This window comes from Pseudoalteromonas sp. RB2-MNA-CIBAN-0110 (genome assembly GCF_040309305.1).
GTDB lineage: Bacteria > Pseudomonadota > Gammaproteobacteria > Enterobacterales > Alteromonadaceae > Pseudoalteromonas > Pseudoalteromonas arctica.
The window spans coordinates 1-115,343 of record NZ_JBEOOQ010000002.1; the positions used below are offsets into that span (position 1 = coordinate 1).

Here is a 115,343-nt window from a genome sequence, read left to right on the forward strand (position 1 = left end):
ATTCGAACCCTCGATAGAGCTACAAACTCTATACTCCCTTAGCAGGGGAGCTCCTTCGGCCACTCGGACACCTCTCCGTCTTGTGGGGCGTATAATAAAGATTTCAGAAAATATGTCAAACACTTTTCTACCAAAAACGACTATATGGTTATAGATTGCACATATGCTTGGTTTAAAAGTGTAATTAGTTTGAAATTTAAGCGGGTTACGTATTTTTATTTGAAGGATTAACACCTAGCACAGGAACTAAGTCATCAGTTAACTGAGCCAAATACTGTTCTTGGTAACCTAATTGTTGAAATTCAGCAATACAAGCACGGTAGTAAGCATTTCTTTCTTGCTCTGATGTGCATTCTTCTGATAAATCATCTACTCGTTTGTCTTTCATACTATTATTCTAAGTCCTTTAAGAATCTATATTTAGCTGCTAAATACCAAGCAGTGTAAATTTCGTGCGTATTCTAGCTAAAACCTTTACATAAATACAACATATGTTTAAAAAACAATCATACTAAAAAGTTATAGCACTGTTAGTTTTAATATTAAAAACTGCCAATAACAATAAATTAGCGAAGCTGAATTGCACATTAACCAGCACTAATAACTACATTTAATTTTTAGTGTAGTACTTATTAATTAAAATACTAATGCAAAGCAAAAAAAACGCCGCTATTAAGCGACGTTTATTAACTTACTTTGTTCTACCCAAAGCTTAGTCAGCTTGTGGACGCATATGCGGGAACAAAATAACGTCTTTAATTGTAGATGAATCAGTAAACAACATTACTAAACGGTCAATACCAATACCTTCACCTGCAGTTGGCGGTAAGCCGTACTCAAGTGCGCGTATGTAGTCTTCATCGTAATGCATTGCTTCATCATCGCCTGCGTCTTTCTCTTCAACTTGGCGAGTAAAGCGCTCAGCTTGGTCTTGTGCATCGTTAAGCTCAGAGAAACCATTTGCAAGTTCACGACCGCCAACAAAAAATTCAAAACGGTCTGTAACAAATGCATTTTCGTCGTTACGACGTGCAAGTGGAGAAACTTCCCACGGGTAGCCAGTAATAAACGTAGGCTGAATAAGCATGTGCTCTGCTGTTTCTTCAAATATTTCACACAAGAACTTACCTGGGCCCCAAACACAATTTTCAGGAATTTTAACGTGCACTTGTTTAGCGTACGCTTTTAATTCGTCAAAGTGGTTTTCTGGGTCATTAAATACCGCAGCATCAAACTCAGGGTTATATTTTAATATTGCATCGCTCATGCTTAAACGTGTAAACGGTTGCCCAAAGTCGTACTCAACTGAGTCAATTACTTCGCCGTTTTCGTCTTTAGTTGTATTAACTACAACTGCACTACCTAGTACGTTTTCTGCAACCGTACGAAGCATGTCTTCAGTGATGTTCATCAGGTCGATGTAATCAGCGTATGCTTGGTAAAATTCAATCATTGTGAATTCTGGATTGTGACGCGTAGATAACCCTTCGTTACGGAAGTTACGGTTAATTTCGAATACACGGTCAAAACCACCTACCACTAAGCGCTTTAAGTAAAGCTCAGGCGCTATACGTAAGTACATGTCGATATCAAGCGCGTTATGGTGAGTTACAAACGGACGTGCAGATGCACCGCCAGGTATAACCTGTAGCATTGGTGTTTCTACTTCCATAAAGTCACGGTCTGCTAAAAAGCGACGAATGCCTTCAACTACTTGTGAACGAATACGGAATGTTTCGCGCGTTGCTTCGTTAGTAATTAAATCAACGTAACGTTGGCGGTACTTTGTTTCTTGATCTGATAAGCCATGGAATTTTTCTGGTAACGGACGAAGTGACTTAGTTAATAGTTGGTACTCAGTCATTTCTACGTATAAATCGCCTTTACCTGATTTATTTAATGCGCCTTTAACACCAATAATATCGCCAGTGTCTAGTTGACCATATTTTTCTTTAAGATCTTTTTGAACATCTTTAGATGCATACGCTTGTACGCGACCTTTCATGTCTTGAATTACAAAAAACGGTCCACGCTTTGCTAAAATACGGCCAGCGATAGACACAACTTCTTGCATCTCTACTAATTCTTCTTTGCTCTTATCACCAAACTGGGCTTGCAAATCAGCCGTGTAATGCTCACGACGGAATTGGTTTGGATGACCGTTGGCTGGGCAATTTTCGCGTATAGCGTCTAACTTGCCGCGACGCTCAGCGATTAACTTGTTTTCGTCTTGGATTTTATCAGTCATTTTTTAGCTCTTTATTAGCTTGGTGGTTATAGGCCAGATTTAAGGCTGGCTTCAATAAATTTATCTAAGTTACCGTCAAGTACCGATTGGGTATTGCGGTTTTCAACCCCTGTACGTAAATCTTTAATGCGTGCGTCATCAAGTACGTATGAACGAATTTGACTACCCCAACCAATATCAGATTTAGCATCTTCTTGCGTTTGTTTTTCAGCATTTTGCTGTTGTAGCTCAAGCTCAAATAATTTAGCTTTTAACTGCTTCATCGCTTGGGCTTTATTTTTATGCTGTGAACGCTCGTTTTGACACTGCACTACGGTATTTGTTGGTACGTGAGTGATACGAACCGCCGATTCGGTGGTGTTAACGTGCTGACCACCCGCGCCCGATGCACGGTAAACGTCTATACGCAGGTCTGACGGATTCATATCAATTTCAATATTATCGTCAACTTCTGGGTATACAAACGCAGAAGCAAATGAAGTATGACGACGACCACTTGAGTCAAATGGGCTTTTACGTACTAAGCGATGCACACCAGTTTCTGTGCGTAACCAACCGTAAGCGTATTCGCCAACAAAGCGGACAGTTGCGCCTTTAATACCAGCAACATCACCGTCGGTCGCTTCAACTAGCTCAACTTTAAAGCCTTTAGCCTCGCCCCAACGTAAATACATACGAAGTAGAATATTACACCAGTCTTGTGCTTCAGTACCGCCAGAACCTGATTGTAAATCAAGGTACGCATCGTTTGAGTCATGAGGACCTGAAAACATACGACGAAACTCTAAACCTTCTAACTGCTCGTTTAGATCAGTTAATTCGCTTTGCGCTTCGTCAAAGGTATCTTGATCTTCAGCTTCTACAGCAAGCTCAAGTAAGCCTTCAACGTCATCAGTACCGGCTACAAGGTTGTCGATTGTTTCAACAACAGCTTCTAATGCTGACTTTTCACGGCCAAGCGCTTGTGCGCGTTCAGGCTCATTCCACACGGCTGAATCTTCAAGCTCGGCGTTAACTTCTTCTAAGCGTTCTTGTTTAAGAGCGTAGTCAAAGGTACCCCCGAAGCAATTCAGTACGTTCGCGAATTTCCTTGATTTGATTAATCACAGGATTCACTTCAAACATGTACATCACTCCAAAATGGCTAGGTAATTGCGCCCCTTTAAATGGGATTTTCGCAATAAATTATCGTCAAATGATAAAAACGCCCGATTTTAACAAAAAACCGCGCGCTTTATTAGCATTTTATGCATGATATTACATATTTTTTAGTGTACTTTTTCAAGCTCTCTAACTATTAATTGCAGCGTAAATTTACCTCTAAACTCATTTATATCGAGCTGGTACGCTACTTTTACAAACTTCGCCTCAGTATCTGGCCATTCTTTTACATCAATACCAAAAGCAATGGCGTCAACTAAACGACCAGATTGGTGCTTTAACACGAGCTTTAAATGCTTTTCGCCTACTATGCGCTGCTGTATTACTTCAAAGGTATGCTCAAACACCGGCTCAGGAAATTGCTGACCCCACGGGCCCGATTGCTTTAATAGCTGGGCAAATTCCATCGTAAAGCAGTCGTTTGGCAGCTCACCGTCGGTAAATACAATGCAGCGCTTACTTTCTTCACTCAGTTGCGCGCTAACTGCGGCATCAAACGCTTTTTTAAAGTCGTTAAAGTGTTGCTCGTTAATACTTAAGCCGGCTGCCATGGCATGGCCACCAAATTTATTAATCAAGTGTGGGTCGGCTGTATTAAGCCCTTCGAGTAAATCGCGCATGTGTAGCCCTTCAATAGAGCGGCACGAGCCTTTAATTTCACCGTTTTCGCCACCAGCAAATATAACTGTTGGGCGGTGGTATTTTTCTTTTAAGCGACCAGCCAAAATCCCAATAACACCTTGATGCCAATCGTCTTGAAACAAACAAATAGCATCAGGGATGTTATCGTCGCTAAATGCGAGTCTATCAAGCACGGCTTGCGCTTCGGCTTGCATGCCTTGTTCTATTTCGCGCCTTGCAAAGTTTAAGCTATCGAGCTCGCCGGCTATACTACGCGCTTGGTTTATATCGGTGCTAAGCAAGCACGCTATACCCAAACTCATGTCGTCTAATCGCCCTGCTGCATTTAAACGCGGCGCAAGTGAAAAGCCAAAGTCGCTTGCGCTTAAGCGGGCAGCATTGCGGTTAGCCACTTCAATAAGCGCGGTAATGCCTGGGCGTGTTTTACCACTGCGAATACGTGCTAAACCTTGGTGTACTAAGGTACGGTTATTTGCATCAAGTGCCACTACATCGGCAACCGTGCCAAGCGCTACAATGTCGAGCAAGTTAGCTAAATTAGGCGGCGGTTGCTGCTCAAAATAACCTAAATCTCGCATTACGCTTCTCAGCGCTATTAATAAGTAAAAAGCAACGCCAACGCCTGCAATAGATTTAGACGGAAAATCACATTCATGTCTATTTGGATTTACGATTGCATCGGCATTTGGCAGCTGCTCACCTTGTAAGTGGTGATCTGTTACCAGCACTTTTATGCCAACCGCTTTTAAAATATCAATACCGGCAATACACGATATGCCGTTATCTACGGTGATCACTAAATCAGGTTTTATTTGTACTATTTGCTCAGCAAGCGCGGGGCTTAAGCCATATCCTAAGCTAAACCTGTCAGGAATTAAGTAATCTAAATGCTTAAAGCCAAACATCTCAAGGCCTTGCATTAATGTTGCAGTGCTTGTTGCGCCATCGGCATCAAAGTCGCCAACTATTAATATTTGGCTTTGCGCTTTTAATGCTTCAATTAATAAGTCGCTGGCTTTGTCGATATCTTTAAACAGTTTAAAGTCGTGAAGCGTAGCTACGCTGTTATTTAGCTCTTCGGCATTGAATACATTGCGGTTAGCATAAATTTGTTTAATTACAGGGTGTAAATTACTCGGCAGATGCGAGTCGTCAACGTTTTCACGCGCAATGATTAGTTTTTTCATGCAGGGTTTTAACTTATTGAGTCGTATTAAAAAGACAAAAAAAGGCCATTAAGGCCTTTTTAATAATAACTAAGCGTTTAATTACGACGCTTTGTTAGCTTCTAATGATGCTTTTAGTGCTGCTGCTGGCTGGTAACCAGGGATCATTGTACCATCTTCTAAAATAATAGCGGGTGTGCCGCTAATACCAAAGCTTTGACCTAATTGGTAATGCTCTGCAACCGGTGCGCTACAGCCTGCAACTACTTTAGTGCTTGTGCCCGATTTAGCTTCTGTTAGTGCTTCTTGCTGATCGCGTGCACACCATACATTCATTAAATCTGCGTAACCTGAACCTTGTAAGCCACCACGTGGAAACGCTAAGTACTTAACGGTAATACCCGCATCAAGTAAATCGTCTAACTCGCGGTGTAATTTACGACAGTAACCACAGCTAATGTCGGTAAATACAGTAATGCTGTGTTTTTCGTTTGGCGCTTTGTACACAATCATCGATTCTTCGTATTCTTTAAGACCTTCAACACGCACGCCATTTAATGCTTGCTCTGTTAGGTTATTACGATTATTTAAATCAATTAACGTACCTTGCATTAAATATTGACCGTCTGGACTTGCGTAAAGCACGCCCTTGTTAGTAATCAATTCTTTTAAACCCGTTACTGGACTTGGGTTAATTTGCTTTACAGTTACACCAAGCTCGGCAAATTTAGTAATAATAGGATCATTAGCATCTGGTGTTACAGCAACGCCATTTGCAAATGCACTAATACTTGTGCACAACATGGCACCTGCTAACATTAATTTTTTCATAACTTCTCTCTATCCTAAAAATACTTAATATATTGACCGGCTTAATGATATTTACTTTCAAACTTACGCACGCGGATGATGCTCTGCATGTACCGACTTTAACCGTTCATTGGCAACATGGGTATAAATTTGCGTCGTTGATAAATCGCTATGGCCCAACATCATTTGTACCACACGTAAATCTGCCCCATGATTTAATAAGTGCGTAGCAAAAGCATGGCGCATAGTATGGGGCGATAATGGAGACTCAACTGCTGCCAAAATAGCATAGTGTTTAATTCTATGCCAAAAGGTTTGTCGCGTCATGCCTACTCCGCGTTTAGATGGGAACACAAAATCGGTGGCATGTTTTATCATTTGCGCACGCCCACCCTTTAAAAATTGCTCAAGCCAATACATGGCTTCTTCACCCAGTGGAACTAAGCGCTCTTTATTACCTTTACCTTTTACAAACACCACTGCTTGGCGCAAATTAATTTGCTCCATGCGCAGTCCAACAAGCTCACTTACACGCAAACCCGTTGCATAAAGTAGCTCTAGCATGGCTTTATCGCGCAGTCCCATCGCTTCTTCGGTATTAGGCGCATTTAATAATGCCTCAACTTCGGCCTCTGAGAGTGTTTTAGGTAACGACTGCCCTGCTTTTGGCTGAGAAATATTTAGCATGGGGGTGTCGCTAATTAGTTTTTCGCGCACAAAGTACTGATAAAAACGCTTTAACGCACTAATACTACGTGCCGTACTGCGTGGTTTTAATCCTAAATCGACTCGGTGCGCTAAGTAACTTTCAACATCAAGCCCTGTTACCGTCATTAAATTTTCGCCCTTTAAAAATAGGCAAAACTTATCTAAATCACTGCGATAAGCACTTAATGTGTTTTCGCTTACGCCTTGTTCTAAGTACAGGCTATCTAAAAAGGTTTCTAGGTAGTCGCTATTACTGCTCATACTGCTATTATTTTCAAAAGAATCGTCAGATAGCGTTGTCACATTATGCTCTCATGCTTTGCTAAGGTATCAATTAAAAATACCTTACGGTAAACTTGAGCCTATCATATCAGGCAATTACACAGTGATAAATACGATGCAAATTGGTTTATTTTTTGGTTCTACTACGTGCTACACCGAAATGGCAGCAGAAAAGATTCGCGACATTATTGGTGCCGATATAGTTACCCTGCACAATATTAAAGACGAGCCACTAAAAAATGCAGAGCAGTATGACTTTATCATCTTTGGTATTTCAACATGGGATTTTGGTGAAATACAAGAAGACTGGGAGTCAAAGTGGGACGACATAGCCGACGTAAACCTAAATGGTAAAACCATTGCTTTATTTGGCATGGGCGATCAACAAGGTTACGGGCAGTGGTTTCAAGATGCGCTAGGCATGCTACACGACGAAATAAATACGCAAACATTTACTCAACTTGGTTTTTGGCCAAACGACAGTAGTTACGAGTTTGAAGCTTCAAAAGCATTAACGCCTGATGGTAAACAGTTTGTAGGACTCGCGCTCGACGAAGACAGTCAATACGAGCTAAGCGATGAGCGCATTGCAACATGGGTTGAACAGGTAATGACTGAATACGGCGAAACGCTTTAATTAATAAGCTAATAAATAAAAAGAAAAAAGCCCGCAACTAGTTTAGTTGCGGGCTTTTTAATTAGGGCGTGTTGATCTTTGGTGGGTGAATTTGCAGCAGTATGTTTGGTTTTTAGGCAAGGCAGAGCCTATGTAGTGTGGTTATTCCCCATAAATAGGCGATAACGCAGCATAAATGCCAAACATGCACTGCCCTCTGGGTTCTTTTTAGGGGCGATCAACTCTTTGTTGCTCGGTTTTTACTTAGCCCACTAGGTTACAAACCTCGCGCCGCGATTTAATCGCCCCTAGATTGAACAAATTTCAATCCACAAAGATCAACACGCCCTAGCAATATGAGTAATTTATTGAAACGTCATCACATTGGTTGTTTGTGGGTAGTACCCATCTGCCATAACAATGTACGGTAATAAATTACTTAACCATTTTTGCTGCACGCTTTCGCTATAGTTTAAGTAAAGCTTACCTTCGTGAATATAAAATGCTTCTGGGTCTATACCTACAGCGTTACCTTCATCAGCCATTGCATAAGCACACCAACCACCGTATTGCGGTGCATAACGCTTTGGGTTTTCTGCAAATGTCGTTTTGTTTTCTTCACTCGAAAAGTGCCAGTTGGCACCTAAATAACTAAACGTGTATTTGTCGCTGCCTTTAACGGCTTTATTTTGCGTAAAATAAGCAACGCTGTCGTACCCTTTAATAGCCGTGTTATTAAACCAACCCGTATTTACAGCATCATCCTTTGCATTTGCCCCACCGCTTATTAACAGTGCGCTAAGCATTATTAAAGCAACTATGTACTTAATCATCTTTTTTCCTTTATTATTTACTCAAAATTGAATGCCAATTAAATATAGCTGGCTTAGTGAGTAAGAAAGGCAAAGCGCAAAAATGATTTCAGTTAATACTTAATTATTTAACGTTTAGTAATTAAATAAGTAGTAAAACTTACTCTACTTTTAGCCAATATTGGTTTCGGTAAAAAAAGCTAATGTAGCCGCGTACTTCGAGCTTTTTACCTTCATCTTGCGGGGTTAGTTGTAAAGTGTAGGTTTTACCATTTGTTGGATCGAGTATTTCACCGTCTCCCCAAACACCATCATCTTGTGCTTTTACACCCGTGATTATAGTCATTCCTAAAATAGGCTGATCTTTTAACTCATCATCGCATTTACTACATATATCATTTTGTTTTGCCGGGTTAAGAATGGTTTCAACTTTGCCGCTTAATACACCGTTGGTTTGGGTAATACGTACATACGACTTAGCTTGGTTTGTATCCTCGTCAATCGTTTTCCAAAGCCCTACAGGCGTAATAGCAGCAAACACACCTTGGCTTGCAAAAATGGTGGCAGCTAACGTGCTAAGTAATGCTAATTTATTTAACTTTTTCATTGTGTTGCCTTTTAAATTAAGTGGCCAATGGCTAAATCATATCAGGTGATTTATAAACACACTATTAAAGCGCTGTACATAAAATAAAAAACTAAAAGAAAAAACCTAAACTAATAATCATTAGTTTAGGTTTAAGGGGCAGTAGCATAAAAAAAAAGTTACGTATTACCTCACTTTAAAAACAACATCCCCTATTTTTAGATTTGAATATTCAGGCTCAACTAAAGATAATTCGTTATTATCAATCATGCTTTTAAGGTATCTAATCTCTTCAGGATTTTCGACATTCATATACCTTGAGCGCCACTTACCCATGTCGAATAACCAGAAATATGCGGATATATTTTCATTACTTTCGTCAATCACTATAAAATCGAGTTCATCATCTTTGTTTAAATCCATGCCAATGAAATAGTAAGTATGTTCTTTTAAAGAGTTACGATCGTAAAAATGTTGTTCAGAAAATACTGCCTCTATTAAACCTTGAGGTATTAGCGCTTGTGATGGCCAAAATACACTGCGCTCAATAAAATCATCGACTGTGTGTTCAAGCGTTAAAGCAAACTCATTATTTACATACATCCTATCGATGATAGCGTATTGCTCTGGGTGACTCGTTTCAATTTTCTGTTTTAATAACTGCATAGCTAAATAACCTTGGCGACCTAAGCTGTGCTCAAAATAGTAATAGTCAAACTTTTCTATTGTTACTTTATCTGCATCTAAACGCGCTATTTGGCTGTTTGTAGATAAGCTTTGAAAATTTAATAAAGGGGAGTTAACAGCAAGCATACTAACGAGCACCACCCACCCCATCACAATATTTATTTTGCTAAGCGGCTCTAGCCAATTGTCTCGCTTTGTTATAATTCCAACAAGATAACTAAACGAAAAACACGCCAATAAAAACCAAATTAAAATGCCCCAACAACGATCTACTGTTAGCCCATGCTGCTCTACCCGTAAGTAAATTCCATAGGCAGAAATAACACTATAAACGGGAAGTAACGCAACACTTATAAAAACGAGTCGGTGCAAGAGCATGTGATAAGGCCGTACTGATGAGTCATCTTTATAAACAGTGTTAACAAAAAACAACGTGAGCACCTGCAGCCACATTACTAATAAACTGCCACTTCCGGTCTCCCATAATTTATTGAGCCCGGTAAAAGGAAGTGTTGCTAAAAAACCGAGAGAAATAACTGATAAAACAGGCAATAAAAACTTAATTAAAGTTTGTAGTAAAAAAGCGATATTATCTTCAATGTTCAAAAGCTTTCTAAATATGACACTCGCAAAGGCAAATGCGAGCGTTAAGGTTGGGATCCAAAACCATTCATTTCTTAGTAGCTCAGAGAAAAATTCTATATCTAAAATATCAAATAAAGCCGCACCTAAATTTAGAATTCCCCAAAAAATAAGTACAAACAGCCAGCATTCTGCAAAAATTATAAAATTACGCCAAGACAGCTTAAATAAGCTGCTGTAACTAATACTTACCGAGCTGCCAAATTGCTGTATGTACATTAAGCCTTTAAAGCCAGCTATAAGCACTGTAAAAATAAAAACAGAAGTTAAATCGCCATTGCTCACATACTCCTGAGGTTCTTGCTGAAAACCAACATACGCCCCCAATAAAGATAACAACAAGGAAAAAGGAAGGATTAAAAGCAACGACGTTTTTATATTATTTTTATTAACGGTCATTAGCATTAATAAAGGAAAGCTCATAGAAAATGTAATAAGTGAGACTAACCATGTAGGGCTTGTTGCTGGCCACACATTATTTTCTATACTGCTATACAAAAGGGTAAGAGCAATAGCCTGTAATACGGCAAGTATAATTATAAAAGATTTTGGTAACTGACTATCCATATCTGTTCTCAACAATAGGTTTTAGTCAGTTTGCGTTATTCGTTCCTATTTTACAATTGCTTCACATTTTCAAATAAAATGCTTTGCACAGGGCTATATAATCAGCAGTGTAGGTATTATCTAAGTTTCTAATACACAGGGTTGATGATTCTATATCGCTTTTTACGTAGCTAAATGTCATTAAACTGCGGCTAATATCTTTGTTGGGCGTGGCTTTTACTTGGCAATGAGTATTTAAATAAAGCCCATTTTGAGTAGCAAGCTCAATAAATAATGCGCCTTCAACGCTTGGGAGTATTAAGCTAAAGCGAGAACCACTATGGCTTAAATGTTTAAACGCATTAATTAACTCTTCAAAACTTAGGCCGTCGGTATGGCGTGCGGTATTACGCGCAACATTATCGCCTTTTAAACTGTGATTAAAATACGGTGGATTAGAGATAACCACGTCAAATTTAACTTCACTACTAAAGCTTTGAATAGTTTGGTGCGTAATACTTATAGTTGGCCACGGACTATTAGCTACATTTTGTAATGCTTGGGTATAGGCGCTTTCGTCAATTTCTACCGCAGTTATATCAAGCTCATTACTGCGCTGCTTACACATTAGTGCTAACAAGCCAGTGCCGGTGCCTATATCAAGTAATGACTTTGCACCGCTTAAATTAGCCCATGCGCCAAGCAAAATGCCATCGGTAGAAACTTTCATTGCACAGTGGTCGTGTTCAACTTTAAATTGTTTAAATACAAAACCAGACATTTTTTCACCTTTTCATTCACCAAGCGCAGCATAGCGCGTATAATCAGGGTAATTGTCCCTTATTTTAGACACTCTATGCAATTTTCTGAATTTGATCTTGATAACAAGCTACTCGATGCCATTAATAAAATGGGCTACGAGACGCCAACCAGCATTCAACAACAAGCTATTCCTGAAGCACTACAGGGGCGCGATATTTTAGCATCTGCGCCTACTGGTACAGGTAAAACAGCGGCATTTTTAATTCCGGCTATTCAGTACTTACTGGATTTCCCACGTCGTGACCCTGGTTTTGCGCGCGTACTCATTATGACCCCGACTCGTGAGCTGGCTTATCAAATTCATGAACAATGTGAACTGCTAGCTAAACGCACACACCTAAAAATTGGTGTAGTAACAGGCGGTATTAACTACGGCACGCATAAAGAAATTTTTGAAAAAAATAATGATATTTTAATCGCCACACCAGGTCGATTAATGGAATACCTAGAAACCGAAAACTTTCATGCTGAACACGTAGAAATGCTTATTATTGATGAAGCAGATCGCATGTTAGATATGGGTTTCAAAAAAGAAATGAGCCGTATTTGTGACGAAGCTAAAAATCGTCGCCAATGTTTTTTATTCTCAGCAACACTTGAAGGTGACAGCGTAGAAAGGTTTGCTGAAAAAACATTAAACGACCCAGCTCTATTAGAAGCCGAATCGTCACGTAAAGAAAAAGCTAAAATTCACCAATGGGTACATTTAGCCGACGATTATCATCACAAACTTGAATTATTAGTTAATACGCTAAAAAACCCTGACGTAACTAAAGCGATTGTGTTTGTTAAAACTCGCGAACGCTTAGAAACATTGATTGGCGAACTTACAACTAATGATGTAAAAGCGGCGTGGTTACGCGGCGAAATGCCACAAGACAAACGTATGAAAGCCATGGAAAACTTCCACAGTGGCAAAACAAGCATATTAGTTGCTACCGACGTAGCTGCACGTGGTATTGACGTGTCTGACATCAGCCACGTTATTAACTTTGATATGCCGCGTACTGCCGACGTATATGTACACCGTATTGGTCGTACTGGCCGTGCTGGTAAAAAAGGGATAGCAATATCGCTAGTTGAAGCACACGATATTGGTATTTTATATAAAGTAGAGCGCTACGTTGAACAAAAATTAAAACGCCGTGTAATTAGAGGTGTTGAGCCACAGCATAAAGAAGCTAAGCCACCAGCTAAAAAGCGTAAAGATCCAGTAAAAATGAAAGCCAAGAAAAAGGCTAAGGTTAAAAAGAAAAAGTAACCTAAAACATTTTTATACTAAGCCGACTTTTGTCGGCTTTTTAATGCAAGCCTTGCAGGCTCTGCTGTTTGTACCTGTTACATATGTAACCCAAGCATGTAACTCATACTCATTTAAATGTAATTTTTGCCCACCTGAATTCCCACTTAATAAAATTCCCTTATATTTCATAGCGTTAATATTGGCACCGAAATTGTAACTACAAAGATAACCTAGCCGATGGAATTTCCATATTGTGGCTGCACTATTCACCGTAATGTAAGGATTAAGTTATGAACCGCTTCAAGTTAACTATCGCTTTAGTATCATTTTGTTGTTTATTTTTATTAGCTTGCGCTACAAAAGTAAGTGCAGCAACCAACATGGCCGTAGTAAGCAGTGTAGCCACTCAACCTAACTTACAACAAGCTATCACCAACACCCTACGAACTAATCCTAACCTAGCGTTAAGTGATATTCGTGTGCAGGTAAAAAATGGGGAAGTAGATTTATACGGTGAAGCACAAACTGGTTTTCAGCGCGCACTGGCTCAAAAGTTTTTAGAAAATATGGATGGGGTTAAAATCATTCGTAATAAAATTAGTGTTATTTAATACGCACCACATAAACTTATTTGTATAACTAATTCATAAGCGCGGCTTGTTACTCCAACACAAGCTGCGCTTTTTTATGTTTATTTTTTGTAGTTATTTCAATTTATCTAGTTGTTGAATAACATCACTTAATTTAAAACTACTTTTTTGTGAATTAAAACTTTCAACAAAAACTTCTTTAAAACTGCTTACCGTAGAATCTTCATTTAGCTCAAAAGGAAAACCCTTAAGTTCCTTTGTTTTTGGATTAAACTTATAAACAAAATTGTCACCACTTAAACCCGCTGAAAAAACGTAATGATGATTATCAACCCATCCTGCCGCGCCATGAAATAGAGCAATATTTATTTTATCGTTTTGAGTATGTACGCCGACTTTAACTACATTATTTTTATTGAATGCGGCTTTTGTTATCTCTTTACTGGGGATAAACCAAAACCCTTTTGTATTACCCACAAACACAGCTAAATATTCATTATCAGGTGACCAAGTGATAACGTTACTTTCATAACTTTTTCTAGGGCATAAAACATCATCTGAGCTACAAAACTCTCGTAACTTCTCTTTTTCAATATATGCCGCTTTATTTGGTAAGATTAATGTAGAGGTAAGGTTTTTGTTTTTATCGAGAAAAAGTATTTCAGCGGTATTGTTATCTATATTTAATTTATAACTCACATCATATTTAGCATTATATTCGTTACCTACTGAAATAAAGCTAATAACTAGGCTTGAAAATAAAATTATTTTTGTAAACCATTTAATCTTTAACTTCATTTGTTTGTAATCCTAATATCTAAAAAAATACACCTTGTATAACCAATAATTGCATAATAAATAGATAAAAGGGAAACTTACCTTATAAAAAATACGTTACAAAATCTGCTGGAGAAAATAATTAATGAATAAAGAAAAGTGACTTGAACTAATTAAAAAGCGCATTTTTACTCTGTAAAAATGCGCTGTTGGTAAGTAACTATTTCCCAATGCTTTTGCCTAATGAGCTTTAACTAAATTACTCACTTTGGCTAGAGTCAGCACCGTCGCTACTGTCTTTATTTGATGACTGCTGGCTTATTTTATCGCTAATCATGGCATCGAGTTTTTCGCCCCCTTTAATGCCAAAGTCGAGCGTACGAATTGGGAATGGAATACTAATGTCCGCCTCGTCTAGTGCTTGCTTAACGGCAACTATACCTTTATGGCGTACCGTCATAAAGTCAGGCTCGCCTGGGTATTTAATCCAAAACCACACCAGTAAGTTGATGCTGCTGTCACCAAAGCCTTCAGCGTATACGGCGGTTTCGTCTTTGCGTATTACAAAGTCAAATTCGTTAATTTTTTCGACTATAACGTCTTTTGCTTTTTCTATGTCATCGCCGTACGAAATACCTACAGGTACTTCTATACGTCTTATACCTAGCGTGGTGTAATTTTTTAGTACATTTCTAAATAAGACTTTGTTTGGTACAAGTATTAGTTGCCCGTAAAAGCTCTCTATTAGCGTGTTACGTAGGTTTATAGAATGTATCGAACCAAACACATCATCGGTTTCTATTACATCACCTGTTTTAAATGGCTTACGTACACCCATTGCTATACCAGCAATTAGATTTTCGGTCATGTCTTGAAACGCAAAACCAATGGCTAAACCCACAATACCCGCACCAGCAAGTAGCGAAGTAACGGTGCCTTTTAAGCCAACAAAATCGAGCGCTATAAATAAACCTATGCACAACACAATAACTTTAAAAATTGACGCCATTAAGTCGGCAATTTGTTTTGAGTCGAGTGAGCGGCGTAATACGTTTTTCATCAGCTTGCCAGCAAAGCGTGCCAATATTGAAAACACTATTGCGATCAGTATCGCAACTATAAAATTAGGGATATGACTTATTACAACATCAAACCACCCTCCGAGCTTTTCTTCTATTAGTTTTTCGGCTTCGTCAATTGACGGAATGCTGATCATTTTATTTGCACCTATTTAATTAGTGTTCTCATTAATATTAGATGAGATTGCAAATATAACGCCAACATCAAAAAAGCCATGCAATGCATGGCTTTTAAATTTTTTATTTAAGCTTATAAACCTAATTTTGTTCGTCGCGCATAAATACCGGCTCAAGCTCTTTAGCTGTTGCCTCTGGGCTAAAGTAATAACCTGCTACCGTAAATTCTTTAAGTTGGCTTAATTGCGTTACTTTATTTTCGATAATGTAGCGCGCCATCATGCCGCGTGCTTTTTTAGCATAAAAGCTAATTACTTTGTATTGACCGTTTTTACAGTCTTTAAAGTGCGGGGTAATAATTTGTGCATTTAATGCTTTTTTATCTACCGCTTTAAAGTATTCGTTTGAAGCAAGGTTAACTAAATATTGTGCGTCTTGTGCTTTTAATACGTCGTTTAGTTTATTCGCTATTACGCTGCCCCAAAACTCGTATAAGTTTTTGCCACGTGAATTTTCAAGCTTGGTGCCCATTTCAAGGCGGTAAGCTTGCATTAAATCAAGTGGTTTTAATAAGCCGTATAAACCTGAAAGTATACGTAAATGGTTTTGTGCGTAATCAAGCTCGCTAGCTTTAAGCGTGCTTGCATCTAAACCACCGTATACATCGCCATTAAAGGCAAGTGCGGCTTGTTTAGCATTACTTTGTGTAAACGGCTGCGCCCACTCACTAAAGCGTGCTGCGTTAAGCCCAGATAGCTTGTCGCTAATTTTCATTAAACTGCCAATTTGCGCTGGTGTTAGTTCACGGCATACTTTCATGAGCTCTTCGCTGTGCTCTAGTAATTCAGGCTGAGTGAACTTGTCTGTTGCGGGTGGCGTTTCGTAATCAAGATTTTTTGCAGGTGAAATAACAGTGATCATAGTTAGCTATTGACTTGTAATTTATTTAGTGTCAATTTCAACATTAAATGAAACGAAAAGCACGTTTTGTTTAAATAAATCCTCTCTTAATAACCCATGCATTGCCGTTTTTTTATTGATCAGGACATAAGACCTATCAAGCATTGTCACACTGTTGCAGTATGGATTAGATATATTAAGAGTGATTAGATTTTTCTTTTAACTTGCTTGGAATGAGGAAAGCAAATGACTTCAGCTCTACAAAGGCTAAAACAACATTCATCTATTGTGGCCGACACTGGTGATATTGAAGCTATTAAAAAGCATCAACCAGAAGATGCAACTACAAACCCGTCGCTTTTATTAAAAGCGAGCGAGATTGAAGCATATAAGCCTTACTTAGATAAAGCTTGGAGCTACGCAAAAGAAACCGAGCAAGAGCCTGCTAAACAACTTGAACTAGCATGTGATTACTTTGCCGTATTACTAGGTAAAGAAATTAGCGCTATTGTACCTGGTTATATTTCTACTGAAGTAGATGCACGCCTTTCGTTTAATACGCAAGCTACGATTGATAAAGCACATACCCTACTTAGCCTTTACGAAAAAGAAGGTGTAAGCAAAGACAAAATTTTAATTAAAGTAGCGTCTACATGGGAAGGTATTAAAGCCGCTGAGCAGCTAGAAAAAGAAGGGACTAAATGTAACCTTACTTTATTATTTAGCGATGCCCAAGCCCGTGCTTGTGCCGATGCAAACGTATTTCTAATTTCGCCATTTGTTGGCCGTATTTTAGATTGGCACGTTGCTAACGGTATGGAAAAACCAACCGATCCGCTACAAGATCCAGGTGTTCAGTCTGTACGCAGCATTTTTGAATTTTACAAACGTCATGACTACAAAACAGTTGTGATGGGTGCAAGTTTCCGTAACACAGGCGAAATTATTGCACTTACAGGTTGCGACAAGCTAACTATTAGCCCTAATCTTTTAGAAGATTTAGGTAACCTTGAAGGCGCACAAGAATATTTGCTTGAAAGCGATGTTCCACAAGAGCCAAAACCAGAGCCATTAACAGAAGCACAGTTCCGTTGGTTACATAACCAAGATGCTATGGCTACTGAAAAACTAGCTGAAGGTATTCGCTCTTTTGCTGATGCACAAGAACAACTAGAGGCGCGCTTTAAAGCAATGTAATTTGCTATAATCGTGTTTTAGAAAACGTCGCAATAGCGGCGTTTTTTTATGCCTAAAATACGCTACCCCTCTATATAATCTTCATATCGACTTCATATAATCATCGTATAAACCTTCATCAATTAATCACACTTATGTAACATAACTGTCACTTTTTTATTCTATTTTAACTAGGCCTGTGGTATAGGTATTCTTGAGGTCAATAAAATCAATAGGAGAAGTTTATGGATAGCCTAAACGATATATTAGAGATATTAGAAGGACCAGATACAACAAGGAAAACCTCTCAGAAAAATAAAAAAAGAAAATGGCGTGAAATAGAAGCAATAAAAGACAAACAGCGCCTACGTAAAGAACTACAAGAACTAGACTACTTTACAGACAGTATTGCGATTGAAGAGCTCGACTTTTAATTCAATACGCCCCAACTAAACAAAAAGGCTTCCGATATATGGAAGCCTTTTTTAATGCGCTGAAAATAGCTGCATGAGATAAATTTATTATTCAGAGCTCAGGTTATTTACACCTGCCAGTTAATCGGTTTTTCACCTTGGGCTTGTAATAGCTCATTCGTTTTTGAAAAATGCTGACAGCCAAAAAAGCCTCTATGCGCCGAAAGCGGTGATGGATGCGGCCCTTTTAAAACATGATGGCGAGCGCTATCTATGCCTTTACCTTTTTTTTGTGCATGTGCACCCCATAAAATAAATACCACACCTTCGCAGTGTTTATTAATATGCGCTATTACATTATCGGTAAATTGCTCCCACCCTAAATGCTTATGAGAATGCGCTTGCCCTTGCTCAACGGTCAATACTGTATTGAGTAAAAACACGCCCTGATCTGCCCAGCTTTGCAGGTACCCATGTTCAGGAACAGCAAAACCGCTGATATCGGTAGCTAACTCTTTGTACATATTTTTAAGCGACGGCGGCAGCTTTTTTACATCAGGCAATACCGAAAAACACAAGCCATGCGCTTGCCCTTCTCCGTGGTATGGGTCTTGTCCTAAAATTACAACGCGGATGTCATTTAGTGCTGTGGCATCAAAAGCATTAAATACTTGAGGTTCAGGCGGATAAACAGCAACACCTTCATTGCGGCGATTAGCCACATACTCTAACGTTTCCTGCATGTAAGGTTGCTGTAATTCACTTTCTAAAAATGTAGCCCAATCGCTCATTGTGTACTCTTAATCTGTTTACGTGATGCGTCTATTTTATCACACATATCCGCGAGTCCATCTAGCATGCGCGGAGTAAAACGATGTAATAAATCGGCATTTACGCTAATAAATTGATCATTTTTAACAGCGGGCACTTCTGGCCACTTTTGCCAATTAACAACCGGCTGTGGTGTTTTTGATTTTTCATCAGGGATAATAATAACTTGTGGCTTAGTAACAATGACATTTTCGATACTAATTTGTGGGTAATCTGTAACGCTCTGTGCAAATACATTACTTACATGGCATGTTTCAATCAGTTGGCTTATCCATGTATTTTTACTTACTGTCATCATGGGCTCAGCCCATAACTGATAAAACCCGGTAATATTTTTTTTATCTTGCTGGCTTTTAACAATACCATTTAGCTTATGTTTAAATGCGCTTGCCGCTTGCTGGCTTTGCTTAATGTTCCCTGTAAATTCACCAAAAGTAAGTAACTCGTCGGCTACACCAGCGATTGTGGTGGGATTACTCAAATATACTTTTATGCCAAGGCGCTCTATTTGGGCTAAATCTTCGCTTTGATTTCCGCTTTTCCACGCAATTACTAAGTCGGGTTTAAGCGCCAATACTTTTTCAAGCGAGATGCCGTAATAACCCCCTATGCGCTCAATACTTTGGGCTTCACTTGGGTAGTCGGCGTAATCAACCGTGCCCACAATATTATCGCCCGCCCCTATGGCAAATAGGTTTTCGACTATATGTGGTGCAAGCGCGATTATTCGCAGTTTTTTAGAATCCTTGGTCTGCTCTGTAAGTGCACTGCCCGATACACTAAAAAGCAGCAGCCCAATAAAAAGCGCTTTAAACATTAGTAATCAAACCCTTCAAGCGCTTTTATGCCCGAATCGAATGCGTGTTTTACATTACGCACTTCACTTACAGTGTCGGCAAGGTCTGTTAAAGTACGGTGTGCTGCACGTCCTGTAATAATAACTGACTGCATGGGCGGACGGTTATTAAGTGCTGTTACTACTTCATCCAAATCAACGTAGCCGTAGGTCACCATATACGTAAGCTCATCGAGTAATACTAAATCAATACTGCTATCAGCAAGCATGCGTTTTGACTCTTGCCATGTTGCTTGGGCGGCCGCTGTATCGGCTTCTTTATTTTGCGTATCCCAGGTAAAACCGGTGTTCATTACAACAAACTCAACGCCTGCACCTTGTAATAAATTACGCTCGCCACATTCCCACGTGCCTTTAATATATTGGCAAGCGGCTGCTTTTTTACCATGCCCTACGCAGCGTGCTACAACGCCAAAACCCGAGGTTGATTTACCTTTACCGTTACCGGTAATTACCTGAAAAATACCTTTTACATCTTGTGCTGCAGCAACGCGCGCATCCACTTGTTCTTTTACTTTTTGTTGGCGCTGCTTGTGCTTATCATTGTTTTGTTCAGTCATTATTGTGCCCTTCATAAATCGAGATAATTTGCTGTATATTTAAATGCGTTTCGCACATGGTTGCTAATCGTTCTAACTGCTGCTCGCGGTGAGCGGCAATACTAATTGGGTTAATTGAGGCGCTTGGTTTTACCCATTTTAAAATTTGCGATGTAGCATCGGCTTCATCAAACAAACCATGTAAATAGGTGCCCGCAATGGCGTTATCATCGCTAATAAAGCCATCAAACGTAAAACCATGTGGGTGGTTTTCATCAAAGGTTAAAAATGGCTTATCAAGCGCTGCACCTTGGCTAATCCCTGCATGTATTTCGTAACCACTACAGGGTGTTGATTGGTTATTTAAAAGCAGTGTAGCGGTTATTTTAGTTAATACTTTTTGTGCTGTCAGCGTGGTTTCAAAGTCGCATAGAGCAAGCCCATTCACTTGTTTTAATGACGATTCAATACCATCGGGATCGTTGATTGTATTGCCCAGCATTTGCATGCCGCCACAAATGCCAAGTACTTTGCCACCATAGCGTAAGTGGCGCTTAATTTGAGTGTCCCAGCCTTCATTTTTCAAAAAATTTAAATCGCCCAGCACATTTTTACTGCCTGGGAGAATTATCAGATCAACTTCTGGAATCGTTTGCGTATGGCGCACGTAATTTATATTAATGTTTGGGTGCAAACGCAGTGCATCAAAATCGGTGTGGTTACTAATGTGGGGAACAAGTAGCACTGCAATATTAATTGTGGCGTTGGTTACATTATTATCAATTGCGACGGCGTCTTCGGCATCAAGCGCAAGATCGTGCAAATAAGGTAATACGCCAAGCACGGGTTTGTTTGTGTATTCTTCAAGCCAATCTAGCCCGCCTTGCAGCAAACCTATATCGCCTCTAAAGCGGTTTATAACAAAGCCTTTTACGCGCGCCTGTTCTGACTCGCTTAACAACGCAAGCGTACCTACCAAATGTGCAAACACACCACCTTTATCAATATCGGCAATAATAATGACAGGGCAATCTACCTCTTCGGCGTAACCCATATTGGCAATATCGTTTTCACGCAGGTTTATTTCAGCAGGGCTCCCTGCCCCTTCAACAAGGAGTAAATCAAAACGCTTAGCTAAGCGGTTATGTGAGGTAATTACTGCATCCATCGCCACTTTTTTATAGTCGTGATATTTGCCCGCTTCCATATTGCTAATGGCTTTTCCGTGAATAATCACTTGTGCGCCCGTATCGCTATTAGGTTTAAGTAAAATAGGATTAAAGTCTATTTCGGGCTCTACTTTAGCCGCTATTGCTTGCAAAGCTTGCGCACGACCAATTTCGCCGCCATCTTTTGTTACTGCGCTATTAAGTGCCATATTTTGTGGTTTAAAAGGCGCAACCTTTACCCCTCGCTTAGCAAATACCCTGCAAAGGGCTGCAACTAGGGTACTTTTACCTGCGTCGGAAGTAGTGCCTTGCACCATTAAGGTTTTCATGGAATTACACCCTTCGCTTTCTAAAAAACAATAAACTTAAAAAGAACACGCTACCAATAGCAGCGGTTATAACACCTACAGGTAACTCTTGGTTTTTTAGCAAGGAGCGCGAAAGTACATCAACCCACACCATAAATGTACCGCCCACTAAGCTGGTTACTAGCAATCCCGCGATGGTGCCTTGGGAGATAAAAAAGCGCACAATGTGCGGTACCATTAATCCTACAAACCCAATACCACCACACATAGCCACCAGCACAGCGGTAATTAATGAGCTCAAAACTAGCATAAGTATTCTAAAGCGCTGGACCCTAACACCTAATGTAATTGCGCTTTCATCGCCAAGTAACATGGCATTGAGCTGCCTTCTATAGCTCAGCATTACAAACGTACACAATGTAATTACCAATAAAGGTAACCAAAGCGTAGCCCACTGCGCACGAGCAAAGCTGCCCAGTGTCCAAAATAAAATAGCGGCTACCGCCTGAGGGTCGCTCCAATAAAGCAACAAGCTGGTAAACGCACTAAATAAAAACGACAGAGCAACACCAGCTAATAACATTGATTCTACCTGTGCACTTTGCTGCCTACCTGCAATAAGTATTAATAAACTCATAGCGAGTAAGCTGCCCAGCAGTGCTGCTGCCGATAGCATAAAGCCTGCGCTAATGCCTGCTAATGCCATAAGTAACACCACACCAAATGAGGCACCCGACGATATACCAAATAAGTAAGGATCGGCTAAAGGGTTACGCGTTACCGTTTGTAAAATAAGCCCCGCAATTGCTAAGCCGGAGCCTGCTAAAAAGGCGAGTAATGTGCGTGGCATTCTTAGTTCAAAAATAATACGCGTATTAAAAGACGCATCATTTGAGAGTAAAAAGCTATTAAGTACGTCTTGAAGTGAGGTCTCTGCTGCACCAAAACTAAGTGCTGCAAATAAGCTAAATAAAGCAGCTGCAGCACTTATAAAAAGCGCAAATGAGTGGCGATTATTAACTGCGCTCATATTATTTGTAACCATAAAAGTAAGTGATATGAGGGATGCTATTTCCCGACTTCGATATTTGCGGGTGGTCATTTACTTGGGCGCAGACACCAAAAACGTCGCCTAACATGTTTTCGGTTAATACCTCACTTGGCGTACCTGTATGTGTAATTTCACCGTTTTTAATAACCACTAGTTCATCGCACATTGCCGAGGCTAAGTTTAAATCATGAAACGATGCAAACACCGTTACACCCAACGATTTAGCAAGCTCCATTACCTGTATTTGGTATTTAACATCTAAATGGCTAGTTGGCTCGTCCATTATTAACAGTTGAGGTTGCTGGACTATGGCGCGGGCTATCAAGGCACGTTGCTTTTCACCGCCTGAGAGCGACTCAAAGCTTTGCTCACTATGATCTACCAACCCTACGGTGTTGATTGCTTGAATGATTTTTTGTTTATCAATGTTAGTTATTGAGCTAAATAACGATTTATGAGGCGTTAGGCCAAGCGCAATAACGTCAAATACGCTTAAGTTAAATTGCGACGGAGTTTCTTGCAAAACAACCGCTACTTTTTTTGCGTACTCATCGCTTTTTAGCTGCCAAATGTCGGTGTTGTTAAACTCTACAATGCCATCACTAGGTTTATTAAAACGATATAGACAACGCAATAAACTCGATTTACCTGCGCCATTAGGTCCAATTAAACCAACAAATTTACCTGTGGTTATTTTAAGGTTTATTTTTTTGAGAATCGTTTTATTGCCAATATCCCACGATACGTTTTTAACGTTTAGTAATGGTGTATTTAATGGCGTTTGAGTGTGCAATAGTCAGTCCTAGGCTAGGGTCTGTTGATCTTTCAAGGTTAAATTTGCAACAGTCTGTTTGGTATTTAGGCAAGGCAGAGCCTATGTAGTGTGGTTATTCCCCATAAATGGGCGATAACGTAGCATTAATGCCAAACAGGCGCTGCCCAAAGGGTTCTTCCTAGGGGCTATTTACTCTTTGTTGCTCGGTTTTTACTTAGCCCACTAGGTTACAAACCTCGCGCCGCGATTAAATAGCCCCTAGTTTGAACAAATTTTAATCCGCAAAGTTCAGCAGACCCTAGGTTAAACTCACTAAAAATGCGATAAAAATACTAATGCACTACAAGAAAAAATGAGTAAACCCGCTCGTTAAAAGAATTCATGCCAATTGCATTAAATTAGTGATTTATTATAGCGACAGATAAATAGCTTAATAACAAGGCGGAAATTATGACATATAGTTGTTATCACTAATTGCTCCCTGCATTGCTCTAGCTCCTGCATCCATGCAGTCGTATATCAATAATTTTTAACTAAGTTAGTAAGTTATTTAATTCGCTAGAAAGATCATGTTTTTAATAAAATTGGTATTATACCATTTGTATCTGACTTAAAGCTTTGCGCTAATTACAGTTGCGGGAACAGTCGAGGACTCGCACCTCATTCCAAATGAAGCTCTATTATGGGCGGCTAAGTAAATAATTTAAAGCAAAAAAAACCGCACTCAAAAGAGCGCGGTTAAAAAGGGAGTGTTTTAACTAATTTAGCGAATAGTTAAAACTTGTATTCCATACCTAAGCCTACGTAGTCTTGGTCAACGTTGTTGTCCATATCGAAGCTTGAGTAAAAACCAAATACTTTAATGTTTTTATTTAATTTGTGATCAAGACCAACTGAAATTGCTGACTTATCGTCGCTGTCGTCAAAGTCCATATCTTGGTATTGCACTTTAAATGTGTTGTTACCCATGCTGTAAGCAGCATTTAGCAAGTAACCATCCGCTTCTGCGCTGCCATCTACTGCTTCTTGTGTTTGGTACATTGCGCCCAATTTAAAGTTTTCGATTTTACCTTGGATTGATGCACGCACTACGTCGTAGCCATTTACTTCACTATCGGCTGCAATCGAGGCGTATACCGCGCTCTTTTTAAGTGCCACGTCACCGTATGTCACCGCCATTGAATAACCGTTATCAGCGTCTACATCATCTTCAGCTACAAAAGTAGCAAGTACTTTAAAGCCTTCGTATGAGTTTGATGAATAACTAACTGTATTTCCTAAGCGGTTTTCACCTTTAAATACATTTTTAATGTCGCCTTCAAGGTCGTTAAATAAATCTAACTTACCTTGAGATTGCTTAAGCGCAGTATCGTTACGACCAATTACAACCTGACCAAACGCACCTTTTAAACCAACATATTGGTTACGCGCAGAAATATTGTCGTCGTTATCGCCTTTTGAATCAGCATCAGACACATCAACTTGAAACTCAAACTTATATACCGCTTCTAAACTATCATTTATTTTTTCAGAACCTTTAACACCAAGACGAGATGCATTACTTTTTATCTCGGTAAAAGACCCTTCGCCATCATCAGATGATTGCACTGTTACATTCGCTTTACCGTAAATGTCTACGTCGGCAAGTGCATTAAAAGATAAACCACTTAATAGTGCTAAGCATAAGCTCGATTTTACAAATTTCATGTTATTTCCTTGGATAATCACAAAAGACTAATTTTCAAAACTGCTGCATTTTGTCATTCCTAAATGACAGTAATATTACAACGGAAATATTAATGTCTTTTTTTGTTAATAAAAATGCATTAAATGTGAAATAAAAATAACATGAAAGCCTAGTAAATGGTCGTACTTACTTATCTTGCTTTAATGACAAGCTTGGCGTCATTTGCGAAAGTAAATTAACTAAGGTTTCTATTAGCTCTTTTTGCTCGTTGTCTCTGTGATACGCTATAAATACGTCTCTTGAGGTGTTTTCTACCCCTTTAACATGAAACAACTCACCTTTTTCTAAATGCCCTTCTACCAATACTTGAGGTATAAATGCACTACCACCACATTGCAGTATTAAATCAAGTGCAATACGTCCCGTGCTGGTTCTAAAGTAAGGGGGTGTTTTTCCTGTAAACTGACGCGCATGCCAAAGAGAAAAAGTAGTTCCCCAATCCACATACACATATTGATTATCAAAAAAGTTTTCGTTCGTTGCAGTGTCGTATCCGCTTACTGGAATGATTGGCAACTCACAAATTCGCTCTACCACTAATTCATCTACTTTTGGTGGATCAAATAATATTGCCAAATCGAGAGTACGCTCTAATAAAAGTCGAGTGCTCTCTTGTTGTGCTTTAACTTCTGCAACCAACGACACGCCCGGCATCGCCGATACAATATTTGTTATACCAAACTGTAAAAAAGCATCCCAAATATTAGGCGTTCCTGCTAAGCTAATTTGCTTATGCATATTGTCGGCAAGTGCAACATCGACTTTGGCCCGCTGCATGCCCGTAATAATCATTTGTGCGTGCGGTAATAAGCGCTCGCCAGGTGCTGTAAGTTGAATATTATTACGCTGGCGAATAAACAAATTAACACCAAGCCCTTGCTCTAATTGGCGAATTCTAAAGCTCACTGCAGACTGCGTAATATAAAGGTTTTCGGCCGCTTTACCAAAGTGACGCGTACGCACTACCTCAACGAATGTTTTTAATAAATCGATATCCAATTTTTTATCCTCACGATAAAAATAATTTGTTTAATAAATTGCCAAACTTGCATCATACTCCAGCTAATTAATAGGGTATGAGGATAAAGCTATGAGCAATAACATTTCATTACTACGCCAAGCATTTGTTAGCCAACGTCAATTTTATGATGATCAGAATTTTCCACGTGGTTTTAGCCGCAGCGGAAACTTCACCTTATTAGAAGCCAGTATATTAGAACAACACGGTGTTGTTTTAAGAGGCTTATACAGTAAAACAATTGAGCCGCAAAACGAACATCAAGAACAGTTTGTAGCAGTAGTAACTGGCTCACAAGAACCTACTAACCCAATCGAACGTGCTTGGGTAAAATACTTAAAGCTAACGACCTGTAAAACTAAGTTTCATACTTTATTTGGCCGCTCAAAAATGTCAGGGCCGGCACCGATTAGCCAAGAGTATTATTCAGAAGCGGATAATCTGTAAGTACTTAAGTTATTTGCTTTTTTGCGTTTTAACAGTTACAACTTGTATAAGCAAATATTTTTGCAAAATATAAACAGGGTTGTTCCGTGACGCGAAAAATACTAATAGTTGAAGATACACCTGCAATGGCGCGAGTGCAAAAGCACATCGCGCTTAAAGCCGGTTATGAAGTCGATATAGCAGAGTCATTAGCACAAACAAAAGAGCTTATAAGTAAAAATAGCTACTTTTGCGCTGTAGTTGACTTTATATTACCTGATGCCCCATCAGGTGAAGCAGTACCCTGCACTGTTAATGCTGATATTCCAACGATTGTAATGACGGGCAATATTGATAAAAAAACTCGCGACACCGTAGAAAAATACCCAATCATCGATTACATCATTAAAGAAAACAAACAAGCTTACCAATACCTAGAAAAACAATTACACCGCTTACCTCGCAATGAAAATGTAAAAGTACTCGTTGTTGATGATTCTAAATCGACTCGACGATACATTTGCAGCTTGTTAGTTCGTCACAAATATCAAATTATTGAAGCACAAGACGGACAAGAAGCATTAAAGATGCTCGAAAGTTCACCCGACATTTCAGTCATCATTACTGATAACGAAATGCCAAACATGAATGGTGATGAGTTATGTAGCGAAATTCGCCGCTTATATAGCAATGACGAAAAAGCCATTATTGGTATTTCGGGCTCTGACTCTGTAGGGCTTTCTAGTTTATTTTTAAAAAATGGCGCAAACGATTATTTACATAAACCTTTTAATAGTGAAGAGTTTTACTGCAGGCTTAGCCAAAACGTCGATATGCTAGAACAAATAGCCACAATTAAACGCCAAGCCAACACCGATTACCTAACTAATCTACCTAATCGTCGTTACTTTTTTGAAGAAACAAACAAATCACTCAAAAAGATTAAAAATAAGCAAGGTTCAGGAGCGCTAGCCATGCTTGATATTGACCATTTTAAAATAATTAATGACACTCACGGGCATGATGTAGGCGACGAAGTATTAAAAGGGCTCTCCATTTGCTTTAGCAAATATTTTAAAAAGTATTTAGTGGCCCGCTTAGGTGGCGAAGAGTTTGCCGTTTACTTTGCAAATGCGGATAAACAAGAAGCGCTAAAAAGACTTGAAGGTTTTAGGTACTTTATAGAGGCGAACAGCCAAGAGTTTAGTAAAGAAAAAATCAAATTTACTATATCTATTGGTTTTGCAGATGGACCTGTTTATCAAATTGATGAATTATTAAAACAGGCCGATTTAAAGCTTTACGACGCTAAAGAATCTGGTCGTAATAAAGTAGTTAGCTAACAGCTCTATTAGGTTAATTATACTTCAGCGGCTGTAATAGCCGCTTTTTTACGTTTGCGTGATTGATTGTAAGAATCCCAACTAAAAATAGCTAGCGCACTCCAAATACATGCAAACGTTACTAATCTCTCAGCGTCAAACACTTCACCGTAAAACACCACTGCCAATATAAACATTAGGCTTGGCCCAATATACTGAAAAAAGCCTAATGTAGTGTATTGCAAACGCTTAGCGGCGCCGGTAAAACACAGCAATGGTAATGTAGTTACAATACCTGCACTAATCAGTAATGCATTAGTATGCCAATCGTTAGCTGGCAGGCTTGATGTTGCTGTAGGCACCATTAACCACCAATAAATGAGTGCAACAGGCAGTAATATAAGTGCTTCGAGTAAAATGCCAGGCAAGGCTTCAACGGGTAGTTTTTTACGTAACAAACCATAAAGCGCAAACGATATAGCAAGTGAAAAGGCAACTACCGGAAACGAGCCAAAACTAATTAGCTGCAGCACAACACCGGTAAAGGCCAGTGCCACTGCTACACCTTGAAACTTACGCAAGCGTTCACCTAAAAAGAGCATACCCAGTAATACATTTAAAAGAGGGTTTATGTAATAGCCCAAACTCGCATCAAGCATATGGTTATTATTTATAGCCCATATAAATAAACCCCAGTTAAACCCTAGTAATGTTGAGGTAATAACAAGCATAAGCAAAAGCTTAGGCTGAACAATAATGCGTTTAACTTTATCCCAATACTTTAAAACACTTACTACTAGTACTAAAAATACAACCGACCAAACAACCCGATGCATTAAAATTTCAAAGGCAGAAACATGCTGAATTAACTTAAAATATATTGGCGCAAGGCCCCACATAAAAAAAGCAAGACAAGCAAAAATAGCACCTTTACGCTGCTCAGTATCAATCGACATAATAAACACTTAGTGATTTAAAAGGCCGCTAGTTTACTTCCCATACACGTTTTATCCAACTAAATACGTGCCTGTCCCAAAAGCAATTTGAACTGATTGCTCATTATGTAATTCCATTCGACAAACACACACTTTATTACCTGAGCGAATAAGTGTGGCACTCGCTGTAAAGCTCTCTCCTTTACCAGGGCGCAAATAATCAGTGCGCAAGTCGATAGTCCCAAGCGTGGCTAATTTTGTTTGCACACTTCCTATATCTAAATCGGTGAGCTTATCAATCACGCTTGCTGCCGCGAGCATACCGCCTACATTATCAAGTACGGCTGAAATAACACCACCGTGCAGTATTTTTTGCGCAGGGTTACCAATGAGTACATCCTGCCACGGAAACGTAATTTTGGCCTGTTCAGGGCTCAACGACTCAACCGATATTTGTAAAAACTGGTTAAACGGCATGCCATTTACAAATAATGCACCCACTTGTTCAATTAACATTTCTTTATTCATTATTATTCTCTATGTTTAAACTGGTACGATGAGTAAAGCATAACTTAAGCAAAACTACGAGGTTCTAGTTAAATCATTTACTTAGCAACCTAACTTTAAGAAAGCAGATCTATCTTAATAAGCGGTTTCAACACTACCAGAGTTTAATTTACTTACAATAGAGTTGAGGTTAATACCAATTAGCTTAATTAAGCGATCTATCTGGAGGTAAGAAAATAGTGTCTATAACAAGGCAAAAAACTCGTTATTTAGTTGTTCTATATCAGAAATTTTTAACGCAGCTAGCGTCAGATTTGATCCCTCAAATTGATTAAGTAGTATTGCGGATTGGTATAAGTAACTCAGCTAAAGACATCTCACTAAAAAACCACTAAAATACCCGCCAATGAATACATCAACACCACCTTCTAGCACCCTTGTGCGTAAACCCGAAACTGTCCTCAAACAAGTGTTTGGCTACAGTGAATTTCGCGACGGCCAAAAAACAGTTATTGATGCTGCTATTAACGGCCAAGACTCGCTTGTATTGCTCCCTACTGGCGGCGGAAAATCGGTTTGCTATCAAATACCCGCTTTAGTGCTTGAAGGCGTCACTATTGTTATATCTCCACTTATTTCGCTAATGCAAGATCAGGTAACGCAACTGCAAGCTCTTGGGGTAAAAGCCGCTTACGTAAATAACAGCTTAGCGCGAGAAGAGCAGCAATTGGTGTATCAACAGCTTCATCAGGGGCAAATTAAGCTTTTATATGTGGCACCTGAAAAAGTATTACAACGCGAATTTTTAGAGCGTTTATCGCATTTAAATGTAAGCTTATTTGCCATTGACGAAGCGCATTGTGTGTCGCATTGGGGTCACGATTTTAGGCCTCATTACTTTCGCTTAAACGAATTAAAGCAACGTTTTGCACATGTCCCAATGATGGCGCTCACTGCAACTGCCGATAAAGCCACACGGTTTGATATAGTTGAGCAACTAAAATTACAACAGCCTTATATTCATACTGGCAGCTTTGATCGCCCCAATATTCGCTACACCATAGAAGAAAAATTTAAACCTATGGTGCAACTACTTCGCTACTTAAAAGAGCAAAAAAGCCAGAGCGGTATTATTTATTGCACCAGCCGAAAACGCGTAGACGACATTGCTGAAAAAATTGCAGATGCAGGGCTAAACGCTGCCGCTTACCATGCAGGTATGAGTAACGAGCAACGACAATTTGTACAAACTGGTTTTGCCCGTGACGATATACAAATAGTGGTCGCAACCGTTGCCTTTGGTATGGGGATTAATAAACCCAATGTGCGCTTTGTATTGCATTACGATATTCCAAAAAGTATCGAGTCGTACTATCAAGAAACAGGGCGTGCTGGGCGAGATGGACTTGCCGCAGAAGCCATAATGTATTTTGATCCAGCTGATATTGGTCGCGTTAGGCGCTTTTTTGAAGACATAGACGACGAACAACGCCGCCGCGTAGAAGAACAACGCTTTAATGCGATGGCAAGCTTTGCAGAAGCACAAACGTGTCGCCGCCAAATACTACTTAATTACTTTAGTGAATATCAGCGCGAGCCTTGCGGCAACTGCGATATTTGCTTAAATCCGCCAAAAAGCTTTGATGGTACCTTAGTCGCCCAACAAGCACTTTCGTGTGTATATAGAGCTGACCAACGCTTTGGCCTTGGTTACATTGTTGAATTACTACGTGGTGCAAACACTAGTCGCATACGCGATAACAATCATCATGAACTAAGCACTTACGGCATAGGTAAAGATAAAAGCAGTGAGTTTTGGCTCAGTATTTTACGCCAGCTTATTCATCAAGGCTTACTTAGCCAAGATATAACGCAAGGCGCGTCACTTAGATTAACAGAAGCCGCGCGTGCAATTTTAAAAAGTGAGTACGCACTACAATTAGCCGAGCCACGCCTGCAAGCCAAACACGTTTATCAAGATAAGTTAGCGCAATTTAATTACGACAAAAAATTGTTTGCTCGCCTGCGCGCACTTCGTAAAGAGCTTGCCGATGCCGACGATGTACCACCTTATGTGGTATTTAATGATAAAACGCTAGCCGAAATGGCGCAGCTTATGCCAACAAACGACAGCGAATTTTTAAAAGTGTCGGGTGTGGGTTTTACTAAGTTAAATAAATACGGCGGCGAGTTTTTAACTGCAATTCGCAATTACCTAGCTACAAATTAAGAATGTTATGACCCAAATAGAATATGACCACGCCCATAAATACATTTTAATTACGCCAGTCGAGCCTCCACACGATGAAGACTTTGAACTGTGGAGCACACTCTTTTTACACTCAGACGATGTAACACTCAATGAGTATTCTGCAGGCGCCGATCGCCATCAAGTTCGCTTTACCTATAATCAGCAGACCTTTAATTTAAACTATGAGCATTACAGCCAAAGTATTTGGATTAATGCCGAAGGCCATGAAGCTGAGCACTTATTAGCCGCTTTAGCATTTTATTTAAGTTAGCTTTTAATATCCCGCCCACAGGCGGTTCTAAACCAGGTTGGTTATTAACATAAGTGAATATGAGTAACAATTAATTAGTTTCAAAATCCATACCTTTTACTTACATTATAATAACAATGATGTAAGCTGATATTACGATAGTCATTTGCTACGTAGCAGTAAAGAGGTTTAATGGTGAACAAGAAATGGATAGCACAATGTTGTATTAGCTTAACGGTTTTAAGCTTTTATGTGCCTAATGCATTCGCACAACAATCTTCAACGAAAACTGATAACTGCCTTGTAGAACAGACAGATTTAAGCACAAATAAAAACTTACGCCGAGAAGTTCAAGACAAAACAACCCTCACGCACAGTAATAGTAACGCTAAAATAGCCTCAATAAAGCTCAAGCAACTTAATGTATTTAATACTGAGCTTGAAGAGGAAAATAATGCCCTATTCCGATTTGCTAACCGCGCTCATATTCAAACAGAGCCCGATGTCATTAATAACCTTTTATTATTCTCCCCTGGTGACAAGTACGATGCTAAAAAGCTTGCAGAGTCCGAGCGCCTACTTCGTAAAGAAAGCTACTTATATGATGCACAAATTAGTGCAATCGAAAACTGCGACGGTGACGTTAATGTAGAAGTGGTTACCCGTGATTTGTGGACACTTTTACCTGAAGTAAACTTTAGCCGTAGCGGCGGAGAAAATAAATCGAGTATAGGTTTTAGAGAATCAAACCTGCTTGGTTGGGGGAAGCGCCTTTCTTTGTCACGCACGACCGACAGCGATCGTAGCGGTTATTTATTTGTTTACGACGATCCTAATATTTTATCTACTCGCTACCGCGGCCGTTTAGAGTACGCTGATAACAGCGATGGCAAGCGCCATTTACTTGAGCTAATCTATCCATTTTACGCGATAGACACCCCTTTTAGTTACGGTATTTTAAGCTATTCTGAGCAGCGCGAAGAGTCACTATATAAACGCGGCGAAGAGTTTAGCGAATTTGATCAAACTACTGATTTAAACCGTGCATTTATAGGACACTCTAAAGCGCTTAATAATAATTGGACCCAACGCTTAACCTTAGGTTATACCGACGAGCAGCATACCTTTGAAGCTATAGACACTACATTTGCACCACTTGCCGATGACAGAAGTTTAAGTTATCCCTTTATAAGCGGCCATTGGTTTGAAGATAACTACATAAAAGTACGCAATTTTGACAGTATATCTCGCACTGAGGATTTAAACTTAGGTTGGAATATTAAAAGCTTAATTGGCTATTCAGACGAATCATTAAGTAATGACGACAGCCGCGCGGTGTATTCTTTTAACTTTAAAAAAGCCCACTTTACTAACGATAATACCTTATGGCGTTTTAGTGCTGATATTGATGGCTATTGGAATAAAGAACAGAAAAAACTCGAAAACTTTATGGCCACCAGCCAAGTACAATATTATTTAAATACCAGTGAAGACCAATCTTGGTATGTTAAAGCCCGGGTGCAATACGCCAAAAACCTTACTGCTGATCAACAACTTACTTTAGGCGGCGAAACAGGCCTGCGTGGTTACCCTATGGATTATCAACATGGCGACCGCAGCTTTTTAGTTAATCTAGAAAAGCGCTATTACTGGGAGTACGATTTACTACAACTATTTAAAGTGGGTGGCGCCGCTTTTGTAGATGTGGGCAGAGCATGGTTTAACGATAAAGATAATGGCGAAAACGCACATGTATTAAAAAATATAGGCGTGGGTCTTCGTTTAGCACCAAGTCGTGCAAACTCAGGAACCATGATCCACATTGATATTGCAGCCCCAGTTGATAGCTACGATGACGTAGACTCAGTACAGTGGTTAGTGAGCGTTAAAAACACTTTTTAAATAATACAAACGCGTTAAACTAATACCAATTGAATTAAATTAAATTGGTATTAAAGTTCAGGGCCTAATGTGGAAATAATAGAAGTTTTAGAATTGTTTGCATCACAATATAAGTTAATTGTCACTATAATCGCTATTTTGGTTTTCCCTCTGCTATTAAAAATAACCAAAAAATTACTCGAAAAAGCAATTAAGGGGAAAGTTGATTTACACCGAAAATACCGTGCAGAGCTCTTACTAAAAATTATACTCGCCTTTGTCGTGCTGTGTTTGGTTTTAGTATTTTGGGGTATAGAGCTGCGTGGTTTATTGGTTTTAGGCTCTTCTTTATTTGCCATGTTAGGGGTAGCACTTTTTGCCGCTTGGTCATTATTGAGTAACCTCACCGCATTTTTACTAATGTTTATTCAAAACGATTGCCGTGTTGGCTATTGGGTACGAATTATTGATGGTGCGAATCATATTGAAGGGCGCATTGTTGAAATGGGCTTAATGAATGTAGTACTTGAGCATATTGATGGGCACCGTGTAATTTACCCTAATAATTTATTTGTGACACGCCCTGTCATGGTTTTAAATAAAGAACCAAAGCCAACAAAAGCTCCCGTTATAAAGCGTATTATTGGCCCTAAAAAACATAGTTAAAAAAGTAATAGTCACAAAAAAGCCGCAGTAAGTAATTAACTTCTGCGGCTTTTTAATGCTTTAACTAACCAAAATTAAGACTAGGGCGTGTTGATCTTTGATGGTTGAATTTGCAGCAGTATGTTTGGTTTTTAGGCAAGGCAGAGCCTATGAAGTGTGGTTACTCCCCATAAATAGGCGATAACGCAGCATAAATGCCAAACATGCGCTGCCCTTCGGGTTCTGCCTAGGGGCGATAAACTCTTTGTTACTCGGTTTTTACTTAGCCCACTAGGTTACAAACCTCGCGCCGCGATTTAATCGCCCCTAGATTGAACAAATTTCAATCCGCAAAGTTAAACACGCCCTAGCTATTAGTTATTTAGTTCTGCTGTTTTAAGCTCGTCATCTAAATCGTTTATCTCGTCAATAAAGTTCTCTAGTTGCTGCTCTACTAAACTATTGTCATTTGCAAAGTAAGCAAGGTGGAATACCGCATCACCTTCATTTACCAATGGCATAGTTTGCTGACCAATAACAATACCGCCTTTAGGCGCTAAAAGCTCAAGCTCAGAGTCACCTAGTGGGCTACTAATATAAGCAAGTACTTGCCCTTTAGTTACATGCTCACCTAGTGATACTTGTGCACGCACAATGCCATCAACTTCAGCACGTATCCAACTAGTTGAACCTGCAATGATAGGATCTGGTAACTTTTTAGGGCGCTTGCCACGGATCATTTTTAAATGACGCATAACATAATCAACACCCTGTACACCGGCCGCAATTGCGATTGGATCAAAACGCAGTGCTTCACCAGCTTCATAGGTTATAACCGGTATACCTAGGTTTGCAGCTTCACTTCGTAATGAGCCATTACGCAATGATGCATCTATAACCGCTGGCGTGCCAAATGCTTTAGCCATTTCAGCGGTTGCTTCATCAGCTAAGTTAGCGCGAATTTGCGGTAAGTTAGTTCGATGAATAGCGCCAGTATGTAAATCAATAATGTGGGTACAATGTATTGCCACTTGATTAAAAAACATATAAGCCATACGCCCAGCAAGTGAGCCACGCTCAGAACCTGGAAAGCTACGATTCATATCGCGCCTGTCTGGTAAGTAACGCGATTTATGAATAAAGCCAAATACATTCACAATAGGCACAGCGATTATTGTACCGCGCAGTTGGCTTGGGTCTATTTTAGCAATTAACTGACGCACAACTTCTACGCCATTTAGCTCATCACCATGAATAGCCGCACACACCATAAGCACAGGACCTTCCATTACACCGTTAACCACTTCAATAGGAATATTAAGTGGTGAATGGGTATAAAGTTTAGCTGCCTCTAAGGCAAGTGTTTTACGCTCGCCTACGCCTACACTCTCTCCTAATAAGGAAAAAGGACGGTTAATTTTAACCTTTGCCACGTGTTGCTGTTCCTTTACTTGAAGCATTTTTTTCGATGAAATCAATCACCATGCCTGCAATGTCTTTACCTGTTGCTATTTCAATGCCCTCTAAACCTGGTGATGAGTTTACTTCCATCACAAGTGGTCCACGAGATGAGCGAAGTAAATCAACTCCCGCTACGTTCAAGCCCATTGATTTAGCCGCCGCTACTGCCGTTTTACGTTCTTCTGGAGTAATACGAACTAATGTAGCACTACCGCCACGGTGAAGATTAGAGCGGAACTCACCTTCTTGCGCTTGGCGCTTCATAGCTGCTATTACTTTATCGCCTAATACGAAACAACGTATATCGGCACCACCCGCTTCTTTAATGTATTCCTGAACCATAATATTAGCTTTTAAGCCCATAAATGCTTCAATAACGCTTTCTGCCGCTTTGCGTGTTTCAGCAAGTACAACACCAATGCCTTGTGTGCCTTCAAGTAATTTAATTACAACAGGTGCACCGCCTACCATTTCTAGTAAGTCTTTTACATCATCTGGTTTGCTAGCAAAACCTGTTACTGGCATACCAACGCCTTTGCGCGAAAGTAACTGAAGTGAGCGTAATTTATCGCGCGAACGAGAAATAGCGACTGATTCATTTACAGGGTAAACACCCATCATTTCAAACTGACGAAGTACCGAACAGCCATAAAATGTAACCGATGCACCAATACGCGGGACGATTGCGTCAAATTCTTTTAAGTTTTCACCGCGATAGTGAATTTCTGGTTGCTCAGAGTTTATATTCATATAACAGCGCAATGCATCAATCACTTTAACTTCGTGACCGCGTGCCTCTGCCGCCTCAATTAAGCGACGTGTTGAATATAATTTTCTGTTGCGAGATAAAATACCGATTTTCATAGTTAAACCTTACGACCTAATAGTTGAGATAAAGCCGGGTCAACGACTATACGATTTTCCATGGCTGTACGCCCTAATAACATTCTAAACTTCATTGTTGCACGGCTTGTTAAAGTAAGCTCGATAGGCCAGCTGTGCTCGCCTGCATGCAATGTAGTTTCTATAAAGTAACGTAGTTCTTTTTGCCCACTTGAGCTGGTTACGTACTTCATTTTTTTAACTTTTGCATTGCAAGTGACTTGCGTTTGCTCATCATCTTGCAGTGGCTGGGCCGTAAATTTAACCCATTTTTCTGAGTCAACTTCGTATTCTTCAATGTTAATTGCATGAATACATGAAGTGCGAGCGCCAGTATCAATTTTTGCTTTTATCTCGTTAATACCAAGCCCAGGTAAACTTAACCACTCACGCCAACCAACTGTGATCTTTGCTGTCATAAATGTGCCCTTAATAAAAAAGTGACTTATACGCTACAGGTAAAAAAACACCAACGAAATAAATTTATCTAGTCGATTAGTAAATTAAATTGATCTTTTTAAACAACTGGTCACACAATGCACGCCTTGCTGAATAGTACTTTATGCCACTTTACTCAGCCCAAAGGCTCTGCATATATTTTGCTATTTAAGCTTAACTTATTAAAAATAAAGGTAAGTTTAAAATACTTAAGTAGATACACTATAGTTAACGGTATTAAAAATACACTATTATGAGAAATAATTATGATTAATGGTTTACTACATGCACTTGTACTTGATGGACAAGGCGGCGCTCGCCCTATTGAAAGCACTAATGAGCTAAATAGCTGGCAACCAAGCCACGGAAAACTTTGGGTGCACATGGACTATAGCCAAAGCGAGGCTGTTGAATGGCTCAAGGCACAACCTCATTTAAACGACTACGAATTAGAGTCCTTAATTGCTGATGAAACACGCCCGCGTATTACATCAACGACTAACGGACATATGTTATTTTTACGTGGTGTAAATTTAAATCCAGCACAAAGCCCTGAAGACATGGTTTCAATTCGTTTATTTATTAGCGAAGACATTCTTATTACTACCCGCAAACGTCGTTTATTATCGGTGCAAGATACGCTCACCTGTTTAAATGAAAATAAAGGCCCATGCAATATTTCTGAGCTAGTATGCTCTATTACACAAAAACTAACTTCTCGCATGCAAAGCGTTATTGACTCACTAGATGAAACACTCGACGAGTTTGAAGAAGAAATAGATGAACCAAGTAAAAAGTTTGATAACCAAGGTTTATCACAGTTGCGCCGTCAAACAATTGCCTTAAAGCGTTATTTAAAACCGCAAAAAGAAGCCCTTAGCTCAATGGTAAATAATCACTACCCGTGGCTGTTAGATGACGATAAAGCAAAATTAAACGAAACAACAAACTTACTTATTCGTTATTTAGAGGAGCTTGATAGCTCTATTGAACGTGCGCAAATCATTCAGCAAACAATCACTAACCAAGTGTCTGAGCAATTAAATCAGCGTATGTATGTAATGTCGGTTGTAGCTGCATTGTTTTTACCTTTAGGCTTTTTAACCGGCCTGTTAGGCGTAAACGTAGGAGGTATTCCGGGTACCGAGAGCCCCTATGCGTTTAGTGCGTTTGTTATATTTTTGATTGTACTTACTGGCGGTATTGGTGTGTATTTTAAAAATAAAAAATGGTTATAAATTAAGTTTATACATTTAAAAAGCATTAAAAAAGCCACTCAGTTTTAAACTGAGTGGCTTTCTAAACTACTAAATAATTAGTTAGTTTTACGCGTATAACTAACGTCAGTCATTGTTACTTTAGCTTTTGTAATTCCTAAATCTTTAAAGCACTCTTTAAATGAATCTGAGTTTCCTGACTCGCCACACTCATCTAGTGTATATGGGTCTTGTGATTGTAAATAATTACCAAACTTAAAGTAAGATTCTGAATCATCTTCTACCGGAATACCAAAGGTAGTACCTAATGCAGTCACATCTACATCACCGTAATTATTAACTACTTTTAGATTGAATGAACCACCACTTCTGATAGTACCTAGTGCATGTTTTTCTTCTTTACCACTGGTGTTACGCAGGCGAACATAAACGTCAAAAATCCCGTTACCTGCTACGCTATCATCAAAACCTGATTCATCAGTATCTGAAACATATACTTTTGAAATCGTACCCGTATCGCTAGCGTGGTGCTGAGAAATAATCGTTTTACCACCATCTGACATTTCAACTTTTACAGTTGCCTCAAAAACCTCATAGGTTTCAGTCATTGCAACACGTGCACTTTCTTTTACTTTATATTCATGACGCCAGCCATTCCCGTTTGGAGTGATATGACGCGCTTCTAGAGGAACAAACTCTAAAGTGTCGCTATTTACTAATGGATGAGGATCGTTACCTTCAAGGTCAAAAATACTACTGTTGGTGATGTTGCTTGCTATACCTGAGCCACTACCAGTGTCGCCACCGCCAGTATCACCACCACCTGTGTCTCCGCCGCCAGAAGAACTCCCCTTAGTTAACGAAAAGTCATCAAAACGAACATCGCTTGAGCTCTTATCATGCTTAGCAAATACTTGTAGCGTACCTGTATTAGCTGTGGTGAAAGTTTTAGATACTTTTGTCCACGAAGAAACGTTAAATTTCTCACTTTTAAACAAACCATTAAGATCGTTAATGCCGATTTGTCCCTTGCCAAGTACGTACGCACTTAACGTGTACTGAGTATTGCGATCTACATCTACATTCTGGTAAACACGCCCTGGGCTACCTTGAATTTTTAATGATTTAGAGCCCTTGTAAGCACTACCTGAAATAGCCGCTGGTTCTGTTTCATTCCAGTTATTCCAACCATCTTCAAATCCAGCATTATTAACAGTTGCCGCTTGTACAAAACTTGAGCTAGCAGTCATTGCTGCAAGCATAAATAGGGATTTTTGGTTAATCATTATCTTTATTTCTCCAAACCTGTACATGAAAAAATCTTACTACATGGCTATAAATGAGTATTTCACTTGAGCCTAGATCACCGCCTGCAAACAGGTTTTAACTTGTGTTTTTATGTGTAATTGGTAATAAGTTAAATGTAAAAAAAACCGCTCCTGGTTTACAAGTAAAGATTACCAATGATTATTGCCAGCTGGGCTGAGACACAAGTTATATTGCTTGTAATAAATTTGCAACAATTTATTTAATAGGTAATAAGTATTGATTTCATTTAGATTCATCAAATCAACATAGAATAAAAACAAATCAAAACAGAGACTTAAAATAAATCACCGTCAAAAAACAACAAAACCCAGATAAGGAACAAAATATAAAATAATGAAAAAGCATTAAACAAAACTTTAATTGGTAATTTATTAAAAATTCAAAAATCGCATTTCCTGTAATAACAAAATTGGTTTTCATTTTATTTTATGCAGTAAAGCTTACGTTCAGTTTAATTAACTAGAACACCACTGGTTAACCAATTAATTTAGACTGTTTATATAAAATAAAATTTAATAATGGCAGAACGAAATGCATTTGAAATAAGAATTTAAAGATGAAAGTATTATTATATTAGTGAAGGGTAGCTTAGAAAAATTAAGAGGTGTTTGAGCTCAATGAAGGTGGATATTTTATTTTCTATAGATAATTTATTAATAATATTTATACAAAACATACCAATAAGTTTTAAATAAATTATTGAAAACACCTAGAAGGTTGATTCAATTTAGTTCGAATTAAAAGTTTTAGCAGAACTCGGCATGTTGTCCTTTGCGGATTGAAATTAGTTTAATCTAGGGGCGGTTAAATCGCGGCGCGGGGTTTGTAATCAAGCTGGATCGGTAACTACTCCTGCGTTACGCTACTGGCTTACTTCCATGTGAAAATAAGTAAAAACCGAGCAAAGCTTCCGCGTCCTGTTCACGCCCCTTACCACATCCATTTAGGCAACAAAAAGTTAATCGTCCCTAGAAAAAACCGAGGGGAAGCGCATGTTTGGTAGCACGCTTTTACAGGCATTAAAAAAGACGAACACTTTGCAATGATCGCCTTTTTTATAACAGTCAGCTAATTACTCTTGAAAGTAAGTACCCCAACCATCGTACTCAACTTCGCACTCAACGGCTAGTTGCGCTAGCTTATCAACGTCTTCCATAATAACGTCTACGTCTAGCTCAGCTTCAACTACAATGTCAAAGCTCCAAATTTTGTTACCGTCTTCAAGCTCAAGCTCTGCTGGTTCTTCAACATCGTAACCCAATTTAAAAGCAGCAAGTGCAGCTTGCTCTAACTTAGGAAAGTCTTCACACACAAAGTGGTGCTCTACTTCATAAAGTATTTCAGGGTCTGACCCATCTTCAAGTAGTGAACTTACGATGTCTTCACTTATTTCACGCCAGTTTTCCATTATTTTTCTCTCACTTGAGCATCTAATTCAGTTATTTTAGCAGCCATAATGCTATGCACGCTTTTAGCATGCTCACGCGCGCTAATTTCTTTATCAAGCGGTATAGGCGCTAACATTTCGATGTGAATTGTACCATTATCCCAACGATTTAGCTTAATGGTTTTATGTGTTGTATTCATACATACCGGAATTATGGGTACATCTGCGCTCATTGCGGTGTGAAATGCGCCTGTTTTAAATGGTAGCAACCCTCTTCCATAGCTTCGTGTGCCTTCTGGAAACATCCATACAGATAAGCCATTATTTTTAATTTTTTCGGCTGCTTTTGAGATAGTTCCTGCCGCTTTAGAGCGATTCGATCTGTCTATTAATATATTACCCGACAACCAATAAAGCTGACCAAAAAATGGGATCCACTTTAAGCTCTTTTTACCCAAACTTACGCAGTTTTTTGGCACCATTGCTGGCACTGTAAATAAGTCGTAGCTATTTTGATGATTAGCAACATAAACTGCAGGACCTGGATCAACGGCATCTTTATGACGTGTTAGAACTAGCTTAACGCCAACCATTTTAGCCATTGAGCCAAACCAACCCGCTATAATATGTACATTATTAGGGTGAAATGGTCTTACAATCGAAAGTAATAAACCAAAAATACAACTGAATAATATAAACAGCAGCATAATAAAAACGCGTATAACAGCTAGCAAATGGGCTTCTCCAAAAATGAATTATAATTATTATAGCGTTATTTTGTGACACAAACGAGTCAATAGCGCACAAGTGTACGCTGAAATATTTAAGCTCTTTATTTTAAAACAAAAACGGCCTGCAAATGCAGACCGTTTTTATTTATACAAAAAAGTAATTGGCTACTCTTCGCTAATAACGTCTATTGGTTCATCATCTTGAGGTGTTAGCTCAACAACGGCTTCGTCAACACGCTGTAAGCCACGCGGTAGTTTATTACCCCTACGTCCTCGCTCACCATGATAATGCTCTAAATCACTTGGTTTAAGTGTTAGTTTACGCTTACCAGCATGAAGCGTAACACTGCTACCTAGTGGTACAACAGCAAGCACTTTTACAAACTCTTCACGGGCTTGTACTTTAGCACCTGGTATAGAGATGATTTTATTACCTTTACCCTTACCTAATTTTGGTAAGTCTCGCAGCGGGAATAAAAGCATTCGACCTTCGTTAGAAATAGCCATACAGTAATCGCTAGCAACATCGTTCACTCTAATAGGAGAAAGTAATATTCCACCTTTAGGGACACTTACGAGCGCTTTACCGTTTTTATTTTTACTAACTAAGTCTTTAAAGTCGGTAATAAAGCCGTAACCGGCATCTGACGCCATAAGCAATACTTGCTCGTCTTCACTCATTACCACGTGCTCAAAATTAGCGCCTGGTGTTAAGTTAAAACGACCTGTCATTGGCTCGCCTTGGCTACGCGCCGAAGGTAGACTGTGCGCATCAGTTGCAAACGCCCGCCCTGCTGAATCTAAAAATACCGCAGGTTGATTACTCTTACCACGAGCAGAGGCTCTAAAGCCGTCACCTGAGCGATAATTTAAGCCTTGTACATCTAAGTCATGACCTTTACCAACGCGTGCCCAACCTTTGTCTGATAGCACAACAGTAACTGACTCTGACGGAATTAAATCTTTTTCGTTAAGTGCTTTCGCTTCTGAGCGCTCAATCACTGGTGAGCGACGATCGTCACCGTACATTTCAGCGGCTTCTTGAATTTCTTTTTTAAGCAGTGTCGACATACGACGTTCTGAGCCCAAAATTTGCGCTAATTTATCACGCTCTTTAGCCAGTTCGTCTTGCTCACCACGAATTTTAAACTCTTCAAGTTTTGCTAAATGACGAAGTTTTAATTCTAGAATTGCTTCTGCCTGCGTATCAGTTAAATCAAAGCGCTCCATTAATACAGGCTTTGGTTTATCTTCGCTGCGAATGATTTCAATCACTTCATCAATATTTAAAAAGGCGGCTAACAAACCCTCTAAAATATGTAGACGTGCTAATACTTTATCTAAACGATACTGCAAACGACGACGCACTGTTTCGCGTCTAAATATTAGCCACTCACTTAAAATACAGCGTAAGTCTTTAACTTGCGGGCGGCCATCTAGGCCTAGCATGTTTAAGTTTACTCGGTAATTTTTTTCAAGATCGGTGGTTGCAAATAAGTGCGCCATTAATGGCTCAGCTTTAATGCGGTTTGAGCGCGGAATAATTACAATGCGTGTTGGATTTTCGTGATCTGACTCGTCACGTAAATCGGCAATCATTGGTAATTTTTTAGCGTTCATTTGCGCTGCAATTTGCTCAAGTACTTTACCACCAGAACATTGATGCGGCAGCGCTGTAATAACAATATCGCCATGCTCTTCGGTATAAACCGCACGCATTTTGATAGACCCACGACCGGTTTTATATATTTTATGAATATCGGCTTTTGGGGTAATTATTTCAGCATCTGTTGGGTAATCTGGTGCATGTACAAGCTCAAGTAATTCTTCAAGCTCTGTTTTTGGTTTATCAAGTAATAAACAACATGCACTAGCCACTTCACGTACGTTATGTGGCGGAATATCGGTTGCCATACCTACGGCAATACCCGTTATACCGTTTAGTAAAATATGCGGTAAACGAGAAGGCAGTACAACAGGTTCGTCCATCGTGCCATCAAAGTTTGGTGTCCAATCTACGGTGCCTTGGCCAAGCTCTTTTAATAGTACTTCTGAAAACTTAGATAAACGCGCTTCGGTATAACGCATTGCTGCAAACGATTTAGGGTCATCTGCCGCGCCCCAGTTTCCTTGTCCATCCACCAAAGGGTAGCGGTAAGAAAACGGCTGCGCCATTAATACCATCGCTTCGTAACATGCACTGTCGCCGTGTGGATGGTACTTACCAAGCACGTCACCCACTGTACGGGCTGATTTTTTGTACTTAGCGTTAGCCGACAAACCCAGCTCGCTCATCGCATAAATAATACGACGCTGTACTGGTTTTAAACCATCACCTACATGCGGTAAGGCGCGGTCCATGATCACGTACATGGAATAATTTAAATAGGCGTCTTCGGTAAAACGCCCCATTGTTTGTTGCTCAATTCCTTGCATTAGCAAGGTATCTGTATCACTCATTAAAGCTTACCTAGTTTTTCTTATAGCTTACACGGTAGATTACATTGGCGTAATCATCGCTTACTAACAGACTGCCGTCACCTAATTCTGCAAATGCAACAGGGCGTCCAAATGTTGTTTCGTCTTTCATAAAGCCAGTAATAAATGGCGTATATTTAGTTACGCGACCTACTTCAATTGTTGCTAGCCCTACTTTATAACCTGACTTTTTAGAACGGTTCCATGAGCCATGTTCAGCAACAAATAATTGTTGCTTATAGCTTGCTGGAAATTGCTTACCGTTATAAAAATGAATACCCAGTGGCGCTACATGCGCAGCAAGTGCAAGAGCTGGCGACGTGTAATCGGCAATATTTTTACCTTCCCCAAACTCAGGGTCAATAATTGCGCCGGCATGAACATACGGAAAACCAAAATGCTCACCTTCTTGCGTTGCACGGTTTAACTCATCAGGCGGAATATCATCGCCCATCATGTCGCGACCGTTATCACTAAACCATAAAGCTTGAGTAGCTGGATGAAAATCAAAACCGACGGTGTTTCTAACGCCCTTGGCTATTGTTTTTATTTGTTTTGTTTCTACATTAAGCGCAAAAATACGGCCAAAACGTTCATCCTCAGCACAAATATTACACGGTACACCCACCGGAATGATTAGCTCGCCCGTTGGTGCAAAACGTAAAAATTTCCAACCATGATGACGCTCGCTCGGTAATGCGTTATAAACCACATCAAATTTTGGATCTTTTAATTGGGTATCAATATTTTTAAAGCGAATAATACGATGTACTTCGCCTACGTATAAATCGCCATCTTTAATTGCTATGCCAGAGGGCATATTTAGGCCTTTAGCCACAACAATTTTTTTATCTGCTACGCCATCACTATTATGATCAATAAGCGCATATACGTTGCCCGCTTTACGAGAGCCAACATACACAATACCTTTTTTTGAAACAGCTATTTGACGTGCATTTTCTACATCATTTGCAAATAAGCTTATTTCAAATCCCGGTGCTACGGTGAGCTTATCGAGTATATTTTTCGCCATTACAGGAGCGGTAGTCAGCCCAAGTAACAGCAAACTTCCTAGTAGTTTTTTCATTCGCCTCTCCTAGTGTTAAGCACAGGTAATTAAACGAGTGCCTTGTTACCATGATCTTCTAACCATTGACGACGATCAGGCGATCGTTTCTTAGCAAGCAGCATATCCATCATTTCCATGGTTTCTACTTCTTCATCAAGCGTAAGCTGCACTAAACGTCGTGTATTTGGATCCATCGTGGTTTCACGCAGTTGTAATGGGTTCATTTCACCCAGACCTTTGAATCGTTGTACGTTTACTTTTCCGCGTTTTTTCTCGGCTTCTATGCGCGCCAAAATAGCGGTTTTTTCTTGCTCATCAAGTGCGTAATAAACTTCTTTACCAATATCGATTCTAAATAATGGCGGCATTGCTACATACACATGCCCTGTTTTTACTAACTCTGGGAAATGGCGAACAAACAATGCACATAATAGTGTTGCGATGTGTAGTCCATCCGAGTCAGCATCGGCCAATATACAAATTTTATTGTAGCGTAATGCCGACATATCGGTTGATTCTGGATCAATACCCAGCGCCACTGAAATATCGTGTACTTCTTGTGATGCTAGTATTTGGCCTGACTCAACTTCCCAGGTATTCAAAATTTTACCACGTAGCGGCATGATAGCCTGAAATTCACGGTCTCTTGCTTGTTTAGCAGAGCCACCAGCAGAATCACCTTCCACTAAAAACAATTCGGTACGGTCGTTATCGGCCGCGCTACAATCGGTAAGTTTACCCGGTAAGGCAGGACCTGCAGTAACACGCTTACGCACTACTTTTTTAGCTGCACGCAAGCGAGTTTGCGCATTTGAAATACATAACTCAGCTAATAACTCTGCGGTATCTGTATGTTCATTTAACCATAAACTAAACGAGTCTTTTACAACCCCCGATACAAACGCAGAACACGAGCGTGATGATAGTTTTTCTTTTGTTTGACCGGCAAATTGAGGGTCTTGCATTTTAACCGACAACACGTAACTACAACGATCCCAAATATCATCAGGAGTCAGTTTCACACCACGTGGGAGTAAGTTTCTAAACTCACAAAATTCACGCATTGCTTCAAGCAAACCTTGGCGTAAACCATTTACATGCGTACCACCTTGCGCGGTAGGAATAAGGTTTACGTAGCTTTCAGCTATTGATTCACCACCTTCTGGTAGCCATACAACAGCCCAGTCAGCGCCTTCAATTGAACTTTTAAATTCGCCAACAAACGGGTCTTGCGGTAATGTTTCAAAACCTTTAATTGCTTCAACTAAATAGTCTTTTAAGCCTGTTTCATAAAACCATTCTTGGGTTTCTTTTGTTTGCTTATTAACAAACTTAATTCGCAGTCCTGGGCACAAAACTGCTTTGGCTTTTAATAAATGATTAAGCTTGGTAATTGAGTAGTTTGGTGAATCAAAGTAGCTAACATCAGCCCAAAAACGAACCGTAGTGCCGGTGTTACGCTTACCCACTGTACCAATTACGTTTAAGTCTTCTACTTTATCGCCGCTTTCAAATGCCATTCTGTATTGTTGAGCGTCGCGTCTTACTGTTACTTCTACACGCGTAGATAACGCATTTACTACCGAAATACCTACACCGTGTAAACCACCCGAAAATTGGTAGTTTTTATTAGAAAACTTACCACCGGCGTGTAATTTAGTGAAGATCAATTCAACCCCAGGGATACCTTCTTCTGGGTGAATATCAATAGGCATACCACGCCCGTCATCACTTACTTCAAGCGAGTTATCTTCGTGGAGTATTACGTCGATACGAGTAGCATGACCAGCCATAGCTTCATCGACACTGTTATCGATAACCTCTTGGCCTAAATGATTGGGACGTGTTGTATCTGTGTACATCCCTGGGCGTCGTTTTACCGGATCTAATCCATTAAGTACTTCAATGGCTTCGGCGTTATAATTTTGATCACTCATAGTTTTTGTCTTTATATCCGCTAAGGCTCTAATACGTTTTACTAGTTTTATTGTTATATGCGCTAAAGCGTTAATATAGTAACTAACCTCAGTTCAGGCTAACTAGTTTTACGTGATTTTAAGAAAATCTACAATACTTGCAAAAGTGCGTTCAAATTCAACGTAGCTATGATCGCCACCAAATTCTATCAATTGCTTGCATTGCGAATAATATTTTACTGCGTGTTGAAAGTTCAACACTTCATCGCCTGTTTGCTGTAATAAGTACAGTAACTCAGGGTATGCTAATTTATCTACAGCGAGTAATTTAAGTGCCTCAATATGACTGTTATTTAAATCGTAATGATAATCTTGATACGGATTATAATTAGGTCCAAGTAACGACTGTAATAAATTATAGGGTGCGACCGCGGGATTAATAACCACTGCAGGAATTTGATAACGCTGCGATAAATACGTGGCAAAAAAACCACCTAACGAGCTACCTAATAAAACGGTATTTGGCGTTAGTAATTGTTCAAGCTCAATTATAGCTTGTAGGGGCTCGTGGTTTAAGTTCGGTACACAATAATCAACGTCATAGTTTGCCATAAGCTCACCAAAGCGCACAGCTTTATATGATTTTTGTGAACTATTAAAGCCATGAATATAAATTACGCGTTTAGCCATACTACTTCCGTTTTTACTTCTACTTTATCTTTTTTACTCTTTATATTTAGCGTTCTGTAAGCTGGCCCCGCATTTTTCTGCTCCCACTGTGAAGTGTGCTTTACAAACTGTATTGAGCTGGCCGGGGTCGCATATATGGGCAGCCCTCTAAAACTTTGTTCGTAATCATTGTGCACATGCCCATGAAAAAGCGCAGATACATTATTACTATTAACTAAGATATTTAAAAGCTGTGGGCCATTTTCTAATAAGTGTTTATCAAGGTAGCCGTTTATTGGCAGCGGATTATGATGACAAAATATAACTTTACTATTATTCGAGTTGACTAAAGCGTCCGTTACTTCATCTAAATGCGTGCCAGTAACCCATCCTGCGGGCGTGGGCCCTTTAGAATTAATAAGAAGTAGCTCAATCCCATTAGCAATAATATGTTTAGCCGAATTTATTTGCCCACCACTTATGCGATTAAGCATTGCTAGTTCATCATGATTACCTGGCACCCAAAATACAGGACAAGTAATGTCACTGGCATTTATAAGTTCACTAAATAATAAGTACGATTCAAAACTATGATCTTGTGTTAAATCGCCACCAAAAATAATGCAGTCTATTGATTGTTTTGCTATGTGTGCCAAGGCTTGTTCAAAATGATCTGCGGTATTTACAGTAAAGTACTCACCGCTTTTGTCTGCAAATAAATGGCTGTCAGTAATATGCGCAATGCACAAAGATGATTTATCAAATGTATATGTATCATCAAACCAAGCCATTATTTACATCCCAATTTAACGTCGCTTGTCCGTGCTCTACACAGGCCACTAACCAATCGTATAAAAAAGCATTAAGTTGATACTTTTCATCTTTTTGATGCATTTTAGGGTTAGGGTATCCATAAGATGGTTTTATGCGTTGATGGTAATCGTGATGAACAATCTCAGCCACTTTGGCATCGTGATACATGCGTACCGTTAAATACAGTGGCGTAATCCCTTTAACCATTCCTGTTAGCTGCTTAATTGAAATATCCATGGTGTATTTTGCGCTGCCATCAATTTTTGTAGCAAACTCACTGTTGCCAAGTTTAACTTCACGAATGCTTCCTATATTGCGCTCGCTCGGTAACAACTTTAATAGTCGCACATAGTTATGCTCACAAAGTGTTAAATACTTTGGGAGGCTCTGAATATATCGCTTTGTTGCTAATTGTGCTGTCAAAGTACCACCATAATATTAGTAAGAGTTTATGCCCATTTACTTGCCATTTTTTCACGATTAAGCGCAAGCCACTGCATACAAATAACCGTTGCCGCATTATCCATTTCACCGTTATTGAGGCGCATTAGCGCATCATCAACTGATAGAATGTGAGTTTTTATATCCTCCCCTTCAGTTTCAAGACCATATACACCTGATTTCACTTGGCTTAAGTCAGTACGCGCTAAATATAAATGTAAGCGCTCAGTTGTGCCACCAGGGCTTGATAGGTATGAAAGCATAAATTCAAGTTCAGTTAATTCAAGCCCAGCTTCTTCATACGCTTCTTTTTTTACAACTGATTCGTAATCAGTGCTGCCGTCTGTCATTCCGGCTATACACTCTAGCAGCCAAGGCGAATGCTTGCTTTTAATAGCGCCAATACGTATTTGCTCAATTAAAAGAACAGTATCTGATATTGGATCGTAAGGGAGTACTGCAATTGCATCGCCACGTTCTAATATTTCTCGGCTAATTACTTTAGATTTTCCACCCTCAAAAAGAGCATGTTCGAACTGGTATAAATCAACCTGAAAAAAACCTTTATAAAGGTTTTTTGTTGGCTTTAAATTCACATCTTTATGTGTAAATTGAACGAGCTTTTTATCAACCACGTACATACCTCCTACTTATCTAAAGCTTTAAAATGCGTTAATATATTCTGTTACACTTGAACATACTGTTTTACTAATTATTTTTTTTGTTATGCAGTAAAACAGGTTAACATGCTTTTAGTACAAAAATTGTCTAAGGACCGAACCCCACATGAAAAAGAACATTCTTGCGGCGCTAGTTAGTTTATCATGCGCATTAGGTGCAACAGCAGTGAAAGCTGAAGATTTACTACAAGTTTTTGAAATAGCGACAGCTAACGATCCTACTGTTTTAAAAGCAAAAGCCCAAGCCGATGCGCAGTCTTACCAAAGCGATTTGGCGATGAGTGCACTATTACCTCAAATTGGTTTAACTATGGGTTATACAAAAAGCGATGCAACGTCGTACCAAAGCGTTGGCGACTTATCTAACCAAGTAAAAGTTGAAAGTGATACAGACCAATTCTCTCGCGGTGTGAGCTTAAGCCAAACATTATTTGATTTAGGTGCCTGGAATACGTTAGATATTGCCGACAAGCAAGCGCTTCAAGCAAGCGGCCTATACGATGCAGCTAAACAAAACTTAATTGTACGCGTTGCTGAAGGTTATTTTAACGTATTAAGTGCAAGCGATAACCTTGAATTTGTTGAAGCTGAAAAACGTGCAATTGAACGTCAACTTGAGCAAACAAAACAACGTTATGCAGTTGGCCTAACAGCTATTACAGACGTACACGAAGCGCAAGCTCAGTTTGATAACTCTGTAGCTCAAGAAATTATTGCAGGTAATGCTGTAGAAACAGCACGTGAGCAACTTCGTGAGATTACAGGTAAATATCACGAAAAATTAGACTTTTTAAATACAGATACTTTCTCAACAACTAGACCAACTAAGCGCTCAAGCGACTTTGTTAAAGTAGCTGAAGATAAAAATATAAACCTACAAGTGTCTAAAGTAACGGTTGATATTGCAAAAGATCAAATTGAATTAGCAAAAGCGGGTCATTACCCAAAGCTGACACTAAGTGCTAGCTATGGCGATTCTCTTACAGACAATCAAATAAACGGCGCTAACTTTGATGATCAGCCACGTTCAGACTCAAGCTCTGTAGGGCTTAACTTTAGCGTACCTTTATATTCAGGTGGTGCAACAGTTGCTGCAACAAATCAGGCCCGTGCGTTTTACGTAGGTGCGAGCCAAGATTATGAAACAAATTACCGCGCAGTAACTCGCACAGTGATTACATCTTATAATCAAGTTGTTTCAGACATTGCTACTTACAAAGCGCTAGAGCAAGCGGTTGTTTCAGCTCAAAGTGCCCTTAAAGCAACTGAAGCTGGTTTTGAAGTAGGTACTCGTACCATTGTTGACGTACTAGTAAGTACGCAAAATTTGTACGATGCAAAGCGTAACCTTGCTGATGTACGTTACCGTTATGTGTTATCTACCCTTCGCCTAAAACAAGCTGCGGGTACATTAACAAGTGAAGATTTAGTTGCTATAAACCAAGGTTTAAAAGCCGCTTAAATCGCATAATTAATGTAGTTAAAAACATTAGAAGCCAGCTAAATGCTGGCTTTTTGTATTTTACAGCGCTTAGCGTTAAACTATCGTTTTTATTCTCAGAGATATTTTTGTGGTCACCTCATCTCCTTTTAAAGCATCTTTTTTGGGCCCTCGATACTGGTTAACGTGGATTGGCGTTCTATTTTTATATTTAATTTCTTGGTTACCGCAAAAACTACAATTGGCAATGGGTAAACAGCTTGGTCGCTTAGTTCATAAATTTATGAAGCGCCGTCGCCATATTGCAGAAGTAAATATTAAGCTGTGTTTTCCTGATATGAGCGAAGCAGATCAAAAAAAACTTGTGCTCAAAAATATGGAAAACACCGGTATTGCAATGGTTGAGACTGGTATGGCCTGGTGGTGGCCGCAGTGGCGAGCACAAAAAGCATTAGGGTCTTTTAAAGGGCTTGAGCACTTTGAACGCGTACAAGCGTCTGGTAAAGGTGTTTTATTGCTTGTCCCTCATATTCTGCATCTTGAAATGGCTAGCCGTATTATGGGCTTAGAGTGTCAGGGTGTTGGCTTTTATCGCCCTCATAACAACCCACTAATGGAATACTTTACGACTAATGGGCGCCTTCGCTCTAACGAATATTTAATCGGTCGAAAAGATGTAAAAGGTTTACTGAAAGCATTAAAAAATAAAAAGGTATGTTATTACTTACCCGATCAAGATTACGGTCGTAACCGCTGTGAATTTGTCCCATTTTACGCAGTACCTGACGCTGCAACTACAACGGGTACTCTTATGTTTGCAGGCAGTAAAAACTGCGAAACAATGAGTTTAATAACTCGCCGTGATGAAAATGGTAAATATCACTTAGAAATACTGCCAGAGCTTGAAAACTTCCCCAGTGGTGATAATAAGGCTGATGTAACACGTGTAAATCAACGCATGGAACAATCTGTTAATGCCGCACCCGAACAATATATGTGGCTACACCGTCGTTTTAAAACTCGACCTGATAAAAATACCCCTTCTTTTTATAAAAAGTAATGGTATAACAATAATAGGAACAAATAAGGTGGGTAATAATCATGTGGTTTTGGATTAGGCATTTATCATTTGCAGCTGTACTAATAGCACTCGCCGTATACTTTTTGTTGAGTGATGGCTCTTTATTTGATATTAAAAAATCTAAAAATGCAGCTGCCGAAGGATTATCACGTTTTTACTCCTCTATTCGTAACCAAGTAAAAAGTAATAAAGAACGAGATCAATTTGTTTTAAAACTTAAAACACCAGAACAAACCTTGGATAGGGTATTGGCTGAACGTGCGCGAACAGTAGATCCAATGCCTACAAGTTGGACTGGAGAAGTTGAGCCTAGGCGCTTTGAAAATGGCACAACACTTAAAGACGTACTCTATCAATATGCTAAAAATGAAGGTATTGAGCTTTACTGGTATTTAAGTAAAGACTACGTAGTTAAAGATCATTTTAGAGTAGACAGCAACTTTACTTCAGCACTTTATCAAATTGGTCGTGCTATAAATGACGACTTTGAGCATGAGGTTTACACTTACTTTTGCCACAAACAAAGAGCAGCGGTTATTACAGAGTTACCATCAGAATTTGTGCGAACAAACTGTTTAAAGCTAAAGATTTAAGGGTTTACACGTACAAAAAACCCAAGCAAGCGCTTGGGTTTTACAATTCAATTCAATTCAATTCAATTCAATTCAATTCAATTCAAAAATACTATTCCAAATATTCGTTACGTTAGTAATATCTTGTAAAAAAGTTTCTCGCGAGATCAATTTGCCTTTTTGATCCAAGCTCAGCACGTGATAACACGAGCGATAATCTATATACGCTTTGATCAACTGCTGTTTTTGCTCTTTAGTAATACAGCCTATATTTGCTGCATCCGTTAATATTCTTACGTTATCTGAATAAACGGTAAGCTGCTCAAATTCATTAGCGTGTTTAAGTACTAAATATTGCGTAATAAACTCAATATCAGCCATACCACCAACATCTTGTTTTAAGTCAAATTGCTCAGTATTTCCTTTCGCTAGATGATCGCGCATTTTTTCGCGCATTTTTATTACATCGGCTTTTAACACGGTATCATCGCGCTGTTGGCAAAGAATACTTTTACGAATTTGTGAAAAACGCTCTATAAGATCGTCTTGGCCCAAAATTAACCGAGCCCGCACAAGTGCTTGATGTTCCCACGTCCATGCTTGAGTTTGCTGATAGTGATTAAAACTCTCTAGATTGATAGCAAGTAAACCTGATGCACCTTCAGGGCGTAATCGCGTATCAAGCTCATACAAAATACCCGATGCAGTACGAGTATTAAATAAATGCATTAAGCGCTGAGCAAGTTTTAAATAAAACTGGCGAGAATCTATCGGTTTTTCACCATTGGTTTGGCTTGAGCCATCATGATTATGCACAAACACCAAATCTAAATCTGAGTCGTACCCTACTTCTAAGCCGCCTGTTTTACCATATGCAATAACAGCAAAACCTTTGTTTTCATCATCAGTGCCAGGGGGCATACCAAAACGCTTAACGGTGTTATGCCATGCAATATTAACAGCTTGATCAACAATCGCTTCGGCCAGTACGGTTAAGTGATCGCTTACTTTCATTACATCAAGAACACCGGTTGCATCAGCAGCAGCAATTCGTAATTGATGCGTTTGCTTAAATTGCCTAAGCGACTCCATTTGCAGTTCTAAATCGTCATGCTCTATTCGCAAAAAATACTGTCTTATTTCATCTTTATAAGCGGTTAATGGTGTCGGTTTATAAAGAACAGCCGGGTCTATTAGCTCATCCAGCAATATAGGGTAGCGAGAAATATGCTCGCCTATCCATTTGCTATGACAACACAGTAAAACAAGTTGCTTTAATGCACCTTGGTTTTCGTACAGCAATTCTAAATAAGCAGTACGTGAAATTATCTTATTAAAAATTTGGCAAACCATTGTAAAAGCAGCTGCGCTGGCATTAAAGTCATTTAACTGGCTCAATAAAACAGGCATTAATTTATCAAGGGTTTCACGCCCTCGGTTACCTATGTTGACCTTAGACAGCCTTAATTTAAAATCGTTAAGGGGTGTTTGCCATTCATCTCTAGCCTCTTTTAGAAAGCTCACATCACCATGATCCCAAGCACTAATAAATGCACCTTCACAGGTATCTAGTGGCGCGGTTTCTTCGCCAATAACGAGTGCAAACTCGCCGTTAACTTGCTTCATTACCTTTTCAATAGTGATTAAAGTGGCAGAAAAATCAGCTTGTTCTAATAATAAGTTTAAGCGCTGCTGGTTCAATTCATCATCGGGGAGTGTTTGCGTTTGCTGATCGTCAAATATTTGTAAGTACTGTTCAACTTTTCGCAAATAAAGGTAATTGCGTTTAAGCTCGCTCGCTTCTTGCTCATCTATAACTTGGCTAAGTGCCAGCTCATTTAATGCTTTAAGTAATGATTGAGTTTGTAAATTAGCCTCTCGCCCACCTCGTACCATTTGTAGGGCTTGCACTATAAATTCAACTTCACGAATACCACCAGCTCCTAATTTTATATTATTAGTTAAGCGTTTACGGCGAACCTCTTGTGCAATCATTAACTTCATTTTACGCAAAGATTCAATCACCGAAAAATCAATATACCGGCGATAAACAAACGGCTTTAAAAGCTTAATAAATTCATCCCAATATTTGTTAGGCGTGCCAATTAAGCGCCCTTTTAACATCGCGTAGCGTTCCCAGTCGCGACCTTGTTCTTGGTAGTAATCTTCAATGGCATTAAAGCTCATAACCAAAGGGCCACTTTCGCCAAACGGGCGTAGGCGCATATCAACCCTAAATACCTGCCCGTCACCGGTGGCTTGGTTAAGTGATGCAATGAGCTTTTGTGCAACTTTGGTATAAAATACTTGAGCCTCAAGGCTTCTGCGGCCACCTTGGGTTTTTGTACTGCGCGGATATGCAAAAATGAGATCAATATCAGAGGAGTAATTTAGCTCTTGTCCGCCAAGTTTTCCCATACCCAACACCATTAACGGCATTGCTTGGTTTTGCTCATCAAGCGGCTCACCATTTACTTTTGCCACCTGTGCATGCGCCCATTGGTTAGCACTATTTATTAGCATGTCAGCCAGTTGGCTTATGTAATTAATACTATCGGCAATGGGATTGTTACAGCATAAATCTAAAAAGGCGACTTTGAGCCAGTACTTTTCACGATATTGGCGAAGTACTTTATGGCACTGCACTTCATCAATATCAGCTAAATTAAGGTTTTTAAAAGGAGAATCTATTACTCTATTTTGTATTTCGTCTTTGCATAATAGCCAAGTATTTAAATCAGGTTGTGATTCTAAACTGCGCCAAGCAAAGTCGCTTAATGCTAATAACCTTACAACTTCACTTTGTTTACTTTGCTGCGGGTATAACTGTTCAAAGCGCATTAAGCCAAGTTTTTGTAATTGAATAGGAAGTTGCTTTACGTTACTCATCAATCCTCTCTTTTATATCATCAATAACCGTACTAGAATGATTAAAACCTAGAAAGGTTAACTTAATTAGGATCACCATGTCATATTTGTCTTTATCTAACACTAGTTTTATTGCGATTGCCATTAGTTTTGCGGTTATTTGCATAACTATTTTTTGTTTACGAGTTGTCACTCAAATCAAAGCAAAACAAGCGCTTAAAGATGAGCTAGCACAACACGACAACTTTGCCATGGGTATTAGTTTTGCATCTGAAATATCAGTTGTTATAGCCACTATGGCTTTCTTATTTGACGAAATAAGCATAAGTACCGCACAGTCAAACCCGTTAAAAGTGTTAATTATTATTATTCTTTTATTCACTTTTATAAAAGTGGGTCATTTAATTCACAGAAAATGGATACTTCACAGGTTTAACGAAGAAGCTGCCATACTAAAACAAAATGTATGTGCTGCATTGGTAGATTCAGGCATGTTAATCGCTAACTGTATTATCGCACTTGGCTTGTACACGTGGACGCACACCCAAGGATTCAGCAACTTACTTATTGCTTGTGTTAGCTTTTTTACGCTTCAGGGAATGTTTGCACTGGATAGTAAAATACGAGAACACCGTTTTGCAAAAGCAAATCAAGGAGCTTCGCTACAAAGTAACTTTAACCTAGAGAATACATCTATTGGTATAAGGTATGCTGGTAAATCAATCGGCTTAGCATTGGCTGTGTATGCTGGTTTATCTAGCGCAGCATTTCAAAACGGTAAAATGGTAGAAAACATATTTACACTCGTTATGCATTGCGGTGTAATGTGGATACTGCTTTACAGCTTAACGTATGTGATAAAAGTTATCTCTTTACCAAATATTGATACGGCTCTTGAAATAGACCATCAAGATAATATTGGGGTAGCATGTATAGAGTTTGCTGTTTTTTGTGCTATAGGCTATTTACTTATTAGCATGTTTTCTCTTTAGACCTTTTTACTAAAATACAGCCATTAAAAGTCTGCATTTAAGTAATAATGGTAATTACTTAAATGCAACAAGGTCCTAGCTCTATGCCACTTGAAATAACGAATTACTTGTTAATTGACATAGACAACGAATTTAGCCGAGCATTTGCCGAATACTATGTAAATAATAATGGTAAAACAAAAGCGAGTACGCTTATTGCTGCAGGCAGCAATACCCGCCAGTTAGTAAAAATGATGTTTGACGAACTTATTAAAGACTATAGTTATTGCGACCTTGAAAACGAAATAAGCGTTTCTGAATTAATTAACTATCTAAAAGAGCATCACGATTTACACGGAGTCCTTTTTAATAGTACCGATTACTTACTAGCAAGCGATAAACAACGCTTTATTTATAACTCGTTACATGAAGAGCGCTTTTTAATAAGCTTTGATGATACAGGCTATACACTAAGCCTAGTTACTGACGAGACGTTAACGGAACCTTCGCAAAATCACCACGATATAGCGCACACACCACAAGATTTAATAGACCTTGCAGAGCAACTTAATAAAAATAAATAATTGCGCACAGCTCCCAGCTTACTTACCATAGCAGTATATATTTTTACGCTAAGTAATAAGTGACGCCCTATGCGAGTTCCTCATATTTATCAAACATCGAGTATTGCCCTAAACACCCCTGTAACTTTAGATGACGATGCTGCAGGGCATATTGGCAGAGTGCTGCGCATGAAAGTAGGCGAGCATGTATCTATTTTTAATGGCGAAGGCGGCGAATACCTTAGTGAAATAATTGAGGTAACAAAAAAAACAGTCGTCGTAATGCCGTTAGAGCTTAATCCTCATGATGTAGAATCTCCGCTTAAAATTCATTTAGGCCAGTGTGTATCCCGTGGTGATAAAATGGATTTTACAATTCAAAAGTCAGTTGAACTGGGTATTACCGAAATCACCCCTATTTTTAGTCAGCGCTGTGGCGTGAAACTAATGGGCGATCGTCTTGAGAAAAAACACCAACAATGGCAAAAAATTGCAATAGCAGCGGCAGAGCAATCTGGGCGTAATTTTGTGCCAATTATTCATCCCCCTGTAGATTTAAAACAATGGCTTGCACAACAAACCAATGCAATTAAGCTCACTCTTCACCCTCGTGCTGAGCACAGCATTAAAACCATTACGGTACCTAAAGATGGCGTACGCTTTTTAGTCGGCCCAGAAGGCGGCTTTACCGACGATGAAATGGCACTAACTAAACAACTAGAATTTGTGGATATTCGCTTAGGCCCGCGCGTTTTACGAACGGAAACAGCCGCTTTAACGGTCTTAAGTGCATTACAACTTCAATTTGGCGATTTAGCTAATTGAAATAACTAAAAGCACCCTCATATAAACAGTAACATTTATAGTAAGGCACAGCGCATGGCAATTAAGTTAGGTATTATTTCAGATCCTATTAGTGGATTTAACATCAAAAAAGACACCGGTTTTGCAATGATGATGCAAGCGCAAGAACGCGGCTACGAAATTTATTATATGGAGATGGATGATTTATCTCTTCGTAAAGGTAAGTCGTACGCTACAGCGTCTAAAGCGCAAGTGTTTAATAATGCAGAAAAATGGTACGAGCTTGAAGAAAAAGCCACTATAGCCCTTGCCGACCTTGATGTTATTTTAATGCGAAAAGATCCTCCTTTTGATACTGAATACATTTACGCGACGTATATTTTAGAGCGTGCAGAACAAGAAGGTACGTTAATAATTAACAAGCCACAAAGCCTTCGCGATGCTAACGAAAAGCTATTTACAGCATGGTTTAGCGAACATACGCCAGACACACTTGTTACACGTAGCCAAAAACAAATTCGTGAGTTTTTAGCCGAGCATAAAGACATTATTTTAAAACCCCTTGATGGCATGGGTGGCGCATCTATTTTCCGCCTTAGAGAAGACGATGCCAACATTGGTGTAATTTGTGAAACGCTAACCGAGCACGGCAGCCGCTTTGCTATGGTGCAAAATTACATCCCAGAGATCAAACAAGGCGACAAGCGCGTATTGGTTATTGATGGTGAGGTTATTCCGTATTGTTTAGCGCGAATTCCACAAAATGGTGAAACACGCGGTAATTTAGCTGTTGGCGGTCGAGGCGAAGCCCGTCCACTTAGCGAGTCAGATTTAAAAATAGCGCAAGCGGTTGCACCAACGCTTAAAGAAAAAGGCTTAATATTTGTAGGTTTAGATATTATTGGCGATAAATTAACTGAAATTAACGTAACTGCACCAACGTGCGTGCGCGAAATTGAAGCTGCTTATGATATTTCTATTACAGGTATTTTGTTTGATGCCATTGAAAGAAAGCTAGATAAATAAATAAATAAGTATCTACCTATCGTTATTAAAAGCACTTTCGTGTCATAAATTTTAATATAGTTGTTAACTATTAATTTTTAAACTGTATGAAAGTGCTTTTTTAGTTTTAAAAACAAAGGTATGTGCCATACTCAAAGTTCATTAACTAAAAAGGGTGAAATCTATGCAGTCATTAGAAAATCATTTTTTAATCGCGATGCCGTCGATGCAAGACCCTTTTTTTAAACGTGCTGTTACCTATATTTGTGAGCACAATGAAGATGGGGCTATGGGCTTGGTAATAAACCAACCTATTGATGTTACCGTTGGCGAACTTTTAGATAAAATAGAAATTGATAACGACAAAACTCAAAACGCAGCAAAAGTAAGTGTGTTTGCAGGCGGACCCGTTAAAACTGACCGTGGTTTTGTTTTGCACTCTCCTCAATCAGGTTATTCAGCAAGCCAAAAACTCAGTAGCGATATTATGATCACTACCTCAAAAGATGTTTTAGCAAGCTTAACTACCGCACAAGCACCTGAACAATTTATTATTACATTGGGTTATTCAGGATGGGAGCAAGGACAACTCGAACAAGAGTTACTTGATAACAGTTGGTTGATAATAGAAGCCGATCCGAAGATCATTTTTGATACCCCCGTTGAAAAACGATGGGAAAAAGCAGTTTCAATGTTGGGCTTTGATATTAGCCAACTCAGCCCTGAAGCTGGTCACGCATAATAGTAACTTAACCCTTAGCAAACTTAAACAAGATACACATGACAAAAAAATCGCTTAAGCCGCAAGGCGAACGCACTGTAATGGGCTTTGACTTTGGCACCAAAAGTATTGGTATTGCTATTGGGCAAGAGCTAACAGGCAGCGCCTCTAGCCTTAAGGCTGTAAAAGCACAAGATGGCATTCCTAACTGGGACCATATTGCTGTACAAGTAACCGAATGGCAGCCTGACTTAATGGTTGTTGGCTTACCACTAAATATGGATGGAACGTCACAAGAGGTTACCTTTAAAGCAAAAAAGTTTGCCAACAGATTACATAATCATTATGGCATTCCAGTGCAAACACAAGACGAGCGTTTAACGACTGCGGATGCTAAAGCGCGACTTTTTGAAAGTGGTGGCTATAAAAACTTAGGCAAAGGTAACGTAGATAATATGTCTGCGGTTATTATTTTAGAAAGTTTTTTTGAGTCTAGTTACGGTGAATAAACAGGCTATATAAATAATCTGTTATATAAATAAAAAGCGCCAATTGGCGCTTTTTTTTATATTAAGTATTTATATTTATTACTTTTTAAATTATTGATCGCTATTTTTATCGTCAAGGCCATCAATAGTAACGCCTTGTAAAAAGCCCGCACCTTGCTGTTCGTTATTGCGCAGTTTAATCATTAAGCGTAAATCATTTGGCGAATCAGCATGATGCAGTGCATCAGCGTAATTAATTCGCTGCTGTCTATACAACTCAAATAACGCTTGGTCAAAGGTTTGCATGCCCATTTCTTTCGATTTAGCCATTGCCTCTTTAATACCACCAATATCACCGTTTTTAATCAGTTCAGCAACCATTGGTGAGTTAAGCAATATTTCAATAGCTGCAACACGGCTTTCACCATCAGCAGTCGGTACTAATTGCTGAGCAACAATTGCACGTAAGTTAAGTGCTAAATCGTACTTAAGCTTATCGTGTTTTTCTTTTGGAACTAAATGCATAATACGGTCAATCGCTTGGTTAGCATTATTAGCATGCAGTGTTGCAACACACAGGTGCCCAGTTTCGGCAAAGCTTAGTGCGTATTCCATAGTTTCTTGAGAGCGAATTTCACCAATCAAAATTACATCGGGAGCTTGGCGTAATGAGCTTTTAAGTGCTGACTCAAAGCTTTCGGTATCAAGCCCTACTTCGCGTTGAGTAATAATACTTTTGCGATGCTCATGAACAAATTCAATCGGATCTTCAATAGTCAGTATATGACCACGTTGATGTCGGTTACGGTAACCAATAAGTGCGGCTAGCGAGGTTGATTTACCCGTGCCAGTACCACCGACGAACAAAACAAGGCCACGCTTAGACATAATTACATCGGTAAGAATAGAAGGAAGACCTAGCTCACTCACATCAGGTATTTGCGTAACAATACGGCGAATAACCATACCTGCTTTATCGCGTTGCCAAAAGGCAGAAATACGAAAGCGCCCTTCGTCAGTGGCAATCGCAAAGTTACATTCTTTCGTTGTATGAAACTCTGCTTTTTGCTTTTCGCTCATTGCAGATTCAACTAACTCAAGCGATTGCTCATCTGTAAGCCTATCGTCACTGAGGGCTGTTAGCTCGCCGTTTATTTTTGCACTTACAGGTAGCTGACTCGATACAAATAAGTCAGAGCCTTTTTTCTCAATCATGATGAGTAAAAAGTCGTTTAAAGATAAAGCCATAATAGTTTCTTACCCGCCAAATTGTGTTTTGTCTTGTGCTTTTTCTTTCGCTGCCGCATTTGTAACAATGCCGTGATTAACTAAATTAGTTAAACATTGATCCATTGTTTGCATGCCCACAGACGCACCGGTTTGAATAGACGAGTACATTTGTGCAATTTTATCTTCACGAATTAAGTTACGAATAGCAGGTACTGCAATCATAATTTCGTGTGCTGCAACTCGCCCGCCACCAATCTTTTTAAGCAGTGTTTGCGAGATAACAGCACGCAAAGATTCAGATAACATTGAACGTACCATTGATTTTTCTTCACCTGGGAATACATCGATAATACGGTCAATGGTTTTTGGTGCAGATGTTGTATGTAACGTGCCAAACACTAAGTGGCCTGTTTCAGCAGCGGTCATTGCAAGACGAATTGTTTCTAAATCACGTAACTCACCAACCAATATTACATCTGGATCTTCACGCAATGCACTACGTAGCGCGTTTGAAAAGCTATGAGTATCGCGATGTACCTCACGTTGATTAATAAGGCTTAATTTATTATCGTGAACAAACTCGATTGGATCTTCGATTGTTAGAATATGGTGATGTTTATTTTGATTTATATAATCGACCATAGCGGCAAGTGTTGTTGACTTACCAGAGCCAGTTGGCCCTGTCACTAACACGAGTCCACGTGGGGTATCGGAGATTGTTTTAAAAATATCTGGCGCACCTAAATCATCAAGCGTTAACACTTCACTTGGTATGGTACGAAATACCGCAGCAGGCCCGCGATTAGAGTTAAACGCATTCACACGGAAACGTGCTAAATTAGGCACTTCAAACGAAAAATCCACTTCGAGATTTTGTTCGTAGTCCTTGCGTTGATTATCGTTCATAATATCGTAAACCAGACTGTTTACGTCTTTGTCTGCAAGGGCTGGTATATTAATGCGGCGAACATCACCGTCTACGCGTATCATAGGTGAAACACCCGACGATAAATGTAAATCGGATGCTTTGTGTTGCACACTAAACGCTAATAATTCGGTAATATCCATTTATGACTCCACAACTAACTGATAAATATATGGTTACAATAGCAGAACGACTCACATCCGCCTACGCTAGAATTGCAGACGCGGCAAAAATTGCACAACGAAACACTAACGAAGTCACTCTACTGGCAGTGTCTAAAACTAAACCAAGCGAAGATGTTATTGCAGCTTATGAGCATGGTCAGCGCGAATTTGGTGAATCTTATGTTCAAGAGGCTATAGATAAAATAGCTCAACTACAGTCATATAGCGACATCATTTGGCATTTCATTGGCCCTATTCAATCTAATAAAAGTGCTTTAGTGGCTGCCAACTTTGATTGGGTGCAAAGTGTTGATCGCATAAAAATAGCGAAACGATTAGATTCCCAGCGCCCAGACGATAAACAGCCTCTTAATATACTTATTCAAGTAAATATAAGTAATGAGGAAGCGAAGTCGGGTTGCCACCGCGATGAAATAGATGAACTTGCCGATTTTATTAACCAATGTGAGCACTTAACACTTCGAGGTTTAATGGCGATTCCCGCTAAAAGCAACGATCTGGATACGCAAATTCAATCTTTTGAGCAATTACAAACTTGCTTTGATAAACTAAAGACCCAATATCCTCAAGTAGATACTTTGTCGATGGGTATGAGTAACGATGTTGAAGCTGCCATTAGTGCAGGCTCAACCATGGTAAGGATCGGCACAGACATTTTTGGAACACGAACTTAAAAGGTGATAACAGATTTATGTCAGATAAAAAAATCGCATTTATAGGCACAGGTAATATGAGCTACGCCATTATTGGTGGCATGGTAAAAAACGGTTTTAACGCAAGTAACATTATTGCGACTAACCGCAACCAAGAAAAGCTTGAAAAGGTAGCCTTTGATTTCAAGGTGCAAACCACCAGTGACAATAACGAAGCCCTGCGCGATGCTGATGTAATTGTTTTGTCTGTTAAACCACAAATGATGGGCGATTTATGTAAATCGTTTCAAGAGTCGGGCGTAGATTTTAGCGATAAACTGTTTATTTCTGTTGCTGCTGGCTTAACTGTAAAACGTTTACGTGAAATGCTAGGTCAAGACGTTAAAATGGTACGTTGTATGCCAAATACACCGTCTTTATTAGGCCGTGGTGTATCAGGTTTATATGGCGCGGGCGAAACACAAAGCGAACACGAGTTTGTACAACAAGTTTTTGAATGCACTGGCATTGTTGTATGGGTCGAAAAAGAATCACAAATTAACGATATTATTGCTGTGACTGGCTCATCGCCGGCTTACTTTTTCTTATTTATGGAAGCCATAGAAGAAAAAGCCAAAGCGCTGGGCTTTAATGATGAAGACGCTCGTCGTTTAGTACAACAAACAGCCCTTGGCGCTGCTGAAATGGCACTTAGCCAGCCTGATATTAGTATTTCGCAACTACGTTCAAACGTAACATCTAAAGGCGGTACGACTCACGCAGCTGTTGAGCACTTAAAAGATGAAGGCTTAACTAAAACCGTTGGCGATGCAATGGATGCGTGTATTGCGCGTGCAGAGCAAATGGAAAAAGAACTTTAAAACCACTTTTTTATTGAAGGTTACACTATGAATGCCATGCAATTTTTAATCAGTACCCTGTTTGATTTGTTTTTAATGGTGGTATTACTGCGCTTTTGGCTGCAGTGGGCAAAAGCCGACTTTTATAATCCAATGAGCCAGTTTGTGGTTAAAGCCACGTCGTTTGCGGTAAAACCACTGCGTAAAATCATTCCTGGGTTTGGTGGGCTTGATTTAGCATCTCTGTTGTTGGCATTTATAGTGGCTGTAGCAAAAATTAGTACTTTAATGCTTGTTATATATAATGCGTGGGCAATACAGCCTGTAATTATACAAGCACTTATAACGGTACTAAAAGAAGGCCTTAACTTAGTTTTTTGGGTACTTATTATTCGCGCTATTTTAAGTTGGGTTAGCCAAGGTTATAACCCTATAGAAGCGGTTTTCCATCAGCTTACTGAACCAATGCTAAAACCAATTCGTAAAATATTGCCATCAATGGGTGGCTTAGATTTATCAGTTTTAGTGCTTATTATTGGTATTCAGTTTTTGCAAATGCTGCTTATGGATTTTTTAGTCTAATATGGATTTTTTAATTAGAGGCCCAAAGGCCTCTTTTTTATATGTTTTGAGGAATACATAATGAACCGTTTAATTAAGTTTTGTTTTATTGCTTGTTTAGCATTTGCATTTAACGCGCAAAGCGAAGAAATGCAAGGCGCACAATATAAAGAGCTTGGCCCTTGGCAAGTGCACTACATCGCCTTTCCTTCTACTTTTATTCAGCCAAAAATAGCAAAAGCGTATGGCCTTGAGCGAAGCGGATACAAAGGCATAGTGAATATTTCTGTTTTAAAAAATGATGCCGAAAATACAGCCCAAACAGCAAAGCTGACTGGCACAGCTAGAAACCTACTTGGCAATAAACAAACGCTTACTTTTAAAGAAGTAAAAGAAGGTGATTCAATTTATTACCTTGCCCAAGTTGATTATACCAACGAAGAGATTTTACGCTTTGAGATTGAAATACAACAAAGTAATCAATTTCAAAAATTACAGTTTCAGCAAAAATTTTACGTAGATTAATAACATGACCAAAACTTTAGTACTTGCTACAGGTAACCCTGGCAAAGTAAATGAGCTAGCTAACATGCTAAGCCCTCTGAATATTAATGTAGTTCCACAGAGCGATTTTAACGTAGGTGAAGTTGCCGAAACCGGCACTACCTTTGTTGAAAATGCCATTATTAAAGCGCGTCATGCCGCTAAAATTACTGGCATGCCTGCTATTGCCGATGACTCAGGTTTAGAAGTTGATGGCCTAAATGGCGCACCCGGTGTTTACTCTGCCCGTTTTGCAGGCCCAGGTGCCAGCGATCAAGATAACATTGATAAGTTACTCGTAGACTTGGGTAATAACCCTATCCGTAGTGCTCGTTTTTGGTGTGTACTGGTATTAATGCGCCACGCAGATGACCCTACCCCCCTTATTTGCAGTGCAAGCTGGGAAGGCGAAATTACGCTCACTCAAAATGGCAACGGTGGCTTTGGTTACGACCCTGTATTTTTTGTACCAGAGAAAAATTGTACCAGTGCTGAGCTTACAAAAGAGCAAAAAAATGCAGTGAGTCATCGCGGCCAAGCACTACAAAAACTATTGCTAGAGCTACAGCAAAAAGGCGGCCTGTGAACCTTCCACCACTGAGCTTATATGTGCACGTACCTTGGTGCGTGCAAAAATGCCCGTACTGCGATTTTAATAGCCACGGACAAAAAGGTGAAATACCTGAAGCTGAATATGTTCAGCATTTAATTGATGACTTAAAAGCTGATTTGCACCTAGTACAAGGGCGTAAAATTCACAGTATTTTTATTGGTGGCGGCACGCCAAGCTTATTAACTGGTGCAGCTTATACCCGATTATTAAATGAAGTCGACAGCCTAATTGGGCTTGAAGACAATTGTGAAATTACCCTTGAAGCCAACCCTGGTACAGTAGAAACAGGTCGCTTTAAAGATTACGTAAAAGCAGGCATTAACCGTATTTCGATTGGCGTGCAAAGCATGCAAAACGACAAGTTAAAAGCACTTGGTCGGATTCATGGCAGCGACGAGGCTAATTATGCTGCGCAACAAGCTAAGGAAGCCGGTTTAAATAGCTTTAACCTTGATTTAATGCATGGCTTACCAGGGCAAACACTTGACGATGCACTGAGCGATTTAAAGCAAATAATAGCGCTCGATCCTCCTCATATATCTTGGTATCAACTAACTATTGAACCCAATACTCAGTTTGCTTCAAAACCTCCTACCTTGCCACAAGACGAAATACTGTGGGACATTCAAGAGCAAGGGGTCGAGTTACTAGCTCAAGCAGGTTACATACAATACGAAATATCGGGTTATGCAAAACCAGGCTATCAGTGCCAACATAACTTGAATTATTGGCGTTTTGGCGATTATCTCGGTATTGGCTGCGGCGCGCATGGTAAGGTTACTGATGCAAATACAGGGCTTATTACGCGTACTGAAAAGGTTAAACACCCACGCGGCTATATGGATTTAATTAAACCATATATGTATAAAAGCTGGCATGTAGAGCAAGACGATTTAGCGTTTGAATTTTTTATGAATCGCTTTCGCCTTGTTGAGCCTTGCCCAATTAATGATTTTAATAAACTTACAACACTGCCACTGCAAAGTCAGCAAAGTGCATTAAACCAAGCAATTAATAAAGGTTTATTGACTCAAACAGATAGCCATTGGCAGGTAAGCTTAAAAGGTCATCGCTTTTTAAATGACCTGCTAGAATTATTTGTGTAGCGCCCAGCGTTACACAAAAAATAAATATAAAACACCCTAATGGGTTTCTAACAACAAAAGGGAAAACAATGCGTAAACTTACTTTTATTGCGGCCGCAGTAAGCGTTGCACTACTTGCTGGTTGCCAGCAAACAACACAACAAGCGACTTCAGCTCCTATTGCACAAGCAGTTCAATCACAACAAAGTGAAATAGACAAAGCCAATGCATTTTTTGAAGATACATTTAACCGCGACGTAATGAGCAGTCCTGTATATCAAACATACATGGGTATTAAGCAAGATTACGATAAGTGGGATGATGGCAGCGAAGAAAGACAGCTTAAAGATTTAGCGCAAACAAAAGCTGACCTAGTTGCACTAAAAGCAATCAGCCGTGATTTATTAGATGATGCAACAAAAGTTAGCTACGACTTAAAAAAACAAGATCTTGAAAGCTCAATTGCTGACTTTAAATGGCGTTACCATAACTACCCTGTGAACCAAATGTTTGGTACGCATTCTATGATCCCTGCGTTTTTAATTAATCAGCACTCAATTAGTAATGTAAAAGAAGCTAAAGACTACATTTCTCGTTTAAATGGTGTAACTGGTGTTATTGATCAGCTTATTATTGATTTAACTGTACGTGCAGAAAAAGGCATCATTGCCCCTAAATTTGTATTCCCGCATGTTATTGATTCAAGCAAAAACATTATTCACGGTGCACCGTTTGAAAAAGGCGATGATTCTACATTGCTTGCTGACTTTAAACGTAAAGTAACAGCGCTTGAAATTAGCCAAGACGAAAAAGACTCGTTAATCAGCGATGCATCAGATGCATTAAAATCGGCTGTTAAACCATCTTACTCTAAACTAATTAATTACCTTGCACAGCTTGAAAAACGCGCAGATGATCGCGATGGCGCATGGAAATTACCTGATGGCGAAGCGTTTTATAACAACGCACTTAAGCGCACAACTACAACAGATTTAACTGCTAAAGAAATTCATGCAATTGGTCTATCTGAAGTGACACGTATTCATGATGAAATGCGTGAGATTAAAGACAAAGTTGGCTTTAAAGGCGACTTAAAAGCGTTTATGCAGTTTATGAAAACTGACAAGCAATTTTACTACCCTAATGATGCACAAGGTAAACAACGCTACCTTGATGAAGCCACTGGGCTTATTGATACAATGAAAACGCGTTTAGATGAATTATTCATTGTTAAACCAAAAGCAGGTTTAAAAGTAAAAGCGGTTGAAGCATTCCGTGAAAAAGCAGCAGGTAAAGCATTTTACCAACAGCCAGCTCCTGATGGTTCACGCCCAGGTGTTTACTACGCTAACCTTTACGATATGGAAGCAATGCCAACGTATCAAATGGAAGCGCTGGCATACCACGAAGGTATTCCGGGACACCACATGCAAATAGCTATTTCGCAAGAACTAGAAGGTATTCCTAAGTTCCGTAAGTTTGGTGGCTACACAGCGTATATTGAAGGCTGGGGTTTATACTCAGAGTTCATTCCTAAAGAAATGGGCATGTACTCAGACCCTTACTCAGATTTTGGTCGTCTTTCAATGGAATTATGGCGCGCATGTCGCTTAGTGGTTGATACGGGGATTCACGCAATGAAGTGGACTCGCCAAGAAGGTATTGATTACTACGTAAATAACACGCCTAATGCAACATCTGACGGTGTTAAAATGGTTGAGCGTCACATTGTAATGCCTTCACAAGCAACAGCTTATAAAGTGGGTATGCTTAAGATTTTAGAGCTTCGTGAAGAAGCTAAAAAGCAACTTGGTGATAAATTTGATATTCGCCAGTTCCACGACGTAGTGCTTAAAAATGGTCCTGTACCACTTAATGTACTTGAAAACTTTGTTAATGAATGGGTAGCAAGCAAAAAGGCTTAAAACCAATTTAAACAATTGCTTTAAATATGAAAGGTCGCATTTGCGGCCTTTTTTGTTTTATAGTAGCAAAAAAGATTTTGGAAATAATAATGGATTTAAGCATACAACTACTTAATGCGCGTATTTCAAAGCAGCAGTTAAATGAACTCGATAACGACTTTAGGCAGTTAAGCCCTGCTCAGCAAACTTTGCAGCTTAACCATTTATATGACAGCGCCCAACGGTTGAGTGTTAAGTATGACTTTATGCAAAACATAGCAATCCGTATATTAAGTACTAATACAGCACCTTCTCTATTTATTAACCAACTCACTAATATTGACGCATTGAGCTTTTTTACCCCTGCGCTGAGAGTAAATAAAGGCTTTTTAGTACAAGATACTCAAGGAAATAACGTACTGCACAATGTGTTTAAACATGCCGATGGTACAAAGCTGCCCTTTAACTATGTACGCTCTTTAATGTTGTTTGAATCAAATGATGACTTAGTTAAAGCGTTGGCGCAGCCCAACTCTCACGGATTAACACCAGTTGCCTGCTACATTGCCTATGCAAATAAATCGAGCACACCGGTAAAGCATGAATTTTCAGCTTTGTTAGCATTAATGGAAATAGAGCAAAAACAAAACCCTAACGCAAAACAGCAGCTTGCCAACGTACTAAAAGGGCAAAAAGTTAACGAGACCACAATTTTACTGAGCGCCGCTTACTTGCAACGCTCAACGGCGCAAGTTGCTCACTTAATCAAGGCGCTTTAATTCACTCACAACTTCTGTACGCACACTGTCTATAGCATGTGTAATAGATTGCGCAGCACTTTGGTGATCAACCATATTTGGCCAATTAGTTTGCCAGACCTTTTGTAAGTCTTTTGTTTTTAAATGTACTTTATCAACGGCTAAGTAGCTTAAGTCATGAATTAAGTTAACTTTAACCCAGCCTTTTCTAGGGCTGCCATCTATTTTGTTATTATCGTAATGTGCCGCAAATACAATAAGCTCAAGCTCGGCTAGTTCTTGTAATATTTGAAAGCTAGCAATGCGTGTATTGTTGTTCTCTTCACTTGCCTCCATTCGCCATGCATTATAACTAAAGCCAATAAACGCAAACACCACGCTCGCTATAGCAGTAAAAAAATACGAACGAGGCGCCAGTACAAACTGACCATATTTAGACTCTGACATATTATTTCCTAGGGCCTGTTTATCTTTCGAGGTTAAATTTGCAGCAGTATGTTTGGTATTTAGGCAAGGCAGAGCTTATGCAGTGTGGTTATTCCCCATAAATAGGCGATAACGTGGAATAAATGCCAAACATGCGCTGCCCGAAGGGTTCTGCCTAGGGGCAATTTACTCTTTGTTGCCTACATGGATGTAGGTAAGGGGCGTGAGCAGGACGCGGAAGCTTTGCTCGGTTTTTACTTAGCCCGCTAGGTTACAAACCTCACGCCGCGATTAAATCGGCCCCTAGATTGAACAAATTTTAATCCTGAAAGGTCAACAGGCCCTAGTCATTTAAATAATATTCAACACTGGTTACCACTCTTATATTTTTTATTTGCGGTGTGTTTGAATCTCGATTACTGATACTAAATTGCCCTTGGCGAGCTGTTTTTATTTTGCCTAATTTTGAATTAGAGTCTTTAGCAAATTTATTAGCGACTTCACGCGCTTTTTCAGTTGCTTCTTGCACCATCGCAGGTTTTACATCATTGAGGCCTGTAAAAATGTATTCAACTTTTGTTTCGTAGCTGTCCTGCACTATTGCGATATCTTGTTTAGCAAGCTGGCTCACTTTGCTCAGCGCGTTTTGCACTTTATCTGGCGCATCAGAATAAACAATAATATTTGAACGCACTATGTATCTAAATTGCTGATTTTCATTACTGTATTCACGTGCTTGCTTATCAATAACTGACTGGCTGCCTATTGTTATTTCATCGTCGTCAAAACCATGCAGTTTTAAGAAAGCAGTTACAGCATCATTTTTTTTCTCAACTCGGCTTACTAATTTTTCAAGATTATTGTCGGCATCACTAAATTGCAGAGGCCAAATTACCGTATCGGCTATAACTTCTCGCTCGGCCAATCCCTTAACCTGCACAGTACGTTCCATCTCTTTTACACTGAGAGCTGTGCTCTTTAAAATAAACCCTAAACTAATTAAGCCTATACTTAAACAAATAGCCGCTATAACAATGTAAAAACCGGGGGTTTTATTCACAATAATCTCCTTGATTGATATCAATAATAAGCATCTAGACGCTCGAAATAACACAGTAAACAGGGTACATTGAGACTATAAATAACGCAAAATTTAATCAGCCTAGGAAAAACCATGAGCCTTAAGCGCATTACCCAGTTTTTTAACCCAAGCTCAGTGGCCGTTATTGGTGCCTCTAATATATCAACTCGTGCTGGTTTTGTGGTTATGCGCAACTTACTTCAAGGCGGTTTTAAAGGGCCGATAATGCCCGTTACTCCAAGCCATAGCGCAGTACATGGCGTACTTGCTTACCCCTCTATTGCTGACTTACCAAAAGTACCTGACCTTGCTGTTATTTGTACTAACAAAAATACCTTAATTGATATTATTGAGCAGCTTGGAGAGCTTGGCTGTAAAACGGCTATTGTTATTGCAGATGGGCTTTCTGGGGAGCAAAAAAGCGCGCTTAAAGCATGCGCTCAAGCCAAACAGGTTACTTTGCTTGGACCCAATTGTTTGGGCTTGCTGATCCCTCATATTGGTTTAAATGCGAGCTTTTCACATACAGTGGCAAGCCCAGGTAAAATTGCATTTGTATCGCAATCAGCAGCAGTATGCTCAACCATTTTAGATTGGGCTAAAAACAAAGAAATTGGCTTTTCATATTTTGTATCGGTAGGTGATTGCCTTGATATAAACTTTAATGAACTACTCGACTTTTTAGGTCGTGATGCTAAAACCAAAGCTATTTTACTCTACATTGACAACATTGAAGATATTCGTGGCTTTATATCAGCAGCAAGAGCTGCGGCCTTTAGTAAACCTGTAATTGCAATTAAAACAGGTAAAACAAGTGCAGGCGCACTTGCAGCCGAGATTCACACCGGCGGAAAGCAAAGCTCTGATGCTGTTTACGATGCGTTATTTCAACGAGCGGGTATGCTGCGCGTAAATGATTTACGAGAGCTATTTGCAGCGACACAAACACTCGCCATGCATCCAAAATTATTAAAAGTAGAGCAACTAACAATTTTAACTAATGGTGGCGGCCCGGGTGTTATGGCCGTTGATGAGCTAATTCAAAGCTCCGGTAAATTAGCCGAGTTGAGCGCTGAAACCCGAAATGCGCTAAATAAAGTAATTCCGCAATCAGAAACCACCTCAAACCCTGTGGATATTTTTGGCGACTCAGCACCTGCGCGTTATAAGCAAGCATTAGAAATTTTACTGCACGCAAAAGAAGTTAAAAACTTACTGATTATCCATACTCCCTCAGCGCTTGCGCCCAGCGAAGACTACGCCAACATTATTGTAGAAACCTTACAAACATTACCCAAAATGGCACGCCCTTACGTTATAACTAATTTTATGGGTGAAGACGCATCTTACGCCGCCAGAAAAGTGTGCTCAAACAACGCAATACCAACTTATAGAACACCAGAGGGTGCTGTTGGCGCGTTTATGCACTTGGTAACGTATCGCCGTAACCAAAAGCATTTAACGCAAACACCTGAGTCGAATACAGATGACGCAAAAATAAATAAAGTAGCAGCTAAAGCGCTTATTAATGAGTTTTTAGATGACGGACAAAGCTACTTACCTACCCATCAGGCAAGCCAAGTATTAAATCACTATGGTATTACATGCATTCAAACTGAGGTGGCTTACACCCCAACAGAAGCCAGAGAGCAAGCCATAGAACTTGGTTTTCCGGTCGCGTTAAAACTTATTAGCCCAAGCATTGCTTCAAAGTCTGAAGTAGGTGGTGTGGTGCTTAACTTAAACGATGCCAACGAGGTTGAACAAACCGCTTTTGCAATGCTTATCCGTATTAAAAACACTTATCCGGATGCTGTTATTGAAGGGTTTTCATTACAAAAAATGGCGCCGCGAGCAGGCGCAAATGAGCTGCGAATTGCGATTAAAACCGAGCCTAATTTTGGTCCTGTTATATTATTAGGTGAAGCAGGAACCGGCCTTGAATATGCGCAAGCCGCTGTTGCTCTGCCTCCACTAAATATGAATTTAGCAAAGTATTTAATTGCCGCAGCGCACGATAAAGGCGTACTAAAGGAGCGCATATTACCCGAAAAAGTTGATAAGTATCGTTTATGTGCACTGCTAACGCGTATTTCTCAGTTAGTTATTGATCAACCTGACATAAGCTCAATGGAACTTAATCCTATACTTGCCAGTAATGGACAGTTTTTAGTGCTCGATGCCACCATGACACTTAGCCGTTATCAAACTCAGAGCAATCGTAAGCGCTTATCTATTCGTCCCTACCCTATTGAACTTGTTGAAGTGGTAACACTTAAAAACAACACCCAAGCTACGCTCAGACCAATAAAGCCAGAAGATGAACAAGCTCATAAAGCATTTGACGAGTCACTTAATAAAGAAGACAGATATAAACGCTTTTTTGGCGAACTACCACAATTTAACCACGATCAACTCGCGAAAATGACGCAAATTGATTACGACCGTGAAATGGCGTTTATTGTTTGCCAACGCTTTGAAGGTAAAACTCGCACATTAGGTGTGTCTCGCGTCATTATGGACCCCGATAACCTGCATGCTGAGTTTGCCATTGTAGTACGCTCAGATTGCCAAGGTTTAGGGCTTGGTCGCATACTAATGAGTGCAGCAATTAACCACTGTAAACGTCAAGGTGTGGAATCGATTGAAGGCATAACCTTACCAGAGAATACAGGGATGATTGAGCTTGCCCGTAAGTTAGGTTTTAAAATTAGTCGCGACTTTGAAGAAGGCAGTATTAATATGGTACTTAAACTTAAATAATGAATGAACCACACACTTTAAGACAAAAAATGGCTTGCCTGTTTGAAGGCACAGGCCAGTACCATCGAGCGGGACATATTCTTGATATTGCACTCATTAGCTTAATAATGATCAACGTTGTAGCCATTGTTATTGAATCAATTCCAAGTGTGGCAGAGCAGTACTACAACGAATTCTTAGTTTTAGAAATTGTCTCGGTCACTATTTTTGCTATTGAGTACTTAGCCAGACTTTGGGCTTGCGTAGATAAAACACAATATGCAGCAATGGAAGGGTCTCATACCAAACGTCGGCTTAGCTATTTTTTCTCCCCTTTAGCAATTGTTGATTTAATTGCGATTTTACCAAGCTTAATGATGTTTTTATTTCCTCTCGATTTACGTTTTTTACGCGTGCTCCGACTATTAAGGGTATTTAAACTCACTCGCTACTCACGCGCCATGCAGCTACTTTTAAAAGCCTTTAACGATGAAGGTAGTTCATTAATGGCTGCTTTTTTTATTATGGCCGTCGTGCTTATTTTAGCTTCATGCGGAATTTACTTAATTGAGCACGACATACAACCCGATAAATTTGGCTCTATTCCTGCGGCTATGTGGTGGGCAATGGCAACATTAACAACCGTTGGTTATGGCGATGTAGTACCTATAACGCCATTGGGTAAGTTTTTCGGCGGGGTTATCACACTACTGAGCATGGGAATGGTTGCGATACCTACCGGTTTACTGGCCTCTAGTTTTTCAGAACAAATACGTAAACGCCGCCAATTTTTTGAAGATGCCGTACATGAACAAATTCAAGATGGCACTCTTAATAATACTCAACAAGAACACCTAGAAGAACTACGCTATAAATTAGGCTTGAGTAAACTAGAAGCTAATAAGGCCATTAAAACGCAGTTGAACGAGCATAATAGCCATTTGTTTTGCAGGCACTGCGGTAAAAGGCCTTAAATAAGTACTGCTATTATTAATTAAATATATCACTCCAATTGCGATTAATAAGCGGGAGTACTTCGGTATTAGGTACCGGTTTACTAAATAAGTACCCTTGAAAATGCATGCATCCTCGCGCCTTTAAAAAGGCGAGTTGGTGCGAGCTTTCTACGCCTTCAGCTACACATTCTTTACCTAAACTATCTGCAAGCGCGAGTATTGATTGAATAATAGCTTCATCGTCAGAATCTATGCCTATGTCTTGTACAAAGCTTCTATCTATTTTTAATACATCAATAGGAAAACGCTTTAAATAAGTAAGCGATGCGTAACCCGTACCAAAATCATCCATGTACAATCTACAGCCCAACTTTTTAAGTTGTTCCATGCTGTGTAGCGCTTCTTTTGAATCACGCATTAATATTGATTCGGTTATTTCAAAAACAATTGCCTCAGACGACACTCCTGAATTACTTAACGCTTTTTTAATTTCAGGAACAAGATCTTTAAACTCAAAATCAAGAGCCGATAAATTAATAGATAAATACAGGCTAGGAGAGGCTTTTCGCCACTCTTTTAGCTCTAATAAAGCGCGCGCAAAAGTCTGCAGCATAATTTTTGTAATTAGGCCTATACCTTCTGCTGCCACCGAAAACTCTTGAGTTTGCACAAGCTTATTTTCAGGCCAACGCAGCAGTACTTCAAAGCCTTCTGTTTTTTGACTTTCAGCGTTAATGATAGGCTGGTAGTAATTACAAAATTCTTCTTCTTGATACGCTTTAGTTAGCTGAGACTCAAGATGCAGCGCTCTTTGAACATGCTGATTCATCTCTTGCTTATAAAACTGATAACGCCCCTCTAAAGAGTCTTTTGCATGATATAACGCTATACTCGCAGCTTTTAAAAGCGCAGAGCCTTGCTGTGCATCATCTGGTGATATAGACACACCAATACTTAAATTAACGTTTACAACTTGGCCATTAATCGTAATATTTTGATTCACACAATCCATCAACTTAGTGCATATAATGAGTACTTGTTCGATTTGCTGAATATCTTCCACCAGTACTACAAATTCATCGCCACCAAATCGAGCAACACTATCAGATGGACGCAAGGAGCATTTTAAACGCTCAGCAACTTCTTTAATTAGCTCATCAGCAACTGCATGCCCCAAAGAGTCATTAAAGTATTTAAAACGCTTAATATTTATATGTAATAAAGCAACTTTACATTCGTGCAATTTTGCTTGCTCAAGGGCGTGTTCAACGCGGTCATTAAATAACGTACGATTTGGCAACCCTGTTAAGGCATCGTAGTTGGCCAATAAGTGCAGCTCGTTTTCGGCTGATTTTTGTGCGTTTATATCGGTTAAAATAATGACATAACTATTAAGGCGCTGTTCGTTATCGGCCACTGCACTTATTTTCACAAGTACATGACGCGACTCACCACTTGCTAAAACTACACTGTCTTCACACGAAAAGTGTTCTCCAATAGATAGCTTTTGCATTATGCGTAAATAATCAAAACGATTGCTGCGCGATATACCTAAATTTAATGCTCGACTAGATAACGACTCAGCAGAGAAGTTAAAGGCAGTTTGCAGTGATTTATTAGAAGCCCGAATATTTAAATTTTTATCGAGAATAAACACCCAATCACGTGTTTGCTCAAATGCTGCTGTAAATAGTAAAGCGTGTTCTTCAAACACCATCTCACGGGTCATATTTGTGTAGGTACCCGCTACTTTTTGTGGCGTTTTATCATCCCACTCAACGACTTTTCCAAAATCCTTATACCAGCGCCAATAGCCTTTTGCATGGCGCAGGCGGTAGGTGCAATTAAAGTAACCTTTATCGGTAGATAAAAACTCAAGCCACTCTAAGCGAAATAGCTGTTTGTCTTGCGGATGAATTTTAGATAAATATTCATCAAGGCTCACGGTTTCATTTTCGTAGCCTAACTCACTCGCTAAGCGAGGTTGATAAATACTTGGATTGCTTGATTCCCAATCCCAAACACCCGATTCGCTACCTTCAAGCGCTAGCTTTAGACGGGCTTCGCTTTCTTTACTTTCTTTATTTGCTGCCAATAAAATACGCTGAATTTTATTACGGCGCATAACCCACATAGCAACAAAGCCAATAAACAGCATGCCGTAAAGCACCATAAAATAAGGTGCACGCCAAAGCGGATACTTTACTTTTATTTTTAAAATAGCAGGCGAGGTATATTCGCCAGTCAGGGGGTCTTTAGCCCAAACTTTTAATTGATAATTACCTGGATTCAATTTTGGAAACAATACACGGTTGTTATTTCGGGTATAACTTTTTTGTCCGTTATCGAGTTGATACTCATAAATGATGCGTTCTTGATTACTAAATGCCATGGCCGAAAATGCAACTTCAAGCCCTATATCATCATGGTTTAACACAACCTCGTTGAGCGGTTGTTTTAAATCAAGCGATAAATCTCGTGACATTAAATCAACTCGCGTAATATTTACGTGATCAATAAGCGACTGATAGTTTTGGTTTTCCATTGGATGAAAATAAGTAAAACCTTTTAAGCTACCATACGCAATATGGCCATCTTTGAGCTGTGCCATGGCGTTGCTATTAAACTCAGCAGAGAGTAGCCCTTCTGATATAGAAAATTGCTGAAAATGAAGTGTTTCTGGGTTTAATCGCCAAATGCCTTTATGGCTACTCATCCAGATCATGCCATCATCATCTAGCACCATATCGTATAGCAGAGTGCCTAATTTATTCCTTTCTAAATCAATTGTATGGACTAATTGATAGGTAGATGCGTCAAGGCCTATTAAGCCGAAATTAGAAAGTGATATCCACAATATATTGTTGTTATCTATTAAGTAAGAAAGCACACTAATGGCTACGTTTTCATGCTGTTTTGGCACTTTATAAATCATTTTAAGTGCTAAATCACTTGGGTTTACTTGGTATAAAATACCGGCATTAAAAAATAATGGTGAATCTGGTTTATTGCTCAGCGCAGGTAAAAAGCCATGAGCTAAAAATGGTTCAAACTGATCAAACTGGCCACCCAAACGCGTTATTACTTGAGAATCTATATTGTATATAAATACCCCATGATCTGAGTGTACAAAGTATAGATCGCCATTTGGCATTAGTGTTACGCCATGCACCCTACCGGTAATTAACTCCTGATTAGCAGGGTTATGCACTTTAGGTTCGCTAACTTGATGCGTTACAGGGTCAAAAATAAACAAACCACGGTTCGTATAAAGCCATAAATTATTTTTATAAGGCGTTATTTCATATACGGTAAACTCAGTGGTGAGTAAGTCGACTTTGTAATCTTTTAAATAAGCTTTACCAATATTTGTTTTTAAATCAACCTCGGTAATACCGTTATGCGTTGCAAGCCAAAGCTTGTCTTTATATTCGGTAATCCCCCAGATAGAGTGATGCGATAAACCATCCCCCCCGAGCAAAGTGCCATCGACATTATTAAAATGATAGCTGTCATGAGATAAATAAAACGCACCATCAGTCTTAGTCGCAACCCACGTACCACCCGATTTATCTTTTGCCATATCAATAATACTGGTATCGGCAAGTGTGTACTTACTTTGGGCTATTCGAGTGTTTTTAATCATCTCCCCGGTGTTTAAATCAAATTTAAACAAGCCTTTGTCGGTAGCTAAATCTATTGTTCCGTGTTCGTTTACTATGCTCCAAACATTTAGGTCACTTAGTAATACTTTACTTTTAAAAGGTAAATCTGGGCGTTCAAACATTTTTGATAAATTACTAATATCAACTTCGTATAAGCCTTGTACCGCCCCGACTAATAGTTGTTTATTTTCACCTAATGCGAAAGACTTAACATTATTTTGGTAAATATGTTCAGCTTCACCTTTTAAATGCTGCAGGGGTCTAACTTGCTCTGTGGCAATATCAAATACGTATGCGCCATGGCTTGTACCTATAAATATATAACCATTGTAAGCAAACAGCTTTCTCACAAGAGTATTTTTATATTTAGCAGGCAGCTCAAAAATAGTTGTTATTTTTCCGGTTGCGATATCAAGCTTTGCAAAATCGCGGCCTCGGCCAATCCAAAGTGTTTTTTTATCAACGGCCACCATACTAAACACAGACTGATTGATAATCTCTTCTTCACTGGTAGGTTTTTCTAGGAATTGCTGATATGAATCTGTTACGGGGTCGTATCTAAATAGGCCTGCAAGTAAAGAGGCTATCCAAATGTGCCCTTGAGGGTCTTGGTAAATACGATCAATGATCGCTTCTTCTAATTCACCATTAGGGCCGTTTATTGGAATAACTTGATAGCCATCATAACGATTAAGCCCAGCCTCAGTAGAAAGCCAAAGGTAACCATTAGTGTCGATAAGCATTGTATTAACGTAGCTTTGCGATAAGCCTTCGCTTGGAGATAAACGTTTTACTTGTGCGCCTACTTGGCAACTTAGGATAGTTATTAAAACTACAAAGCAACTAATGATCCCATTAACGCATTTACTCATGCTTATTCCATATTATTATTTATTATTATGGGTACTCTAGAGCGACTATATTTCGATGTTTGTAAGTATCAAAAAGTACTTGTAAAGCAAGAGTATATGTTAACACCTGGTTAAAACCAATAGCACAATATAAATCAACTACGTTTTTATATGCGAAGGTATTAATCATCTTATCTTGCGACTTTAAGAGTGTTGATAATAGCTGTTTAGCAACACCTTTACCGCGATGTTCCAGCGCAACAAACACGGTAGATAAAAATAAAAACTCTGTTTTATCTTGCAGCCTACATGCTGCAACTATTTCATTATTATAGTAAGTAACCCATACCTTATCTTGTTTATTAGCCCGCCCTCTTACATTATGTTTTTTATAAAATTTATTAACGAGTGGAACTTTTAGCCCATCCAGCAACTCAACTGTATACATTTTTATATCAACACTTAGCTAAGCATTAGCGCTAAATATTGCTCAAATTTTTGCTTCAAAACCATTTGTTCAGCCATTGGACGGCTATGGATTGTATTATAAACTTGCTCTCTCGTTTTTTTATTTCGCTTAATTTGATACGCCCAAAAAGACGCTTCATAATCTAACTGAATTTGGTATTTTTCTTCACGTGGCAATAGGCATAAATTAAAACTCACAATACTTCCTCATTCGCTTTTAAAATTATTTGATTAACCCCGAAACTGGGCAAGAGGTAATCTCCTTGTTATTATACGCGTCTTATTTTATTTATTTCTGTAGTAATTGGAACTGATAATGAATAGACATTTTAGTATCTTGTTATTATTGGTAAATTTATTTTTTAGTGCCTCTTGTTTTAGTCATCAATACAACCTCACTTTTAATCGTCCGCAAAGTACACCACAAGCTGATTATGCCTTAGAGTTATTAAAGTTAGCATACGCAGATATCGGTTTTAAAATACATATAATCGATTTTAGCCACCAAAATGCTTTGCTAGCTGCAAATAATGGCGTACTTGATGGGCAGTTAGGAAGAGATGCAAGCGTTGAAGAAAATTACGAAAACTTAATTAGGGTCGATTATGAGCTCTTTAAGTTTGACTTAGTATTATATAAAAACTGTTTACCTAGCAGTTTAGAACAGCTCGATAGCGTCGCAATTGTTGATGGCTACCCTGTCCAAGAGCATTATTTAGCAAGCACACAGTTTGCAGGGAATATTATTAAAGTTAAAAGCATGAATACCCAACTTAATTTGCTTGCTCAGAAAAAAGTACAGGGAGCTTTAATGATTAATTTTATAATGCAAAACAATGAGCTACCTTCACCTCAAGGTTGCTTTGTAAAAGAAGTGCTGAATACTTATCCGCTTTACCATTATTTAAATAAGCGTAATGAAAACTTGGTAGAAAAGCTTAAAATGTCATTAATTAACTTAACTAACAATGGCACTGTGTACGCACTAAGAGCCAAGTATGGATTAAGCTTTTAAAAGTCGAACCCTTGCTGCTGCGCCTGTGTGCTTGGCACTGCATTTTGCTGCTTTTTTTGAAGATAACGTTTGTAGCGCTGCTGGCACAAACTAAGCACCTTCTTTTTTTGGTCGTTGGTTAAGGTATTCCACGAAAAGCGTTCATCCCGACTACGATAACACCCTTTGCAATACCCTCTGTTATTAACTAAGCAAATACTCTTGCAAGGACTTGGAATATCAAATATTTCAATTTGTTGCATGCATAAGTACCGCCCAGTTGAAGAGGAAGTATTAGTATAGCGTTATTTTTGAGCAAAAAAAAAGCAGCAATTTAATTGCTGCTTAATTTCATTGAGCTGTGAGTATTAATGTTCACAGCTATTAGTATTTATCTCTGTTTTACGGTGAAATGGCTTAGCGTACATAGCTAGCACTAATGGTTTTAACTCTTCAGGTACACAGGCTAAACGTTGTTCAAATGTCGCTGTATCAGGAGAGTCTATTACCGCATCTTTACAACCACCAGCGATGTAATTGCCTGGGTGTAAATAAAACGAATCAACAATTTGCCTATCAATTGTTTTAGCAAGCTCTTCAGCACTATCACATTTAGATTCAATTGGTTGCCCAAATGCTAAATGCACGTGCCCTTTAGCAGTACTAAAGCCTTCAACAATGCTCGCAATATCTTCACCAGCCGATTTAACGTACTCACCATGATGTTGCTTGTGGTAAAGCTCTTTGGCTTTAGCAATTGCACACGGCTCATATTGATAAGAAATAGAAACAGGCACTATTTTTAACTCTTTAATATAATCGCCAAACTCTTTCTTTTGTTTACGCCCATTTAATTGCAGCATTTTTAAAAGCGCAGGATCAGTTTGATCAAAACCGTCTTTTGCACGCCCTTCTTTTTGCGCAATCCAAATAGAATTTCCACCGACCACAGAATCGTAAATGTATGACGATAATTGAGTCAGTGCTTTTAACATCTCTTTTGGTGCTTTAGCAGAGCGCTTAACTATAAAGCTTTTATTTAGACGCATAAGCTCAGTAATGTAAGGTATTTGCAATAAATTATCGCCAATAGCAATACGCACTGTTTTCATTTTATGTTGGTATAAACCCCAGTTAACTAATGCAGGATCAAGCACTATGTCTCTGTGGTTTGAAATAAATAAATAGGCCTGGTTAGCATCTAACTGTTCTAACCCAGAAAAGGTAACTTTTGATGTGGTGCGCTTCACTAGTTTATCTAAGTATTGTGCCACTTCATTTTGCACATCTTCAACGGTGCTTACTTTGCCCCATTTTTTGCGTAACTGACTTCTTACCATTGGACGCGCAATAAAAGGCACTGCCGATAAAAAGCGCGGTAAATTATACTTTGCTATTACATCAATAAACGCATCATCGTTAATTAAACGTGTAAGCGACGCCGCAACTTCGTCGTCGTTGTATGGGCGTATATCTGCGTATTTATCTTCTAATTCACTCATTACTACATCTACAATGTTAAAAAACGGTACGCCAAAGCGCACCGTTTATGTCTATATCCGATTATAACTCAGCCAATCTAAAATGCGAAATAACCAAAAAAGCGATTTTATTTTTAGCAACTTGCTTTAAAGCCGAGTTTAATTACCTTCTATGACCATGAGCTTGCTCAAAAGTGCAAAAATCTGATCAGTCTAGCAAAATACCATGTTCTCAATCTGCTAGTGGGCAGACCACTAATACAAAGCCCTCTAATCATTTGGTAGTAATACCATTAACAAAGCCTTTCTTTCGTAGTACCTTAAGCTCGTATTTTAGATTTTTGATGGATCGTAGGCATCTTTTTACGATTTTAACTCTTTCAGATCCACTTATTTTAGGGCTCATAATGAACATTACTATTCTTGATAACGCAACGTTAGCTAAAACGTCTCTTACTGGTATTGAACAACTTGGTAAATTAACGACTTATGAACTTACTAGCCCAGAGCAAGTTATTGAACATTGCCAAGGTGCTGATGTATTAATCACTAATAAAGCCGTTTTAAATCGCGACACGATTAGCAAACTTACGCAGCTTAAATTAATTTGTGTAAGTGCAACTGGTACTAATAATGTTGATTTAGAAGCCGCTAAAGAATTTGGTATTGCCGTAACTAATGTAGCTGGCTATTCAACACCTTCTGTTGTTCAACATACGTTTTCTTTAATTACTAACTTACTGGGTAACACACACCGCTATCAGGCGGATTGCCAGCAAGGCGCGTGGCAAAAAAGTGAAATGTTTTGCATACTCGATTACAGCTTTAACGACTTACAAGGTAAAACATTTGCCATTATAGGCGGTGGTACGCTAGGTAAAGGCGTTGCTAAAGTGGCTGAGGCATTTGGCGCAAATGTTATTGTTGCAGAGCGCAAAGGTGTTAAATGTCGCGACGGTCGTACGCCTTTTGAAGACGTCATTAAAACAGCCGATATAATCAGCGTACACTGTCCGCTAACAGATGAAACACGTGATTTAATTGCACTTAATGAGCTTAAAATGATGAAGCCAAGCGCTATAATTATTAATACAGCACGTGGTGGAATTATTAACGAATCCGATTTAGCAACAGCGCTTGAGCAAAATCTAATTGCTGGAGCCGGTGTTGATGTACTAACTAAAGAACCAGCTGAGCTTTCAAACCCACTTGCTAATTACAAAGGTAATAACCTTTTACTTACTCCACATATAGCATGGGCAAGTACTGAATCTATTGTGCGTTTAATTAATGAAGTAAGTTTAAATATTGCTGCATTTAATAAAGGCGAATCACGCAACCGCTTGGTGTAGTGATTTTATTGTAGTAATCAAATAAGCTAAAAAATGGCTGTTTTTACTAATACATTTAGTATTTTATTAGATAAAAACAGCTTTACTAACTTAACAAACTGATTAATAACAACTTATAAATATGGTCTACTCTTTGCTTTAATACAGCTAATAACCAATTAAAAATCTTATTAAGGTAAATAAAAATGAAAAAATCACTTTTAGCAGCCGCTTTAATCGCTCCATTTTTAACAGGCTGTGTTATTGCCGTATCAGATGGTGAAGCTGAGACTCATTGGGCTGGTAAGAATTCATCTAGCTGGCAAGCACAACATAAAAATAATCGTGAAGCTATATCAGAGCTAAAAATGGATAGCAGTTACCAATCTGTTTTGACGCAATTAAAAACGCCTAATTTCACAGAGCTATTAAAAAAAGATGACGATGTATACCAAGTACTTTTTTATGTAACTCATAGCAAGCATTCAGATTCTAAAACAACGAAAGATGAATGTACGCCACTTGTATTTAAAAATGATAAGTTAGTGGGCATTGGTGAAACCGCTTTAGGTATGATCACGCAGTAACCAATAAAAAATGTTTGATACAAAAACGCCAATATATGAATATTGGCGTTTTTGTATATTAAGTTTTTAGAGTGCAACTATTCTATCTCGCCCTGCATCTTTAGCGGCATATAGGCCTAAATCGGCCTCTTCTAATAACGCTTGCTCAGCATACACTTTACCACTTTGAGTGGTAGCGATACCTATACTAATAGTGATGTGGTCTGCATTTAATGAGCCTTTATGTTCTATATTCAAAGCATTTACAGCATTGCGTAATTTGTTAGCAAACTCCATAGCTTCATGCCTATTCATTCCAGGTAATACAGCTGCAAATTCTTCACCACCATAACGAGCTATAAAGTCACTACCACGTTCACATTGAGCTGCGAGTGCTTGTGCAACATCCTTTAAACATTCATCGCCAGCACGATGTCCGTAGCAATCGTTGTAACGCTTAAAGTGGTCTATATCCATAAGTAACACCGATAGCGGGGTTCCACTGCGTTTACTTCGGCGCCATTCACGAGCTAAGTTTTCGTCTAGGTAGCGTCTATTTGGGATTTCAGTTAAGCCGTCGATTGAGGCTAACATCTCTAGCAGATCATTTTTTTGCTTTATAAGTAATTGGTTACGAACCCTAACACGCACAATAGAAGGGCTAAATGGCTTGGTGATATAATCCATAGCACCGAGCTCTAGGCCCTTAGCTTCGTCGTCATGGCTACGATTAGCTGATATAAATATAACGGGGATCGATTGAGTTATCGGATTTTCTTTAAGTTGCACAAGCACTTCATAGCCGTCAATTCCTGGCATAATCACATCAAGGATAATTAAATCAACTTGCGCAGTTTTTACAAAGGTCAGTGCTTTTTCACCACTTTCAACTAAGAATACGTCGTGTTCTACTTTAAGTGTTTTTTCAAGTACTAATCTGTTGATTGGATCATCATCTACAATAAGTACTTTAGCTCTTTTCGACATCCCTAGCCCCTACCCCTTTTATAAAAACAATTACCTGTTCTAACTGCATAATAAGCTCTTTCAGTGTTATTTCAACAGGCTTGTTAGTTGTTTTAAGTGTTCTTTCACACAATAAAGCACAGTGAGACAATCGTCTAAAACCTAAATTACCTGCTACACCTTTTATACTATGCACTAAGCGTACCAAATCATCCTTATTGGTTGTTTCTTCTATTTGCAATAGCTGGGTTTCGCATAAATTAGCAAATTTACCAATCATTGTATTGAGGAGCTTTTCATCCATACTAAACTGCGTTAATGCGAATGATTTTTCAAAAAAGCTTGGTTTAACTAAGTTTAAATCGGCAATTGCATCAATAAGTACCTTAGCAACAACTGGTTTAGTTAAATGCTTATTCATACCGCACTTTAAAGAACGTTCAATATCAGCGGGTTCACAATGAGCCGTTAAAGCAAAAATAGGCAGTTGCTTTGCGTCAAACTGTTGACGAATTAAAGCCGTAGCTTGGCAGCCATCTATTTGCGGCATTTGCACATCCATCAATATTAAGTCAGGCTTTAAAACTTGCAATAATTCCATGCCGATAGATGCGCTTAAAGCGGTAACAACACTTACGTTTGCTTGGCGTAATACACTGCTAATTATTTCTAAATTAAGTTGATTATCATCAATGGCTAATACAAGTAGACCCGATATATCAACTTTAGTTTCAGCAATATTATATATTACGGCATTGGTACTAGCTGTAGGCTGTTGCTGAGAGTTCAAGCTAAATAGCCTTTGTCCCAATGCCGATGCTTTAACGTGATGCGCAGCTAAATGCTCACTTGTTGGTAAATTAAGTGTGTGCTGATGATTAATAATAATTACCGATGTTTCTTTAGCTGATAACGAATCATTAATTGCTTCAACATTTAAAAGTGCAGGTAAATCGGCCGCATCGATTATTATTTGCTGAGTATTAGAGAGCTTAATTGGGTATTTGAGTACTTCATCTAAATTAATATTAGCAAGCTCTGTATAAGCATTTGTTACTTGCTTAAGCTCTTTACTTTGATCCGATAAAATAGCCAATGTATTAGTCGGTAACATTGTATTTTTAGTGGTATCAACCAAAAAGCTAACGCTGAAGTAAAACTCACAGCCATGGCCTTTTTTACTCTTTAAAGCAATCTCCCCTCCCATTAATGACACCGCATGTTTAACAATCGCTAAACCTAACCCAACACCATGATGTATACGTGTTGAAGACTCATCACCTTGCGTAAAGGCGTCAAATAAACGCCTTTGATCGGCTTCATCTATGCCCATACCGGTATCAATTACTTTAAAGCAAATATGCTGTTGCTCTAGGCTATCGCTTTCAATAAGTTCCATTTTTAAAGTGATAGAACCTGTTTTTGTAAACTTAACAGCATTTGTTAATAAATTACCTAATATTTGCTGTAAGCGAATGCTGTCGCATATCAAATCAGGCGCTATTAACGGGTCAATATCAATAACAAATTCAATACCTTTTCCTTCGCACAATGGAGCCGTTAAACTTTCACAAATATCCACCAGCTCAACCATACTAAAAGATGCTTGTTTTAAATCGGTTTGCGAACTTTCTATGCGTGCAAAATCAAGCATTCTATTGAGCATTAGCAACAAGCTTTGTGCTGCATGCTTAGCTTGATCCGTTTGTTGTAATTGCTTTTGCGTTAATCCTTGCTCAATAAGCATATCGAGCAGCCCTAAAACAGCGTTAAGAGGAGTGCGTATTTCATGACTTAAATTGGCTATAAAGCGACTTTTAGCAAGGGTTGCTCGTTCGGCATCTAGTTTTGATTTAGTTAATGCGCTCACATCCTGAATGTGAATAACATAATAAGCTGGGTCGCGGTTTTCATCCCATACAAGCGATACACTCAGTTGCAACCAACTTGTTAAGCGCCCTTGAGCAAGCGTTAAGTGGTATACGCGTTTTTTGTCATCTAGCAATTGCGCTAAAGTGCTTTTTATTTGCTGCCATTGAGTATCGTCAAACAATGCTTTTAACTGCTCACCAACCAGTACTGGCTGTTCAAAAAACTGCTTTCTTGCCGCTTTATTTACTTGTAATATTGTGTGCTCAAGCGAGAGTAAAACCACACAGTTAGCCGCAAATTCAATCGCACTTCTAAATTTAGATTCTGATGCTTTTAAGGCCAATAATGCTTGTTGCTGTTCGGTAATATCGCGACCAATACCCATAGTCCCCAACAGATGTTGGTGCTCGTTATAAAAAGGTGCAATAGTAAGTTGATACGTTTTTTTATCGGTTTCTATTCGCTGTTCAACACTGTTTCTATTTTGTAATACTTGTTTTTCAAGCGCATTTATTTGTTGATCGTTATCACCTAAATCATCTACATATTTACCGACTAATGCAGTTTGATCTTTACCGATGTACGCCTCAAATGCTTTATTGCATCCTAAGAATGATCCATCAATATTTTTAAAATAAATAAGATCTGGCACACTGTTTAGCATAGTGTTGAGCAAAGCCAAGTGGCGCTCTTTTGCTTCGTAACTGCGGCTTAGTTTTTCTGATTGCAACTGAACCTGGTCGTCCAGAGCTTTATTTGCACTTTGTAATGAATCAACTAACTGTTTGTTTTTAGTAAATACACGCTTCACTTTAGAAAACCAAGGCTGCCAGCTCAGCGGTACTTTATAATCGAGCTGCACTTCTTGCTGTGTACCGTTACTCTCTAGGTACGACATTAAGTGAGTCATTGGCTTAATAAAAATGCGCTGACTTAACCAAAAAAACACACCAAACATAATACTTAAAAATAGCGTTAAAAATGCAAACTCTAATAGTATTTCATACTTAATTGGGCTTATTAATTGAGGTTTGTGCTCGTAAAATGCTGCGTGAATAGGTAACTCATCCATAGGCTGCATAAAGTAATTACTATCACTAGTTAATACTGTTTTTTTACTATGGTGCTGGGCCAAATCAGGCCAATAATTTTTTAATGCTGTTGCTTGCTCTATTAACTGTTTAGAGCTGGCGATAACTTGATGTGATTGGTTCATAAAAACATATTCACCACTGTTCGGTGAAACCTTTTTTAACCACCCAGAAATTGCCTGAACATCATAAATCAAAATAATGTAATCGGCTGAGCCAGTGCTTCGTTGTCGGCCAATAGCAAAATACGATTTATCATTCACTTTAACAATGGGACTTGAAGTAAGTTTGTTTGGTGAAAATTTTGGCTTGAATTTTCCATTTAGAATTTCAGTAAGCATTAAACTTTGGCTTTTGTTGCGCCTGCTTACATAAGCAAAACCATTATTATCAACATACGCTACACCCGATAACGACTGCATTAATGCAAGCGTTGTATTAAACGAAGGCCCTAATGTAATAGCCTGCTGCCACTGCATTAATGCCTTAGCAGATAACGCAAACTCCCCCTTACCTACAATTTCAGTGCCTTGCTCACTAAAGTGACGGTAATAGTAACCATCATATTGATTTATGCCCTCGAGTAAGCTTTGGTTTATTTTTGGATAGGTCGTTTGTTCGTATAAGCTAAACATGGTGGTGAGTAGATTACTCACCGACTCCATCCCGTGAGTAACCTGTGCTGAAACATTCGTAAAATCGGCTTCGCGTTTTTCAACCGTCCGCTCAAGCTTTATATTATATAAGTGCAAGCACAGTAAAAAAGCGACAATCAATGGCACTAAAAGCGCAATAAATAATGAACGATAATAATGCTTCAGAGGTAAAAAATTCAATGTACTGCCTGCCATTTGGCTCGAAAATCAATCGATAGACTATCGAGCCAATTTGTTAAGCGCAAGTTATAAATTTTCTTCTGCAAATGACGCTAAGCGACTACGTACAACACCGTTGAGGTTTATAGTTGCGCTGCCTTCAAAGTTTTTAAAGCGCTCTACTATATACGTTAAGCCCGATGTTACTGGCGTTAAATAGTTACTATCAATTTGCGCCAAGTTACCCGTACAAATTAATTTAGTACCTTCGCCGCAGCGGGTAATAATCGTTTTAAGTTGAGATGCCGTTAAATTTTGGCTCTCATCTAAAATTACCACCGCATTTTGAATGCTACGCCCACGCATAAAGTTAACCGATTTAAACTGAACATTAGCCTTCTCCATAATGTAGTTTCGGCTTGATATCGGATTTTCGTCGCCTTTGTGCAATACCTCCAGCGTATCGGTAATGGCTGCGAGCCATGGCGCCATTTTTTCCTCTTCGGTGCCTGGTAAAAAGCCAATGGACTCTGCTATTTCTGGCGTATTACGGGTAACTATTACTTTATCGTAAATACCTTTTTCGATGACCATTTCAAGGGCGCTGGCAAGCGCTAACAAGGTTTTACCACACCCCGCAGGGCCGGTTAAAATAACAAGTTCAATACTTGTATCCAGCAGCGCATCAAGCGCCATTCCCTGATAAATATTTTTGGGCTTAACGCCCCATGCTTGTTGATGCATTAAACGCTCAACACCAATATCTTTTAGCGTTATGTGCTCGTCATCGTACGATTTAACACGCGCCGCAAACTGATCCCCTCCATCAAGTAAATATTCATTACAAAATACATCAGGTATTAAGTTTTTAGGCACATGATGAAGCGTATCTCGTCCGTGTTGCTGCGTATTACATTCCCCTACATGGTCCCAAAAATCACCTTCAATTTTTTTATAACCACTAGTGAGTAAGCTGATATCGTCAATAAGTTGATCGGTACGGTAATCCTCAACATATTTAAGCCCTGCGCCTTTGGCCTTTAAACGCATGTTTATGTCTTTTGTTACTAATATAACTTTTGAATCACTGTGCTGCTTTTGTAAATACACGGCGCAATTAATAATACGATGGTCGTTTTCGTTACCCGGCAAACCAGAAATCGAGTCGGCAAATAAATGGTCGTTTACAATAATGAGGGTACCTGCAGAGCTCGCTTTTGCCTTTTTGTTACTCGGCAGCGCCACGCCTTGTAGCATTTGCTCGGACGTTGCATTTTTAAGTACTTCATCTAATCCACGAATAGCGACGCGCGCATCACGGCTTACGTCGTGTTTTCTGTCTTTTATGTGGTCGAGCTCTTCAAGCACCGTCATCGGAATTACAACGTCATGTTCTTGAAAAGACAAATAAGCGAGGGGTTCGTGAAGTAGTACGTTGGTATCTAGCACATACATTTTACTTTCAAGGTTCGAAGCTTTTTCCATAGCACTTTCCTTACGTTTTATGATTTTTATGCTATACCAAAATAACTAAGTAAAACGGGCAAAACTTAAACCTGCAATACTTAATTGCCAAGGCATAATGTAAGTTTAGTCTATTTGGCATAAAAGTCCGTTTTATTACAAACTGTAATTAGTTTTGATTTACCTAAAAAAGAGTCATAAACAAGTTGTTTTAATAGTAATAATTAACACTTACAAAATTAATTAAAAGTGAGCCAAATAGCGCCTTGCAGTGGTGTTAGCTTACAGGTAACATAGCCGCCTTTTTCATCATAGACGAGACATACATGAATTTTTCCTTAGGTCAGCGTTGGATCAGTGATACAGAGTCAGATTTAGGATTAGGCACAGTTGTTGCCATTGAAGGCCGTCAGGTCAGCATATTATTTCCTGCCAGTGGTGAGAGCCGTGTTTATTCTTCGGCAGAAGCACCTGTTACCCGTGTGGCATTTAATCCTGGCGATGTGATCAAAAGCGTTGAAGAATGGGAATTAGAAGTAGAGTCTATTGAAGTACAAGGCGAGTTACTGTGTTATCACGGCAGCCGTGTTGATAACGGCGAAACTGCCAAGCTTAAAGAAACCTTTTTAGATCATTTTATTAAGTTTAATAAACCACAAGATCGTTTATTTGCGGGCCAAGTCGATCGTTTTGATCGCTATACACTTCGCTACCAAACGTGGTTACATAAATTTGAACGTGAACAATCGCCTATTAAAGGCTTAATTGGTCAACGTGCTAATCTTATTCCTCACCAGCTTTACATTGCCCAAGAAGTGGGCAAACGTTTTGCACCACGCGTACTTTTATCAGATGAAGTAGGCCTTGGTAAAACAATTGAAGCGGGCATGATACTACATCAACAAATTATTAGTGGTCGTGCGAGCCGCGTACTTATTGTTGTACCAGAAAATCTACAGCACCAATGGTTAGTAGAAATGCTACGCCGCTTTAACTTACATTTTTCTATTTTTGATGAAGAACGCTGCGACGAAGCGTTTGCAGATTCTCCAAACGTGTTTGATACAGAGCAATTGGTACTTACCAGTCTTGAGTTTTTAACCAAGAAAAAACGCTGGTTTGAACAAGCAACGCTTGCTGATTGGGATTTACTAGTTATAGATGAAGCCCATCACCTAAGTATAAATAACGGCAAGCCAAGCTCAGAATACCAACGTATGGCAGAGCTTAGCCAGGATATTCCGGGCCTTATTTTGCTTACCGCAACGCCTGATCAACTTGGTCACAGCAGCCACTTTGCACGTTTACAGTTACTCGATCCTGACCGTTTTTACGACTACGACGTGTTTAAAGAAGAAGAAGCAAATTATAAAGACGTTGCTGAAGCTGCAAATCAATTACTGCAAGAGCAAGGGCTAGACGACACAGCCAAAGCCACGCTAATTGAGCTATTAAAAGAAACCGATATTACTGATATTCTTGAAAAAGCACAGCAAGGTGATTTACCAGCACGTAAAGAAATACTTAACATGCTGCTCGATCGCCACGGCACAGGTCGTATATTATTCAGAAATAGCCGCAGCGGCATTGATGGCTACCCAAGTCGTAAATTACACGCCTACCCAATGGCATTGCCAAAGCAGTATAAAACGGCTATGTCGGTTCTTGGTAACATGGGCGGCATTCAAAACCCTGAACTAAGTGCACACCGTGCTCTTTTTCCTGAAAAAATATTTCAAGAGTTTGAAGGCGAAAGCGCAAGCTGGGGTCTATTCGATCCACGTGTAGATTGGTTAATCGACACTCTTAAAACGCTTAAGCGCGAAAAAGTACTGCTTATATGTGCTAAAGCTGAAACAGCTATCAGCCTTGAGCAAATACTGCGTGAGCGCGAAGCAATTAAAGCATCGGTATTTCACGAAGGTATGTCTATTATTGAGCGTGACCGCGCTGCTGCATTTTTTGCAGACGAGTACGATAATGCACAAATATTATTGTGTTCAGAAATTGGCTCAGAAGGTCGTAACTTCCAGTTCTCGCATCACTTAGTGTTGTTTGATTTACCATTGAACCCAGATTTACTAGAGCAGCGTATTGGTCGATTAGACCGTATAGGTCAAACACAAGATGTGAACATTCATGTGCCATATTTTGAAAACACCGCTCAAGAAGTATTGCTACGTTGGTACAACGAAGGTCTAGACGCATTCGAATCTACCTCGTCAACAGGCCAAATGCTTTATAAAGAGTTCCGTGATGATCTACTTGAATATATTTCTGCGCATAACTGCGATGAAGACGAACTCGATCCATTACTTGAGCAAGTAGCACAGCAAAATGCAGTACTGCGTAAAAAAATGGAAAGCGGACGAGATCGTTTACTAGAGCTACATTCATCGGGTCAAGGTGCTGCAGATTCACTTGTAGCTGAAATCGAAAAACTCGACAATCAGTTTGAATTACCAAGCTACATGATCAACGTGTTCGACACATTTGGCGTAAGCCAAGAAGATAAAGGCGAAAATACCATTATCTTAAAGCCGACTGAACATATGTTAAACCCATCATTCCCATCGCTTAAAGAAGACGGTATGACCGTTACCTTTGATCGCGACACGGCGCTTTCACAAGAAGACGTGCACTTTGTTAGTTGGGATCACCCAATGGTGCAAGGCACCATGGATATGATTTGTGACGACGACTTTGGTAGCGCATCGGTTGCATTGCTTAAAAACAAAAAGTTACCGCCTGGTACCTTTTTTGTTGAGCTTATTTTTGTTGCAGAAGCAATGGCACCAAAAGTATTACAAGTTGGTCGCTTTTTACCGCCTACACCAATTCGTATATTGCTAGATAAAGCAGGTAATAATTTAGGTGAGAATGTGGCATTTGAAGGCTTTAATCAGCAGTTATCAGCCGTTGGCCGCCAAACAGCAAGTAAACTTGCAGGTGCATTGCAAAGTGCTGTTCACCCTATGATTACTACCGCTAAAGATATGGCACAAGAAAAACTTGAAGTTATTCGTGCAGCGTCGCTTGTTAAAATGCAAACGTCACTCAGTGAAGAGCAAGAACGACTTGTTGCCCTTAAGCAAATTAACCCGAATATTCGCCAAGAAGAAATTACCTTCTACGATAAGCAACGCAACGACCTAACTACGTATATTGAAAAAACGCAGTTACAACTTGATGCAATTCGATTAATAGTAGTTTCACACTAGAGATTTTGGCTTTTAACCGCTAGCCTTTTAAGCTGACTCCAAAGTAAATTTGGAGTCAGCTATTAAAAGCTTAATTAACTAAATAGCTGTATCTATTTAAACTTCATTTTTAAAACCACGTGTTCTTATTTAGATGTGAGCTAACACTACCTATTTAGCTTTATACTAAGTCCTTTGTTGTACTGTTGATTTTACTCAACATAGCCGTATCTAAAAACTCAAGCTGCGCTCTATACAGCTATTGTGTGAGATAGTTGATAGGTTTATTTTCCCTTGCATAAAGTTGTTTTTTTGTTAACCTACTCGCCTTCCATTTTAGTCTTTTTGAGGTGTTTATGGCGTTTCTATCTCGTTCGATATTGGCGTTGTCCATAGCGCTCTCAAGCAGCAGTGTCTTTGCTCAAGCCCAATGCGATGTTGAATTACGTCATGGTTTAATTATTACTGACGATGCGATTCGCATATTAGATAAAGGCCAGACTCGTGTACAAATTAATAACAATAACCAACTATTTATTCGCGGTTATTGGGTTGATTTAAGCGATGACGAAAGCAAAGTACTCGAACAGTTTAGTAATGGTATTCGCCACACAGTCCCCGAATTAGTAAACCTGGCTACCGATGGTGTTAACTTAGGTTTAAGCGCTATTGAACACGTAGTTGAAGGTATGTCAGATAAAGAGCCTGAAGTACTAAAAACACAACTAAAGTATGTAGAGCGCGCGCTAATGGATAAGTTTAAGCGCGGCGATGACTTCTTTTTTATAGCCCCTCAATCACTTTCGCAAATAGATGATTTTTTTACTAAAGAGATCAGCCAGCAAATTCACTCTGCAGTGCATGGATCGTTAGGTGCTATTTTGGTATCACTCGGAGATGCGTTTAAATCGCGCGAAGGTAATATAGAAGATCGTATTAACGACATGGGCCAACGCATGGATATTATCTCAAGAGAAATTGATAAGTCGCTACAAAAAAAGGCGCATCAATTAGAGCTTAAAGCTTCTGAGTATTGCGAATGTTTAAACGCACTCGATGTAACCGAATCTCGCTTACAGGCAATAGTACCTGGTATGGCCGATTACGATTTAGTGCAAATAAAGTCTTAGTGTACGTATTCGTTTTTAGAATAAAATAACACCGAGTATAAATATACTCGGTGTTTTGCTTTATGATTGATTAAAAATAAGCGCTTCTACTTTTTATTCTAAATTGGTGAGCCCGGTGGGATTGGCAGCACTTTAAAGTTGTTTGGCCATTGCCCTTTAATTAAAAACTGATTTACTTGCTCAGCTAAATATTGCTTAAACGCACTCTCGCCAGTACTTGTATGGCTCAGCATGGAGTTTTGGTTAAAGTCTTCACTCAACTTAACTAAGTAGTAACGTAACTGCGCTTGCACTTCAGGGCTTGCACTATCGCTTGCTACTAAATCAGCCATGGCTTTTGCTGTTAAAAATTGCACACGCTGAGTTATTTTACCTGTCATTGTATTAGGTGACGACACGTTAAACACTTGGCTATATAGTTCCTCAAGTAACTCATCTAAACTATAAAAGTCATTACTACGCGCTTGTTGCTGCGCTAAGCGATTTAAACGCTGTGCATTTAATAAAAGCGACAAGCTGTGCTGCACTGCAACCTCGGGTAATGCCATTGCATCGAGCGTTAACCCTGTGCGCCCAACTATGCTCTCGCGCGATTTAGACTCGCCATATGCTTTTGGCGGAATTAGCGATAACACAGATTCAGGAAGTAATAAGTTACTTGGCTTAAGTGTTGCAAAAATAGCGTTTACCGCTTCTTGCTGTGTTTTTTTATTAACGACTTGTGCGCCTTTTACGGGTGAGTCACTGCGTGTTTCGTATTCGTAATCAACACCGGCTATAAGTTTCACTGCAGCCTCAACCTGAAAACGGTGAAACAGATAAAGCGGAACTAGTTTTTCTTCTAATTGCGATAATGAGTCGCCCGTTTTAATATTATTAATACCAAACTGCGAAAGCGCTTTTTTACGTACGTCGAGTACTCTTAAAAGCTCCTGCGAAGGATTAGTGCCGTTATCCCATAAATGAGCTGTTGGATGCGCGCCACCTTTAGCACGAGCATCACTATCTGATATAAACTCAAGGCCTTTGGCTTTGTTCTCTTTTAAAATAGCAGCAAGTTCTGCGCTTTCATCTTGGTTAGTAAAATTGCTATAGCCATATTTAATTACTTGGGTATCCCACACGCCCATGCCTGTTGCATAGCCGCGCGTTACATCAAGCTTACCTTGTTCATTAAAACTAAGTAGCGGATGTGGGTAATCCATTACTGAGGCTCTATCCCCTACCGATGCTGCAAAGTTATGAGAAATACCTAACGTGTGGCCAATTTCATGTGCGCTTAATTGGCGAATACGATCAAGCGCCATTGCTTGCAAGTTTTTAGCAACTTCATTGCCTTTTGAATAAGGAGCAGCGAGAGCTTCGGCTATTAAAATATCTTGGCGAACACGCAATGAGCCGAGTGTTACGTGCCCTTTAAGTATTTCACCTGTACGTGGGTCGATTACCGAACTACCGTATGACCAACCACGCGTTGCACGGTGTACCCATTGAATGACGTTGTAACGAATATCCATAGGGTCGGCGCTACTTGGCAGCACTTTTACTATAAATGCATTTTTATATCCTGCCGCCGTAAATGCGTCGTTCCACCACTTTCCACCTTCAAGCAAAGCGCTTTTAACGGGCTCTGGAACGCCAGGATCAAGGTAATAAACAATTGGTTTAACAGGTTCACTAATAGGTAAGCTTGAATCCTTTTTAGTTAAACGATGGCGCGGTATATAACGCACATACATTGACTCGCCAAGTGGCGCTGCGTAATCTTTATGTTCTATACTCCAAAAACCTGATTGTGGATTAAACTTGCGCGGCGTGTAGTTATCGTCTGGTAATTGAATAAGTGAATGGTGCATGTGTACGGTAAGTGAGTATGGGTCGGCACTTACTTGGCGAACAAATTCACCTGGTTTTGTGCCTTTAAATGTAAGTACAGCTTCAAGCTCGGTGTTTTTTACAAATGCTTTTGAGCGATTCATATAAACGGCGCTACGTGACTCATCAAGGCTAAAGTTACCTTGCTTACGCGCCGCAAGCGTTCGGCTTACGCCGTGTACATCACTTAATAAATAAGGTGTGTAATCAATAAGTGCTGTGGCTTTATCTTCTGCGACCACTTTAAAACCAGCAAGTATACTTGATGCAAACGCCTCTTTAATACTTTGCTGTTCGGCCTTGTTACTTGTGTTGGCACGATAGTAAGTATTTACAGCCCGCAGCATTACTTTGTCGCCAAAACGCTCAAACTGCACAAGGTGAGTATTACCAAGCTGACCTCTATCAAGGCCTATGTCGTTAGAGCCAATACCGTAAGGCAAGCTTTGCTGCAGTAAAAATTGTTGTTCAAACTTATCAACTTTTAAATATACTTTTCCGTTTTGGGTATCGTAAAAAAACGAATAATAGCCCGGAAAATGATTCATTTGCGTAGTAAATTCATCAATTGACTTAATTGCTGCGTGCGCTTGAGTTATGATAGAGCACAGCACAGTAAAGAATATGTAACTTAGTAGTGGTATTTTTTTCATAATCTTATCTTTGTTATTTGTGTTTTAAGTACGATTAGGTGGTCCCATTATAGGGTGCTATTTAAACAATACAGTTATTTAAGACGAATTTCAGCGCTCTAAGCTAATCTCTCTCACATTATGATTGGTTTTAACACGTTATCAGGAAAATAGAATGCGTAGACTCCCTCCAGTATTACTTGAAGATGGTTGTTCAAGAGAACTTTTATCATTAATTCGAACAATTTTAGCGGCATGTAAAGAAATTTCGTTTCGCGTTGGTCAAGGCGCGCTTTCTGGCGTATTGGGCTCAACCCTTGATGAAAACATTCAAGGTGAAACTCAAAAAAAGCTCGATGTATTATCTAATCAGCTGTTAAAAGATATTTTACTGGAATCAGGTACGGTTAAAGCAATCGCCTCTGAAGAAGAAGACTACACAGTAGCAGGTAACCCAGACGCTAAATTTATAGTGGCATTTGATCCATTGGATGGCTCGTCAAATACCGATATTAACTCGCTTGTCGGTACTATATTTTCTATTATGGAAGCGCCTGAAGGTTCTGATGCCGCTGACGAAAGCATTTTTATGCAGCCAGGTCATAAGCAAGTTGCAGCAGGTTACGTACTTTACGGCCCGTCAACAATGCTTGCGCTGACTACAGGTAAAGGCACGCGTATGTTTACCCTTGATAAAACACAAGGCAGCTTTTTACTTACACAAGATTTTGCTGATATTCCTGCTGATACAAACGAATTTGCCATTAATACGTCTAACCAACGCCATTGGCAACCAGCTATGCAAAACTACATCGATGATTTGCTAGCAGGTGATACAGGCCCGCGCGCTAAAAACTTTAATATGCGCTGGATTGCAGCAATGGTGGGCGATGTGCATCGTGTACTTAGCCGTGGTGGTTTATTTACTTACCCTAGTGACACTAAAGATCCTAAAAAGCCAAATAAATTACGCCTACTTTACGAAGCAAATCCAATGGCTATGTTAGTAGAGCAAGCTGGCGGTATCGCATCAACCGGTACCGAGCGTATTATGGATATTCAGCCTGATGCAATCCACCAGCGTGTAGCCGTTATTTTAGGTTCTAAAAACGAAGTCGAAACGTGCTTGGGATATCATAAATAATCGCTTAAAACGATTGTCTTCAATTTAAAAAACCGCATTCAATTGAAATGCGGTTTTTTTGTAGGTGAGGTTTTACACCTCGCTTTTTAACCACCAAAGCCACGCTACATGAGCGCGAAATAAATTCGCACCTACAGGGTTGCATATATTGTAGGTGAGGTTTTACACCTCGCTTTTTAAACAAATCAAATTTTTACTAACGCAACTATTTGCTCAATCTTTTGATGGTTAAGCTCCCCCATTTGCTCACTATTACTGAGTGCATAAATAAAACCTTCGTGCTCTGCACAATCAATGTCATCTCGCGATTCAATTACGTTTGCCCAAAGCTCTAAATCATCTAAGTCTATTTCGTCACTTAAACAGCGCTTAAGTACATCAATTAAAACCTTGGTTGAGAGAGTATAATGAGTTTTATTGCTATCAGCAGGGCTTGAAACGATAACCGATATAGCTTCGTCCCTTTGCTCACCAAATGTAATAAATTCAGCTAATGCTTTTTGTGTATTCATAATATTTGTTATTCTTGGCTCACTGTTACTAAAAAGAATTATAATGACTCAACTTAACTGCGCTAAATGCCACCGTACTCTAACGTGTAATGTAGACGATATATCAGCGTGTTGGTGCAATGAGCTGCCGGCTATTTTACCGCTAGATATCACAGCAACAAGTTGTTTATGCCGCAAGTGCACGCTTAATAAAATAAATACTTTTTTAGAGGGTGTTTATACACAACCTATTAAAACTCAAATAGACTTTGCAAAACAATTTAGAGGTAACGACAATTTAATTGAAGGGCTCGACTACACCATGCAAAGTGGTTACATGATATTTAGTAAGTGGTTTTTTTTAAAGCGTGGTTCGTGCTGCAAAAATGGTTGTAAAAATTGCCCTTATGGTTTTAGAAAATAAAAACCATTTAATACAAATACGAGCAAACATTGGTTTTTACCTTCTCATTTTCTTCTCTTTCACTTCTTCTTGTGAATAATATTTTTAAGTACTGTTATTCACAAAGAGGTTTAGAGGCGCTGCGCTTTTAGAGTAAGTTATTGTATAAAAATAGTATTCAAATACGAGTAAGCACTGGTTTTTACCTTCTCACTTTCTTCTCTTTCACTTCTCCTTGTGAGTAATATTTTTAAGTACTGTTATTCACAAAGAGGTTTAGAGGCGCTGCGCTTTTAGAGTAAGCGATTGTATAAAAATAGTATTCAAATACGAGCAAACATTGGTTTTTACCTTCTCATTTTCTTCTCTTTCACTTCTCCTTGTGAGTAATATTTTTAAATACTGTTATTCACAAAGAGGTTTAGAGGCGCTGCGCTTTTAACGTGAGCAAGCTTTACATATCCAACACGTCTACTTTTCTCCCGTGGCGATGGGCAATGAATCACTTGCGCCCCACTCACTCCACGAGCCATCATAAACGCTTAAATTACTGTAACCACATTCAGTAGCAAATAACGCTAAAACACACGCTGTAATACCTGATCCACAGCTGAATTGTAGCTGCTGCGCATCATCAACCACGTCATTAAATATCGCTTTAATTTCAGTAAGTGGTTTTGCTTCACCTTTATTAAGTAAATCCATAAAAGGTAACGAGCGACTATTTGGGATATGCCCGCTACGCATACCTTTTCGGGGTTCACTTTCTTCGCCTGTAAAACGCTTATAAGCACGTGCATCTAGCAACACAGTGTTAGGCTCATCGATTGCGTCAACCACTTGTTGGCTATTAATAAAATACTCAGAATTATAGTTTGCCGTAAAATCACCTTTACCTAACGCTTTGCTATAACCTTGTTGTATGGCGTAACCGCTCTCTAACCACTTTTTAAGACCACCACTGAGTACTTTAACATTGTGATGCCCCATAGCTTTAAACATCCACCACGCTCTAGCTGCACTAAATAAACCGCCATCTTCGTATACAACTATAAACGAGTCGTTATTTACACCTGCATTTTGCATCACGTGGGTAAACTGCTGCTCGCTGCATACCGTACTTGGTAAGGGATTTGATCTATCGGCCAATTCGTTTTTTATGTCAAAACGTTTAGCGTTAGGCAGCATTGCTTGCGGCGAATAAGTACCCAAAACACCTGGGCGCAGCATACCTGCATCAAATATCACTAATGCAGGATTATTAAGTTGCTCGTGTAATTGCTGACAGCTAATTAGGTTTTTCATTAATTATTTAGCACTACATATTTTGTCTAATACGTTTCTTAATTTTGTACTAGATGTATGAGAGGTATAAGAGAAATAACATATTTCAACATTAAACTTTTTAAAGTCAGCTTCTATTTGGTTCCACTTATCGGTGCCCTTCCAATCATCACCCACGAACATTTTATCAAACTTTAAGTTGTTCCAGGCTTCTTCTTTGTCATAGTTAACCTGGGGAACAACTTCATCAACAAATTTTATTGCTTCAACTATTTCCATACGCTCCTGAAAAGGAATCACTGGTTCTTTATTTTTAGCTGACTTGCTTAACTCATCGGTAGTAATACCCACAATTAAGTAATCACACTCTAATTTGGCTCTTTTCAGAATATTTAAATGACCTATGTGGAATAAGTCAAAAACACCCGTTGTATATCCAATTTTTTTCATTTCTAAAGCCCAATTATAATTTAGAGTTTATAAATCCTTTTAGTAGTTCGATTACATCCAAATACTTTTGTAATAGTTACTTATTTTTTATTAAATATTGAACAATTCTGTTACTTGCTTTACCGTCCATTTTACCCGCTAACTTTTCTGATAAAGACAATCTAATATTAGCTAAGCTTTCTGGTTCAGCCAGTTGTTGTTCAACTAACTTTTTAAGGTTTTTATATTTTTTGGCGTGTATAGCAACATTCGCATACTCACCATAATCTTGATCCATTCGCTTTTTAAAACGATATGAAAATATTCCTTTGTATCCCCAACGCAACTTCAAAAAATCGCACCAAATGACCGGCTTGTTTAACAGAGCAAATTCAAATAAAGCTGATGATGCATCACTAATCAATAAATCTGCTTTATCTAAAAAAGGCACTAACGAATAATCTTCTACTTTTGCTAAATATACATTGGGATACGTTGACCAATGATCTAGCAATTTCACGTGTTTTTTATAACGCTCTTTACTAATAGAAAAGTAATGAGGTTTTATTAAGATGTTGTAATCGCCAAAATGTTCCGGCCAATTTTCAGGAAATAACTCTAAGCTGCTTGGATAAAATGTAGGAGCGTATAAAATAGTTTGTTTTTTATTATCAAAGTTAGTTAATTCTAACGTGCCATCAATTTTTTCCTTATTGAAAATAGGGTCTAATTTGCAAAAGCCTACATCAACAAATTCATCATTTGGATACATTGATTTTAAACGGTTTAGTCTGTACTGACCTTCAACAAACCTAACTGTCATTGCTTGACTAGACTTAGTATAGTAACTTGATTTAGGGCCTATTCCATGTCCGAGCTGAGCGCTTTTAGATACTTTATGTAAGCGGTCTAGGTAACAAAAAGAGTTAGCAAAAAAAACCCAATCAGCTTTTTCATTTTCGTAATAAGCAATTGATTGTTGTTGTTCGTTAACCCAGATGTGCTCTAAGTCATAATCATCTATAACACGCTGGATTAAGTGTTCATGGCTATTTTTATAAAATACAAATTTACTTTTGATGCCATTTTTACATAATTCTTTATATACAGGGATATACTGAGGGAGATAGTAAAGACTTTGCGTATCAAAAATTATATTCATATAGGATCACTATTATTTTTTCTTTATATTCTACCTTGAAAGCAGCATAACAAAAACAAAGTGATTACATTTTTATAATTTCACCACGAAGTGGTGCCATTCTAGAGAGAATATCGTTTTGTAAGCTATGGCTAATATTTTGCTCATTCATTGCATTTATAAGCAAATCAACCACATGATTAAAGTCTTTCTCTGTAATATGCATACCAGTATGAATTGCCACCATAGAGTCGCCATCATATGTACACGGGCCTTCTACTAGCATGCACATATGAGTAATAAACCCTTGGCGAAAGTACGCTATATTGCTGTGTTCAAAGTAATGAATTATCTGCTCGTCATTACCTATTTGATAGATAAAGCTATCAACAATTCTACCTATCCCCGCTTTACCATCGAGCTTTTGATAAAGCGATAATTGTGTTGAGCTAGCACAACTACAAAGCAATCCTACGCATACTATAAAAATACCAACGCTTTTCATTACCAATACCCTGTTACCGATAAATACCAACCTGTTTGATCGTCAGCCCCTGCAATGCTTCCTAAATCAAGGTAAGCCGCTGTCACACTTACGTGCTTATTAGGCATCCATGCTACAAATAAGTCTTTCCAATCTTGTTCGCCTAAGTTTAAGTTATTTGATTTTTGACGATACTCAACACCTACGGCTACTTCACGACTAAAAAATATAGCGGTGCTGCCTTCAAATAGCACTTTACCACTACCATTTTCTCCACCGTAGCCAAGCAAACCAAGTTGATTAGCTTCGCTGTATCGTGTAGTTACGTTCCAAAACCAGTTATAACCAGCAATGGCCCCTAAATGTAATTTACTAGCAGCGAGGTAATAGTCAGTGCCGCTAGTATCTTCTGCGCCTACAAGTGTTGCAATACTGCCATCATCCAGTGATTTATGCTGAATACCTAAGCTAAGTTGTGGCCAATCACTGTAAACAATATCACCATATAAACGTATTTTAGCACCTGTAATTGATTGCTCTATTTCAGCATCAAGTGCTGGTACATCAAAGCGCTGTTGGGCATAGCTCAGTTCAACACGATTAAATAAATTAAGCTGTGCACCACATACATCAAGTGTGTAGTCGGTTACATCTGCGCGGCTACAAAAACCATTTACCGAAAATTCATCATCACTTGCGTACCCAGCAAGTTGTGCCCATGGCACAATACCGCCGCCACCGCTGCCTTCTATTTGAGAGACTCCCGGCGTAGCTAGCAGTTTTCCATTGCTTGCAACACTCGGTAAAGTAAATATTAATAACAGACTAGCTAATAAACATTTAATTTTTTTCATAGTATTCCTCTAGCCATCTCTCTAATAGCTCTGCTTTTAGAGGCCTACTTAGGTAATATCCTTGTGCATGGTCGCAATGCATACTTTTAAGTAGATTTAACGAGCCAAGCGTTTCAACCCCCTCAGCTACAACCGAGAAGCCTAGCTGGTGCCCCAGCGTAATTGATGATTGCACTATAAATTGATCTTTTTGTGACTCATCAAGCTTTAAAATAAAGCACTTATCTAGCTTAAGCTCATCAATAGGTAACATTTTTAATCGACCAAGTGATGTTTGCCCTACACCATAATCATCTAATGATATTTTAACGCCAATTGCCTTAAGATTTTCGAGCGCTTTAATGCCTTTCTCTTCGTTTTCGATCATATCGCGCTCAGTAAGCTCAATAGTGATCAACTTAGGATCTACTTTGTGTTTTTTAAGTGTGCGTACTAATGCGGAATGAAAACCTGGAAATGCTATATCTTGCGCAGATACATTTATTGCAGCCTGTAAGTTTATATTTTTAGATTGCCAATCAGCGACTTGTGCAATAACCGTATTAACTACCCACGCGGTTAGCTCAACGATAAGCCCCGACTGCTCCGCTAAGTCAATAAATAGCTCGGGGTTAACCCAGCTTCCGTCTTTTCGTTGCCAACGAATAAGTGACTCAACTTTATCTATTTTTTGCGTTTTCATGTGTAATTTAGGCTGATAAGTCATAAATAACTGGCCATCGTCATCACTAATTGCCTGCTTTAATTCATCAAGCATTATTAAGCGTTCTAAATGCGCTTCGTCCTCACCATTTTGATAGTGATGTATGCTTTCTTGATTATTGGCTGCACTTTCTACTGCGATCAATACACGGCGCATTAAGTCATCACTCGCGATGCCTTGCGTAGGATACTGCACAATACCCGCACTGAAGCGTAAATTAATTTTAAGTGTTTGAATTGTATAGCACGCTTGTAATTGTGCCATTAAACCCACAATACCGCTTTTTTGCTCACGTACTGCAGCAGTCGGAAATACCGTTAAAAACTCATCGCCACCAATACGTGCATGAAAGCCCCCTAATTCATCCGAAAACTCACTTATTCTGCAAGCAACCGCTTTTAAACAGTCATCGCCGATGCGCGGGCCTAACTTGTCGTTAATATGACGAAGACCTTTTATGTCTATTGCAACAAGCGTGTACTCGGCTGATGAGTCTAACTCATCATCAAGCACCTCAAGCATGGCTGAGCGGTTATAAAAGCCTGTTAGGGAATCGTGCCTGGCTTGAAAGCTAATTTGTTGCTCGCGCTGATTAATATCATTACCCATGCTATCAAACGCTGCGACTAGCGTGTCTATTTCGGTACTTTGCCTTTGGCCTTTAAACTCAAAGGCATAATTACCTTGTGCAAATTGCCTTGCAATTACAGCTAGTTGAGTAAGTGGCGTAGTTAAATTATTTGCAAATATGCTGCTCGTAATAACACCTACAAACATAGTTAAAATAGCTAAAATAATAAGTGTAAATAAGAGCTTATCAAAGTCATTATAGCTTTGTGTTAAATCAGCACTCAGTAAAATAATTATGGGATGGGTCAATAACGATGGTAGGTCTATATCGCGGTTACGATACACCAAGTACTCACCAAAAAAACGCGATGTGGTTACGGTACTAAAATAGCTAACAGGTTCAAATTGCTCAGGGCGATTAGCTAATGAGCTAATAACAATATCGTCAGCACTGCCTATAAAACTTACATCCATGCCTGTTAAGCTTTTTAGTTCATTAGCTACATTATCATCAATTTTAAAACCTACTAAACTATAGGCTACTGTTCGCGGTGCTTTTACAGGTAATAAAATAACTTGATACAGCTCGTTATTAAGCACCACAAAACTAGACTCTTCTGGCGCACTTAAAAGCTCTTCCATTAGCGGTTTTAAGTCATGTGCAAAAGCATCTTCATTTGTATTAGCCGAAATTAACTTACCCGACAAATCAAGTAACAGCATTAATTCAGCATCAATACGCTGGCTATGGTTGAATAGCACACTGCTTATTGTACCGGCATCTCGCGTTGCTACAGCTTGCTTAAAACCAAAGTCGGAGGTGAGTACTTTTGCTGCGGTTAGTAGTAGGCTTTCTTTTGATTTTAAATATTGCTTATAAACATTTTGCGCTACGGTAATGTCTTGATTTACTTTTTGTTCTTGAAACTTACTCGTAGACCACCAAAAACTAAACAAGCTGACCATAGTGGTTAATAACACTAAGCCAACACATAAAATGGTTATGCGATTTCGTAAACTATTAGTCATTACCAGCCTTAAACTTACTACCAAAAGTGTTTCTAGGTGCTGGAGAGGATGTATTTACAGTTATCTGTAACTGTTTTTGAGAATTAATTGTTATCATTTTTTTATTCTCCAATGGCGCTGTTTGTAAAGGATGCCATACACTCACTTGTGCAGGTAGTGTATTTATAGGCAAACTTACATGGCCTTTTTTATCTGTTTTATATACGGATTCACTACTCGCTACATAAATATAGCCCACCATAGAATCATGAATATTACACCCTAAAACAACAACACCTTGCTGCTCAAACGTAATCGGCTCTTTTGGTTGACCTGAATATAATCTTAGTTGAAAAGGCTTAGCTTGTGAAAAAGAATAAACATGATGGCGAATATTATCGCTGTTAGGAAAGTTAACTTTTTGACCCTGTTGTACAACTAATAATTCGGGTAAAAACTGCTTATGAACTTGATCCATTATAGCAATGGGCAAATTTGATGGTGTGGCCTGCTTGTCAGCAATATTAAGCTCAACCACTGCACCTGATAACTTTTGGCCGTGTTGATCTTGTATTACTAAATCAATATTAGCACTTAAAGCAAACTGACTAAAAAACAAACCTATAGCTAAAAAGTAACTGCTTTTTACAAATTTTTGCAATGCCCGTTCAAACATAACAACACCTAAATATTAATGTTAGGTTAAGTTAATTAGAGACGAGCACTAATTGCAAGAATTATAGCCCAGTAACTAAAAATAAAGACTTAGTTACTGGCTTTGTTAGCACTTAAGTGCTGCTATTTAACAATTAATCCGTAATCGTTATCTAAAATAGTAATTACTTCTTGGCGAGGATCTTCAGGGATCACAATATCTTCACCCACAATTTTGCTCGCTATGCCAACATAGGTATTTGACACTTCAAGCATTACTGATTCTGGTAAAATATAATCTTTAGCTAACTGCTCACGCTCATTCATGCGATCTTTATTTAATAATACGTCGCTCTCTGGCACATTATTAATAAGTAATTGGCGAAAGCCTTCTTTAGAATTTTCAACAATTTTACCGTCTTGATAAGCAGATTCATCCCAAATACGTGATGAATCTGGCGTGCCTACTTCATCAATATAAATAAGCTGTTGCGCGCCATTTAAATCCTCTACATAACCAAACTCAAATTTTGTATCTACAAAAATCTGGTCAAGCTTCGCTAATTCATCACTAATTAATTTAAAACCTTCAACTAACAGTTTTTCGTATTTGGTTACGTCATCTGCCGATTTAAAGTTAAATACATCTAAATTATTAGTAATGTTAGCGCGGGTAATATTTACATCATCAACGGCCGGAATATCGGCAACACCTTCAATAATACCTTTTGTTGATGGCGTAATTAAAACGTTATCAAGTTTTTGATTGGCTTTTAAGCCCTCTGGTAAATCAATACCACAAAAATTACGTATGCCTTTGGCGTAATCGCGCCACATGCTACCCGTAATATATTGGCGAGCAATTGCCTCTACTTTTACTGTACTGGCTTTGCGTACAATCCACACATACGGATGCGGAATATCAACAATATGATTACCCGCAAGGCCTGCTTTATCAAATAACTTAAACCAATGGGCTGCCACTGAATTTAACGCTATACCTTTACCTGGTACGCCATTTAAACCATTTTCACCTTGCCAAATGCAATCAAATGCAGAGATTCGGTCTGAAATAACCATAATAGCAAGCTCAGTACCTGTCGGTACTTGGTAGCCTTTGTCTTTAATTAATCGTGCGCTGTCTTCATCAGTTAACCAATAAACTGAACGAACTTTACCGCTGTGTACTTCACCTTTGGTACGAATGGGTAAATCATCGTTTACGTCTAAAACTTTATAGCTAGTCATGCTATCTCCGGGGTTAGGGATGCTCTTTGAGCAAAGTATGGTATGGGGTTATATGAGCTGTATAATAATCTAGCCAACCTCAAAGCTCAATCGGATGCTTAAAACAAATAAAGGCATATATTTATAAGCGAGTCGCAATGGGGTAAACTTAATGTGCTAACCAGCCTGAGGAGATAGCTTGAACTACTTAACTGCCACTAAAAATAAAAAATACTTGATGTATATTTCTCAAAATTACTCGTACGCTATTTTGAGACCTTTGCAGGCTGCAATATTAGCTAATGGTGGTGAAGTACGCTGGTTTTTAGCTGGTAGCGAAGTAAACCCCAACTTTTTAGCCGCAAACGAGCAGCGTTTAGATACAATTAAACATGTTAAAAGCTGGGCTCCAAACATTACATTTATACCAGGCAATATAATTCCTAATTTTATTCCTGGTAAAAAAGTGGCTGTATTTCACGGGTTCAATTCAGGAAAATTAAATCGGAAAGGGCAAGAGGATCACTTTAACATTCGTGGTTGTTACGATTTATATTGTACGCAAGGTCCAAATACAACAACCCGATTTAAAGAGCTAGCTAAGCAGCATGGTTTCTTTAAAGTAACTGAAACTGGCTGGCCAACACTCGATCCGCTTTTTAACGATACCTTAAATAACCCTTATATAAGTGACGACTCTCGCCCTACTTTACTTATATGCTCTACTTTCTCACGAAAGCTGTCACTTGCTCCTAAATTATATGAGCAAATAAAACATTTTAGTGAACAAGGTAAGTGGCGTATTTTGATGCAATTTCATCCTAAAATGCCTGCCGAATGGGTTAATAAATACAAAGCGCTGAGTAACGAAAATCTAACATTTATTGAAACCGATAATGTATTGCCGTTACTCCAAGCAGCCGATGTTATGCTGTGCGATACATCGTCAGTTCTTTTAATGTTCTTACTACTACGTAAACCGGTAGTCACGTTTTGTAATCAAAAACCACTTCCTCATTTACTCGATATTACCGACGCTGATGAAGTAGAAGCAGCTATTGAACATGCGCTTACTAAACCTAGTGATTTAATGCAAAACATAGAAAGCTATTGCCAAGAACTTCATCCGTATACCGATGGTCAATCTAGCCAGCGCGTATTAAATGCAGCTAATGAATTTTTACAAAGTAACGATAAACTAAAATCCAAACCACTAAATATAATAAGACAGCTTAAAATGCGTAAAGATCTAAACTACTGGGGTTGGTAACCAGATAATGATAAATCTAAAAAACGTTACTTTTAAATGGCATAAAAGCGATAGCTCACCCACGCTCAACATAAAAGAGCTAGTTATTGAAAAAGGTGAGCGTATTTTTTTACATGGCCCTAGTGGCTCTGGTAAATCGACATTATTAGCGATTCTTGCTGGTATTAATACCGCTACCAGCGGTGAGGTATCAATTTTAAATCAAAACCTCAGTACGCTAAGTAATACTGCCCGCGATGCATTTAGAGCCGACCATATTGGCTATATTTTTCAAAACTTTAACCTGCTTCCTTATTTAACTCCTATTGAAAATATAACGCTTGGGTGTGAGTTTTCAAAAAGCCGAAAACAAAAAACATTAAAGCAATCATCAAATAAAAACTCTGCCTTACAAAAAGAAGCGATGCAGCTATTAAATGCTTTAGGTCTTACTGTGCAGTATCACCATAAAGATGTAGCGACATTGAGTATTGGACAGCAACAGCGCGTTGCTGCAGCTCGCGCATTTATAGGCAGCCCTGAATTAATAATTGCTGATGAGCCCACCTCCGCACTCGATACAAATAACCGTGAAAGCTTTATAAAGTTACTGTTTGAGCAGGCAACGTTATCTAATAGTACGCTGGTATTTGTGAGCCACGATGAAACACTAAAGCCTTTATTTGACCGCTCTATTGACCTTATAAGTTTGCAGGAACAAGTATGATTCTCGCTAAACTTGCTTACAAAAGCTTATTAAATCGCCGCGCAAGTGTACTATTAACACTATTTACTATCGCAATTAGCGTAATGCTACTTTTAAGTATTGAACGTGTACGAATTGATGCTAAAAGTAGTTTTAGTAATACTATTTCGGGCACTGATTTAATTGTGGGTGCACGTACCGGCGACATACAGTTGCTGCTTTCGTCAGTATTTAGAATTGGCCATACTAATAACGGCGTAAGCTGGAAAAGCTATGAATACATAACAAGTCAGCGAGGCGTAAAATGGAGCATACCCATAAGCCTAGGCGACAGCCATAAAGGCCAAGCGGTACTAGGCACAACACTTGATTACTTTAGCCATTATCGCTTTGCAAAAAAACAAAATTTAACCTTTAACAAAGGCCACCCTTTTGCTGCAATTAACGATGTGGTGCTAGGTAGTGAAGTTGCAAATAAATTAGGTTATAAACTTAACGACTCTATTGTTATATCGCACGGTATGGGTAATACCAGTTTTCATCATCATGATGATAACCCATTTAAAGTCGTTGGTATTTTAAACCCAACAGGCACGCCTGTTGATAAAACGCTGCATATTCCTTTGGCTGCAATCGATTTAATTCACGGCGGTTCAAGTCCAGCTCACGCTGAACACGCTGAACACGCTGAACACGCTGAACACGCTGAACACGCTGAACACGCTGAACACGCTGAACACGCTGAACACGAAAAGCATAATGATTTAACAGGTCATCCTAAACAAATTACAGCATTTTTAATGGGATTTAATTCGCCTTTGTACACACTACAAATTAGGCGCAATATAAATCAATATAAGCCAGAAGCCCTGCTTGGGATTATGCCAACCGTAACACTTAAAGAGTTATGGGAAATGCTCGCCATAGTAGAAAAAATACTGTTACTATTCTCAGCTGTTGTCGTGTTAGTAAGCCTACTTGGCATGCTAACGACATTGCTTGCAAATTTAAGTCAGCGTCGTCGCGAACTTGCTATATTACGTTCGGTAGGCGCTCGCCCTTGGCATTTATTTACACTTATAAGTATTGAGTCACTACTGACCACTTTGCTTGGTTGCCTAGTAGGTAGTGCGCTTTACTATTTAGTTATTTTTTCAGCCGGCGGTTACTTACAAAGTCATGCCGGTATAAGCGTAAATATCACAATACTCTCTTACTATGAACTGGGCTTAATCGGCGTTATTATGGCAGCTGGTTTTATTATTGGCTTAATACCCGCTACTCGCGCTTATTTTTATTCACTCAGCGATGGCATGAGTATAAAAGCATAATTTTTAGGTACTCTATGACATTTTTTAAAACAGCAGTTAATTACAGCTTGTGTATTAGCTTATTATTTATAAGCTTTATAAGCAGTGCCAATCCACCAAAAGAAATTTTTTGGGAAGACTTAATCCCTAAAAACCACGTGCAAATAGACACTCAAGCACAAGCTAATCACGAAGGTAGTGATCAAAACTGGGTGCAACCCGATTTAGATGCACCAGTAGTAAAAGCACTTGATGGCCAATCGGTGAGTTTGCCCGGTTTTGTTGTACCACTTGAGGGCGATAGCGAAGTAATTACCGAGTTTTTACTCGTTCCTTATTTTGGCGCCTGTATACACGTACCACCACCACCGCCAAATCAAATAGTCCATGTAACAATTAAAGGTGGAGTACCAATAGATAGCCTATACGACGCAATTGTTGTAACTGGAATAATAAGTACACAAACATGGGCGGGTGAAATAGCGCAGGTAGGATATAAAATGAAAGCGGTCGGTGTAGCACCGTTCGAGCTTTAAAATAAAGGGCCAGCTTTTAAAGCTGGCCCTTAAATATCATTAAATTTAGAATCGATAAAATTTACACAACTAAATATTCAAATAACTAGATAACTAGATAACTAGATAGCTACTTTTGGCAATTTGAGCAAAAAATAGTACTGCGCTGCCCCAATCTAATTTCTTCCAATTCGTTTTCACACGTCATACATGGCTTGCCTTTGCGCCCATATACTAATAACTCTTGAGCAAAATACCCTGGCTTACCATCACTTTGTGCAAAGTCTTTAAGCGTTGTACCACCTTGTATTATAGCCGCAGCAAGCGTGTCTTTTATAATAGGGATAAGTGCTTGATAACGTTTGAGCGATACTTTTCCCGCTTCTCGCTTTGGATGTATACCCGCTTTAAATAACGATTCATTCGCGTAAATATTACCAACACCAACCACCACTGCGTTATCCATAATAAATTGCTTTACGGGTACTTTTTTATTGCGCGACTGTTCGTACACGCGTTTAGCAAAAAAATCATCGGTAAGCGGCTCAGGGCCAAGCTTAGAGAGTAGCTTATGCACTTCACCTCGCTCTTGCCATAAGCAGCAACCAAAGCGACGAGGATCGTTTAAGCGCAGTGCTTTACCGTTGCCAAAAATAAACTCAACATGGTCATGTTTTTTAAGCGGCTCATTTTTTTCTACAACACGTAAATTACCCGACATACCCAAGTGTAAAATAGTGCTGCCCAGTTCGCAGTGTAAAAGTAAATATTTAGCTCGTCGTTCAATACTAGTAACAATTAGCCCTTCAAGCTGATACACGTCATCAGGCACTGGCCAGCGCATACTGGCATTGTAAATATTTACCTTAGTAACTACTTGGTTTTGTACGTGGGGAGTGATGCCCATTCGGCTCACTTCTACCTCTGGTAATTCAGGCATTAATTAGACTCACTTTGTGAAAAATCAAAACTAGGAAATAACTGCTGTGCAGTTTTTAAATCGAGTGCGAGTATTCGTTGGCTACTCTTTTCGAGTAAGTAATATTGCCCATCGCCTTTATAAAGCAAATAAACCCAAGGTAAACTCTCGCCAGCCAACTCAAATGTAGCAACATATAAAGGCTCATTAGGATTAAAAACAACAGATTCGTTAACGCCCATTAACTGCGCGCTTTGCCATTGGTTAATTAAATCACTAAGTTGCTGCTCAGATGCTTGCCACACAAGCGGTATGTCTTTTTGTAGTGGGGTTGTACGCCAGCTTGTTCCTATTCGCTCAATTTTTTGATCAACAAATTGCAGTGTCAGTACAAAACTTTGCTGGGGGAGTACGGCTTGTAATGTTGGTTTATCCTCCCCTCCAAAAAGTTGCTTATGCCAGCCATTTAAGAAGAAGATCATAATCAACATCGAAAATATTATAACGTTGTTCCAACCTTTACGGCCCAGTCGCATATTAATACACCTAGTAAATTCAAGATTTTAAAGTGTAACTAAAACTTAATTGCGCTGTCTATATGTTAAAGGCCGCAGACTTTGTTAGAATATCGGCAAATTTAAAGGAGTTCCGTCAATGTCTATGTATGTAGTGGGCCATAAAATCCCAGATTCAGATTCTATTTGTGGTGCAATTGCACTGGCTTATTTAAAAAACCAAATCGATGAGCCTGCAATTCCAACTCGTCTTGGTGAAATTTCACCTGAAACTCAATTTATCCTTGATAAATTTGGCTTCGAAGCACCAGAGCTTAAATTAAGCTACGCGGGTGAAGATGTGTATATTGTAGATCACACAGAAAAAACACAAGCACCCGATGATATCGACCAAGCTCGCGTTGTTGGCGTGGTAGATCACCACAAATTAGGTGACTTAACATCATCTACTCCGCTTGAATGCTGGATTCGTCCTGTTGGTTGTTCAAACACTATTATTAAAATGATGTACGACTTCTACAGCGTAGAAATCCCTAAAGACATCGCGGGTATTATGATGTGTGCAATTTTAAGCGACACTGTCATATTTAAATCACCAACATGTACCACTGCCGATATTAAATGTGTTGAAGCGCTTGCTGAAATTGCAGGTATCGAGGACTTTAAAGAATTGGGTATGGATATGTTCCGCGTTAAATCTGCGGTAGAAGACACACCAGCACGTGATTTAGTAATGCGTGACTTTAAAGACTTCAACATGAACGGTAACCTAGTAGGCATTGGCCAGCTAGAAGTAATCGACCTTGCTGTTTTTGACGATATTAAAGCAGACCTTGCAGCCGATATTGCTAAGCTTAAAGTTGAGGGCAACCGCCACTCGGTATTTTTACTGCTTACCGATATAATGAAAGAAGGCTCAGAAATGCTAATTGTATCTGACGATGCAAACTTAGTTGAGCAGGCTTACGGTGTAAAACCAGAAAATGATAAAGTATGGTTAGAGGGTGTACTGAGCCGTAAAAAGCAAGTAGTACCACCACTACAAGATGCATTCACAAAAATCTAATGATACCAATTTTATTAAAAACATGATTATTTTATCGCATTAAATAGCTCACTAATTTAATGCTATTGGTATAACGTTTTTTTATTTAAAAGCCTTGTTGGTTATGCCAACGAGGTTTTTTTTATATCAATTCACTAATCATATTTTAAAAAACAAAAAACCCAGCCTAAGCTGGGTTTTTAAATTCTAAAAGAACTAAAATTACTTAATTTTAGCTTCTTTAAAAAGAACATGTTTACGAATCTTTGGATCAAACTTTTTGATTTCCATCTTCTCAGGCATGTTACGTTTGTTTTTGTCAGTAGTGTAGAAAAAACCAGTACCGGCAGTTGAAACTAAACGGATTTTATCGCGCATGATTCAGATCCTTAAACTTTAACGCCGCGAGCACGGATTTCTGTAAGAACCGTGTCGATGCCTTTTTTATCGATAATACGCATACCTTTAGTAGTAGTGCGTAATGTTACAAAACGTTTTTCACTTTCAACCCAAAAACGGTGTGTTTGTAGGTTAGGTAGGAAACGACGTCTAGTCGCGTTTCTCGCGTGTGAACGGTGATTACCAACCGCAGGACGCTTACCTGTAACTTGACATACTTTAGACATGTCTATATATCTCCAATAACTTCGCTCGAGCTTAATTTAATCTAAGGCCGTGTATTTCCGCCCTAGAGATAAATCGAAGGGCGCTCTTTATACAGCTTTTACAGGCAAAGATCAAACACTGATCTATCCAATCAGCTCATATATGTAAATTTGATAGCGGCTAATTATAAAGATCGAATGCCCTTAGGGAAAGTAAAAACTGCATTTAAATTAAACTAATTTGCCAAAACACGTTAAACAGCTCATTTTTAACACACTTCTGTATCTAACAAAGCTAAATCAGGCCTCGCTCGGCAAACGAAACACACGTTTCTCCACCAACAATGATGTGATCGAGCACACTTATGTCGACCAATTGCAGTGCTTGCTGCAATTTATTAGTAATAAGTTTGTCTGCTTGGCTCGGTTCTGCAATACCACTTGGATGATTATGCGCAAAAATAACAGCGGCTGCATTATTTTTAAGGGCAGCCTTTACCACTTCACGCGGATAAACGCTGGCAGAATTAATTGTGCCATAAAAAAGTATTTCATCTTTTACTAATCTATTTTGGCTATCCAGATATAACACCATAAATACTTCTTGTTGCAAACCTCGCATTTGA

107 protein-coding genes and 1 riboswitch (1 of these 108 running past the window's edge) are annotated in these 115,343 nt (G+C 39.1%); of the genes, 43 read left to right on the forward strand and 64 right to left on the reverse strand.

The genetic code is table 11. From position 1 onward, the window contains the following. Positions 1-205: 205 nt before the first annotated feature. The 6 genes from AAEY68_RS01305 to xerD form a co-directional block, all read right to left on the reverse strand. On the reverse strand, positions 206-388 hold the full coding sequence (locus AAEY68_RS01305) for a hypothetical protein (RefSeq protein ID WP_010553261.1): 183 nt from the start codon (positions 386-388) through the stop codon (positions 206-208). Between the two features lie 324 nt (positions 389-712). Next, positions 713-2,248, reverse strand: a complete 1,536-nt coding sequence (gene lysS, locus AAEY68_RS01310) for a lysine--tRNA ligase (RefSeq protein ID WP_007583775.1) — start codon at positions 2,246-2,248, stop codon at positions 713-715. 26 nt (positions 2,249-2,274) lie between these two features. Then, positions 2,275-3,373 (reverse strand): peptide chain release factor 2 gene (prfB, locus tag AAEY68_RS01315; RefSeq protein WP_096058065.1). Its coding sequence is split into 2 segments (ribosomal slippage): positions 2,275-3,297 and positions 3,299-3,373, totalling 1,098 coding nucleotides; the frame shifts between segments, so codons are not numbered across the junction. A 143-nt stretch (positions 3,374-3,516) separates the two neighbouring features. Beyond that, positions 3,517-5,238, reverse strand: coding sequence for a single-stranded-DNA-specific exonuclease RecJ (gene recJ / locus AAEY68_RS01320; protein WP_007583770.1), 1,722 nt, complete (start codon positions 5,236-5,238; stop codon positions 3,517-3,519). An 81-nt stretch (positions 5,239-5,319) separates the two neighbouring features. Further along, the gene (dsbC, locus tag AAEY68_RS01325) at positions 5,320-6,048 is read right to left on the reverse strand and encodes a bifunctional protein-disulfide isomerase/oxidoreductase DsbC (protein ID WP_024592859.1); all 729 of its coding nucleotides are present in this window, start codon (positions 6,046-6,048) and stop codon (positions 5,320-5,322) included. A 63-nt stretch (positions 6,049-6,111) separates the two neighbouring features. Next, the gene (gene xerD / locus AAEY68_RS01330; RefSeq protein WP_024590718.1) at positions 6,112-7,038 is read right to left on the reverse strand and encodes a site-specific tyrosine recombinase XerD; all 927 of its coding nucleotides are present in this window, start codon (positions 7,036-7,038) and stop codon (positions 6,112-6,114) included. A gap of 94 nt (positions 7,039-7,132) precedes the next feature. Between xerD and fldB the strand changes: the two genes are divergently transcribed. Next, on the forward strand, positions 7,133-7,654 hold the full coding sequence (fldB, locus tag AAEY68_RS01335) for a flavodoxin FldB (protein ID WP_002961415.1): 522 nt from the start codon (positions 7,133-7,135) through the stop codon (positions 7,652-7,654). 344 nt (positions 7,655-7,998) lie between these two features. On the opposite strand, the gene AAEY68_RS01340 is transcribed toward fldB, so the two are convergent. The 4 genes from AAEY68_RS01340 to AAEY68_RS01355 all read right to left on the reverse strand — a co-directional run bounded on the left by AAEY68_RS01340 (position 7,999) and on the right by AAEY68_RS01355 (position 11,687). Further along, positions 7,999-8,466, reverse strand: coding sequence for a YHS domain-containing (seleno)protein (locus AAEY68_RS01340; protein ID WP_007583762.1), 468 nt, complete (start codon positions 8,464-8,466; stop codon positions 7,999-8,001). Between the two features lie 139 nt (positions 8,467-8,605). Further along, positions 8,606-9,052 carry a DUF2147 domain-containing protein gene (locus tag AAEY68_RS01345; protein WP_024592858.1) on the reverse strand — a complete coding sequence of 149 codons (447 nt, stop codon included), beginning with the start codon at positions 9,050-9,052 and terminating at the stop codon, positions 8,606-8,608. 165 nt (positions 9,053-9,217) lie between these two features. Then, positions 9,218-10,927 (reverse strand): DUF4153 domain-containing protein, encoded by a 1,710-nt coding sequence (locus AAEY68_RS01350; protein WP_024592857.1) that lies wholly within the window; start codon positions 10,925-10,927, stop codon positions 9,218-9,220. A 61-nt stretch (positions 10,928-10,988) separates the two neighbouring features. After that, a complete protein-coding gene (locus tag AAEY68_RS01355) occupies positions 10,989-11,687 on the reverse strand; it encodes a tRNA1(Val) (adenine(37)-N6)-methyltransferase (RefSeq protein ID WP_024592856.1) in 699 nt (232 codons plus the stop codon). Positions 11,688-11,762: 75 nt separating this feature from the next. On the opposite strand from AAEY68_RS01355, the gene srmB reads away from it, so the two are divergent. Both srmB and AAEY68_RS01365 read left to right on the forward strand, forming a co-directional pair. Beyond that, a complete protein-coding gene (srmB, locus tag AAEY68_RS01360; RefSeq protein WP_350585391.1) occupies positions 11,763-12,989 on the forward strand; it encodes an ATP-dependent RNA helicase SrmB in 1,227 nt (408 codons plus the stop codon). A 272-nt stretch (positions 12,990-13,261) separates the two neighbouring features. After that, positions 13,262-13,582, forward strand: a complete 321-nt coding sequence (locus AAEY68_RS01365) for a BON domain-containing protein (protein WP_010553266.1) — start codon at positions 13,262-13,264, stop codon at positions 13,580-13,582. A gap of 93 nt (positions 13,583-13,675) precedes the next feature. Here AAEY68_RS01365 and AAEY68_RS01370 read toward each other — a convergent pair whose 3' ends face one another. The 3 genes from AAEY68_RS01370 to yaaA form a co-directional block, all read right to left on the reverse strand. After that, complete coding sequence (locus AAEY68_RS01370; RefSeq protein ID WP_024592854.1) at positions 13,676-14,359, reverse strand: hypothetical protein; 684 nt, start codon at positions 14,357-14,359, stop codon at positions 13,676-13,678. A gap of 238 nt (positions 14,360-14,597) precedes the next feature. After that, positions 14,598-15,554 carry a mechanosensitive ion channel family protein gene (locus tag AAEY68_RS01375; RefSeq protein WP_024592853.1) on the reverse strand — a complete coding sequence of 319 codons (957 nt, stop codon included), beginning with the start codon at positions 15,552-15,554 and terminating at the stop codon, positions 14,598-14,600. Positions 15,555-15,675: 121 nt separating this feature from the next. Further along, the gene (gene yaaA, locus AAEY68_RS01380) at positions 15,676-16,455 is read right to left on the reverse strand and encodes a peroxide stress protein YaaA (RefSeq protein ID WP_294119770.1); all 780 of its coding nucleotides are present in this window, start codon (positions 16,453-16,455) and stop codon (positions 15,676-15,678) included. Between the two features lie 225 nt (positions 16,456-16,680). Here yaaA and tal point away from each other — a divergent pair, with 225 nt between their 5' ends. Continuing rightward, complete coding sequence (gene tal, locus AAEY68_RS01385) at positions 16,681-17,631, forward strand: transaldolase (protein WP_007376481.1); 951 nt, start codon at positions 16,681-16,683, stop codon at positions 17,629-17,631. 224 nt (positions 17,632-17,855) lie between these two features. Further along, entirely contained in the window at positions 17,856-18,044 is a 189-nt protein-coding gene (locus AAEY68_RS01390; RefSeq protein WP_007583746.1) for a DUF3545 family protein, read from the forward strand. Positions 18,045-18,151: 107 nt separating this feature from the next. On the opposite strand, the gene ung is transcribed toward AAEY68_RS01390, so the two are convergent. From ung to AAEY68_RS01430, 8 genes are all read right to left on the reverse strand, one after another. After that, the gene (gene ung, locus AAEY68_RS01395) at positions 18,152-18,814 is read right to left on the reverse strand and encodes a uracil-DNA glycosylase (RefSeq protein WP_024592852.1); all 663 of its coding nucleotides are present in this window, start codon (positions 18,812-18,814) and stop codon (positions 18,152-18,154) included. Continuing rightward, positions 18,811-19,671 (reverse strand): cobalamin-binding protein, encoded by an 861-nt coding sequence (locus AAEY68_RS01400; RefSeq protein WP_024592851.1) that lies wholly within the window; start codon positions 19,669-19,671, stop codon positions 18,811-18,813. Before AAEY68_RS01400 ends, ung begins: the two co-directional genes overlap by 4 nt. After that, positions 19,671-20,270 (reverse strand): cob(I)yrinic acid a,c-diamide adenosyltransferase, encoded by a 600-nt coding sequence (cobO, locus tag AAEY68_RS01405; protein WP_350585392.1) that lies wholly within the window; start codon positions 20,268-20,270, stop codon positions 19,671-19,673. Before cobO ends, AAEY68_RS01400 begins: the two co-directional genes overlap by 1 nt. After that, positions 20,263-21,747: a cobyric acid synthase gene (locus AAEY68_RS01410; RefSeq protein ID WP_350585393.1), complete on the reverse strand. Its 1,485-nt coding sequence runs from the start codon at positions 21,745-21,747 to the stop codon at positions 20,263-20,265. Before AAEY68_RS01410 ends, cobO begins: the two co-directional genes overlap by 8 nt. A gap of 4 nt (positions 21,748-21,751) precedes the next feature. Next, on the reverse strand, positions 21,752-22,756 hold the full coding sequence (locus AAEY68_RS01415; protein ID WP_350585394.1) for a FecCD family ABC transporter permease: 1,005 nt from the start codon (positions 22,754-22,756) through the stop codon (positions 21,752-21,754). A gap of 1 nt (position 22,757) precedes the next feature. Then, positions 22,758-23,570, reverse strand: coding sequence for an ABC transporter ATP-binding protein (locus AAEY68_RS01420; protein ID WP_024592847.1), 813 nt, complete (start codon positions 23,568-23,570; stop codon positions 22,758-22,760). A 561-nt stretch (positions 23,571-24,131) separates the two neighbouring features. Next, positions 24,132-24,283, reverse strand: a riboswitch (cobalamin riboswitch). A gap of 43 nt (positions 24,284-24,326) precedes the next feature. Then, positions 24,327-25,259: a porin gene (locus tag AAEY68_RS01425; RefSeq protein ID WP_007583738.1), complete on the reverse strand. Its 933-nt coding sequence runs from the start codon at positions 25,257-25,259 to the stop codon at positions 24,327-24,329. A 166-nt stretch (positions 25,260-25,425) separates the two neighbouring features. After that, positions 25,426-26,298: a LysR family transcriptional regulator gene (locus AAEY68_RS01430; RefSeq protein ID WP_007583736.1), complete on the reverse strand. Its 873-nt coding sequence runs from the start codon at positions 26,296-26,298 to the stop codon at positions 25,426-25,428. A 91-nt stretch (positions 26,299-26,389) separates the two neighbouring features. Here AAEY68_RS01430 and AAEY68_RS01435 point away from each other — a divergent pair, with 91 nt between their 5' ends. Next, positions 26,390-26,764 (forward strand): MaoP family protein, encoded by a 375-nt coding sequence (locus tag AAEY68_RS01435; protein ID WP_007583734.1) that lies wholly within the window; start codon positions 26,390-26,392, stop codon positions 26,762-26,764. A gap of 86 nt (positions 26,765-26,850) precedes the next feature. Further along, positions 26,851-28,086 carry a response regulator gene (locus AAEY68_RS01440; protein WP_024592846.1) on the forward strand — a complete coding sequence of 412 codons (1,236 nt, stop codon included), beginning with the start codon at positions 26,851-26,853 and terminating at the stop codon, positions 28,084-28,086. A gap of 17 nt (positions 28,087-28,103) precedes the next feature. Here AAEY68_RS01440 and rarD read toward each other — a convergent pair whose 3' ends face one another. Together rarD and AAEY68_RS01450 are read right to left on the reverse strand one after the other, a co-directional pair. Further along, positions 28,104-29,021: an EamA family transporter RarD gene (gene rarD / locus AAEY68_RS01445; RefSeq protein ID WP_024592845.1), complete on the reverse strand. Its 918-nt coding sequence runs from the start codon at positions 29,019-29,021 to the stop codon at positions 28,104-28,106. Positions 29,022-29,072: 51 nt separating this feature from the next. Next, complete coding sequence (locus AAEY68_RS01450; protein ID WP_007583728.1) at positions 29,073-29,528, reverse strand: thioesterase family protein; 456 nt, start codon at positions 29,526-29,528, stop codon at positions 29,073-29,075. 385 nt (positions 29,529-29,913) lie between these two features. On the opposite strand from AAEY68_RS01450, the gene recQ reads away from it, so the two are divergent. From recQ to AAEY68_RS01470, 4 genes are all read left to right on the forward strand, one after another. Continuing rightward, the gene (gene recQ, locus AAEY68_RS01455; RefSeq protein ID WP_350585395.1) at positions 29,914-31,737 is read left to right on the forward strand and encodes a DNA helicase RecQ; all 1,824 of its coding nucleotides are present in this window, start codon (positions 29,914-29,916) and stop codon (positions 31,735-31,737) included. Between the two features lie 7 nt (positions 31,738-31,744). After that, complete coding sequence (locus AAEY68_RS01460) at positions 31,745-32,029, forward strand: DUF3630 family protein (RefSeq protein ID WP_007583724.1); 285 nt, start codon at positions 31,745-31,747, stop codon at positions 32,027-32,029. A 171-nt stretch (positions 32,030-32,200) separates the two neighbouring features. Next, positions 32,201-33,910 carry a BamA/TamA family outer membrane protein gene (locus AAEY68_RS01465; RefSeq protein WP_024592844.1) on the forward strand — a complete coding sequence of 570 codons (1,710 nt, stop codon included), beginning with the start codon at positions 32,201-32,203 and terminating at the stop codon, positions 33,908-33,910. Positions 33,911-33,979: 69 nt separating this feature from the next. Then, positions 33,980-34,555, forward strand: coding sequence for a mechanosensitive ion channel domain-containing protein (locus tag AAEY68_RS01470; RefSeq protein ID WP_010553281.1), 576 nt, complete (start codon positions 33,980-33,982; stop codon positions 34,553-34,555). Positions 34,556-34,908: 353 nt separating this feature from the next. Here the strand turns inward: AAEY68_RS01470 and AAEY68_RS01475 are convergent, their stop codons facing one another. Genes AAEY68_RS01475 through AAEY68_RS01485 form a run of 3 tightly spaced genes read right to left on the reverse strand, consistent with a single transcriptional unit; the run spans position 34,909 to position 37,296 of the window. After that, complete coding sequence (locus tag AAEY68_RS01475; protein ID WP_007585786.1) at positions 34,909-35,967, reverse strand: succinylglutamate desuccinylase/aspartoacylase family protein; 1,059 nt, start codon at positions 35,965-35,967, stop codon at positions 34,909-34,911. Next, positions 35,954-36,859, reverse strand: a complete 906-nt coding sequence (rimK, locus tag AAEY68_RS01480) for a 30S ribosomal protein S6--L-glutamate ligase (protein ID WP_002961977.1) — start codon at positions 36,857-36,859, stop codon at positions 35,954-35,956. The genes AAEY68_RS01475 and rimK overlap by 14 nt, the downstream gene beginning before the upstream one ends. Before the next feature lie 2 nt (positions 36,860-36,861). Beyond that, positions 36,862-37,296 (reverse strand): ATP-dependent zinc protease family protein, encoded by a 435-nt coding sequence (locus AAEY68_RS01485; protein ID WP_007585784.1) that lies wholly within the window; start codon positions 37,294-37,296, stop codon positions 36,862-36,864. A gap of 285 nt (positions 37,297-37,581) precedes the next feature. Here AAEY68_RS01485 and AAEY68_RS01490 point away from each other — a divergent pair, with 285 nt between their 5' ends. Then, positions 37,582-38,553 carry a zinc transporter ZntB gene (locus AAEY68_RS01490; RefSeq protein ID WP_007585782.1) on the forward strand — a complete coding sequence of 324 codons (972 nt, stop codon included), beginning with the start codon at positions 37,582-37,584 and terminating at the stop codon, positions 38,551-38,553. Between the two features lie 77 nt (positions 38,554-38,630). On the opposite strand, the gene AAEY68_RS01495 is transcribed toward AAEY68_RS01490, so the two are convergent. The 10 genes from AAEY68_RS01495 to AAEY68_RS01540 form a co-directional block, all read right to left on the reverse strand. Beyond that, positions 38,631-39,818, reverse strand: a complete 1,188-nt coding sequence (locus tag AAEY68_RS01495) for a polysaccharide lyase family 7 protein (protein WP_024592843.1) — start codon at positions 39,816-39,818, stop codon at positions 38,631-38,633. Between the two features lie 1,115 nt (positions 39,819-40,933). Continuing rightward, complete coding sequence (gene rraB / locus AAEY68_RS01500; protein WP_007585369.1) at positions 40,934-41,269, reverse strand: ribonuclease E inhibitor RraB; 336 nt, start codon at positions 41,267-41,269, stop codon at positions 40,934-40,936. Continuing rightward, complete coding sequence (locus AAEY68_RS01505; protein ID WP_024590693.1) at positions 41,269-41,982, reverse strand: 1-acylglycerol-3-phosphate O-acyltransferase; 714 nt, start codon at positions 41,980-41,982, stop codon at positions 41,269-41,271. Before AAEY68_RS01505 ends, rraB begins: the two co-directional genes overlap by 1 nt. 162 nt (positions 41,983-42,144) lie before the next feature. Beyond that, positions 42,145-44,439, reverse strand: a complete 2,295-nt coding sequence (gene parC, locus AAEY68_RS01510; RefSeq protein WP_010553285.1) for a DNA topoisomerase IV subunit A — start codon at positions 44,437-44,439, stop codon at positions 42,145-42,147. A gap of 10 nt (positions 44,440-44,449) precedes the next feature. Further along, positions 44,450-45,544, reverse strand: coding sequence for a PQQ-dependent sugar dehydrogenase (locus AAEY68_RS01515; protein WP_007585374.1), 1,095 nt, complete (start codon positions 45,542-45,544; stop codon positions 44,450-44,452). 29 nt (positions 45,545-45,573) lie between these two features. Then, complete coding sequence (gene parE / locus AAEY68_RS01520) at positions 45,574-47,463, reverse strand: DNA topoisomerase IV subunit B (RefSeq protein WP_024590690.1); 1,890 nt, start codon at positions 47,461-47,463, stop codon at positions 45,574-45,576. Positions 47,464-47,571: 108 nt separating this feature from the next. Further along, positions 47,572-48,132: a YqiA/YcfP family alpha/beta fold hydrolase gene (locus tag AAEY68_RS01525; protein WP_007585377.1), complete on the reverse strand. Its 561-nt coding sequence runs from the start codon at positions 48,130-48,132 to the stop codon at positions 47,572-47,574. Then, the gene (locus AAEY68_RS01530) at positions 48,117-48,902 is read right to left on the reverse strand and encodes a metallophosphoesterase (RefSeq protein ID WP_007585379.1); all 786 of its coding nucleotides are present in this window, start codon (positions 48,900-48,902) and stop codon (positions 48,117-48,119) included. Before AAEY68_RS01530 ends, AAEY68_RS01525 begins: the two co-directional genes overlap by 16 nt. Then, positions 48,889-49,347 carry a DUF1249 domain-containing protein gene (locus AAEY68_RS01535; RefSeq protein WP_007585381.1) on the reverse strand — a complete coding sequence of 153 codons (459 nt, stop codon included), beginning with the start codon at positions 49,345-49,347 and terminating at the stop codon, positions 48,889-48,891. The genes AAEY68_RS01530 and AAEY68_RS01535 overlap by 14 nt, the downstream gene beginning before the upstream one ends. Before the next feature lie 26 nt (positions 49,348-49,373). Then, on the reverse strand, positions 49,374-50,000 hold the full coding sequence (locus AAEY68_RS01540; protein WP_007585383.1) for an NUDIX hydrolase: 627 nt from the start codon (positions 49,998-50,000) through the stop codon (positions 49,374-49,376). 151 nt (positions 50,001-50,151) lie between these two features. Between AAEY68_RS01540 and tolC the strand changes: the two genes are divergently transcribed. The 3 genes from tolC (at position 50,152) to AAEY68_RS01555 (ending at position 53,160) form a co-directional block, all read left to right on the forward strand. Beyond that, complete coding sequence (gene tolC, locus AAEY68_RS01545) at positions 50,152-51,507, forward strand: outer membrane channel protein TolC (protein ID WP_350585396.1); 1,356 nt, start codon at positions 50,152-50,154, stop codon at positions 51,505-51,507. Positions 51,508-51,616: 109 nt separating this feature from the next. Beyond that, complete coding sequence (gene lpxL, locus AAEY68_RS01550; RefSeq protein ID WP_197118072.1) at positions 51,617-52,546, forward strand: LpxL/LpxP family Kdo(2)-lipid IV(A) lauroyl/palmitoleoyl acyltransferase; 930 nt, start codon at positions 51,617-51,619, stop codon at positions 52,544-52,546. A gap of 41 nt (positions 52,547-52,587) precedes the next feature. Continuing rightward, complete coding sequence (locus AAEY68_RS01555; RefSeq protein WP_350585397.1) at positions 52,588-53,160, forward strand: toxin co-regulated pilus biosynthesis Q family protein; 573 nt, start codon at positions 52,588-52,590, stop codon at positions 53,158-53,160. A 72-nt stretch (positions 53,161-53,232) separates the two neighbouring features. On the opposite strand, the gene glnE is transcribed toward AAEY68_RS01555, so the two are convergent. Next, a complete protein-coding gene (gene glnE, locus AAEY68_RS01560) occupies positions 53,233-56,028 on the reverse strand; it encodes a bifunctional [glutamate--ammonia ligase]-adenylyl-L-tyrosine phosphorylase/[glutamate--ammonia-ligase] adenylyltransferase (RefSeq protein WP_350585398.1) in 2,796 nt (931 codons plus the stop codon). Between the two features lie 77 nt (positions 56,029-56,105). On the opposite strand from glnE, the gene AAEY68_RS01565 reads away from it, so the two are divergent. From AAEY68_RS01565 to ruvX, 6 genes are all read left to right on the forward strand, one after another. Beyond that, positions 56,106-56,999, forward strand: coding sequence for a DUF350 domain-containing protein (locus AAEY68_RS01565; RefSeq protein ID WP_007585393.1), 894 nt, complete (start codon positions 56,106-56,108; stop codon positions 56,997-56,999). Positions 57,000-57,061: 62 nt separating this feature from the next. Continuing rightward, on the forward strand, positions 57,062-57,562 hold the full coding sequence (locus AAEY68_RS01570) for a hypothetical protein (RefSeq protein WP_007585395.1): 501 nt from the start codon (positions 57,062-57,064) through the stop codon (positions 57,560-57,562). A 69-nt stretch (positions 57,563-57,631) separates the two neighbouring features. Next, complete coding sequence (gene rsmE / locus AAEY68_RS01575) at positions 57,632-58,366, forward strand: 16S rRNA (uracil(1498)-N(3))-methyltransferase (RefSeq protein ID WP_007585397.1); 735 nt, start codon at positions 57,632-57,634, stop codon at positions 58,364-58,366. 54 nt (positions 58,367-58,420) lie between these two features. After that, the gene (gshB, locus tag AAEY68_RS01580) at positions 58,421-59,371 is read left to right on the forward strand and encodes a glutathione synthase (RefSeq protein WP_007585399.1); all 951 of its coding nucleotides are present in this window, start codon (positions 58,421-58,423) and stop codon (positions 59,369-59,371) included. 163 nt (positions 59,372-59,534) lie between these two features. Next, positions 59,535-60,092 (forward strand): YqgE/AlgH family protein, encoded by a 558-nt coding sequence (locus tag AAEY68_RS01585; RefSeq protein WP_007585401.1) that lies wholly within the window; start codon positions 59,535-59,537, stop codon positions 60,090-60,092. A 38-nt stretch (positions 60,093-60,130) separates the two neighbouring features. Then, positions 60,131-60,580: a Holliday junction resolvase RuvX gene (ruvX, locus tag AAEY68_RS01590; RefSeq protein ID WP_008170791.1), complete on the forward strand. Its 450-nt coding sequence runs from the start codon at positions 60,131-60,133 to the stop codon at positions 60,578-60,580. Positions 60,581-60,670: 90 nt separating this feature from the next. Here ruvX and AAEY68_RS01595 read toward each other — a convergent pair whose 3' ends face one another. After that, positions 60,671-61,807 carry a PilT/PilU family type 4a pilus ATPase gene (locus tag AAEY68_RS01595; RefSeq protein ID WP_010553294.1) on the reverse strand — a complete coding sequence of 379 codons (1,137 nt, stop codon included), beginning with the start codon at positions 61,805-61,807 and terminating at the stop codon, positions 60,671-60,673. Positions 61,808-61,816: 9 nt separating this feature from the next. Beyond that, positions 61,817-62,857: a type IV pilus twitching motility protein PilT gene (locus tag AAEY68_RS01600; protein WP_007585408.1), complete on the reverse strand. Its 1,041-nt coding sequence runs from the start codon at positions 62,855-62,857 to the stop codon at positions 61,817-61,819. Between the two features lie 2 nt (positions 62,858-62,859). On the opposite strand from AAEY68_RS01600, the gene AAEY68_RS01605 reads away from it, so the two are divergent. From AAEY68_RS01605 to AAEY68_RS01640, 8 genes are all read left to right on the forward strand, one after another. Next, positions 62,860-63,573 (forward strand): YggS family pyridoxal phosphate-dependent enzyme, encoded by a 714-nt coding sequence (locus AAEY68_RS01605; RefSeq protein WP_007585410.1) that lies wholly within the window; start codon positions 62,860-62,862, stop codon positions 63,571-63,573. 17 nt (positions 63,574-63,590) lie between these two features. Beyond that, positions 63,591-64,412 (forward strand): pyrroline-5-carboxylate reductase, encoded by an 822-nt coding sequence (gene proC / locus AAEY68_RS01610; protein WP_002962567.1) that lies wholly within the window; start codon positions 63,591-63,593, stop codon positions 64,410-64,412. A 27-nt stretch (positions 64,413-64,439) separates the two neighbouring features. Further along, positions 64,440-64,973 carry a YggT family protein gene (locus AAEY68_RS01615; protein WP_007585413.1) on the forward strand — a complete coding sequence of 178 codons (534 nt, stop codon included), beginning with the start codon at positions 64,440-64,442 and terminating at the stop codon, positions 64,971-64,973. A 60-nt stretch (positions 64,974-65,033) separates the two neighbouring features. After that, a complete protein-coding gene (locus tag AAEY68_RS01620) occupies positions 65,034-65,477 on the forward strand; it encodes a DUF4426 domain-containing protein (RefSeq protein ID WP_007376526.1) in 444 nt (147 codons plus the stop codon). A gap of 4 nt (positions 65,478-65,481) precedes the next feature. Further along, positions 65,482-66,081 (forward strand): XTP/dITP diphosphatase, encoded by a 600-nt coding sequence (locus AAEY68_RS01625; protein WP_007585416.1) that lies wholly within the window; start codon positions 65,482-65,484, stop codon positions 66,079-66,081. Continuing rightward, a complete protein-coding gene (gene hemW, locus AAEY68_RS01630) occupies positions 66,078-67,214 on the forward strand; it encodes a radical SAM family heme chaperone HemW (RefSeq protein WP_007585418.1) in 1,137 nt (378 codons plus the stop codon). The genes AAEY68_RS01625 and hemW overlap by 4 nt, the downstream gene beginning before the upstream one ends. Positions 67,215-67,282: 68 nt before the next feature. Further along, complete coding sequence (locus AAEY68_RS01635; RefSeq protein WP_007585419.1) at positions 67,283-69,118, forward strand: DUF885 domain-containing protein; 1,836 nt, start codon at positions 67,283-67,285, stop codon at positions 69,116-69,118. Positions 69,119-69,207: 89 nt separating this feature from the next. Next, positions 69,208-69,876, forward strand: coding sequence for a hypothetical protein (locus AAEY68_RS01640; RefSeq protein ID WP_024592833.1), 669 nt, complete (start codon positions 69,208-69,210; stop codon positions 69,874-69,876). On the opposite strand, the gene AAEY68_RS01645 is transcribed toward AAEY68_RS01640, so the two are convergent. Both AAEY68_RS01645 and AAEY68_RS01650 read right to left on the reverse strand, forming a co-directional pair. Continuing rightward, complete coding sequence (locus AAEY68_RS01645; protein WP_024592832.1) at positions 69,859-70,302, reverse strand: hypothetical protein; 444 nt, start codon at positions 70,300-70,302, stop codon at positions 69,859-69,861. The two genes, AAEY68_RS01640 and AAEY68_RS01645, sit on opposite strands and share 18 nt — an antisense overlap. 322 nt (positions 70,303-70,624) lie before the next feature. Beyond that, a complete protein-coding gene (locus AAEY68_RS01650) occupies positions 70,625-71,341 on the reverse strand; it encodes an SIMPL domain-containing protein (RefSeq protein ID WP_024590673.1) in 717 nt (238 codons plus the stop codon). A 114-nt stretch (positions 71,342-71,455) separates the two neighbouring features. Between AAEY68_RS01650 and AAEY68_RS01655 the strand changes: the two genes are divergently transcribed. Both AAEY68_RS01655 and AAEY68_RS01660 read left to right on the forward strand, forming a co-directional pair. After that, positions 71,456-74,125, forward strand: coding sequence for a bifunctional acetate--CoA ligase family protein/GNAT family N-acetyltransferase (locus AAEY68_RS01655; RefSeq protein WP_010553300.1), 2,670 nt, complete (start codon positions 71,456-71,458; stop codon positions 74,123-74,125). After that, a complete protein-coding gene (locus tag AAEY68_RS01660) occupies positions 74,125-75,078 on the forward strand; it encodes an ion transporter (protein WP_024592831.1) in 954 nt (317 codons plus the stop codon). Before AAEY68_RS01655 ends, AAEY68_RS01660 begins: the two co-directional genes overlap by 1 nt. A 16-nt stretch (positions 75,079-75,094) precedes the next feature. Here the strand turns inward: AAEY68_RS01660 and AAEY68_RS01665 are convergent, their stop codons facing one another. Genes AAEY68_RS01665 through AAEY68_RS01675 form a run of 3 tightly spaced genes read right to left on the reverse strand, consistent with a single transcriptional unit; the run spans position 75,095 to position 80,242 of the window. Next, positions 75,095-79,597 (reverse strand): EAL domain-containing protein, encoded by a 4,503-nt coding sequence (locus AAEY68_RS01665; RefSeq protein ID WP_024592830.1) that lies wholly within the window; start codon positions 79,595-79,597, stop codon positions 75,095-75,097. A 25-nt stretch (positions 79,598-79,622) separates the two neighbouring features. Continuing rightward, positions 79,623-80,024 (reverse strand): GNAT family N-acetyltransferase, encoded by a 402-nt coding sequence (locus AAEY68_RS01670; RefSeq protein WP_024592829.1) that lies wholly within the window; start codon positions 80,022-80,024, stop codon positions 79,623-79,625. Between the two features lie 14 nt (positions 80,025-80,038). Beyond that, complete coding sequence (locus tag AAEY68_RS01675; protein WP_002962585.1) at positions 80,039-80,242, reverse strand: DUF3283 family protein; 204 nt, start codon at positions 80,240-80,242, stop codon at positions 80,039-80,041. A gap of 118 nt (positions 80,243-80,360) precedes the next feature. On the opposite strand from AAEY68_RS01675, the gene AAEY68_RS01680 reads away from it, so the two are divergent. After that, positions 80,361-81,059, forward strand: a complete 699-nt coding sequence (locus AAEY68_RS01680) for a substrate-binding periplasmic protein (RefSeq protein WP_007586939.1) — start codon at positions 80,361-80,363, stop codon at positions 81,057-81,059. On the opposite strand, the gene AAEY68_RS01685 is transcribed toward AAEY68_RS01680, so the two are convergent. Both AAEY68_RS01685 and AAEY68_RS01690 read right to left on the reverse strand, forming a co-directional pair. Beyond that, positions 81,056-81,301, reverse strand: coding sequence for a DUF1289 domain-containing protein (locus AAEY68_RS01685; protein WP_007586940.1), 246 nt, complete (start codon positions 81,299-81,301; stop codon positions 81,056-81,058). The genes AAEY68_RS01680 and AAEY68_RS01685 overlap by 4 nt on opposite strands. 105 nt (positions 81,302-81,406) lie before the next feature. Then, positions 81,407-82,540: a 1-acyl-sn-glycerol-3-phosphate acyltransferase gene (locus AAEY68_RS01690; RefSeq protein ID WP_024590668.1), complete on the reverse strand. Its 1,134-nt coding sequence runs from the start codon at positions 82,538-82,540 to the stop codon at positions 81,407-81,409. A 386-nt stretch (positions 82,541-82,926) separates the two neighbouring features. Between AAEY68_RS01690 and AAEY68_RS01695 the strand changes: the two genes are divergently transcribed. Next, on the forward strand, positions 82,927-83,871 hold the full coding sequence (locus tag AAEY68_RS01695; protein WP_007586942.1) for a D-2-hydroxyacid dehydrogenase: 945 nt from the start codon (positions 82,927-82,929) through the stop codon (positions 83,869-83,871). A 185-nt stretch (positions 83,872-84,056) separates the two neighbouring features. Continuing rightward, positions 84,057-84,437, forward strand: coding sequence for a DUF3192 domain-containing protein (locus tag AAEY68_RS01700; RefSeq protein ID WP_024590666.1), 381 nt, complete (start codon positions 84,057-84,059; stop codon positions 84,435-84,437). A 66-nt stretch (positions 84,438-84,503) separates the two neighbouring features. Here the strand turns inward: AAEY68_RS01700 and AAEY68_RS01705 are convergent, their stop codons facing one another. Genes AAEY68_RS01705 through AAEY68_RS01715 form a run of 3 tightly spaced genes read right to left on the reverse strand, consistent with a single transcriptional unit; the run spans position 84,504 to position 90,645 of the window. Beyond that, the gene (locus AAEY68_RS01705) at positions 84,504-85,403 is read right to left on the reverse strand and encodes a diguanylate cyclase (protein WP_007581985.1); all 900 of its coding nucleotides are present in this window, start codon (positions 85,401-85,403) and stop codon (positions 84,504-84,506) included. Beyond that, positions 85,387-89,196: a PAS domain-containing hybrid sensor histidine kinase/response regulator gene (locus AAEY68_RS01710; RefSeq protein ID WP_350585399.1), complete on the reverse strand. Its 3,810-nt coding sequence runs from the start codon at positions 89,194-89,196 to the stop codon at positions 85,387-85,389. Before AAEY68_RS01710 ends, AAEY68_RS01705 begins: the two co-directional genes overlap by 17 nt. A 51-nt stretch (positions 89,197-89,247) precedes the next feature. After that, on the reverse strand, positions 89,248-90,645 hold the full coding sequence (locus AAEY68_RS01715; protein WP_024592828.1) for a PhoH family protein: 1,398 nt from the start codon (positions 90,643-90,645) through the stop codon (positions 89,248-89,250). 305 nt (positions 90,646-90,950) lie between these two features. On the opposite strand from AAEY68_RS01715, the gene rapA reads away from it, so the two are divergent. Together rapA and AAEY68_RS01725 are read left to right on the forward strand one after the other, a co-directional pair. Further along, a complete protein-coding gene (gene rapA / locus AAEY68_RS01720; RefSeq protein WP_350585400.1) occupies positions 90,951-93,845 on the forward strand; it encodes an RNA polymerase-associated protein RapA in 2,895 nt (964 codons plus the stop codon). A 335-nt stretch (positions 93,846-94,180) separates the two neighbouring features. Beyond that, positions 94,181-94,954: a YggN family protein gene (locus AAEY68_RS01725; protein ID WP_007581974.1), complete on the forward strand. Its 774-nt coding sequence runs from the start codon at positions 94,181-94,183 to the stop codon at positions 94,952-94,954. 98 nt (positions 94,955-95,052) lie between these two features. Here AAEY68_RS01725 and AAEY68_RS01730 read toward each other — a convergent pair whose 3' ends face one another. Then, positions 95,053-97,482: a zinc-dependent metalloprotease gene (locus tag AAEY68_RS01730; protein WP_024592827.1), complete on the reverse strand. Its 2,430-nt coding sequence runs from the start codon at positions 97,480-97,482 to the stop codon at positions 95,053-95,055. Positions 97,483-97,636: 154 nt separating this feature from the next. Here AAEY68_RS01730 and AAEY68_RS01735 point away from each other — a divergent pair, with 154 nt between their 5' ends. Next, positions 97,637-98,605, forward strand: a complete 969-nt coding sequence (locus AAEY68_RS01735) for a class 1 fructose-bisphosphatase (RefSeq protein WP_024592826.1) — start codon at positions 97,637-97,639, stop codon at positions 98,603-98,605. A 185-nt stretch (positions 98,606-98,790) separates the two neighbouring features. Here the strand turns inward: AAEY68_RS01735 and AAEY68_RS01740 are convergent, their stop codons facing one another. Continuing rightward, positions 98,791-99,117 carry a hypothetical protein gene (locus tag AAEY68_RS01740; RefSeq protein ID WP_024592825.1) on the reverse strand — a complete coding sequence of 109 codons (327 nt, stop codon included), beginning with the start codon at positions 99,115-99,117 and terminating at the stop codon, positions 98,791-98,793. A gap of 43 nt (positions 99,118-99,160) precedes the next feature. Here AAEY68_RS01740 and AAEY68_RS01745 point away from each other — a divergent pair, with 43 nt between their 5' ends. Further along, the gene (locus AAEY68_RS01745) at positions 99,161-99,520 is read left to right on the forward strand and encodes a DUF5522 domain-containing protein (protein ID WP_024592824.1); all 360 of its coding nucleotides are present in this window, start codon (positions 99,161-99,163) and stop codon (positions 99,518-99,520) included. A gap of 450 nt (positions 99,521-99,970) precedes the next feature. Here the strand turns inward: AAEY68_RS01745 and AAEY68_RS01750 are convergent, their stop codons facing one another. The 8 genes from AAEY68_RS01750 to AAEY68_RS01785 form a co-directional block, all read right to left on the reverse strand. Next, entirely contained in the window at positions 99,971-100,804 is an 834-nt protein-coding gene (locus tag AAEY68_RS01750) for a sulfurtransferase (protein ID WP_024592823.1), read from the reverse strand. Between the two features lie 3 nt (positions 100,805-100,807). After that, positions 100,808-101,233 (reverse strand): FAD synthase family protein, encoded by a 426-nt coding sequence (locus AAEY68_RS01755; protein ID WP_004335499.1) that lies wholly within the window; start codon positions 101,231-101,233, stop codon positions 100,808-100,810. Positions 101,234-101,309: 76 nt separating this feature from the next. Continuing rightward, the gene (locus AAEY68_RS01760) at positions 101,310-102,374 is read right to left on the reverse strand and encodes a CDP-glycerol glycerophosphotransferase family protein (RefSeq protein ID WP_024592822.1); all 1,065 of its coding nucleotides are present in this window, start codon (positions 102,372-102,374) and stop codon (positions 101,310-101,312) included. A gap of 64 nt (positions 102,375-102,438) precedes the next feature. Further along, positions 102,439-102,858: a group I truncated hemoglobin gene (locus AAEY68_RS01765; RefSeq protein WP_007581961.1), complete on the reverse strand. Its 420-nt coding sequence runs from the start codon at positions 102,856-102,858 to the stop codon at positions 102,439-102,441. Then, positions 102,858-103,691, reverse strand: coding sequence for a DUF3034 family protein (locus AAEY68_RS01770; protein ID WP_024592821.1), 834 nt, complete (start codon positions 103,689-103,691; stop codon positions 102,858-102,860). Before AAEY68_RS01770 ends, AAEY68_RS01765 begins: the two co-directional genes overlap by 1 nt. Further along, positions 103,678-105,993 carry a bifunctional diguanylate cyclase/phosphodiesterase gene (locus AAEY68_RS01775; protein WP_024592820.1) on the reverse strand — a complete coding sequence of 772 codons (2,316 nt, stop codon included), beginning with the start codon at positions 105,991-105,993 and terminating at the stop codon, positions 103,678-103,680. The genes AAEY68_RS01770 and AAEY68_RS01775 overlap by 14 nt, the downstream gene beginning before the upstream one ends. Beyond that, positions 105,986-106,648, reverse strand: coding sequence for a methylamine utilization protein (locus AAEY68_RS01780; protein WP_024592819.1), 663 nt, complete (start codon positions 106,646-106,648; stop codon positions 105,986-105,988). Before AAEY68_RS01780 ends, AAEY68_RS01775 begins: the two co-directional genes overlap by 8 nt. 122 nt (positions 106,649-106,770) lie before the next feature. Then, a complete protein-coding gene (locus AAEY68_RS01785; RefSeq protein WP_024592818.1) occupies positions 106,771-107,874 on the reverse strand; it encodes a phosphoribosylaminoimidazolesuccinocarboxamide synthase in 1,104 nt (367 codons plus the stop codon). A 178-nt stretch (positions 107,875-108,052) separates the two neighbouring features. Here AAEY68_RS01785 and AAEY68_RS01790 point away from each other — a divergent pair, with 178 nt between their 5' ends. The 4 genes from AAEY68_RS01790 to AAEY68_RS01805 are packed head-to-tail and all read left to right on the forward strand — an operon-like array spanning position 108,053 to position 111,654. Next, the gene (locus tag AAEY68_RS01790) at positions 108,053-109,123 is read left to right on the forward strand and encodes a CDP-glycerol glycerophosphotransferase family protein (protein ID WP_024592817.1); all 1,071 of its coding nucleotides are present in this window, start codon (positions 108,053-108,055) and stop codon (positions 109,121-109,123) included. A 7-nt stretch (positions 109,124-109,130) separates the two neighbouring features. Next, positions 109,131-109,829, forward strand: a complete 699-nt coding sequence (locus AAEY68_RS01795; protein ID WP_024592816.1) for an ABC transporter ATP-binding protein — start codon at positions 109,131-109,133, stop codon at positions 109,827-109,829. Next, positions 109,826-111,139, forward strand: a complete 1,314-nt coding sequence (locus AAEY68_RS01800; protein WP_350585401.1) for an ABC transporter permease — start codon at positions 109,826-109,828, stop codon at positions 111,137-111,139. The genes AAEY68_RS01795 and AAEY68_RS01800 overlap by 4 nt, the downstream gene beginning before the upstream one ends. A gap of 14 nt (positions 111,140-111,153) precedes the next feature. Next, on the forward strand, positions 111,154-111,654 hold the full coding sequence (locus tag AAEY68_RS01805) for a DUF3299 domain-containing protein (protein ID WP_350585403.1): 501 nt from the start codon (positions 111,154-111,156) through the stop codon (positions 111,652-111,654). Between the two features lie 109 nt (positions 111,655-111,763). Here AAEY68_RS01805 and mutM read toward each other — a convergent pair whose 3' ends face one another. Together mutM and AAEY68_RS01815 are read right to left on the reverse strand one after the other, a co-directional pair. Further along, the gene (gene mutM / locus AAEY68_RS01810) at positions 111,764-112,573 is read right to left on the reverse strand and encodes a bifunctional DNA-formamidopyrimidine glycosylase/DNA-(apurinic or apyrimidinic site) lyase (protein WP_024592813.1); all 810 of its coding nucleotides are present in this window, start codon (positions 112,571-112,573) and stop codon (positions 111,764-111,766) included. After that, positions 112,573-113,088, reverse strand: coding sequence for a hypothetical protein (locus tag AAEY68_RS01815; protein ID WP_024592812.1), 516 nt, complete (start codon positions 113,086-113,088; stop codon positions 112,573-112,575). The genes mutM and AAEY68_RS01815 overlap by 1 nt, the downstream gene beginning before the upstream one ends. Positions 113,089-113,206: 118 nt before the next feature. Between AAEY68_RS01815 and AAEY68_RS01820 the strand changes: the two genes are divergently transcribed. Further along, complete coding sequence (locus AAEY68_RS01820) at positions 113,207-114,133, forward strand: manganese-dependent inorganic pyrophosphatase (RefSeq protein ID WP_024592811.1); 927 nt, start codon at positions 113,207-113,209, stop codon at positions 114,131-114,133. 201 nt (positions 114,134-114,334) lie between these two features. Here AAEY68_RS01820 and rpmG read toward each other — a convergent pair whose 3' ends face one another. The 3 genes from rpmG to radC form a co-directional block, all read right to left on the reverse strand. Further along, positions 114,335-114,490 (reverse strand): 50S ribosomal protein L33, encoded by a 156-nt coding sequence (rpmG, locus tag AAEY68_RS01825; RefSeq protein ID WP_004335545.1) that lies wholly within the window; start codon positions 114,488-114,490, stop codon positions 114,335-114,337. Between the two features lie 11 nt (positions 114,491-114,501). Continuing rightward, the gene (gene rpmB, locus AAEY68_RS01830; protein WP_004335549.1) at positions 114,502-114,738 is read right to left on the reverse strand and encodes a 50S ribosomal protein L28; all 237 of its coding nucleotides are present in this window, start codon (positions 114,736-114,738) and stop codon (positions 114,502-114,504) included. Between the two features lie 274 nt (positions 114,739-115,012). Beyond that, a protein-coding gene (radC, locus tag AAEY68_RS01835; RefSeq protein ID WP_007581936.1) for a RadC family protein crosses the window boundary here: on the reverse strand, positions 115,013-115,343 show its 3' end. 344 nt of this gene lie beyond the right edge of the window; only the last 331 of its 675 coding nucleotides appear in the window; its start codon lies off the right edge, out of view; the stop codon is at positions 115,013-115,015.

What these genes read in the sequence shown, in the direction of transcription:
- AAEY68_RS01305 (WP_010553261.1), bottom strand. Translation starts at nt 388, where the DNA reads ATGAAAGACAAACGAGTAGATGATTTATCAGAAGAATGCACATCAGAG.
- rsmE (WP_007585397.1), top strand. Translation starts at nt 57,632, where the DNA reads ATGCGAGTTCCTCATATTTATCAAACATCGAGTATTGCCCTAAACACC.
- AAEY68_RS01615 (WP_007585413.1), top strand. Translation starts at nt 64,440, where the DNA reads ATGAATGCCATGCAATTTTTAATCAGTACCCTGTTTGATTTGTTTTTA.
- tal (WP_007376481.1), top strand. Translation starts at nt 16,681, where the DNA reads ATGACTTCAGCTCTACAAAGGCTAAAACAACATTCATCTATTGTGGCC.
- AAEY68_RS01355 (WP_024592856.1), bottom strand. Translation starts at nt 11,687, where the DNA reads ATGTCTGGTTTTGTATTTAAACAATTTAAAGTTGAACACGACCACTGT.
- AAEY68_RS01460 (WP_007583724.1), top strand. Translation starts at nt 31,745, where the DNA reads ATGACCCAAATAGAATATGACCACGCCCATAAATACATTTTAATTACG.
- rpmB (WP_004335549.1), bottom strand. Translation starts at nt 114,738, where the DNA reads ATGTCTAAAGTATGTCAAGTTACAGGTAAGCGTCCTGCGGTTGGTAAT.
- AAEY68_RS01815 (WP_024592812.1), bottom strand. Translation starts at nt 113,088, where the DNA reads ATGCGACTGGGCCGTAAAGGTTGGAACAACGTTATAATATTTTCGATG.
- AAEY68_RS01365 (WP_010553266.1), top strand. Translation starts at nt 13,262, where the DNA reads ATGAACCGCTTCAAGTTAACTATCGCTTTAGTATCATTTTGTTGTTTA.
- AAEY68_RS01570 (WP_007585395.1), top strand. Translation starts at nt 57,062, where the DNA reads ATGCAACAAGGTCCTAGCTCTATGCCACTTGAAATAACGAATTACTTG.
- AAEY68_RS01735 (WP_024592826.1), top strand. Translation starts at nt 97,637, where the DNA reads ATGCGTAGACTCCCTCCAGTATTACTTGAAGATGGTTGTTCAAGAGAA.
- AAEY68_RS01495 (WP_024592843.1), bottom strand. Translation starts at nt 39,818, where the DNA reads ATGATTAACCAAAAATCCCTATTTATGCTTGCAGCAATGACTGCTAGC.
- glnE (WP_350585398.1), bottom strand. Translation starts at nt 56,028, where the DNA reads ATGAGTAACGTAAAGCAACTTCCTATTCAATTACAAAAACTTGGCTTA.
- rapA (WP_350585400.1), top strand. Translation starts at nt 90,951, where the DNA reads ATGAATTTTTCCTTAGGTCAGCGTTGGATCAGTGATACAGAGTCAGAT.
- AAEY68_RS01600 (WP_007585408.1), bottom strand. Translation starts at nt 62,857, where the DNA reads ATGGATATTACCGAATTATTAGCGTTTAGTGTGCAACACAAAGCATCC.
- AAEY68_RS01655 (WP_010553300.1), top strand. Translation starts at nt 71,456, where the DNA reads ATGAGCCTTAAGCGCATTACCCAGTTTTTTAACCCAAGCTCAGTGGCC.
- AAEY68_RS01565 (WP_007585393.1), top strand. Translation starts at nt 56,106, where the DNA reads ATGTCATATTTGTCTTTATCTAACACTAGTTTTATTGCGATTGCCATT.
- parE (WP_024590690.1), bottom strand. Translation starts at nt 47,463, where the DNA reads ATGAGTGATCAAAATTATAACGCCGAAGCCATTGAAGTACTTAATGGA.
- lysS (WP_007583775.1), bottom strand. Translation starts at nt 2,248, where the DNA reads ATGACTGATAAAATCCAAGACGAAAACAAGTTAATCGCTGAGCGTCGC.
- AAEY68_RS01665 (WP_024592830.1), bottom strand. Translation starts at nt 79,597, where the DNA reads ATGAGTAAATGCGTTAATGGGATCATTAGTTGCTTTGTAGTTTTAATA.
- AAEY68_RS01425 (WP_007583738.1), bottom strand. Translation starts at nt 25,259, where the DNA reads ATGAAATTTGTAAAATCGAGCTTATGCTTAGCACTATTAAGTGGTTTA.
- AAEY68_RS01750 (WP_024592823.1), bottom strand. Translation starts at nt 100,804, where the DNA reads ATGAAAAACCTAATTAGCTGTCAGCAATTACACGAGCAACTTAATAAT.
- AAEY68_RS01755 (WP_004335499.1), bottom strand. Translation starts at nt 101,233, where the DNA reads ATGAAAAAAATTGGATATACAACGGGTGTTTTTGACTTATTCCACATA.
- recJ (WP_007583770.1), bottom strand. Translation starts at nt 5,238, where the DNA reads ATGAAAAAACTAATCATTGCGCGTGAAAACGTTGACGACTCGCATCTG.
- cobO (WP_350585392.1), bottom strand. Translation starts at nt 20,270, where the DNA reads ATGACTGAACAAAACAATGATAAGCACAAGCAGCGCCAACAAAAAGTA.
- AAEY68_RS01605 (WP_007585410.1), top strand. Translation starts at nt 62,860, where the DNA reads ATGACTCCACAACTAACTGATAAATATATGGTTACAATAGCAGAACGA.
- ung (WP_024592852.1), bottom strand. Translation starts at nt 18,814, where the DNA reads ATGAGCGATTGGGCTACATTTTTAGAAAGTGAATTACAGCAACCTTAC.
- AAEY68_RS01660 (WP_024592831.1), top strand. Translation starts at nt 74,125, where the DNA reads ATGAATGAACCACACACTTTAAGACAAAAAATGGCTTGCCTGTTTGAA.
- yaaA (WP_294119770.1), bottom strand. Translation starts at nt 16,455, where the DNA reads ATGATCACTGTTATTTCACCTGCAAAAAATCTTGATTACGAAACGCCA.
- AAEY68_RS01800 (WP_350585401.1), top strand. Translation starts at nt 109,826, where the DNA reads ATGATTCTCGCTAAACTTGCTTACAAAAGCTTATTAAATCGCCGCGCA.
- AAEY68_RS01685 (WP_007586940.1), bottom strand. Translation starts at nt 81,301, where the DNA reads ATGCAACAAATTGAAATATTTGATATTCCAAGTCCTTGCAAGAGTATT.
- srmB (WP_350585391.1), top strand. Translation starts at nt 11,763, where the DNA reads ATGCAATTTTCTGAATTTGATCTTGATAACAAGCTACTCGATGCCATT.
- AAEY68_RS01680 (WP_007586939.1), top strand. Translation starts at nt 80,361, where the DNA reads ATGAATAGACATTTTAGTATCTTGTTATTATTGGTAAATTTATTTTTT.
- AAEY68_RS01780 (WP_024592819.1), bottom strand. Translation starts at nt 106,648, where the DNA reads ATGTTTGAACGGGCATTGCAAAAATTTGTAAAAAGCAGTTACTTTTTA.
- AAEY68_RS01700 (WP_024590666.1), top strand. Translation starts at nt 84,057, where the DNA reads ATGAAAAAATCACTTTTAGCAGCCGCTTTAATCGCTCCATTTTTAACA.
- AAEY68_RS01745 (WP_024592824.1), top strand. Translation starts at nt 99,161, where the DNA reads ATGACTCAACTTAACTGCGCTAAATGCCACCGTACTCTAACGTGTAAT.
- AAEY68_RS01490 (WP_007585782.1), top strand. Translation starts at nt 37,582, where the DNA reads ATGATTAATGGTTTACTACATGCACTTGTACTTGATGGACAAGGCGGC.
- rraB (WP_007585369.1), bottom strand. Translation starts at nt 41,269, where the DNA reads ATGGAAAACTGGCGTGAAATAAGTGAAGACATCGTAAGTTCACTACTT.
- AAEY68_RS01785 (WP_024592818.1), bottom strand. Translation starts at nt 107,874, where the DNA reads ATGACTAGCTATAAAGTTTTAGACGTAAACGATGATTTACCCATTCGT.
- AAEY68_RS01340 (WP_007583762.1), bottom strand. Translation starts at nt 8,466, where the DNA reads ATGATTAAGTACATAGTTGCTTTAATAATGCTTAGCGCACTGTTAATA.
- AAEY68_RS01390 (WP_007583746.1), top strand. Translation starts at nt 17,856, where the DNA reads ATGGATAGCCTAAACGATATATTAGAGATATTAGAAGGACCAGATACA.
- AAEY68_RS01625 (WP_007585416.1), top strand. Translation starts at nt 65,482, where the DNA reads ATGACCAAAACTTTAGTACTTGCTACAGGTAACCCTGGCAAAGTAAAT.
- AAEY68_RS01595 (WP_010553294.1), bottom strand. Translation starts at nt 61,807, where the DNA reads ATGGCTTTATCTTTAAACGACTTTTTACTCATCATGATTGAGAAAAAA.
- AAEY68_RS01670 (WP_024592829.1), bottom strand. Translation starts at nt 80,024, where the DNA reads ATGTATACAGTTGAGTTGCTGGATGGGCTAAAAGTTCCACTCGTTAAT.
- AAEY68_RS01635 (WP_007585419.1), top strand. Translation starts at nt 67,283, where the DNA reads ATGCGTAAACTTACTTTTATTGCGGCCGCAGTAAGCGTTGCACTACTT.
- AAEY68_RS01450 (WP_007583728.1), bottom strand. Translation starts at nt 29,528, where the DNA reads ATGAATAAAGAAATGTTAATTGAACAAGTGGGTGCATTATTTGTAAAT.
- recQ (WP_350585395.1), top strand. Translation starts at nt 29,914, where the DNA reads ATGAATACATCAACACCACCTTCTAGCACCCTTGTGCGTAAACCCGAA.
- AAEY68_RS01465 (WP_024592844.1), top strand. Translation starts at nt 32,201, where the DNA reads ATGGTGAACAAGAAATGGATAGCACAATGTTGTATTAGCTTAACGGTT.
- rarD (WP_024592845.1), bottom strand. Translation starts at nt 29,021, where the DNA reads ATGTCGATTGATACTGAGCAGCGTAAAGGTGCTATTTTTGCTTGTCTT.
- gshB (WP_007585399.1), top strand. Translation starts at nt 58,421, where the DNA reads ATGGCAATTAAGTTAGGTATTATTTCAGATCCTATTAGTGGATTTAAC.
- AAEY68_RS01690 (WP_024590668.1), bottom strand. Translation starts at nt 82,540, where the DNA reads ATGAGTGAATTAGAAGATAAATACGCAGATATACGCCCATACAACGAC.
- AAEY68_RS01435 (WP_007583734.1), top strand. Translation starts at nt 26,390, where the DNA reads ATGAGCAATAACATTTCATTACTACGCCAAGCATTTGTTAGCCAACGT.
- rpmG (WP_004335545.1), bottom strand. Translation starts at nt 114,490, where the DNA reads ATGCGCGATAAAATCCGTTTAGTTTCAACTGCCGGTACTGGTTTTTTC.
- AAEY68_RS01770 (WP_024592821.1), bottom strand. Translation starts at nt 103,691, where the DNA reads ATGAAAAAAATTAAATGTTTATTAGCTAGTCTGTTATTAATATTTACT.
- AAEY68_RS01775 (WP_024592820.1), bottom strand. Translation starts at nt 105,993, where the DNA reads ATGACTAATAGTTTACGAAATCGCATAACCATTTTATGTGTTGGCTTA.
- dsbC (WP_024592859.1), bottom strand. Translation starts at nt 6,048, where the DNA reads ATGAAAAAATTAATGTTAGCAGGTGCCATGTTGTGCACAAGTATTAGT.
- tolC (WP_350585396.1), top strand. Translation starts at nt 50,152, where the DNA reads ATGAAAAAGAACATTCTTGCGGCGCTAGTTAGTTTATCATGCGCATTA.
- AAEY68_RS01370 (WP_024592854.1), bottom strand. Translation starts at nt 14,359, where the DNA reads ATGAAGTTAAAGATTAAATGGTTTACAAAAATAATTTTATTTTCAAGC.
- AAEY68_RS01740 (WP_024592825.1), bottom strand. Translation starts at nt 99,117, where the DNA reads ATGAATACACAAAAAGCATTAGCTGAATTTATTACATTTGGTGAGCAA.
- AAEY68_RS01555 (WP_350585397.1), top strand. Translation starts at nt 52,588, where the DNA reads ATGTGGTTTTGGATTAGGCATTTATCATTTGCAGCTGTACTAATAGCA.
- AAEY68_RS01715 (WP_024592828.1), bottom strand. Translation starts at nt 90,645, where the DNA reads ATGGAAAAAGCTTCGAACCTTGAAAGTAAAATGTATGTGCTAGATACC.
- proC (WP_002962567.1), top strand. Translation starts at nt 63,591, where the DNA reads ATGTCAGATAAAAAAATCGCATTTATAGGCACAGGTAATATGAGCTAC.
- AAEY68_RS01725 (WP_007581974.1), top strand. Translation starts at nt 94,181, where the DNA reads ATGGCGTTTCTATCTCGTTCGATATTGGCGTTGTCCATAGCGCTCTCA.
- AAEY68_RS01345 (WP_024592858.1), bottom strand. Translation starts at nt 9,052, where the DNA reads ATGAAAAAGTTAAATAAATTAGCATTACTTAGCACGTTAGCTGCCACC.
- ruvX (WP_008170791.1), top strand. Translation starts at nt 60,131, where the DNA reads ATGACAAAAAAATCGCTTAAGCCGCAAGGCGAACGCACTGTAATGGGC.
- AAEY68_RS01350 (WP_024592857.1), bottom strand. Translation starts at nt 10,927, where the DNA reads ATGGATAGTCAGTTACCAAAATCTTTTATAATTATACTTGCCGTATTA.
- rimK (WP_002961977.1), bottom strand. Translation starts at nt 36,859, where the DNA reads ATGAAAATCGGTATTTTATCTCGCAACAGAAAATTATATTCAACACGT.
- AAEY68_RS01730 (WP_024592827.1), bottom strand. Translation starts at nt 97,482, where the DNA reads ATGAAAAAAATACCACTACTAAGTTACATATTCTTTACTGTGCTGTGC.
- AAEY68_RS01585 (WP_007585401.1), top strand. Translation starts at nt 59,535, where the DNA reads ATGCAGTCATTAGAAAATCATTTTTTAATCGCGATGCCGTCGATGCAA.
- AAEY68_RS01695 (WP_007586942.1), top strand. Translation starts at nt 82,927, where the DNA reads ATGAACATTACTATTCTTGATAACGCAACGTTAGCTAAAACGTCTCTT.
- AAEY68_RS01705 (WP_007581985.1), bottom strand. Translation starts at nt 85,403, where the DNA reads ATGTCGAAAAGAGCTAAAGTACTTATTGTAGATGATGATCCAATCAAC.
- mutM (WP_024592813.1), bottom strand. Translation starts at nt 112,573, where the DNA reads ATGCCTGAATTACCAGAGGTAGAAGTGAGCCGAATGGGCATCACTCCC.
- AAEY68_RS01805 (WP_350585403.1), top strand. Translation starts at nt 111,154, where the DNA reads ATGACATTTTTTAAAACAGCAGTTAATTACAGCTTGTGTATTAGCTTA.
- parC (WP_010553285.1), bottom strand. Translation starts at nt 44,439, where the DNA reads ATGAGTGATACAGATACCTTGCTAATGCAAGGAATTGAGCAACAAACA.
- AAEY68_RS01525 (WP_007585377.1), bottom strand. Translation starts at nt 48,132, where the DNA reads ATGGCTAAACGCGTAATTTATATTCATGGCTTTAATAGTTCACAAAAA.
- AAEY68_RS01640 (WP_024592833.1), top strand. Translation starts at nt 69,208, where the DNA reads ATGGATTTAAGCATACAACTACTTAATGCGCGTATTTCAAAGCAGCAG.
- AAEY68_RS01795 (WP_024592816.1), top strand. Translation starts at nt 109,131, where the DNA reads ATGATAAATCTAAAAAACGTTACTTTTAAATGGCATAAAAGCGATAGC.
- AAEY68_RS01620 (WP_007376526.1), top strand. Translation starts at nt 65,034, where the DNA reads ATGAACCGTTTAATTAAGTTTTGTTTTATTGCTTGTTTAGCATTTGCA.
- AAEY68_RS01820 (WP_024592811.1), top strand. Translation starts at nt 113,207, where the DNA reads ATGTCTATGTATGTAGTGGGCCATAAAATCCCAGATTCAGATTCTATT.
- AAEY68_RS01415 (WP_350585394.1), bottom strand. Translation starts at nt 22,756, where the DNA reads ATGAGCGCAGTTAATAATCGCCACTCATTTGCGCTTTTTATAAGTGCT.
- AAEY68_RS01375 (WP_024592853.1), bottom strand. Translation starts at nt 15,554, where the DNA reads ATGATCAGCATTCCGTCAATTGACGAAGCCGAAAAACTAATAGAAGAA.
- AAEY68_RS01530 (WP_007585379.1), bottom strand. Translation starts at nt 48,902, where the DNA reads ATGGCTTGGTTTGATGATACATATACATTTGATAAATCATCTTTGTGC.
- AAEY68_RS01400 (WP_024592851.1), bottom strand. Translation starts at nt 19,671, where the DNA reads ATGTTTAAAGCGCTTTTTATTGGGCTGCTGCTTTTTAGTGTATCGGGC.
- AAEY68_RS01645 (WP_024592832.1), bottom strand. Translation starts at nt 70,302, where the DNA reads ATGTCAGAGTCTAAATATGGTCAGTTTGTACTGGCGCCTCGTTCGTAT.
- AAEY68_RS01760 (WP_024592822.1), bottom strand. Translation starts at nt 102,374, where the DNA reads ATGAATATAATTTTTGATACGCAAAGTCTTTACTATCTCCCTCAGTAT.
- AAEY68_RS01410 (WP_350585393.1), bottom strand. Translation starts at nt 21,747, where the DNA reads ATGAAAACCTTAATGGTGCAAGGCACTACTTCCGACGCAGGTAAAAGT.
- AAEY68_RS01485 (WP_007585784.1), bottom strand. Translation starts at nt 37,296, where the DNA reads ATGACAGCAAAGATCACAGTTGGTTGGCGTGAGTGGTTAAGTTTACCT.
- AAEY68_RS01710 (WP_350585399.1), bottom strand. Translation starts at nt 89,196, where the DNA reads ATGGCAGGCAGTACATTGAATTTTTTACCTCTGAAGCATTATTATCGT.
- fldB (WP_002961415.1), top strand. Translation starts at nt 7,133, where the DNA reads ATGCAAATTGGTTTATTTTTTGGTTCTACTACGTGCTACACCGAAATG.
- AAEY68_RS01765 (WP_007581961.1), bottom strand. Translation starts at nt 102,858, where the DNA reads ATGAAAAGCGTTGGTATTTTTATAGTATGCGTAGGATTGCTTTGTAGT.
- AAEY68_RS01515 (WP_007585374.1), bottom strand. Translation starts at nt 45,544, where the DNA reads ATGAAAAAACTACTAGGAAGTTTGCTGTTACTTGGGCTGACTACCGCT.